General features: G+C 60.5%; 101 protein-coding genes and 3 tRNA genes (2 of these 104 running past the window's edge). 50 read left to right on the forward strand and 54 right to left on the reverse strand.

Annotated elements, in window-relative coordinates:
* On the forward strand, positions 1-954 hold the final stretch of the coding sequence (locus tag ACRWA7_RS23865) for an ATP-binding protein (RefSeq protein WP_438396519.1). 1257 nt of this gene lie to the left of the window's left edge; 954 of the gene's 2211 nt are visible here — the last part of the coding sequence; the start codon falls outside the window, past its left edge; its stop codon occupies positions 952-954.
* A gap of 41 nt (positions 955-995) precedes the next feature.
* On the opposite strand, the gene ACRWA7_RS23870 is transcribed toward ACRWA7_RS23865, so the two are convergent.
* Complete coding sequence (locus tag ACRWA7_RS23870; protein ID WP_060857135.1) at positions 996-1742, reverse strand: hypothetical protein; 747 nt, start codon at positions 1740-1742, stop codon at positions 996-998.
* Positions 1743-1904: 162 nt separating this feature from the next.
* Between ACRWA7_RS23870 and ACRWA7_RS23875 the strand changes: the two genes are divergently transcribed.
* From ACRWA7_RS23875 to gnd, 3 genes are all read left to right on the forward strand, one after another.
* Positions 1905-2957, forward strand: coding sequence for an NADP(H)-dependent aldo-keto reductase (locus ACRWA7_RS23875; RefSeq protein WP_438396763.1), 1053 nt, complete (start codon positions 1905-1907; stop codon positions 2955-2957).
* Between the two features lie 284 nt (positions 2958-3241).
* Positions 3242-5335 carry a transketolase gene (tkt, locus tag ACRWA7_RS23880; protein WP_060857136.1) on the forward strand — a complete coding sequence of 698 codons (2094 nt, stop codon included), beginning with the start codon at positions 3242-3244 and terminating at the stop codon, positions 5333-5335.
* A gap of 6 nt (positions 5336-5341) precedes the next feature.
* Complete coding sequence (gene gnd / locus ACRWA7_RS23885) at positions 5342-6328, forward strand: phosphogluconate dehydrogenase (NAD(+)-dependent, decarboxylating) (protein WP_438396520.1); 987 nt, start codon at positions 5342-5344, stop codon at positions 6326-6328.
* Between the two features lie 100 nt (positions 6329-6428).
* On the opposite strand, the gene ACRWA7_RS23890 is transcribed toward gnd, so the two are convergent.
* Positions 6429-7193 carry an ABC transporter permease gene (locus tag ACRWA7_RS23890; RefSeq protein ID WP_244164126.1) on the reverse strand — a complete coding sequence of 255 codons (765 nt, stop codon included), beginning with the start codon at positions 7191-7193 and terminating at the stop codon, positions 6429-6431.
* A gap of 87 nt (positions 7194-7280) precedes the next feature.
* Positions 7281-8246 carry a nodulation factor ABC transporter ATP-binding protein NodI gene (nodI, locus tag ACRWA7_RS23895; protein ID WP_438396521.1) on the reverse strand — a complete coding sequence of 322 codons (966 nt, stop codon included), beginning with the start codon at positions 8244-8246 and terminating at the stop codon, positions 7281-7283.
* 387 nt (positions 8247-8633) lie between these two features.
* Here nodI and ACRWA7_RS23900 point away from each other — a divergent pair, with 387 nt between their 5' ends.
* Positions 8634-9140, forward strand: a complete 507-nt coding sequence (locus ACRWA7_RS23900) for a universal stress protein (RefSeq protein ID WP_060857139.1) — start codon at positions 8634-8636, stop codon at positions 9138-9140.
* 17 nt (positions 9141-9157) lie between these two features.
* Here the strand turns inward: ACRWA7_RS23900 and ACRWA7_RS23905 are convergent, their stop codons facing one another.
* From ACRWA7_RS23905 to lexA, 3 genes are all read right to left on the reverse strand, one after another.
* A complete protein-coding gene (locus tag ACRWA7_RS23905; protein ID WP_438396522.1) occupies positions 9158-9775 on the reverse strand; it encodes a DUF2939 domain-containing protein in 618 nt (205 codons plus the stop codon).
* 148 nt (positions 9776-9923) lie between these two features.
* Positions 9924-10319, reverse strand: a complete 396-nt coding sequence (locus ACRWA7_RS23910) for a hypothetical protein (protein ID WP_438396523.1) — start codon at positions 10317-10319, stop codon at positions 9924-9926.
* 205 nt (positions 10320-10524) lie between these two features.
* Positions 10525-11181 (reverse strand): transcriptional repressor LexA, encoded by a 657-nt coding sequence (gene lexA, locus ACRWA7_RS23915; RefSeq protein ID WP_060857141.1) that lies wholly within the window; start codon positions 11179-11181, stop codon positions 10525-10527.
* A gap of 294 nt (positions 11182-11475) precedes the next feature.
* Between lexA and ACRWA7_RS23920 the strand changes: the two genes are divergently transcribed.
* The 6 genes from ACRWA7_RS23920 to ACRWA7_RS23945 all read left to right on the forward strand — a co-directional run bounded on the left by ACRWA7_RS23920 (position 11476) and on the right by ACRWA7_RS23945 (position 17655).
* Positions 11476-12513 (forward strand): sulfate ABC transporter substrate-binding protein, encoded by a 1038-nt coding sequence (locus ACRWA7_RS23920; RefSeq protein WP_438396524.1) that lies wholly within the window; start codon positions 11476-11478, stop codon positions 12511-12513.
* A gap of 193 nt (positions 12514-12706) precedes the next feature.
* Positions 12707-13603, forward strand: coding sequence for a sulfate ABC transporter permease subunit CysT (gene cysT, locus ACRWA7_RS23925; RefSeq protein WP_438396526.1), 897 nt, complete (start codon positions 12707-12709; stop codon positions 13601-13603).
* Positions 13600-14544, forward strand: coding sequence for a sulfate ABC transporter permease subunit CysW (cysW, locus tag ACRWA7_RS23930; protein ID WP_060857144.1), 945 nt, complete (start codon positions 13600-13602; stop codon positions 14542-14544). Before cysT ends, cysW begins: the two co-directional genes overlap by 4 nt.
* Positions 14545-14559: 15 nt before the next feature.
* Positions 14560-15618, forward strand: a complete 1059-nt coding sequence (locus tag ACRWA7_RS23935) for a sulfate/molybdate ABC transporter ATP-binding protein (protein WP_438396528.1) — start codon at positions 14560-14562, stop codon at positions 15616-15618.
* A 24-nt stretch (positions 15619-15642) separates the two neighbouring features.
* Positions 15643-16569, forward strand: coding sequence for a CysB family HTH-type transcriptional regulator (locus ACRWA7_RS23940; protein ID WP_060857146.1), 927 nt, complete (start codon positions 15643-15645; stop codon positions 16567-16569).
* Between the two features lie 57 nt (positions 16570-16626).
* Positions 16627-17655 carry an asparaginase gene (locus ACRWA7_RS23945; protein ID WP_438396530.1) on the forward strand — a complete coding sequence of 343 codons (1029 nt, stop codon included), beginning with the start codon at positions 16627-16629 and terminating at the stop codon, positions 17653-17655.
* 54 nt (positions 17656-17709) lie between these two features.
* On the opposite strand, the gene lysM is transcribed toward ACRWA7_RS23945, so the two are convergent.
* The 4 genes from lysM to gcl all read right to left on the reverse strand — a co-directional run bounded on the left by lysM (position 17710) and on the right by gcl (position 22054).
* Positions 17710-18198, reverse strand: a complete 489-nt coding sequence (lysM, locus tag ACRWA7_RS23950) for a peptidoglycan-binding protein LysM (RefSeq protein WP_060857148.1) — start codon at positions 18196-18198, stop codon at positions 17710-17712.
* Between the two features lie 302 nt (positions 18199-18500).
* On the reverse strand, positions 18501-19388 hold the full coding sequence (gene glxR / locus ACRWA7_RS23955; protein ID WP_438396532.1) for a 2-hydroxy-3-oxopropionate reductase: 888 nt from the start codon (positions 19386-19388) through the stop codon (positions 18501-18503).
* Between the two features lie 36 nt (positions 19389-19424).
* Complete coding sequence (gene hyi, locus ACRWA7_RS23960) at positions 19425-20228, reverse strand: hydroxypyruvate isomerase (RefSeq protein WP_438396533.1); 804 nt, start codon at positions 20226-20228, stop codon at positions 19425-19427.
* A gap of 44 nt (positions 20229-20272) precedes the next feature.
* Complete coding sequence (gcl, locus tag ACRWA7_RS23965) at positions 20273-22054, reverse strand: glyoxylate carboligase (protein ID WP_438396535.1); 1782 nt, start codon at positions 22052-22054, stop codon at positions 20273-20275.
* Positions 22055-22209: 155 nt separating this feature from the next.
* On the opposite strand from gcl, the gene ACRWA7_RS23970 reads away from it, so the two are divergent.
* The 8 genes from ACRWA7_RS23970 (at position 22210) to ACRWA7_RS24005 (ending at position 28118) form a co-directional block, all read left to right on the forward strand.
* Positions 22210-23115 carry a LysR substrate-binding domain-containing protein gene (locus tag ACRWA7_RS23970; RefSeq protein WP_438396537.1) on the forward strand — a complete coding sequence of 302 codons (906 nt, stop codon included), beginning with the start codon at positions 22210-22212 and terminating at the stop codon, positions 23113-23115.
* A gap of 185 nt (positions 23116-23300) precedes the next feature.
* The gene (gene rpsF, locus ACRWA7_RS23975) at positions 23301-23675 is read left to right on the forward strand and encodes a 30S ribosomal protein S6 (RefSeq protein ID WP_056353082.1); all 375 of its coding nucleotides are present in this window, start codon (positions 23301-23303) and stop codon (positions 23673-23675) included.
* Positions 23676-23732: 57 nt separating this feature from the next.
* Complete coding sequence (gene priB / locus ACRWA7_RS23980) at positions 23733-24032, forward strand: primosomal replication protein N (protein ID WP_056353084.1); 300 nt, start codon at positions 23733-23735, stop codon at positions 24030-24032.
* 2 nt (positions 24033-24034) lie between these two features.
* The gene (gene rpsR, locus ACRWA7_RS23985) at positions 24035-24310 is read left to right on the forward strand and encodes a 30S ribosomal protein S18 (RefSeq protein ID WP_060857153.1); all 276 of its coding nucleotides are present in this window, start codon (positions 24035-24037) and stop codon (positions 24308-24310) included.
* Positions 24311-24337: 27 nt separating this feature from the next.
* Entirely contained in the window at positions 24338-24793 is a 456-nt protein-coding gene (rplI, locus tag ACRWA7_RS23990; RefSeq protein WP_060857154.1) for a 50S ribosomal protein L9, read from the forward strand.
* A gap of 150 nt (positions 24794-24943) precedes the next feature.
* Entirely contained in the window at positions 24944-26332 is a 1389-nt protein-coding gene (locus ACRWA7_RS23995) for a replicative DNA helicase (RefSeq protein ID WP_060857247.1), read from the forward strand.
* 119 nt (positions 26333-26451) lie between these two features.
* Positions 26452-27078, forward strand: a complete 627-nt coding sequence (locus ACRWA7_RS24000) for a DUF47 domain-containing protein (protein ID WP_056353092.1) — start codon at positions 26452-26454, stop codon at positions 27076-27078.
* Between the two features lie 29 nt (positions 27079-27107).
* Positions 27108-28118 carry an inorganic phosphate transporter gene (locus tag ACRWA7_RS24005; protein ID WP_060857155.1) on the forward strand — a complete coding sequence of 337 codons (1011 nt, stop codon included), beginning with the start codon at positions 27108-27110 and terminating at the stop codon, positions 28116-28118.
* Between the two features lie 66 nt (positions 28119-28184).
* Here ACRWA7_RS24005 and ACRWA7_RS24010 read toward each other — a convergent pair whose 3' ends face one another.
* From ACRWA7_RS24010 to ACRWA7_RS24065, 12 genes are all read right to left on the reverse strand, one after another.
* Positions 28185-28991: an SDR family NAD(P)-dependent oxidoreductase gene (locus ACRWA7_RS24010; RefSeq protein WP_438396540.1), complete on the reverse strand. Its 807-nt coding sequence runs from the start codon at positions 28989-28991 to the stop codon at positions 28185-28187.
* A 113-nt stretch (positions 28992-29104) separates the two neighbouring features.
* Positions 29105-30232, reverse strand: coding sequence for an NlpC/P60 family protein (locus tag ACRWA7_RS24015; protein ID WP_438396542.1), 1128 nt, complete (start codon positions 30230-30232; stop codon positions 29105-29107).
* A gap of 202 nt (positions 30233-30434) precedes the next feature.
* Positions 30435-32303, reverse strand: a complete 1869-nt coding sequence (locus ACRWA7_RS24020; RefSeq protein ID WP_438396543.1) for a PhoH family protein — start codon at positions 32301-32303, stop codon at positions 30435-30437.
* A gap of 463 nt (positions 32304-32766) precedes the next feature.
* The gene (locus ACRWA7_RS24025; protein ID WP_438396544.1) at positions 32767-33228 is read right to left on the reverse strand and encodes a peroxiredoxin; all 462 of its coding nucleotides are present in this window, start codon (positions 33226-33228) and stop codon (positions 32767-32769) included.
* Positions 33229-33386: 158 nt separating this feature from the next.
* Positions 33387-34283 (reverse strand): polysaccharide deacetylase family protein, encoded by an 897-nt coding sequence (locus ACRWA7_RS24030; protein WP_438396546.1) that lies wholly within the window; start codon positions 34281-34283, stop codon positions 33387-33389.
* A gap of 9 nt (positions 34284-34292) precedes the next feature.
* Complete coding sequence (locus tag ACRWA7_RS24035) at positions 34293-35342, reverse strand: bifunctional UDP-4-keto-pentose/UDP-xylose synthase (RefSeq protein WP_060857162.1); 1050 nt, start codon at positions 35340-35342, stop codon at positions 34293-34295.
* Positions 35339-36343, reverse strand: coding sequence for a formyltransferase (locus ACRWA7_RS24040; protein ID WP_060857163.1), 1005 nt, complete (start codon positions 36341-36343; stop codon positions 35339-35341). The genes ACRWA7_RS24035 and ACRWA7_RS24040 overlap by 4 nt, the downstream gene beginning before the upstream one ends.
* Before the next feature lie 10 nt (positions 36344-36353).
* Positions 36354-37382, reverse strand: coding sequence for a glycosyltransferase (locus ACRWA7_RS24045; protein ID WP_060857164.1), 1029 nt, complete (start codon positions 37380-37382; stop codon positions 36354-36356).
* Between the two features lie 78 nt (positions 37383-37460).
* Complete coding sequence (locus ACRWA7_RS24050; protein ID WP_438396549.1) at positions 37461-38624, reverse strand: DegT/DnrJ/EryC1/StrS family aminotransferase; 1164 nt, start codon at positions 38622-38624, stop codon at positions 37461-37463.
* A gap of 55 nt (positions 38625-38679) precedes the next feature.
* Entirely contained in the window at positions 38680-39051 is a 372-nt protein-coding gene (locus ACRWA7_RS24055) for an SMR family transporter (RefSeq protein WP_060857165.1), read from the reverse strand.
* An 87-nt stretch (positions 39052-39138) separates the two neighbouring features.
* Positions 39139-40812: a glycosyltransferase family 39 protein gene (locus tag ACRWA7_RS24060; protein ID WP_438396551.1), complete on the reverse strand. Its 1674-nt coding sequence runs from the start codon at positions 40810-40812 to the stop codon at positions 39139-39141.
* A gap of 348 nt (positions 40813-41160) precedes the next feature.
* Entirely contained in the window at positions 41161-41535 is a 375-nt protein-coding gene (locus ACRWA7_RS24065) for an Mth938-like domain-containing protein (protein WP_060857166.1), read from the reverse strand.
* 526 nt (positions 41536-42061) lie between these two features.
* Between ACRWA7_RS24065 and ACRWA7_RS24070 the strand changes: the two genes are divergently transcribed.
* From ACRWA7_RS24070 to ACRWA7_RS24090, 5 genes are all read left to right on the forward strand, one after another.
* Positions 42062-43300 (forward strand): pyridoxal phosphate-dependent aminotransferase, encoded by a 1239-nt coding sequence (locus ACRWA7_RS24070; RefSeq protein ID WP_438396553.1) that lies wholly within the window; start codon positions 42062-42064, stop codon positions 43298-43300.
* A gap of 26 nt (positions 43301-43326) precedes the next feature.
* Entirely contained in the window at positions 43327-44643 is a 1317-nt protein-coding gene (locus ACRWA7_RS24075; RefSeq protein WP_438396554.1) for a homoserine dehydrogenase, read from the forward strand.
* Between the two features lie 9 nt (positions 44644-44652).
* A complete protein-coding gene (thrC, locus tag ACRWA7_RS24080; RefSeq protein ID WP_438396556.1) occupies positions 44653-46098 on the forward strand; it encodes a threonine synthase in 1446 nt (481 codons plus the stop codon).
* 139 nt (positions 46099-46237) lie between these two features.
* Positions 46238-47830: an ABC-F family ATPase gene (locus ACRWA7_RS24085; protein ID WP_060857170.1), complete on the forward strand. Its 1593-nt coding sequence runs from the start codon at positions 46238-46240 to the stop codon at positions 47828-47830.
* A 237-nt stretch (positions 47831-48067) separates the two neighbouring features.
* Entirely contained in the window at positions 48068-49225 is a 1158-nt protein-coding gene (locus ACRWA7_RS24090) for an NAD(P)H-dependent flavin oxidoreductase (RefSeq protein WP_438396558.1), read from the forward strand.
* A gap of 32 nt (positions 49226-49257) precedes the next feature.
* Here ACRWA7_RS24090 and ACRWA7_RS24095 read toward each other — a convergent pair whose 3' ends face one another.
* The 3 genes from ACRWA7_RS24095 to ACRWA7_RS24105 form a co-directional block, all read right to left on the reverse strand.
* On the reverse strand, positions 49258-49461 hold the full coding sequence (locus ACRWA7_RS24095; RefSeq protein ID WP_060857172.1) for a DUF1289 domain-containing protein: 204 nt from the start codon (positions 49459-49461) through the stop codon (positions 49258-49260).
* A 68-nt stretch (positions 49462-49529) separates the two neighbouring features.
* On the reverse strand, positions 49530-50819 hold the full coding sequence (locus ACRWA7_RS24100) for a phospholipase A (protein WP_438396560.1): 1290 nt from the start codon (positions 50817-50819) through the stop codon (positions 49530-49532).
* Positions 50820-51175: 356 nt separating this feature from the next.
* Positions 51176-52507, reverse strand: a complete 1332-nt coding sequence (locus ACRWA7_RS24105) for an Nramp family divalent metal transporter (protein WP_438396561.1) — start codon at positions 52505-52507, stop codon at positions 51176-51178.
* Between the two features lie 651 nt (positions 52508-53158).
* On the opposite strand from ACRWA7_RS24105, the gene ACRWA7_RS24110 reads away from it, so the two are divergent.
* The 4 genes from ACRWA7_RS24110 to ACRWA7_RS24125 all read left to right on the forward strand — a co-directional run bounded on the left by ACRWA7_RS24110 (position 53159) and on the right by ACRWA7_RS24125 (position 57308).
* Entirely contained in the window at positions 53159-54214 is a 1056-nt protein-coding gene (locus ACRWA7_RS24110; protein WP_438396765.1) for a polyamine ABC transporter substrate-binding protein, read from the forward strand.
* Positions 54215-54469: 255 nt separating this feature from the next.
* On the forward strand, positions 54470-55579 hold the full coding sequence (locus ACRWA7_RS24115; protein WP_438396766.1) for an ABC transporter ATP-binding protein: 1110 nt from the start codon (positions 54470-54472) through the stop codon (positions 55577-55579).
* Positions 55576-56490, forward strand: coding sequence for an ABC transporter permease subunit (locus ACRWA7_RS24120; RefSeq protein ID WP_060857174.1), 915 nt, complete (start codon positions 55576-55578; stop codon positions 56488-56490). The genes ACRWA7_RS24115 and ACRWA7_RS24120 overlap by 4 nt, the downstream gene beginning before the upstream one ends.
* Positions 56487-57308, forward strand: coding sequence for an ABC transporter permease subunit (locus ACRWA7_RS24125; protein ID WP_438396562.1), 822 nt, complete (start codon positions 56487-56489; stop codon positions 57306-57308). Before ACRWA7_RS24120 ends, ACRWA7_RS24125 begins: the two co-directional genes overlap by 4 nt.
* Here the strand turns inward: ACRWA7_RS24125 and ACRWA7_RS24130 are convergent.
* Genes ACRWA7_RS24130 through mfd form a run of 5 tightly spaced genes read right to left on the reverse strand, consistent with a single transcriptional unit; the run spans position 57305 to position 63783 of the window.
* On the reverse strand, positions 57305-58318 hold the full coding sequence (locus ACRWA7_RS24130) for a threonine/serine dehydratase (protein WP_438396563.1): 1014 nt from the start codon (positions 58316-58318) through the stop codon (positions 57305-57307). The genes ACRWA7_RS24125 and ACRWA7_RS24130 overlap by 4 nt on opposite strands.
* Before the next feature lie 17 nt (positions 58319-58335).
* Positions 58336-58722 (reverse strand): HepT-like ribonuclease domain-containing protein, encoded by a 387-nt coding sequence (locus ACRWA7_RS24135; RefSeq protein WP_060857176.1) that lies wholly within the window; start codon positions 58720-58722, stop codon positions 58336-58338.
* Positions 58719-59009 (reverse strand): nucleotidyltransferase family protein, encoded by a 291-nt coding sequence (locus tag ACRWA7_RS24140; RefSeq protein ID WP_060857177.1) that lies wholly within the window; start codon positions 59007-59009, stop codon positions 58719-58721. Before ACRWA7_RS24140 ends, ACRWA7_RS24135 begins: the two co-directional genes overlap by 4 nt.
* A gap of 4 nt (positions 59010-59013) precedes the next feature.
* The gene (gene argE, locus ACRWA7_RS24145; RefSeq protein ID WP_438396566.1) at positions 59014-60240 is read right to left on the reverse strand and encodes an acetylornithine deacetylase; all 1227 of its coding nucleotides are present in this window, start codon (positions 60238-60240) and stop codon (positions 59014-59016) included.
* A gap of 51 nt (positions 60241-60291) precedes the next feature.
* Positions 60292-63783: a transcription-repair coupling factor gene (gene mfd / locus ACRWA7_RS24150; protein WP_438396567.1), complete on the reverse strand. Its 3492-nt coding sequence runs from the start codon at positions 63781-63783 to the stop codon at positions 60292-60294.
* A gap of 110 nt (positions 63784-63893) precedes the next feature.
* Here mfd and ispD point away from each other — a divergent pair, with 110 nt between their 5' ends.
* The gene (ispD, locus tag ACRWA7_RS24155) at positions 63894-64607 is read left to right on the forward strand and encodes a 2-C-methyl-D-erythritol 4-phosphate cytidylyltransferase (RefSeq protein WP_438396569.1); all 714 of its coding nucleotides are present in this window, start codon (positions 63894-63896) and stop codon (positions 64605-64607) included.
* A gap of 51 nt (positions 64608-64658) precedes the next feature.
* Positions 64659-65150 (forward strand): 2-C-methyl-D-erythritol 2,4-cyclodiphosphate synthase, encoded by a 492-nt coding sequence (gene ispF / locus ACRWA7_RS24160; protein WP_438396571.1) that lies wholly within the window; start codon positions 64659-64661, stop codon positions 65148-65150.
* A 69-nt stretch (positions 65151-65219) separates the two neighbouring features.
* Here ispF and ACRWA7_RS24165 read toward each other — a convergent pair whose 3' ends face one another.
* The 4 genes from ACRWA7_RS24165 to ompR all read right to left on the reverse strand — a co-directional run bounded on the left by ACRWA7_RS24165 (position 65220) and on the right by ompR (position 68800).
* On the reverse strand, positions 65220-65744 hold the full coding sequence (locus ACRWA7_RS24165; RefSeq protein WP_438396572.1) for a carboxymuconolactone decarboxylase family protein: 525 nt from the start codon (positions 65742-65744) through the stop codon (positions 65220-65222).
* Positions 65745-65857: 113 nt separating this feature from the next.
* Positions 65858-66406 (reverse strand): peroxiredoxin, encoded by a 549-nt coding sequence (locus tag ACRWA7_RS24170; RefSeq protein ID WP_060857183.1) that lies wholly within the window; start codon positions 66404-66406, stop codon positions 65858-65860.
* Between the two features lie 218 nt (positions 66407-66624).
* On the reverse strand, positions 66625-67986 hold the full coding sequence (locus ACRWA7_RS24175) for an ATP-binding protein (RefSeq protein ID WP_060857184.1): 1362 nt from the start codon (positions 67984-67986) through the stop codon (positions 66625-66627).
* Positions 67987-68074: 88 nt separating this feature from the next.
* On the reverse strand, positions 68075-68800 hold the full coding sequence (gene ompR / locus ACRWA7_RS24180) for an osmolarity response regulator transcription factor OmpR (RefSeq protein WP_056353156.1): 726 nt from the start codon (positions 68798-68800) through the stop codon (positions 68075-68077).
* Positions 68801-69003: 203 nt separating this feature from the next.
* On the opposite strand from ompR, the gene ACRWA7_RS24185 reads away from it, so the two are divergent.
* Together ACRWA7_RS24185 and ACRWA7_RS24190 are read left to right on the forward strand one after the other, a co-directional pair.
* The gene (locus ACRWA7_RS24185) at positions 69004-69531 is read left to right on the forward strand and encodes a hypothetical protein (RefSeq protein ID WP_438396573.1); all 528 of its coding nucleotides are present in this window, start codon (positions 69004-69006) and stop codon (positions 69529-69531) included.
* A 55-nt stretch (positions 69532-69586) separates the two neighbouring features.
* Positions 69587-70612, forward strand: a complete 1026-nt coding sequence (locus tag ACRWA7_RS24190) for a DUF1501 domain-containing protein (protein WP_438396575.1) — start codon at positions 69587-69589, stop codon at positions 70610-70612.
* Here the strand turns inward: ACRWA7_RS24190 and ACRWA7_RS24195 are convergent.
* From ACRWA7_RS24195 to ACRWA7_RS24210, 4 genes are all read right to left on the reverse strand, one after another.
* Positions 70609-71445, reverse strand: a complete 837-nt coding sequence (locus tag ACRWA7_RS24195; protein ID WP_438396576.1) for a squalene/phytoene synthase family protein — start codon at positions 71443-71445, stop codon at positions 70609-70611. The two genes, ACRWA7_RS24190 and ACRWA7_RS24195, sit on opposite strands and share 4 nt — an antisense overlap.
* 248 nt (positions 71446-71693) lie before the next feature.
* Positions 71694-72509 carry a transglutaminase-like domain-containing protein gene (locus ACRWA7_RS24200; RefSeq protein ID WP_060857187.1) on the reverse strand — a complete coding sequence of 272 codons (816 nt, stop codon included), beginning with the start codon at positions 72507-72509 and terminating at the stop codon, positions 71694-71696.
* Between the two features lie 37 nt (positions 72510-72546).
* Positions 72547-73419: a transglutaminase family protein gene (locus tag ACRWA7_RS24205; RefSeq protein WP_060857188.1), complete on the reverse strand. Its 873-nt coding sequence runs from the start codon at positions 73417-73419 to the stop codon at positions 72547-72549.
* A 261-nt stretch (positions 73420-73680) separates the two neighbouring features.
* Positions 73681-74451 carry a sigma-70 family RNA polymerase sigma factor gene (locus ACRWA7_RS24210; protein WP_438396578.1) on the reverse strand — a complete coding sequence of 257 codons (771 nt, stop codon included), beginning with the start codon at positions 74449-74451 and terminating at the stop codon, positions 73681-73683.
* 185 nt (positions 74452-74636) lie between these two features.
* Between ACRWA7_RS24210 and clpP (ACRWA7_RS24215) the strand changes: the two genes are divergently transcribed.
* Complete coding sequence (gene clpP / locus ACRWA7_RS24215) at positions 74637-75236, forward strand: ATP-dependent Clp endopeptidase proteolytic subunit ClpP (protein WP_438396580.1); 600 nt, start codon at positions 74637-74639, stop codon at positions 75234-75236.
* A 99-nt stretch (positions 75237-75335) separates the two neighbouring features.
* Here the strand turns inward: clpP (ACRWA7_RS24215) and ACRWA7_RS24220 are convergent.
* A tRNA-Leu gene (locus ACRWA7_RS24220) sits at positions 75336-75422 on the reverse strand.
* A 223-nt stretch (positions 75423-75645) separates the two neighbouring features.
* Here ACRWA7_RS24220 and ACRWA7_RS24225 point away from each other — a divergent pair.
* From ACRWA7_RS24225 to ACRWA7_RS24235, 3 genes are all read left to right on the forward strand, one after another.
* On the forward strand, positions 75646-76041 hold the full coding sequence (locus ACRWA7_RS24225; RefSeq protein ID WP_060857190.1) for a DUF2946 domain-containing protein: 396 nt from the start codon (positions 75646-75648) through the stop codon (positions 76039-76041).
* A gap of 111 nt (positions 76042-76152) precedes the next feature.
* Positions 76153-78564, forward strand: coding sequence for a TonB-dependent receptor (locus ACRWA7_RS24230; protein ID WP_438396581.1), 2412 nt, complete (start codon positions 76153-76155; stop codon positions 78562-78564).
* 46 nt (positions 78565-78610) lie between these two features.
* Positions 78611-80023 (forward strand): PepSY-associated TM helix domain-containing protein, encoded by a 1413-nt coding sequence (locus ACRWA7_RS24235; protein ID WP_438396582.1) that lies wholly within the window; start codon positions 78611-78613, stop codon positions 80021-80023.
* Between the two features lie 14 nt (positions 80024-80037).
* Here ACRWA7_RS24235 and ACRWA7_RS24240 read toward each other — a convergent pair whose 3' ends face one another.
* Positions 80038-81195, reverse strand: coding sequence for a glycerate kinase (locus tag ACRWA7_RS24240; protein ID WP_438396583.1), 1158 nt, complete (start codon positions 81193-81195; stop codon positions 80038-80040).
* A 450-nt stretch (positions 81196-81645) separates the two neighbouring features.
* On the opposite strand from ACRWA7_RS24240, the gene tig reads away from it, so the two are divergent.
* The 6 genes from tig (at position 81646) to ACRWA7_RS24270 (ending at position 88703) form a co-directional block, all read left to right on the forward strand.
* On the forward strand, positions 81646-82998 hold the full coding sequence (tig, locus tag ACRWA7_RS24245) for a trigger factor (protein WP_060857194.1): 1353 nt from the start codon (positions 81646-81648) through the stop codon (positions 82996-82998).
* A gap of 178 nt (positions 82999-83176) precedes the next feature.
* The gene (clpP, locus tag ACRWA7_RS24250; protein ID WP_056353750.1) at positions 83177-83830 is read left to right on the forward strand and encodes an ATP-dependent Clp endopeptidase proteolytic subunit ClpP; all 654 of its coding nucleotides are present in this window, start codon (positions 83177-83179) and stop codon (positions 83828-83830) included.
* 258 nt (positions 83831-84088) lie between these two features.
* Positions 84089-85360 carry an ATP-dependent Clp protease ATP-binding subunit ClpX gene (clpX, locus tag ACRWA7_RS24255; RefSeq protein ID WP_060857195.1) on the forward strand — a complete coding sequence of 424 codons (1272 nt, stop codon included), beginning with the start codon at positions 84089-84091 and terminating at the stop codon, positions 85358-85360.
* 207 nt (positions 85361-85567) lie between these two features.
* Positions 85568-87991, forward strand: coding sequence for an endopeptidase La (lon, locus tag ACRWA7_RS24260; RefSeq protein ID WP_060857256.1), 2424 nt, complete (start codon positions 85568-85570; stop codon positions 87989-87991).
* Between the two features lie 271 nt (positions 87992-88262).
* A complete protein-coding gene (locus ACRWA7_RS24265; RefSeq protein WP_060857196.1) occupies positions 88263-88535 on the forward strand; it encodes an HU family DNA-binding protein in 273 nt (90 codons plus the stop codon).
* 92 nt (positions 88536-88627) lie between these two features.
* A tRNA-Val gene (locus ACRWA7_RS24270) sits at positions 88628-88703 on the forward strand.
* 97 nt (positions 88704-88800) lie between these two features.
* On the opposite strand, the gene ACRWA7_RS24275 is transcribed toward ACRWA7_RS24270, so the two are convergent.
* From ACRWA7_RS24275 to ACRWA7_RS24285, 3 genes are all read right to left on the reverse strand, one after another.
* Complete coding sequence (locus tag ACRWA7_RS24275) at positions 88801-90225, reverse strand: sigma 54-interacting transcriptional regulator (protein ID WP_438396586.1); 1425 nt, start codon at positions 90223-90225, stop codon at positions 88801-88803.
* Positions 90226-90824: 599 nt separating this feature from the next.
* Positions 90825-91583, reverse strand: a complete 759-nt coding sequence (locus ACRWA7_RS24280) for a hypothetical protein (protein WP_438396587.1) — start codon at positions 91581-91583, stop codon at positions 90825-90827.
* Positions 91584-91787: 204 nt separating this feature from the next.
* Positions 91788-92036, reverse strand: a complete 249-nt coding sequence (locus ACRWA7_RS24285; protein ID WP_438396589.1) for a hypothetical protein — start codon at positions 92034-92036, stop codon at positions 91788-91790.
* Between the two features lie 107 nt (positions 92037-92143).
* Between ACRWA7_RS24285 and ACRWA7_RS24290 the strand changes: the two genes are divergently transcribed.
* Positions 92144-92623 (forward strand): RidA family protein, encoded by a 480-nt coding sequence (locus ACRWA7_RS24290; RefSeq protein WP_438396590.1) that lies wholly within the window; start codon positions 92144-92146, stop codon positions 92621-92623.
* Here the strand turns inward: ACRWA7_RS24290 and ACRWA7_RS24295 are convergent.
* Positions 92620-93408: a helix-turn-helix transcriptional regulator gene (locus ACRWA7_RS24295; RefSeq protein ID WP_438396591.1), complete on the reverse strand. Its 789-nt coding sequence runs from the start codon at positions 93406-93408 to the stop codon at positions 92620-92622. The genes ACRWA7_RS24290 and ACRWA7_RS24295 overlap by 4 nt on opposite strands.
* Before the next feature lie 284 nt (positions 93409-93692).
* Here ACRWA7_RS24295 and ACRWA7_RS24300 point away from each other — a divergent pair.
* Positions 93693-93769: transfer RNA gene (locus ACRWA7_RS24300), tRNA-Asp, on the forward strand.
* Positions 93770-93937: 168 nt separating this feature from the next.
* A complete protein-coding gene (locus ACRWA7_RS24305) occupies positions 93938-95038 on the forward strand; it encodes a LacI family DNA-binding transcriptional regulator (RefSeq protein ID WP_060857201.1) in 1101 nt (366 codons plus the stop codon).
* Positions 95039-95061: 23 nt separating this feature from the next.
* Here ACRWA7_RS24305 and ACRWA7_RS24310 read toward each other — a convergent pair whose 3' ends face one another.
* Together ACRWA7_RS24310 and ACRWA7_RS24315 are read right to left on the reverse strand one after the other, a co-directional pair.
* Positions 95062-96855 carry an IlvD/Edd family dehydratase gene (locus ACRWA7_RS24310; RefSeq protein ID WP_438396593.1) on the reverse strand — a complete coding sequence of 598 codons (1794 nt, stop codon included), beginning with the start codon at positions 96853-96855 and terminating at the stop codon, positions 95062-95064.
* A gap of 50 nt (positions 96856-96905) precedes the next feature.
* Complete coding sequence (locus ACRWA7_RS24315; RefSeq protein WP_060857203.1) at positions 96906-97853, reverse strand: 2-hydroxyacid dehydrogenase; 948 nt, start codon at positions 97851-97853, stop codon at positions 96906-96908.
* Positions 97854-97951: 98 nt separating this feature from the next.
* Here ACRWA7_RS24315 and ACRWA7_RS24320 point away from each other — a divergent pair, with 98 nt between their 5' ends.
* The 3 genes from ACRWA7_RS24320 to ACRWA7_RS24330 all read left to right on the forward strand — a co-directional run bounded on the left by ACRWA7_RS24320 (position 97952) and on the right by ACRWA7_RS24330 (position 102591).
* Positions 97952-98821: an NAD(P)-dependent oxidoreductase gene (locus tag ACRWA7_RS24320; RefSeq protein ID WP_438396595.1), complete on the forward strand. Its 870-nt coding sequence runs from the start codon at positions 97952-97954 to the stop codon at positions 98819-98821.
* 135 nt (positions 98822-98956) lie between these two features.
* A complete protein-coding gene (locus ACRWA7_RS24325) occupies positions 98957-100333 on the forward strand; it encodes an MFS transporter (protein WP_060857205.1) in 1377 nt (458 codons plus the stop codon).
* A 323-nt stretch (positions 100334-100656) separates the two neighbouring features.
* Positions 100657-102591 carry a SurA N-terminal domain-containing protein gene (locus ACRWA7_RS24330; protein WP_438396598.1) on the forward strand — a complete coding sequence of 645 codons (1935 nt, stop codon included), beginning with the start codon at positions 100657-100659 and terminating at the stop codon, positions 102589-102591.
* Between the two features lie 78 nt (positions 102592-102669).
* On the opposite strand, the gene ACRWA7_RS24335 is transcribed toward ACRWA7_RS24330, so the two are convergent.
* Entirely contained in the window at positions 102670-103011 is a 342-nt protein-coding gene (locus tag ACRWA7_RS24335; RefSeq protein ID WP_060857207.1) for a hypothetical protein, read from the reverse strand.
* Between the two features lie 163 nt (positions 103012-103174).
* The gene (locus tag ACRWA7_RS24340) at positions 103175-103753 is read right to left on the reverse strand and encodes an arylesterase (RefSeq protein ID WP_438396767.1); all 579 of its coding nucleotides are present in this window, start codon (positions 103751-103753) and stop codon (positions 103175-103177) included.
* Between the two features lie 112 nt (positions 103754-103865).
* Here ACRWA7_RS24340 and ACRWA7_RS24345 point away from each other — a divergent pair, with 112 nt between their 5' ends.
* On the forward strand, positions 103866-104567 hold the full coding sequence (locus tag ACRWA7_RS24345; RefSeq protein ID WP_060857257.1) for an ABC transporter ATP-binding protein: 702 nt from the start codon (positions 103866-103868) through the stop codon (positions 104565-104567).
* Between the two features lie 40 nt (positions 104568-104607).
* Here the strand turns inward: ACRWA7_RS24345 and pgi are convergent, their stop codons facing one another.
* The 3 genes from pgi to ACRWA7_RS24360 form a co-directional block, all read right to left on the reverse strand.
* Complete coding sequence (pgi, locus tag ACRWA7_RS24350) at positions 104608-106233, reverse strand: glucose-6-phosphate isomerase (RefSeq protein ID WP_438396600.1); 1626 nt, start codon at positions 106231-106233, stop codon at positions 104608-104610.
* Positions 106234-106393: 160 nt separating this feature from the next.
* Entirely contained in the window at positions 106394-107956 is a 1563-nt protein-coding gene (locus ACRWA7_RS24355; protein WP_438396601.1) for an NAD(P)H-hydrate dehydratase, read from the reverse strand.
* Between the two features lie 103 nt (positions 107957-108059).
* Positions 108060-109364, reverse strand: a complete 1305-nt coding sequence (locus tag ACRWA7_RS24360) for an FAD-dependent oxidoreductase (RefSeq protein ID WP_438396602.1) — start codon at positions 109362-109364, stop codon at positions 108060-108062.
* A 494-nt stretch (positions 109365-109858) separates the two neighbouring features.
* On the opposite strand from ACRWA7_RS24360, the gene purL reads away from it, so the two are divergent.
* Positions 109859-113917, forward strand: a complete 4059-nt coding sequence (gene purL / locus ACRWA7_RS24365; protein WP_438396603.1) for a phosphoribosylformylglycinamidine synthase — start codon at positions 109859-109861, stop codon at positions 113915-113917.
* A gap of 106 nt (positions 113918-114023) precedes the next feature.
* Here purL and ACRWA7_RS24370 read toward each other — a convergent pair whose 3' ends face one another.
* The 3 genes from ACRWA7_RS24370 to ACRWA7_RS24380 form a co-directional block, all read right to left on the reverse strand.
* A complete protein-coding gene (locus ACRWA7_RS24370; RefSeq protein WP_438396604.1) occupies positions 114024-114806 on the reverse strand; it encodes a peptidylprolyl isomerase in 783 nt (260 codons plus the stop codon).
* 87 nt (positions 114807-114893) lie between these two features.
* Positions 114894-115217, reverse strand: coding sequence for a BolA family protein (locus ACRWA7_RS24375; RefSeq protein ID WP_438396605.1), 324 nt, complete (start codon positions 115215-115217; stop codon positions 114894-114896).
* Positions 115214-115343, reverse strand: the 3' end of a protein-coding gene (locus ACRWA7_RS24380) for a septation protein A (protein WP_060857214.1). Its footprint extends 410 nt past the window's final position; 130 of the gene's 540 nt are visible here — the last part of the coding sequence; its start codon lies off the right edge, out of view — the gene reads right to left on this strand; it ends in the stop codon at positions 115214-115216. Before ACRWA7_RS24380 ends, ACRWA7_RS24375 begins: the two co-directional genes overlap by 4 nt.

Consider the following 115343-nt stretch of genomic DNA (forward strand, 5'->3'; position numbering starts at 1 on the left):
CTCGACCCAAAGCCAATGGATGTGAACCGGTTGATCGGCAACCTCGAAGACCTGATCAGCCGGACGGTGGGTCCGTCCGTCAGTGTCGACGTGGCTGGTGCAGGCGATCTGTGGCTCACGAAGGTCGATGCGTCGCAACTGGAAAATGCGTTGTTGAATCTATGCATCAACGTGCGAGACGCCATGACGCCCGCCGGCGGGAAGTTGACCATCGAGGCGGCCAACAAATGGCTCGACGCAAGCGCGGCAGCCCAACTGGACTTGGCCCCTGGTCAATATATTTCCATCGGCGTGACGGATACCGGCTGCGGCATGTCGCCCGAGACAATTTCCCGCGCGTTTGATCCGTTCTTCACGACCAAGCCGATGGGTCAGGGCACCGGTCTTGGATTGTCCATGGTCTACGGCTTCGTGCGTCAATCGGGAGGGCAGGTGCACGTCGCTTCGGAGATAGGCCGCGGGACGACCATGAGCCTGTATCTTCCCAGGTATTCTGGAGGCATCGATACCGAATCGGCGCGAGCTTCGCCCGAACACCTCAAGATGCACGCGGACGGAGAATGCGTGCTGGTAGTCGAAGATGAGGAAACGATTCGGGAGATCATCGTCGAGTCATTGACGGCCGAGGGCTACGTTGTCCTGTCCGCCGCAAGCGGCGTCGATGGACAGAAAGTCTTCGAATCCGGCCGCAAGATCGATCTGCTTCTGACCGACGTCGGCCTTCCGGGCGGCATGAACGGCCGGCAACTGGCGGATGCCGCGCGCGTCAGATGTCCTGGGCTCGCGGTGATTTTCATGACGGGTTACGCTGAACATGCAGTCGTTGGAAAGGGGTTTCTGGAGCATGGAATGGCGGTCGTCACGAAGCCGTTTGAACTGGGGCCATTGACCGTCATGATCCGGTCGATGATTGACGGCAACCGCGCAATGCCTGATGCAGCTTCGCGAAGTTGACGCCACTCAGGGGTCGTGTGGCTCCATTGCGCCGGGCGGCTTCAAGGGCGATGCATGTCGTCCTCTTCGGCGTGATGCGCAGAGCCGCTATCCGAGCCCGATCCACCGATGCCGCCTCCGCCTCCACTTCCGCCACCGCCAAGCCCCTTGTTACCTTGCGCGCCTCCGCCGTCCCGGCCACCGTCCTTTGGCTTCGAGCCCGAAAGCCGTGCAGGACCTTGTTCTGGAATCGTTATGCCGCGGTGAACGGGCTCAAGATCGAGAACCTCGCGGATGAAGTTGCGCAGCGAAATGACCAGTTCCGCCGTATGGATGGTTTGCCCCTCCGTCATTTCCCGGGCGGCTTTAGCAGCCAATCGAACCTGTTCTTCGGTGCCTAGCAGAATGATGTCGGCCAGCGCCACTTCGACTGCATCGCGAATGCGCCGGGAACGGTCCGAGCGGCTGGAATAATTTGCCTTCGCGAGTTCGTCCGTCGTCGCAGCGTTTTCAGGAGGGGTGGGCAGTGCCGCTTCCGCCGCAGCAGGGACGGCCATGGCTGCACGCTTCAAGTCGCGCAGATGGGCAGGATCGACGGCAAGGTTGCCAGTAAAGGAACCGCCGAGGGTCTTGTACGCGGCAATGAGCGTGCGCAGCCTTTCGTTTATCTGCCGGTTTTCGCGCTCGCGCCGTTGCTGCACGGTTTGCATGAGCAAGAGCCGGATACCGACGCCGATCAGCGTGATCACGGCGAGCCCAAGCAGCGTGGACAGCAAGGCTTGCCAGGAACTGAAATCGAGGTTGCGCATTAAAGACTTTTCTCAGACGCTGGTTTGTAGGGCGATCGCAAGCAAGTGACGGACCTTGCCGGACAGGCGCTGCAGCAAGGCGCGCGCTATGGTAGTTTCGGCGTCTGGCCGAAGCGTCGAATCACGGCCTCAAACCTGAACATAACCATGGGGAAGCATACGATGGAGTACCGGAAACTCGGTGGAACGGATGTCAATGTCAGCCTGATCGGACTGGGTACGATGACCTGGGGCGAACAGAATACGGAAGCCGACGCGCACGCGCAAATCGATGCCGCGCTCGCCGCCGGCATCAATCTGATCGACGCCGCCGAAATGTATCCGGTTCCGCCGCGCCCTGAAACACAAGGGCGCACGGAAGAATACATCGGCACATGGCTGCGTGCGCATCCGGCGTCGCGCGACAAGATCGTGCTGGCGACGAAGATTGCGGGCCCCGCGCGTCAGCCGCATAACCCGCGTCATATCCGCGGCGAAGACAACCGGTTCGACCGGAAGAACCTGACAGAAGCCATCAATGCCAGCCTTGCACGGCTGCAAACGGATTACGTCGATCTGTACCAGTTGCACTGGCCGGACCGCAGCACGATGACGTTCGGGCGCGCGAATTATCCGTGGATCGAGGACGAATCTACGGTGCCGGTAGAAGAGACGCTGAGCGTGCTCGGCGAGTTCGTGAAAGCGGGCAAGATCCGTTATGTGGGGGTATCGAACGAGACGCCCTGGGGTGTCGCCCAGTTTCTCAAGGCCGCCGATAAACTCGGCCTGCCGCGCATTGTCAGCATCCAGAATCCATATAGCCTGGTGAACCGCACGTTCGAGGCAGGGCTTTCGGAATTCACGCACAAGGAAGGCGTTGGGCTGCTTGCATATTCACCCATGGCTTTCGGCTGGCTTTCCGGCAAGTATGAAGGCGGCGCGCGTCCGGACGGCGCGCGCATCACCTTGTTCGAGCGTTTTCAGCGCTATAGCAAGCCGCACGCGGTCAAGGCGGTCAGTGCTTATGTGGCGCTCGGCCGTCGCCACGGACTGAGCCCGGCGCAGCTTTCGCTCGCGTTTGTGAACAGCCGTCCGTTCACGACCAGCACGCTGATCGGCGCCACGACGCTTGCGCAATTGCACGAGAACATCGGCAGCGTTGACGTGAAATTGTCCGATGAGATCCTCGCGGAAATCGACGCCATTCACGAACTCCAGCCCAACCCTGCGCCCTGACCGGTTCGCCAAAAATTGTCATGCATGGCCGCTACGCTCAACCGTAGCGGCCACGAAAAATTACCTCCCGCGTCGTTTTTGCATGGTTTCAAGCGTAAAGTTGTTGTCTTAGTAAGTGCCGTAATCGTCTGTCATAAGCCGCGCTGCGCCTTTTGCGGCGCGCGCTTCGCTGTTCTTTGGTGACGCGCCAGTTCTCATGGCACTACACTTGCTCGAAAGACCCGGTTGCCCGCTGTGGCGCCTCTTGTGCCTCAGCGCGCCCTACGCAAAAGGAGTCGTCGCTCATGCCGCAAACCCCCTCGAATTCGTCCGATCTCGACACCCTCGCCATCAACACCATCCGCACGCTGTCCATGGACGCAGTGCAAAAAGCCAATTCGGGGCACCCCGGAACGCCGATGGCGCTGGCGCCGGTTGGTTTTCATCTGTGGCAAAACCATCTGCGTTATGACCCGACCGAGCCGCTCTGGCCCAATCGCGACCGCTTCGTCTTGTCGGTGGGGCACGCTTCCATGCTGCTGTATTCGCTGCTGCATTTGACGGGCGTCAAGGCCGTCGATCACGCGGGCAAGGCGACTGGCGCTCCGGCGGTATCTCTCGACGACATCAAGCACTTCCGCCAACTGGACAGCAAGACGCCGGGACACCCGGAATACCGGATGACCACCGGCGTGGAAACCACGACCGGCCCGCTCGGACAGGGCCTGGGAAACAGCGTTGGCATGGCCATGGCCGCGCGCTGGTATGAATCGCATTTCAACAAGCCGGATGCGAAGATTTTCGACTATCGCGTGTACACGTTATGCGGCGATGGCGACATGATGGAAGGCATTTCGCACGAGGCGGCTTCCATGGCCGGGCACCTGAAGTTGTCGAACCTGATCTGGATCTACGACAGCAACCGCGTGACGATTGAAGGGCACACGGATCTGGCGTATAGCGACGACGTGGAAACGCGCTTCAAGGGCTATCACTGGAACACGCTTCACGTGGACGACGCCAACGACGCCGGCGCACTGGAAGCCGCGCTGAATCAGGCCAAGGCGAGTACGGACAAGCCCACGCTGATCGTGGTGAAGAGCATTATTGGCTGGGGCGCGCCGCACAAGCAGGATACGTCGGCGGCGCATGGCGAGCCGCTGGGTGTCGATGAAATCAAGCTCGCGAAGAAAGCCTATGGATGGCCGGAGGACGCGAGCTTCCTCGTGCCGGATGGCGTGTACGAGCATTTCAACGAAGGCATTGGCGCACGTGGGAAAGCGGCGCGCGAAGCGTGGCAGAAAAGCTTCGATGAATACGCCAGCAAGTATCCGGAACTGGCAAAAGAATTCGCTCAGATCGAAGCGCATGAATTGCCGGAAGGCTGGGATGCCGACATTCCAGTCTTCGACGCCGACGCCAAAGGCGTGGCCTCGCGCGAGTCGTCGGGCAAGGTGTTGAACGCCATCGCCAAGCGGATTCCGTGGATGATCGGCGGTTCGGCGGATTTGTCTCCATCGACAAAAACCGATCTGAAATTCGAAGGCGCGGGCAGCTTCGAATACGACAACTATGCAGGCCGCAACCTGCATTTCGGCATTCGCGAACATGTGATGGGCGCGATCTGCAATGGCATCGCGCTGTCGAACCTGCGGCCCTATGGCTCGACGTTCCTGATTTTCAGCGACTACATGAAGCCGCCCATCCGGCTCTCGGCAATCATGGAAGTGCCCGTGGTCTACGTTTTCACGCACGATTCCATCGGCGTGGGCGAGGATGGTCCGACGCATCAGCCGATCGAACAACTGGCGTCTTTGCGTGGCGTGCCCGGCTTGAGCACGTTCCGTCCGGGCGATGCGAACGAAGTGGGCGAAGCGTGGCGTTTCGCGCTGGCGCAACCGCAAACGCCGGCTTGCATTGTCGTGTCGCGCCAGCCCATGCCGACTTTCGACCGTTCCAAATATGCATCGGCGAAAGGCGTGCACAAGGGCGCCTATATTCTCGCCGATGCCGATAACGGCAAGAAGCCCGAAGTCATCCTGATGGGAACAGGCACCGAGGTCGGCGTGTGTATCGAGACATACGAGAAGTTGAAGAGCGAAGGCATTGCCGCGCGCGTGGTCTCCATGCCGTCGTGGGACGTGTTCGAGAAGCAGGACAACGACTACAAGGAATCCGTGCTGCCGCCGGACGTCGATGCGCGCGTGTGCGTGGAACAGGCCGGCTCGCTTGGCTGGGACCGGTATGTCGGCCGCCTGGGCTCGGAAATCGTGATGCATACGTTCGGGGCATCCGCGCCGCTTGCCGACTTGAAGAAGAAGTTTGGCTTCACGCCGGAACATGTCTACGAAGAAGCCAAAAAGCAGATCGAACGCGTCAAAACCAGCCATAAGGAGTAAGCCGTCATGCAAATTGGAATCGTTGGACTTGGCAGGATGGGCGCAAACATCGCGCGTCGCCTCATGCGCGGTGACCAGACTTGCGTGGTGTACGACCACAATCCGGATGCAACGCAAGCCGTGGTCGCTGACGGCGCAACGGGTTCAAGCGACCTGGGCGATCTCGTTCAGAAGCTGACCGCGCCGCGCACGGTCTGGCTGATGCTGCCGGCCGGCAAGATCACCGAAGATTCCATGAACGATCTCTACGAGATTCTGGAAGCGGGCGATACGATCATCGACGGCGGCAACAGCTTCTACAAGGACGACATCGTTCACGCAGCGAAGCTCAAGCAAAAGGGCATTCATTTCGTCGATGTCGGCACGTCTGGCGGCGTGTGGGGACTGGAACGCGGTTACTGCATGATGATCGGTGGCGAGAAGGATGTGGTGCAGCGGCTCGATCCGATCTTCTCCGTGCTGGCTCCGGGGCGCGGCGATATTCCCGCGACGCCGAACCGGGAAGGCCGCGACGCGCGCGTTGAAAACGGCTACATGTATGTCGGGCCGGTCGGCTCGGGTCACTTCGTGAAAATGGTGCATAACGGCATCGAATATGGCTTGATGCAGGCATATGCAGAAGGCTTCGATATCCTGAAACACAAGTCGTCGACGGACTTGCCCGAAGCGCAGCGCTATGATCTCGATCTCGCCGATGTGGCCGAAGTCTGGCGGCGAGGCAGCGTGGTGTCGTCTTGGCTGCTCGACCTGACGGCGGGTGCGCTGGCGGGCAACGTCACGCTCGACAAGTACTCGGCCGAAGTTGCCGACAGCGGCGAAGGGCGCTGGACGATCGAGGCGGCGATCGAGGAGGCGGTGCCGGCGCAAGTATTGTCGGCGGCTTTGTACACGCGCTTTCGTTCACGCGATGGAAACTCGTTCGCTGACCGGATGTTATCGGCAATGCGCTTTGGGTTTGGCGGGCATAAGGAGTTCACGCCGGGTTTGAAGTAGGATTGCTGATGAATTGATAGCAGGTTGATAGCAGGAAAGCCGCTCGGCGCAAGCTGCAGCGGCTTTCTTTTTTGCTTCGGCACATTGACGCGCCAACACGTCAACGCATCATGCGCCGGCGAAACAGGATCGCGCAGATGAAGAACGGGATGATTGCATAGGCCGCGAGCACCGCGACGTGGATAACAAGTTGCTCCGGCGGCCGGTCGAGCATCGCGGGGCGGATCAACGCTACGGCGTGCGACAACGGCAACAACAATGACACGTGCTGGGCGAGCGCCGGCAGTTGCGTCAGCGGAAAAAACACGCCGGAAAGCAGCAGCATCGGCGTAAGCGCAAGCGTCTGGTAGAACATGAAAAAGTCGTAGCTCGGCGCGAGCGCCGTCACGATCATCGCCGTGCTGGAAAACGCCAGACCGGTCAGGACGATCACCGGCAACGCATAGAGCATCGATGGAAAACTGGCGTACCCAAGCACGCCGGCCACCAGCATGATGGCAACACCCGAGAGCACGGACTTGCTTGCGGCCCACACGATCTCGGCCAGCACAATATCGCCGAGCGTGAGTGGCGTGTGCATGATCGCCTCCCACGTGCGCTGGACGTGCATGCGGGAGAAGCCGGAATACATGGCCTCGAAGCTCGCCGACATCATCACGCTCGACGCCACCGTGCCCGCCGCAAGAAACGCGATGTACGAAACGCCGTCCACGTGGCCGACCATCAGCCCCAGTCCGAGACCCAGGCCGAACAGATAGATCATCGGGTCCGCCAGATTGCCGAACATCGATGCGATCGCAAGCTTTTTCCAGACGAGATAGTTGCGCCGCCAGACCGACATCCAGTTCGAGGCGTTTGCCGGCATGGATGACAGGAACGGCTCGTGTTCGGGCTTCGGCACGGCTTGACGGGAAATGTCCGGGGCGCTTGTTTGCGGTTTGCTCGACATTGGCTAGTCCACCATCTCGCGCCCGGTCAGGCGCAAAAACACGTCTTCCAGATTGGCGGGCCTGTGCAGGTAACGCACGCCCGGCCGGCCCTTCACCCGCTGATGCACGGGCGCGGGGTCATCGACATAACAAAACAGCGTTTCGCCGCTGATTTCCATACGGCCCACGAACGGTGCGAGTTCCTCGCGCAATGCCTGCGGATCGGGTCCGTAGATCTCGATCACGTCGCAACCGATCACCCGCTCGATCAGTTCATCGGGCTTGCCTTCCGCGACCTTGCGTCCTTCCTCGATCACGCACAGCCGGTCGCAAAGCCGTTCGGCTTCCTCCATGAAGTGCGTGGTGAGAAGAATGGTCTTGCCGCGCGCGAGCAGCGAGCGCAGCCGTTCCCAGATCAGGTGGCGTGCTTGCGGATCCAGACCCGTGGTCGGTTCGTCCATCACCAGGACGTCGGGATCGTTCACAAGCGCACGTGCGAGCGTCAGCCGCCGCTTCATGCCGCCAGACAATTCGCCGACCCGCGCATTCGCCTTGCTTTCGAGCCGCGCGAATTCCAGTAGCGACGGGACCACTGCCTCGATCTCGCGCCCGCTCATGCCGAAATACCGGCCGAAGATCAGCAGGTTTTCGCGGACCGTGAAATCCGGGTCGAGATTGTCGAATTGCGGAACAACGCCGACGCGCCGCCGCGCGTAGCGGGCGCGCGACGGAATGGGTTCATCGACGAGGCGGATCGTGCCGATATCCGGCGCTGCGAGCCCGAGCAGCATCTTGAGCGTGGTCGTCTTGCCCGCGCCATTGGGTCCGAGCAGCCCGAAACACTCGCCAGGTTGTACGTGAAAGGACAATCCATTGACGACCGTCTTGTCGCCGTAGTGTTTTTCGACATCGATAAACTCGATAGCCGGGCGTACCGGCGCGTGATCCGCCGGTCGGGTGTCGTGGGGTAACACTGCTGCATCTGCCATGCGGGAGGACTCGGCGTCGGGACGGAAACAAGCTGCCTAGTTTAATCGATTGCACCAGCGCGGCGCGGCGGCGCGCATGGCCTGCACTGCCTATGCGCATGAACGCCATCCCGTGACTGCGCGGGGCTCGTGGTGAAGTGCCGGTCAAACCCGCAGAGCCCCGTCAGACAAGGCGTTACGCGTGCTGGCACGCTGCACGCTTGAAGTTTTTTCCGCGATGCACATGCATTAGCGTTTTCCATCGTTGCAAGCGTTTTAGCGACGCACCATGATGACGGCAACGCGACACGCGTTTTGTCGCCCGCTGGGCACAGGGCAGAACACGCAACACGTTGACGACTGTTTTTTCGATGCCCTTTGCTGCCACGAGCAGCGCGGAGAACCACCATGGCGAGCTACCGAAAAATCCTGCTGTGCTACGACGGCTCTCGTGAAGGACGAAAGGCGCTGCGTGACGGCGCGAATCTTGCGCTCGAGCTGAAGGCCGAAACGCATCTGCTGGCCGTTGTGGATATGCGTTCCAGCATTGCACAAAGCGCAGGCCTGCTTACGGACATGGCCTGCGGGCGCTTCGAAGACGCCGCACGGGATATCTTGCGCGAAGGCGTGGAGTGGCTGACGGAGCGCGGCGTGAGCGCGCAGGGTCATTTTGCGTTCGGTCATCCTATCGATGAAATCGCCGGATTGGCGCAAAGCCTGCAGGTGGATCTGGTGGTGGTCGGACACCGTTGCCGCACGGGCCTTGCACGGTGGTGGATGGGCGCGGGTAACACACCGCTGATGGACCGTGTGTCGTGCAGCATTTTGGTGGCCGTGTCGCCGGTCGGATCAACGGCCGAGCAGGAGGACGCGGCGCATGCCGCAGTGCCTGCGAAGGCGGAAGTGAATGCTTGACGACGAACCTGCCCGGTTCACCCGTTCAACTCGATACCCACCAGTTTCCACGAGAACAGGCCGTATCGTTTGAGAATGGCCGAGTAGCGCGCGTCTCCGGCGCCATGCTGGTAGTTGACCGCGAAGGTATCGAAACTCCTGTAGCCAGCAGTAGTCCGAGGCGGCTGTTTGGGCGCGGGTTGGGCAGGCGTGCTCGTCACGGGCGGCGGTTGTGGCGAGGCTGGCGGTGTTCCAGCAGCCGTGGGATCGCTCGAAGACGGAGCCGGTGGTTTCTCGCCGGGCTCGCCTCGCGGCGGCATGCCATTTAAAATCGCCGCTACGCCATCCGGCGTTGCATACGAATCCACGAGCGGGCCAATCAACGCCGCGCCGATCATTGCACCAAGTAGCGCCAGCGGATTGCCGCTTTTTTGCACATCGATCTTTCGCGTAATCAGTTGACCGACCTGGTCCTTCAGGCTCTCACGCAACAGCGGGAAGTCCACGTATGCATTCACCGTCGCGGCGTCGCGAGCGTCGGCGGCGCGTTTGATCCTGTCGAGCGCGATATACGGGGACGCGTAGAACATCCCGAGCGCCGCGATGACCGCAACCACAATCAATGCAGTTAAAACCGACTTGCTCGTACGAGACATACGTCAGGGCGCCTTCGTGCAAATGAGCTGAATAACTGGATGAGCGAACCGCGAATTTCCGGGCGCGAGAAGTCCAACCACTGTTAGTTGACCGCGCCGCCACGAAATCGATCCCTCAAACTCATTGGCAAAAAAACGACCCGAAGGTTCATGCAAGCAAGCCACCTTCGACACCCGCACGTTCTTCGTCGACGCAGCGGTCGATCATGCGCGACACCGCTTCAATATTTCCAACCATGATGACGCGCGATTCACCGCGATAAACGCGTACCGGTGCACGCCGCTCAGCCTGCGCATGCACGGAAGCATTCAGCGACACACGCGCGAACGCTGGCTGCCGCGACGGCAGGACGGGCGGTTCGTCGAAGAGGTCTGGCGTATGGGTGTCCTTGCGCGTCTTGCAGGAAATCAGCGCGCGCAAATGCCGAAAGCGGCCGAACTCCCGGAATTGCCTGAACGAAAGTGGTGAGCGCGCTGCGGGCGCAAAAGAAGCTGACGCAGCCGATAAAAACGCGACAGAAAACAGACGGGCAAATCGTTCCATGATGTTTCTCCGTGAACAATAGGGTGCGCGCCGGTCAATCGCGAATGCGATGTCCGTCACGCTTTACAAAACCGGAAATTCGACTGTGGCGCGGCCGGAAGCAGGAGCACCCGTTGCCGCCACGCAGATTCAGAAAACAGCGTCTTGAACGAAAGAACCGAACAAAACCAAACGCCGTCGTTAATTCAACAGCATCCGGCGCGCGTCAGAGTTCGCCGGATCGAATCAGTCCTACAGCAATACCTTCAAGTGCGAATTCGTCGCTGCCCGAAGCCACGAAGATATTTTCGTAGTCAGGATTTTCGGCGATCAGTTCAACCCCGTCAGGACGGCGCTTCCAGCGTTTCACCGTTACGTCGTCGCCAAGGCGCGCGACAACGATCTGGCCATCCTTGGCTTCGTTCTTCTTTTGCACCGCGAGAAGGTCGCCGTCGAAGATGCCTGCGTCTCGCATGGAAAGTCCGCGAACCTTCAGCAGATAGTCGGGCTTGCTGGAGAACAAGGCCGGATCACAGGCGAAATGCTGCGAGATATGTTCCTGCGCAAGGATCGGGCTGCCCGCAGCCACGCGCCCGACCAGCGGCAATGACAATTGCATGATACTGGCATGCGGCAACGTGAATTGATGCGGTCCGTCGTCGGGACCTGCCTGGTTCAGCAAGCGGATACCGCGTGACGATCCGGCGGCCAGCTCGATCACTCCTTTACGAGCCAGTGCACGAAGATGTTCCTCGGCGGAATTGGCCGAACTGAAGCCAAGTTCCGCGGCAATCTCGGCGCGCGTGGGCGGAAATCCCGTCCGCTCGATAGCGCGCTGGATCAGTTCAAACACCTCTTGCTGCCGCGCAGTCAGTTTGCTCATTTTGGTCACGTGCTTTAGCCCCTTGTCTGGTCCGCGATCCACTGTATGGATGAACAGATGCCTGTAGTTTTATACAGTATTCGCCGCTTTTCAAGCTTTACTTTAAGTTCGACGTCGTTTGCACCACACGACAGCCCAAAATGCGGCGCTTCAACAGCCATTTATTGGTCGCAACGCCGCTTCCAGCCTTCATTAGCACTTTTCGATCTAAAAGAATGAGGAACAATTATTTTTAATAATGAAAGCCCGTCGATAGACTCAGCCCATCAAACACCATAAGACGGAGAACGGGGAATGCTGAGTCGGAATTCGGGATGGGGCGCGCGTGCAAGGAAACTGCTGGCGACAGCGGTTATCGGGGCCGCGTCGGGGGTAGGGATGATCGCGCAGGCGCACGCCGATACCTCGTTTCTCAACGTGTCGTACGACCCGACGCGTGAGCTGTATCAGGACTTCAATCAGGCTTTCGGCAAGAAATGGAAAGCCGAGACTGGCGAAACCGTCACGTTCAAGCAGTCGCACGGCGGCTCGGGCGGTCAGGCGCGCGCCGTTCTGGATGGCTTGCAAGCCGATGTGGTGACGCTGGCGCTTGCTTACGACATCGATGCGTTGTCGGCGAAGGGCATCGTGGCGCAGGACTGGCAAAAACGCCTCCCGGACAATGCGTCGCCGTACACGTCGACGATCGTCTTCCTCGTGCGCAAGGGCAACCCGAAGCAGATCAAGGACTGGCCGGATCTGGTCAAGCCGGGTGTATCGATTGTGACGCCGAACCCCAAGACGTCCGGCGGCGCACGCTGGAACTACCTCGCGGCGTGGGCGTATGCGGAACATCTGCCGGGCGGAAATGCAACGACGGCCAAGGACTTCGTGACGAAGCTGTATAAAAACGCCGGCGTGCTGGATTCAGGCGCGCGTGGCGCGACCACGAGCTTCGTGCAGCGTGGTCAGGGCGACGTGCTGATTGCGTGGGAAAACGAGGCGTTTCTGTCGTTGAAGGAGTTCGGTCCGGACAAGTTCGAGATCGTGGTCCCCTCGGTGAGCATCCTGGCTGAACCGCCGGTTGCTGTCGTCGACAAGGTCGTTGACCGTCATGGCACGCGCAAGCTTGCCGAGGCGTATCTCAAGTACTTGTATAGCGAGGAAGGTCAGGAGATCGCGGCGCGCAACTTCTACCGGCCGCGTTCGACCACGGTTCCGGCCGCGCTCACCAAGCAGTTCCCGAAGATCAAGCTTTACACCATCGACGATTCGTTCGGCGGCTGGACAAAGGCGCAAAAGACGCATTTCGCCGATGGCGGCGTGTTCGATTCGATCTATCAGCCGCAGTAATTGTGGCGGCATGAAAGCAGGAAATACAGCATCGCCCGCGGTCATCCGCTCGCGATGCTGTAGTCATAAAGGGTCGTCAAAGGTCGAAAAACAGAAGAACCCGGAAGCGCCAACACGGCCGCACAGACGGTCAGAACCTTGAAACACCCTGAAGCGCCGTCCCCGCGGCGCAACGGTACTGGATGATGGACGCATGACAACTTTCACTTTCCGCAAGCCCAGCGCACTGCCGGGCTTCGGCCTGACGCTTGGCATCACGGTGGCGTATCTGAGCCTCGTGGTTCTGATTCCGCTTGCCGCGACCTTTGCCAAGACGGCCACGCTCGACTGGGCGACGTTCGTGCGCGCGGTCACGGCGCCCCGCGTGATGGCGTCGTATCGCCTGACGTTTTCGGCGGCGCTTGGCGGCGCATTGATCAACGCGGTGTTCGGCTTCCTGGTCGCCTGGGTTCTCGTGCGATACACCTTTCCGTTCAAACGCATCGTGGATGCAGTGGTCGACCTGCCGTTCGCCTTGCCCACGTCCGTTGCAGGGATTGCACTCGCGGCCGTGTACGCGCCCAACGGCTGGATCGGGCAATTTCTTGCGCCGCTTGGGCTCAAGGTGGCGTTCACGCCGCTTGGCGTGCTGGTGGCGCTGACGTTCATTGGCTTGCCGTTCGTGGTGCGCACGGTGCAGCCAGTGCTCGAAGACTTCGAGCGCGAGCAGGAGGAAGCCGCCGCGTGCCTGGGCGCAACGCGCTGGCTCACGTTTCGCCGCGTGGTGCTGCCGTCGCTTTTCCCCGCGCTTCTGACCGGCTTTGCGCTTGCTTTCGCGCGTGCGCTCGGTGAATACGGCTCGGTGATTTTCATCGCGGGCAATGTGCCGATGAAATCCGAAATCACGTCGCTGCTGATCATCACGAAGCTGGAACAATACGACTACGCCGGGGCAACCGCGATTGCCGTGGTGATGCTGTGCGTGTCGTTCCTGATGCTGCTGCTCATCAACACGCTGCAATGGTTTCTCCAGCGGCGCACGAGCCGTGGCGGCGCGGGTCCAGCGCCCGCGCTCGCCGGTTCGTTGCACATCGACGGAGCCAAGGCATGAGCAGCGTCAACCAGAAAACGGCCGATATCGCGGCGTTGCGCGCGGTAGAACACAAGCTCGATCCCGTCACCGAACCGCGCGCAGTGCGCTGGATCCTGACTGCGGTCGCGCTGATTTTTCTCGCGCTGTTTCTCGTCGTGCCGCTTGTCGCCGTATTCGCGCAAGCCTTCGCGAAGGGCGTGGCCTATTACTTCGATTCCTTGAAGGACCCCGATGCGTGGTCGGCCATCAAGCTCACGCTGATCACCGCCGCGATTGCCGTACCGCTGAACGTGGTGTTCGGCCTGTCGGCGTCCTGGGCGATCGCGAAATTCGAGTTTCGCGGCAAGGCGTTTCTCACCACGCTGATCGACTTGCCTTTCTCTGTTTCGCCGGTCGTCTCGGGCCTGATCTACGTGCTGATGTTCGGCGCGCAGGGCTGGTTCGGACCCTGGCTTATCGACCATAACGTGCAGATCATCTTCGCCGTGCCCGGCATCGTGCTCGCTACGATCTTCGTCACGTTTCCGTTCGTTGCGCGCGAGTTGATCCCGCTGATGCAGGCGCAAGGCAATGATGAAGAAGAGGCTGCGCATGTACTCGGTGCATCGGGCTGGCAGATTTTCCGGCGCGTGACCTTGCCCAACGTCAAGTGGGGTTTGCTGTATGGAGTGATCCTCTGCAACGCCCGGGCGATGGGCGAGTTCGGCGCGGTGTCGGTGGTTTCGGGCCACATTCGCGGCCAGACCGACACCATGCCGCTGCACGTCGAAATTCTCTACAACGAATACAACTTCTCGGCGGCGTTCGCCGTGGCCTCGCTGCTTGCGCTGCTTGCGCTCGTCACGCTCGGCCTGAAACTGCTCGCCGAGACCCGCATGGCGCAATCGATGGAAGCCGCGCAGGCCCAGCCCGCCGATATCGATGCCAGCAAACCCGCTGCCGCGTCACTCCAGAACTAGAAGGCGAAGATCACCATGAGCATCATCGTTCGCAATTTGCAGAAGCGCTTTGGCGATTTCGTCGCGCTGGATAACGTCTCGCTCGATTTTCCGGCGGGTGAACTGGTCGCGTTGCTCGGACCTTCGGGTTGCGGCAAGACCACGTTGCTGCGCGTGATCGCGGGGCTCGAGTACGCGGATGCGGGCTCGGTCGTGCTGAACGGCGAGGACGTCGCGGCTGTCGGCGCACGCGAGCGTCAGGTCGGTTTCGTATTCCAGCATTACGCCCTGTTCCGTCACATGACCGTGTTCGAGAACGTCGCGTTCGGTTTGCGCGTGAAGCCGCGCAAGGAGCGGCTATCGGAAGCGGTGATCCGCGAGAAAGTGCATGAACTGCTCAAGCTTGTGCAGCTTGACTGGCTGGCGCAACGGTTTCCGTCGGAGCTTTCGGGCGGGCAGCGGCAGCGGATTGCATTGGCGCGCGCGTTGGCCGTCGAGCCGAAAGTGCTGCTGCTCGACGAGCCGTTCGGTGCGCTCGACGCCAAGGTCAGAAAGGAATTGCGCAGTTGGTTGCGGCGTCTGCATGACGACCTGCATATCTCGACCATCTTCGTCACGCACGACCAGGAAGAAGCGCTCGAAGTCGCCGACCGGATTGTGGTGCTTAATCGCGGGCACGTGGAACAGGTCGGCAGTCCGCAGGACGTCTACGACCATCCGCAAACCTCGTTCGTGTACGAGTTTTTGGGCGCGGCCAACCGCCTGAAAGGTACGGTCGATAAACAAGGTTTCGTGGCGCAAGGCGCCGCGCAGCCGATCGCCACCGAAGCGAATTTCGCGGGTCCAGCGATAGCGTATGTGCGCCCGCACGATCTCACGCTGTTTCCAACGGCCTCGGGTCATCGGGATGGCATCGTGGTCGACGTGCGCCGGGTGGTGACACTTGGCGGGTCCGTGCGCGTGGACCTGGAAGGCGCGGAAGGCAATGTGCTCGAAGCCGAACTCGATCGTGAGACGTGGCGTGGTTTGAACCTGAATATAGGTGACGGCGTGACGGCCGTCCCGCGCGTCCTGCGCGTGTTCCCGGCGCATTGAAAATTCCCAAGAAGAGAGGCTGACATGAACTTCCAGCAATTGCGTTTCGTCCGCGAGGCCGTGCGCCAGAACATGAACCTGACCGAGGTCGCGAACGTGCTGTATACGTCGCAGTCGGGCGTGTCCAAGCAGATCAAGGATCTCGAGGACGAACTCGGCGTGGACATCTTCATCCGGCGCGGCAAGCGTCTCACCGGTCTCACGGAGCCCGGCAAGGAAGTGCATCAGGTGATCGAGCGCATGTTGCTCGACGCCGAAAACCTGCGCCGCGTCGCGCGCCAGTTCGCCGATCAGGACAACGGCCATCTGGTGGTTGCAACCACGCACACGCAGGCGCGTTATGCGTTGCCAAAAGTCATCCGCCAGTTCACCGAGGTGTTCCCGAAAGTCCATCTTGCGCTGCGCCAGGGCAGCCCGCAGCAGATCGCGCAGATGATCATCAATGGCGAAGCGGATATCGGCATCTCGACAGAAGCGCTCGACAGATATCCGGATATCGTCACGTTCCCGTGCTATTCGTGGCATCACACGGTGGTGGTGCCGAAGGGGCATCCGCTGGTTGGCCGCGAGAACATCACGCTCGACGAAATCGCCGAATATCCGATCGTGACTTACGACAACGACTTCACCGGCCGCTCGCACGTGGACCAGGCGTTTGCCCGGGCGGGCGCACTGCCGGACGTGGTGCTGACCGCCATCGACGCCGACGTGATCAAGACCTATGTGGAACTCGGCATGGGCATTGGCATCGTGGCCGCAATGGCCTTCGATGAAAAACGCGATACCGAACTCGTCGCGCTGGATACCCAGCATCTGTTCGAAGCCAGCACCACACGCGTGGGTTTGCGCAAGGGCGCGTTTCTTCGCGCTTACGCGTACAAGCTCATCGAAATGTTCGCGCCGCAACTGGATGAAGCACAGATCGCGGCGCAGTTGCGCGAAGCGGCGTAGGCCTCGCGCGGAACCGGCTTCAAACAAGCTTTAAACCGGCTCCGCTACAATTGCGGCATGAACTCCTTACACGCTTCATCGCCGTCTGGTTTGCCACTTCAGTTGCCACGAATCGCCGTGCTTGCCACCGGCGGAACCATCGCTGGCGAGGCGGGTGACGCCGCGAAAACTTCCGGGTACAAGGCGGGCGTTGTCGGTGTCGATAAATTGCTCGATGCCGTGCCGTCCTTGTCGCAAGTCGCGCGGATTCACGCGGAGCAAGTGGCGAGCATCGACAGCAAGGACATGACGCCGACACTCTGGGCGACCTTGTGTGCGCGCGTGAATGCGTTGCTCGCGCTGGACGACATTGACGGTGTCGTCATCACGCACGGCACGGATACGCTCGAAGAAACCGCGTACTTGCTGCATCTCACTGTAAAAAGCGACAAGCCGGTTGTGCTGACGGCCGCCATGCGGCCATCGACGGCTTTATCCGCCGATGGCCCGCTCAACCTGCTCAACGCAGTCACGGTGGCGGCGAGCAAGGCGTCGTGGAAACAGGGCGCGCTGGTCGCATTCAATAACCAGATCCACAGCGGGCGCGACGTGGTCAAGACCAGCACCTATGCGGTCGATGCTTTCCGTTCACCCGAAGGCGGCGCGCTGGGCTGGGTGCAGGATGGTCAGCTTGAATATCAGCGCACGGTCGTGAGGCCGCATACGTTGCAGACGCCATTTCAGATCGCGGCTGATTTGCCGACGGTCGAGATCGTGGCGAGTTACGCGGGCGTATCGCGAGTGGCTGTGGATGCCCTGTTCGCTGCCGGAGTAAAAGGGCTGGTGATCGCGGGCACGGGAAACGGCTCGATTCATTCAACCTTGCAACAAGCCGTAGCCGATGCCGCGAAGCAAGGGGTAGCGGTCGTGCGTTCGTCGCGAGTCGGTTCGGGTCATGTGATGCGCAACGGCGCGGCTCCGGACGACGCGTTGGGTTCGATCACGGCGGGGAGCCTGAACCCGTACAAGTCGCGCGTGCTGCTGATGCTGGCGCTGGCGGCGGGAACGCCGCCAAAAGACATGCAAAGCGTCTTCGATACCTACTGACTTCCAATAAAAACGCGAACCGAAGCTCGCGTTTTCATCAACAAAATCAATCGTTCAAGCTAGCGGCGGAATGCGCAGGACCTGTCCCGGGTAGATCTTGTCCGGGCTGCTGAGCATGGGCTTGTTTGCCTCGAAAATCACATCGTTTTTCGCGCCATTGCCGTAGTACTTCGTTGCGATCTTCCAGAGATTGTCGCCTGCGGCAACCGTATGGAATTGTGAAGCCGGCGTGGGATTCAATACGGTCATGCGGTCGTCGACTTTATCGACGTGCTGCACATTGCCTGCGGCGACGAGAATCTTTTCCTTCGTCGCCTGATCGGCGGCTTGCCCGCTGACCGTGACCGTATGCGAGGCGCCGTCGAAGGCGACCTGGAGGTTGTCGGCGCTGAGGCCTTGAGTGCGGATATACGCCGCGATGGCGTCTCCGGCGGTCTTGTTGAGCGCCGCCACGTCCGGCGCTGCTGGTGCGGCCGATGCCGTTGTTGACACGGCGCCGAATAACTTCTCGCCTGCTTCCTTGATGAAACTGAACATGCCCATGTTGCAACTCCTGTATTAACCGGTGAAGCGGCCCAGTCGAGCCGAGCTTCTTAGTCGCGTAGCCCCAGGCTTAGTTCGCGGACTTCACGGCAGGAGTTGTAATACTGTGTCGATGAACACGATGTAAAACAAAAGCACGGAACAACACAACGAATCAAAAGCAAAAAAAGATCCGGCAGGCGGACACCCGGCAATGACGTCTGACCGACCAAGGCTTCCACGTCATCGCCGGGCGCCGCTAGACGGACCCAACGTTATTACACTTTTTGCAACCCACCGGAGATCAGCCGGTTTTCAGCAATTCAATTTCCTTCGGTAACCTGATGATTCGACATCAGTTCCAGCGCCTTCACCATTCCCGAGTGATCCCACTCGCGTCCGCCGTTCGCCACGCACACGCTGAACAGTTGCTGCGCGCTCGCCGTATGCGGCAATGCGAGTCCAAGCTTCCTGGCGCTTTCCAGTGCGAGGTTCAGATCCTTCTGATGAAGCTCGATCCGGAAGCCCGGATTGAATGTGCGTTTGGTCATGCGTTCGCCGTGCACTTCCAGGATCCGCGATGCCGCGAAGCCGCCCATCAACGCCTTGCGCACGCGCTCAGGATCGGCGCCCGACTTCGATGCAAACAGCAGCGCTTCCCCCACCGCTTCGATGTTGAGCGCCACGATAATCTGGTTGGCGACCTTGCACGTTTGCCCCGCGCCGTTTTCGCCGATGAGCGTGATGTTCTTGCCCATCACTTCGAACAGCGGCTTCGCGCGTTCGAACGCGGCTTCGGGGCCGCCGACCATGATCGTGAGTGTTGCTTCGCGCGCGCCGACTTCGCCTCCGGAAACGGGTGCATCGAGATAATCGCAGCCGAGCGCGTTGATTTTCTTGGCGAAGGCCTGCGTTTCGAGCGGCGAGATGGAGCTCATGTCGATCACGAGCTGGCCTTTCTCAAGCCCTTTTGCCACGCCGTCGTCGGCGAAGAGAACATTGGCCACATCGGGCGTGTCCGGCACCATCAGGACGATGATTTCACTGCCGCGCGCCACTTCCGTTGAATTGCCGGCCACCGTGCCGAGCGAGCGCAGATCGTCGGGCACCGGATATGCGCCATTAAGTACCAGCGTGTGGCCGGCTTTCTTGAGGTTGCGCGCCATGTGGGCGCCCATGATGCCGAGTCCGATAAAACCGATTGTTGCCATTACGTGTGTCTCCTCCAGATAGTGTGGGCCAGGGCGTCAGGCCGCCGCGCGCGCGTTCTTCCAGCCAGCGAGTTCCGTGAGCCATCCGAGGCCGGCTTCGGTCGTTGCACGCGGTTTGTATTCGCAGCCAATCCAGCCTTGATAGCCAATCGAATCCAGCAGCGAGAACAGGAACGGATAGTTGATCTCACCCGTGCCCGGTTCGTTGCGGCCGGGGTTATCGGCCAGTTGAACATGCGCGATCGATGGCAGGTTGCGCTTGATCGTCGCCGCCAGTTCGCCTTCCATGCGCTGCATGTGATAGATGTCGTACTGCAGGAACAGGTTGTCCGAGCCGACATCGCGAATCACGTCCAGTCCTTCCTGCGACTTGTTCAGCGCGAAGTCGGGGATATCGAAGTGATTGCACGGCTCGACCAGGAGCCTGATGCCTTCTTTCTTCAACGCGTCAGCCGCGAACTTCAGGTTTTCGACGATCGTCGCCCGCGCTTCCTCGCGGCTGACCGATGCCGTAGGAATGCCCACCAGGCAGTTCAGTTGCGGCACTTTCAGCGCCTTCGCGTATTCGATTGCCTTAGACACGCCTTCGCGAAACTCTTCCTTGCGATCCGGCAAACACGCGATGCCACGCTCACCGCCTTCCCAATTGCCCGCGGGCAGGTTGTGCAGCACGATTTGCAGATTGTTGTCGTCCAGACGTTGACGCAGATCCGCAATGGAATACGGGTACGGGAAGAGGAATTCCACCGCTTCGAAGCCCGCTTCCGCCGCCGCTGCAAAGCGGTCGAGGAAGGGCACTTCGTTGAACAGCATTGTCAGGTTTGCGGCAAATTTCGGCATGGTTTCTACTCTCTCAGACGGCTTTCAGACTAATACTCAGGCACTCAGGCGTTCGATGTCGATGCAATGGCGGTCGGCGCATCCTGCTCGGTTTCTGCGAGCGGCTCGAATTCGTTGATGTTGTCGATTTCCGTGCCCATCGCGATGTTCGTCACGCGCTCCAGAATCACTTCCACGATGATCGGCACGCCAAACTCCGCCAGCATTCCCTCGGCTTTGCGGAGAGCGGGAGCCAGGTCCTCCGGCTTGAAGACGCGCATCGCCTTGCAACCGAGACCTTCGGCGACTGCAACATGATCGACACCGTAGCCATTCAGATCCGGCGCGTTGATGTTCTCGAACGCGAGCTGGACGCAATAGTCCATGTCGAAGCCGCGCTGCGCCTGACGAATCAGGCCGAGGTACGAGTTGTTCACGACCACGTGGATATAAGGCAGCCTGAACTGCGCGCCGACCGCAAGCTCTTCGATCATGAACTGGAAGTCGTAGTCGCCCGAAAGCGCGACGATCGGCCGTTGCGGGTCTGCGGCGCGCACGCCGAGCGCCGCCGGAATCGTCCAGCCGAGCGGGCCGGCCTGACCGCAGTTGATCCAGTTGCGCGCCTTGTACACGTGCAGGAATTGCGCGCCCGCAATCTGTGACAGGCCGATAGTCGAGATGTAGCACGTGTCCCGGCCGAAGACCTTGTTCATCTCTTCGTACACGCGCTGGGGTTTCATTGGCACGTTGTCGAAGTGCGTCTTGCGATGCATCGTGCGCTTGCGTTCCTGGCATTCGCCCACCCACGCGCCGAGATCCTTCAGCTTGCCCGCGGCCTTCCATTCGCGCGCTACTTCCACGAAGAGTTCGAGCGCGAACTTGGCGTCGGAGACAATGCCGAGATCCGGTCCGAATACACGGCCGATCTGCGTCGGTTCAATGTCCACGTGCACGAACGTGCGGCCCTTCGTATAGACCTCGACACTGCCGGTATGGCGGTTCGCCCAGCGATTGCCAATGCCCAGCACGAAGTCGGAAGCAAGCATGTTGGCGTTGCCGTAGCGGTGCGCCGTTTGCAGGCCGCACATACCGGCCATCAGCGGATGATCGTCGGCAATCGCGCCCCAGCTCATCAGCGTCGGGATCACCGGCACGTTCACGAGTTCGGCGAACTCGACCAGCAGGTCTTCAGCCGCCGCGTTCAGCACGCCGCCGCCCGACACGATCAACGGCCGTTCCGACGCCGTCAGCATCGTCAGCGCTTTTTCAATCTGGGCGCGCGTGGCTTTTGGCTTGTAGACGGGCAGGGGTTCGTACGTATCGATATCGAATTCGATTTCGGCGAGTTGCACATCAATGGGCAAATCGACCAGCACCGGCCCCGGACGGCCCGAGCGCATCAGGTGAAAGGCCTGCTGGAATACGCGCGGCACAAGCGCCGGTTCGCGCACCGTGACAGCCCATTTCGTCACAGGCTTCGCGATGGACTCAATATCGACGGCCTGGAAGTCTTCCTTGTAAAGCCGCGCGCGCGGCGCCTGCCCCGTGATGGCGAGAATTGGAATGGAATCGGCCTGGGCGGAATACAGGCCGGTGATCATGTCCGTGCCGGCCGGTCCCGACGTGCCAATACATACGCCAATATTGCCCGGCGACGCCCGCGTATAACCTTCAGCCATGTGCGACGCGCCTTCCACGTGCCGCGCGAGTACGTGGCCAATACTGCCGGCCCGCTGCAACGCGGAGTAGAGCGGATTGATCGCCGCGCCCGGCACACCGAACGCCATCTCGATGCCTTCTTTCTCCAGCACCAGAACGGCTGCGTCTACAGCTCGCATTTTTGTCATGACTGTCTCCATCCACTTGGTGTTTGCTGTGTCCCGCCATGGCGAAACGTCGTTTAACGGACTTTATGCGTATGCCGGAGTGTTGATAAGATCAGCCAGAGTCGTTTGATCCGATACAAAAAGTATGGAACGGATGGGGCAACGGAGACAGAAAAATGGATCGATTCAAGCAGATAGAGACGTTCGTGAAAGTCGCCGAGGCTGGCAGCCTCGCCGCGGCCGCGCTGGAGGAGGGCGTGTCGCCGGTGATTCTGGGGCGGCGTATCGATGCGCTGGAAAAGCGCCTCGGCGTCAAACTGATGTACCGCTCGACGCGCCGGCTGGTGGTCAGCGAGGAAGGCGCCGCGTTCCTGGAGCGTTGCCGCGGGCTGCTTGCCGACTGGAACCAGGCGGAAAACGAACTCGCCGATGGCCAGCGCACGGTCGACGGCCACCTGATTGTCTCGGCGCCCGCGGCTTTTGGGCGGATGCACGTCGCGCCGCACGCTCCGGCTTTTCTCGCCGACAAACCCGCGTTGCAGATGTCGTTCAATCTGAACGACCGCGTGGCCGACCTGATTCGCGAAGGTTACGACCTGTCGATCCGGATTGGCGGCGCGGTGGACCAGAACTTCGTGGCGGTGAAACTCGCCGAAAACCATCGCGTGGTCTGCGGCACACCCGCGTATTTCAAGAAGCACGGCAAGCCGAAAACGCTCGACGACCTGCCGCGCCACAACTGTCTCGCCTTCAACCTGCAAGGCGGCCAGAACCGCGGCTGGTATTTTCGCCGCAACGGCAAGCTGGCGACGGTGCGCGTCTCCGGAAACCTGGATTGCAACGACGGCGAATTGCTTCACCGATGGGTGTCCGAGGGCCACGGGCTTGGCTGGCGCTCCACGTGGGAGATCCAGCGGCAACTCGCGGCGGGCGAACTGGAAACCGTGCTGGATGAGTTCGCGTTGCCGGACTACGACATCCTCGCGGTGTATCCGCAGCAGCGCTATGTGCCGGCAAAAGTGCGCTACTTCATTGATTATTTGAAGAAAGTCTACGCGCAGCCGGACTACTGGAGCCGATGAGCGCCGATCGCATCAACCCGCGCACCACGCAGGGCCGGAACCTAAGCCATTGAAAACACAGCGGAACTAAAGCGCAAAAGACCTAAATCAGTTGTGAGCGCGTCCATATCCCGCTATAATCGTTGGCTTCTCTCTTGCCGCACCGGTCCGACGCCCGGGTGGCTTTATATCCTCAAGGAGTAACAATGCGTCATTACGAAATCGTATTTATCGTGCATCCGGATCAGAGCGAGCAAGTGCCCGCCATGATCGAACGGTACAAGACCACGATCACGTCGCACGGTGGTTCGATCCACCGCATCGAAGACTGGGGCCGCCGTCAGCTTGCCTACATGATCGAGAAACTCGCGAAGGCTCACTACGTGTGCATGAACATTGAATGCAGCCAGGAAACCCTGGAAGAGCTGGAACACGCATTCAAGTTCAACGACGCAGTGCTGCGCCACCTGATCGTCAAGATGAAGAAGGCCGAAACCGGCCCGTCGCCGATGATGAAGGAAGTGCACCGCGAAGAAGCCAAGAAGGCGGCCAGCCAGCCGTCAACTGAAGCGCAGGCTTAATAGACACCTCGAGACACCTCGGATACCTCTCAGAGGCGTCAAGCCACCAGGATTCAAGTGAACCGGCTGCAACTGACAGCAAGCGTCGTGGAACGCGAACCGGTGCGGTACACCCCCGCCGGCGTCCCCATAGCAAGCTGCACGTTGCATCACTGCACGGAAGTTGTCGAAGCGGGCATTGCCCGTCAAATCGAACTGACGCTTCCAGCGGTAGCGGCCGGTGCTGCGAGCGGCAAGCTGGAAAGCCTTGCAATGGGCGTTGAAACGCTCTTTACAGGCTTCATGGCCAAGAAAAACCGCAACGCGCGAACCCTGGTGTTTCACATCACAGAATTGCAGGATATTGGAAAGGACTGAACATGCCCCGCCCGACTGGTAAGAAATTCGACAAACGTCGTCAGCAACAAAACCCGCTCTTCAAGCGCAAGAAATTCTGCCGTTTCACGGCTGCCGGTGTTGAATACATCGACTACAAGGACACGGAAACGCTGAAGGACTTCGTTGGTGAGAACGGCAAGATCACGCCGGCTCGTCTGACAGGAACGAAGGCTCACTACCAACGTCAGCTCGACACGGCTATCAAGCGCGCTCGTTTTCTCGCGCTCCTGCCGTACACCGACCTGCACAAGGCCTAATCAGACGACGCAATAAGGAAAAGCCAAATGCAAATCATTCTTTTGGAAAAAGTCGTCAACCTGGGCAACCTCGGCGACATCGTGAAGGTCAAGGACGGTTACGCACGTAACTTCCTGATCCCGGGCAAGAAGGCTCGCCGTGCAACGAAGGACGCAATCGCGGAATTCGAAGTGCGCCGTGCCGACCTGGAAAAGGTTGCTGCTGAAAAGCTGGCGGCCGCTACGGCTCAAGGCGAAAAGCTGAGCGGCGCAACCGTTCAGATCTCGCAGAAGGCTGGCGTCGACGGCCGTTTGTTCGGTTCGGTGACGAACGCGGATATCGCCGACGCGCTGAAGAAGCAAGGTCTGGCAGAAGTCGAAAAGTCGCAAGTGCGCCTGGCCGACGGCCCGCTGAAGCTGGTTGGCGATCACGCCGTCCAGATCGCACTGCACACAGACGTTATTGTCGACGTGACGGTGTCGGTGCTCGGCGAGCACGCTTAAAGCTTCCAGTCAGCCGGGATTTCTCCGGCGCTGATGCAAAGTCAAAGCACGTAGTCCGGCTGTAAAAAGAAGGGCGGGAACTCTCAACGGTTCCCGCCTTTTTTGTTTCTGATCGCCCGCCGCCTCGCCATTTCGCCGATAATTGCCGCCATGAACGCACCCTCGAAAGATCCGCAAATGGATGCGCTGAAGGTCCCGCCGCATTCCATCGAAGCCGAACAGTCCGTCATCGGCGGCTTGTTGCTCGACAACGCCGCGTGGGATCGCATAGCGGACCTGATGTCGCACAGCGATTTCTACCGCTACGACCACAGGATCATTTATGAGGCGATCGGCAAGCTGATCGCGACCACGCGCCCGGCCGATGTGATCACGGTCTACGAGGCGCTGACGAATACGGGCAAGGCCGAGGAAGTCGGCGGTCTTGCCTATCTGAATGCGCTCGCGCAGAACACGCCGAGCGCCGCGAACATTCGCCGATACGCGGAAATCGTGCGCGACCGGGCGGTCTTGCGCAGGCTGGTTTCGGTCGCCGACGAAATTTCCGCCGATGCCTTCAATCCACAAGGCAAGGAAGTTCGCCAGTTGCTGGACGAGGCCGAGGCCAAGGTGTTTTCCATCGCGGAAAGCGGCGCGCGCGGCACGCAAGGATTTCTCGAAATCGGGCCGCTTCTGACGGAAGTCGTCGAGCGCATTGACACGCTGTATCACACGGCGAATCCCAGCGACGTTACCGGTACGCCAACCGGTTTTGTCGATCTGGATCGGATGACCTCTGGCATGCACGGCGGCGAGCTGATCATCGTGGCGGGGCGGCCTTCCATGGGCAAGACCGCGTTTTCGATGAACATCGGCGAATACGTGGCCGTTGAATATGGTCTGCCGGTTGCTGTGTTCTCAATGGAAATGCCGGGCACGCAGTTGACCATGCGTATGCTGGGTTCGGTCGGCAGGCTCGACCAGCACAGAATGCGTACCGGCCGTCTTACTGACGAAGACTGGCCGAAGCTCACGCACGCGGTGCAAAAAATGAGCGAGGCGCAGATTTTTATCGATGAAACCGGCGGCCTGAATCCAATGGAGTTGCGCTCGCGCTCGCGGCGTCTGGCGCGGCAATGCGGCAAGCTTGGTTTGATCATTGTCGACTATTTGCAGCTCATGTCGGGCTCCGGCTCGGGTGGCGAAAACCGGGCAACGGAAATCTCAGAAATCTCGCGTTCACTCAAAAGCCTCGCAAAAGAACTCGATGTCCCCGTTGTCGCGCTATCGCAGCTTAATCGTGGGCTGGAACAGAGGCCGAACAAGCGCCCGATCATGTCGGATTTGCGCGAATCCGGTGCTATCGAGCAGGATGCAGACGTCATTTTGTTTATCTACCGCGACGAAGTTTACAACCCCGACAGCCCGGATAAAGGGACGGCCGAGATCATTATCGGCAAGCAGCGAAATGGCCCGATCGGCCCTGTTCGGCTCACGTTCCAGGGCCAATACACGAAGTTCGAGAATTTTGCCGGCGCGCAGAACTTCTATAGCGATTAAGAAATGTGTTGTGCAGCCGTGCTACGATTGACCCCAATCGGAGTGCGGCGCCGTCCCCGCGAAGGTACAATGTGGCAGTTTTATGTCAGCGCCACCTTGAGCCACTTTCCGGGATTTTCATGTTCGGTCGATTCATGCCCACCGAGGGCAAATTTTTCGAAATCTTCAATGCGCACGCAAAGTGCATCGTCGACGCGAGCCACGAACTCGAACTGCTGATCGACAACATGGACCAGATGGAAGTCCATAAGCAGAATGTCCAGACGAACGAAAAACGTGCTGACAAGCTCACGCACGAAACCATCGACCTGCTTCACAAGACCTTCATCACGCCGCTCGATCGCGACGAAATCCACAAGCTCATCACGACCATGGACGACATCCTGGACTTGATGGAAGACGTGGCCACGGCAATCTCGCTCTACGACGTGCGCGAATCGACTGCGGAAATGAGCCAGCTTGCGCATATCTGCACGGCAACTTCCGAACGGGTGCAGCAAGCTGTGCAACTTCTCGCCGACATGAAACGCGCGAGCGAGATTCTCAAAATTTGCGAAGAGATCGATCGGTTGGAATCGGACGCGGACCGCGTGCTGCGTTCGGCCATGTCCAAGCTCTTCCGCGAAGAGGACAACGTCAAGACGCTGATCAAGCTGAAGGCAATCTACGAGTTGCTCGAGACGATCACCGATAAATGCGAGGATGTTGCGAACATCATCGAAGGCATCGTGTTGGAAAACGCCTGATCTCAGCCGCGCCACTCATCCAATAAACGATGCATTCGATTCAACTCGCCCTCTGGGCTGTCATTACGCTCGTCGTGGTCGCGCTGGTTTTCGACTTCATGAACGGCTTTCACGACGCCGCCAACTCCATTGCAACAGTCGTTTCCACCGGCGTGCTGAAACCCCAGCAGGCTGTCGCGTTTGCCGCGGCGTTCAACGTCATCGCGTATTTCATCTTCCATTTGAAGGTCGCGGCGACTGTAGGCAAGGGGACCATCGACCCGGCCATCGTCGATCAGTATGTGATCTTCGGCGCGCTGGTCGGGGCTATCGGCTGGAACATCATTACCTGGCACTACGGCATTCCGTCGAGTTCATCGCACGCGTTGATCGGCGGCTTGATGGGTTCCGCGTGGGCCAAGTCCGGTTGGGGCTCGCTCAACATGGACGGTTTGCTCAAGACCGTCTCGTTCATCTTCATTTCGCCGCTGCTGGGTTTCGTGCTCGGATCGCTTTTCATGCTGATCGTCTCGTGGATGTATTTCCGCACGCCACCCTCCAAGGTGGACCGGCGCTTCAGGCGCTGGCAGCTTGTATCGGCGGGACTGTACAGCCTTGGGCACGGCGGCAACGACGCGCAGAAAACCATCGGCATTATCTGGATGCTGCTGATTGCAGCGGGTTATGCATCGGCCACGGCGGACGCACCGCCGATCTGGGTGATTGGCGGCTGTTATCTGTCGATGGGACTGGGCACGCTGTTCGGCGGCTGGCGCATTGTCCGCACGATGGGGCAGAAGATCACGAAGCTCAAGCCGGTTGGCGGGTTTTGCGCGGAGTCGGGCGGGGCTATCACGCTGTTCGTGGCTTCGTTCCTAGGCATTCCTGTATCGACCACGCATACGATCACGGGCGCGATTGTTGGCGTGGGCGCCACACAGAAGTTCAGCGCGGTTCGATGGGGCGTGGCGGGAAATATTGTGTGGGCGTGGATCTTGACGATCCCGGCATCGGCTGTGATGGCCGCGGGCGCATGGTGGCTTGGACGGCACTTTTTCTAAAGCATCAGGCCAGCCACACGGTTTGAGAAAACGGGCGACCGAAGTCGCCCGTTTTCGTTTATGTTTTCAGATGAGCGGTGCGCCAACGCCGTCCATCGGAATGATCGCGCCCGATACATAGCTCGCCTGACGGCTCGCCAGGAACAAAGCCACGTTGGCGATTTCATCAGGGTTCGCGTATCGGCCGAGCGGCACTTTTGCCTGGCTGCGAGCCAGCGCTTCGTCGCGCGTAATGCCTTCGCGCTGCGCTTCCAGCGCGAGTGCTTCCTCCACGCGTTCCGTCAGCGTCGCGCCCGGATTGATCGCGTTGATGCGGATCCCGAGCTTTGCATAATGATGCGCGAGACCGACTGTCGCCAGCATCAGCGCCGCGTTCGCCGCGCCGCCGGCGATATGGATATCGCTCGCGATCTTGCCGCCCATTCCGATGATGTTAACCACCGCGCCCGGTTCGCTTTTCGGGTCGGCTTTCACGCGCTCGGCCATTTTTTTCAGCACGGCCTGTTGCGGATAAATGCACGTAAAGTACTTGGCTTCCATTGCGGCTTTGTAGGCGTCGGCATCGAGCAGATCGGGGTCGTAGCGTTTCGCCGCGCCCGCGCAGTTCACGAGAATATCGATTGGCCCAAGCGCGCTTGTGGCTTCTTCCACCACGTCCTGCGCGCTGTGCGCTTCGTGAAGATCGGCGCGCGCGAGATGCACGTGATGGCCGTCCTGTGCAAGTTGTTCGCGCGCGCGTGCGAGGTTTGCTGCATCGCGGGAGACGATCGCGACGCGCGCGCCCTCTGCGGCAAATGCTCGCGCGCATGCGAAGCCAATACCCTTGCTGCCGCCCGTGATGAGAACGACTTTGCCCGCAAGTCCCAAGTCCATGAGCTCACTCCTTATTGAGGCTGATTGCGATTGTTCTGCGCCTGGAACCGGTGAACTACACACGATAGCAGAGGCCACCGGGACGTGCGCGTCAGTCGATAAGCTGAAGGCGCTCAGTAGCTGCCGTTGGCAAACTTGGCGATGGGATCTTCGGCGGGGGCGGGGCGTGTGGGCGTGAGCGGATTCGTCGATGCGCGCATTACGTGGACGGCGGGATCCGAGGCAGGAATGCGGGACACGGACGACGGCTGCTGTTCCTGCACTGCGCGCACTTGCTGGGCGGCGAGGCGGGCAGTCGGCGGCGGCGGTTCAAAGGCGTCGGCCGCGGCCGCGATTGGATCCGGCGAATTCGATGCCGCAGCGATCGCACTCGATTCCGTCTGCGGCGCGCGTGCCGGTGAGCTTGCATTTGCCGATTGCGACTGGCGTTGCGCGGCGGAAAGCGCGGGCGGTGGCGGTTCGAAAGGATCGGCACCCGGGCTCACGCTCGCCATGGCGGGTGAAACTGCGCCGGCGGATTGCGCTTGCCGCTGAGCCGCGGACAATGCGGGCGGCGGTGGTTCGAACGCGTCAGCGCCTGGCGCGGTCCTGCCGCTGATCGTTGCAACCTGCATCTGCGATGAACGGCCCGATCCACTATCAGCGGGTACGGGAACCGGCGAGGCCAGATACGTCGGCGAATCGAATGGCGTTGGCGCGGCTTTCGGCGGCGCGACGCGGCGGATGCCATCGAAACGCTTCGCCCAGTACGGGTTCGTCAGGTAATCGAGGCGAACGGTGCCCCCAGTGGACGGTGCGTTGACAAAGCGCAGCTTGCCCACATAAATCCCGACATGCGAGTGCGCGCGTCCGGTCGTATTGAAGAAAATCAGGTCGCCGGGCGCCACTTCGTCCGGCTCGATCGACTCGCCGCGCGAGCTCATGTCGGCAGTCGTGCGCGGCAGATTGACCGATGCCGCCCGATCAACCACATACCGGACCAGGCCACTGCAATCGAAACCGGCTTCCGGCGTGTTGCCGCCCCAGCGGTACGGCACGCCGACGAGCGACATTGCCTGAATCGAGATTTCTTCTTGCCCAACGCTGTGATCGACGAAATTCGGGAAGCCCGATGGTTTGGCGAACGTGCGGTTCGCGGCGCTCGCAGTCGATTCGCCCGGCGCGCGCGATGTCCGTTGCGGCGCGCTGGAACACGCGGCAACGAGAAAGGTGAGCAGCAGCAGTGACCAGAATCGACGCATTAGGAAGGGCGAGCCCGGGCGAAATCCGCGCGCTCGCCATGATGATGGTCTCGCGATACTAGCCCGTCAGATGGGCCTGGGGCAAGTTTTCTTGACAAGTTACTTGAGGTTTACGCTGTAAGTATCGTCTGAGCGATGATAAAAAACCACAAAAAAAGCCCGGCAAGCGATGCTTGCCGGGCTTTCAAAACGCGTTGCTGACTCAAAGAATATCGGAAGCGTAATCCGCCAGACGGGACCGTTCGCCGCGCGCCAGGGTCACGTGCCCGCTATGCGTCCAGCCCTTGAAGCGATCAACCACGTAGGTCAGGCCCGAACTGCCTTCGGTCAGATAAGGCGTATCGATCTGCGCAATATTGCCCAGGCACACGATTTTCGTGCCGGGACCCGCGCGCGTGACGAGCGTTTTCATCTGTTTCGGCGTCAGGTTTTGCGCTTCATCGATGATCACGTACTTGTCCACGAACGTCCGTCCGCGCATGAAATTCATGCTCTTCACCTTCAGGCGCGAGCGGATCAGTTCCTGCGTGGCAGCCCGGCCCCATTCGCCGGCGGCGTCGTCCGTCTTTTGCAGGACTTCGAGGTTGTCGTCGAATGCGCCCATCCATGGCTGCATTTTTTCCTCTTCGGTACCCGGCAAAAAGCCGATATCTTCGCCGACCGGGACCGTCGCGCGCGTCACGATAATCTCGTTGTAACGCTTGTCGTCAAGGACTTGCGCAAGGCCTGCAGCCAAAGCCATCAAGGTCTTGCCCGTTCCGGCCTGACCCAGCAGCGTGACGAAATCCACATCCGGGTTCATCAGCAGGTTCAACGCAAAATTCTGCTCCCGATTGCGCGATGTAATGCCCCACACATTGTTCTTGTGATGGCTGTAGTCACGCAGCGTTTGCAGCAGCGCCGTCTTGCCGTTGAGTTCACGCACGATTCCGTAAAACGACGGCTCGCCGTTCTGCGGCTCGAAGTACACGAACTCATTGACCAGCATGGACGCGCATTGCGGACCGGTGACGCGGTAATACGTCGTGCCCGTCTTCGTGTCCTGCCAGCTTTCCATGCCCTTCGCGTGTTTCGTCCAGAAATCCGAAGGCAGCGCGCGCACGCCGGAATACAGCAGGTCCTTGTCTTCGAGAACCTGATCGTTGAAATAGTCTTCCGCCGGCAAGCCGAGCGCGTGGGCCTTGATGCGCATGTTGATGTCTTTCGACACCAGCACGACCTGGCGATCCGTCCGCTCTTTTTGCAGCGCGCGGACCACGCCGAGAATCTGGTTATCGGCCTTGCCGACCGGCAGGCCCTCGACCGGTTCGATATCGGTCAGCGTGGTCTGGAAGTACAGACGGCCGGTTGCATCGCGATTACCCAGCGCGGACAGCGGCAATCCCGCCGACATTTCGCCGACGTGAGCGACCAGCGCATCCAGCGTGCGGCTGACCTGACGCGCATTGCGTGCCACTTCCGACATGCCTTTCTTGTGGTTATCGAGTTCTTCGAGCGTCATCATGGGCAGATAGACGTCGTGTTCCTCGAACCGGAACAGCGATGACGGATCGTGCATCAGCACGTTTGTGTCGAGCACGAACAGCTTGCCAATCTCGTTCTCCGGCTGGCCGCGCTGGCGGCGCTTTTGCTGGCCGCGCGGTTGGGCGGCGGCGGAGGCCGGCGCGGCAGGGGCTTCGGAGCGGGTGCGCACCTCGACCGGCGCGCGGGTGACGGCAGGCTGATTCGTCTCGACCTGTTCGGCTGGCGCAGTTGCGGGCTGCAACAAGGCCGCGGTTTGTCTGGCACGGCGCGTACGCGCGGCGGGCGCGGTATCGGAGGCTTCCACGGCCGACCCTTTTGCGGCATTCGCGAGCGTTTCGCTGGCGATCGCGCGCAACGTGTTCGCAGTGTTTGCCGCAGCGGGGCGCGAAGCGCCTACGGGTGCGGCGAATTCGGTATCGGACTCGGCGGTTGCCAGGTCGCCCTCGCTCGCCTGCTTCTTCGATGGCCGGGCAGGCCGGGCTTTGGCCTTGTATTCTTCAGACGGCAGGAGGTTGCCGAGCTTGACGGGTGCGGTAGGCAAAGGCATGGTTTCCCTCGAAAGGATCGGATCGTATGTCGTGCGTCGCCTGTCGCATCCTGCTGGGTTGGCCCTGGCAATCAAGGCCGGACTACTTGCAGTTTGCGCCCGGTGACGCGCTTCGGTTTCGAAAACGCCGGTTCGCCTAGATTTCGATCGGCTCCTTGGAAGTTGCGTCCTGAAGATCAAACGGGGAGTCAAACGCGCGGACGGCGCGGCGCGCCGAGGGCGCGTGCGCAGCGGAGGAGGGAGCGTCCGCAAACAAAAAAGCCGCCGTCCCGGACGATGGGACCAGCGGCTCGGCAGCGCCTGCTTCCTTACTCCTTTCGTCCTTCGCTTCGCCCGGAAAGCCCGGGGGTTGCGTGTAGCGTAGACCGGTGCCGGTCGCGGGCAAACCCGCGATACACCGGGCGCTACGTAAAGAGAAATGGAGGGAGGGGCATGCGCTCATTGCGAATCAATATAACGTGCCTCAAAGCGCTTGTACAGCTTCCACAATCTGCTCGACGTGACCCGGCACCTTTACGCCACGGAACTCCCGGCGAAGCACGCCTTTGGCGTCGAGAAGGAAGGTCGAACGCTCGATTCCACGGACTTCCTTGCCATACATTTTCTTCATTTTGATGACGCCGAACAGCGAACAAATGGCTTCGTCGGAATCGGATACGAGCGTGTACGGCAGTTCCAGCTTCGCCTTGAAGTTGTCGTGCGACTTCACGCTGTCGCGCGAAATGCCGATGACTTCGGCGCCCGCCGCCTTGAACCGGTCGTAAAGATCGCGGAACTGCAGGCTTTCGGTCGTGCAGCCCGGCGTGTTGTCCTTCGGGTAGAAAAACAGCACGACTTTCTTGCCTCTCAGGCTGGACAACGAAAAGTCGCCGCCGGTTGCAGGGGCGGTGAAATCGGGAACGGGTTGATCGACTGCGATCGGCACGGAGTTTCTCCTCTTTTTTATCGATGACGCGCGTTCGAGCGCCAGTTTCTGGCGGCCGGACACGTTGAGACGGTGTTGCGGAGGTGGTGCAGATAAACGATGGGTTCTCGGCAGCGCGTTTGGCGTTGGACTCGCGTGAACCGAACCCGCTCCGAGGATCAATCCGGCTGCAGGATCAGCTCGCCCGCGCGGCCGGGAATCTCGCCCCACGCGACAGGGTACGTGGGCAGCGCCGCGCGGTCCAGCGTCGCATGATAGTCACCCATCGTGCAGAAAGTGTGACCTTGCGCGCTCCAGCCTGCCAGCATCTGCTCGAAAACCGGGGCGAGTTTTTGTCCCTCGAGTTCGGCGTGCAGCGTGAACACCTGATCGCGATTCTGCTTCGACGTCAGTTCCAGCAGATGCGCGGCAACGTTGCCGACATCGACTCCGTCCACACCCAGCACTTCGTCAAGCGTGGGCAGCGTCGTCGGCATTTGCACGTGGTTCAGGACACGTCCGTCAAGAACAGGAATGTACGGCCTGTGGCCACGGCCGTCGGACGCGTATTTCATGCCCCAGGCATCGATCTGTTCGAACGCGTAGCCGTTCATTTGCCAGCCCGCCGCGCCATGAGTCAAGGGCGCTGCGCCGAAAATCTCGACAAAACGCGCGTGGCTGCGCTGCATCTGCGCGGCCGTCCATTCGCGGTTGCCGGCACGGACGTTGTCCTGCCAATAGACGTGATCCCACGTATGGATGCCGCACTCGAAACCTGCTTCATGGATCGCGCGCATTTCCGCGACGGCGCGACGGCCAATATCCGGCCCCGGCAGCAGCACGCCATACATGAGCGTCTTCACGCCGTAGTGCTCGACGACCGACGTCCGCGAAACCTTCTTGAGAAATCCCGGGCGAAACACGCGGCGCAGGGCCCAGCCGGTATGGTCGGGCCCGAGACTGAACAGGAAGGTCGCGCGGGCGCGATATTTGTCGAGCAGGCGCGCGAGATTCGGCACGCCTTCGCGCGTGCCGCGCAATGTATCGACGTCGATTTTCAGAACGATGCGAGCCACGCGCCGCCCTTAGCTCTGGTCTTCGACAAGACGCCGGGCCGTGGCCACATCGCCGCGATACGCTTCGAAAATCTTGCGCAGCGCATCGTCCATGGTCGCAACCGGCTTCCAGTCGAGCTCTTCAATGGTGTTGTCGATCTTTGGCACGCGGTTCTGGACGTCCTGATAACCCGCGCCGTAGTAAGCGCCCGACGAGGTCTCGACCAGTTGCACGGTCTTCGCGCTTTCTGCGTACTCGCTGATCTCGTTGGCGAGCTTCAGCATCTTGTTCGCGAGTTCGCGCACCGAGAAGTTGTTGCTCGGATTGCCGATGTTGTAGATCTTGCCCGTCGCCACGCCGTTCTTGTTCTCGATGATCTTCATCAACGCGCCAATGCCGTCGTCGATGTCCGTGAACGCACGCTTTTGCGCGCCGCCATCCACGAGACTGATGTTTTCGCCGCGCACGATATGGCCGAGGAACTGCGTGACCACGCGCGAGCTGCCTTCCTTCGGCGTGTAGATGGAATCGAGTCCCGGGCCGATCCAGTTGAACGGACGGAACAGCGTGAAGTTCAGGCCTTCCATGCCGTAGCCCCAGATCACGCGGTCCATCAGCTGTTTCGAGCACGCGTAGATCCAGCGCGGCTTGTTGATCGGGCCGTAGCTCAGTTGCGATTCTTCGGGGTCGAACTGCTCGTCCGTGCACATGCCGTACACCTCGGAAGTCGACGGAAACACGAGATGTTTGCCGTACTTCACGGCCGAACGCACGATGGGCAGGTTGGCTTCGAAGTCGAGTTCGAACACGCGCAGCGGCTGTTTCACGTAGGTTGCCGGCGTGGCGATAGCGACCAGCGGGAGAATCACATCGCACTTCTTGATGTGGTATTCGACCCATTCCTTGTTGATCGTGATGTCGCCTTCGAAGAAATGCATGCGCTCGTGATTGGCGAGCTCGCCCAGGCGGTCGCGCTGCATGTCCATGCCGAAGACTTCCCAGTCGGTCGTTTCGAGAATGCGCTTGGAAAGGTGGTGTCCAATGAAGCCGTTGACACCCAGGATCAGGACTTTTTTCATGAATGGGGAAATGATTGAGTGAGTCGGCCGAATTCGGCGGGACTGACGACGCGTTCGCCGCCGGCCGGAATCTGGCGGGCTTGGCGGGTTTCGCTATCGTCCACGAATGGTTGCCGTAATTCACGGATGGCGACGACGCGGCCATCGCCGCATACGCCAAACAGCGCATTATCCTTCACGTGCAGGCCGGGGGGCAAATCCCCGAGCGCGCGCAAGGTCTCGGCGGCAACGCCGGGGCTGCCGTTATCAGGAACAAGCCGGGCGCGCGCGACAATGAACCGCAATGATCCAATGTCCGTAAAAGCGCCCGGATATGGCGGTGCGACCGCGCGAATGAGGTTGTAGACCTGCTGCGCAGTCTTTGACCAGTCTATGCGGCCGTCCTCCGGCTTGCGTCCGCCAAAGTAGCTGCCTCGGCTGAGGTCGTTCGGCAGATGCGGCGCTTCGCCCGCAATCAGCGCCGGCAACACGCGCCAGAGCGTTTGTTCGGCCGCGACGGTGGTTTTGTCGAAGACTTGCGCCGCGGTGTCGTCGGGGAGGATGGGGACGGGCGTCTGGGCGAGAATAGCGCCGGCATCGGGCTTTGCCGCCATTTCATGCAGCGTCGCGCCAGTTTCCGTTTCACCGTTCAGCACGGCCCAGTTGGTCGGCACGCGCCCGCGATATTTCGGCAGCAGCGAGCCATGCATGTTGTATGCGCCGCGCGTGGCGAGCGCGAGCAGGCCGACCGGCAGCATGTGCCGGTAGTAGAACGAGAAGACGAAGTCCGGCGCCAGCTTGCTGATCGCGTCGTGCAGTTCCGGCGAGGTGGGATCGGCGGGCGTAATGACGTCGATTCCATGATCTTCCGCCACCGATTTGACGCTGCCGAACCAGATGTTCTCTTGTGGATTGTCTTCGTGCGTGACGACCAGCGCGACGTCCACGCCGCGCGCGAGCAACACTTGCAGACAGCGCACGCCAACATTGTGATACGCGAATACGACTGCGCGCGGCTTCATGGCGAAACCCTCATGACGGATCGACTTCGCGGGTGATCGCGGCCACCGCTTCCTGACGCGGCTTGCTGCGCGAAAGCTGGCCTTCGCGTTCTTCCAGGATGGTTTGCACCAGATACCGGGGCCGTGCGCGGACTTGCTGATAAATCCTGCCTATGTACTCGCCGAGCAGCCCCAGCGCGAAGATGATCACGCCAAGCATGAAGAACGTAATGGCGAACAGCGTGAACACACCTTCCACTTCCGCGCCGAACATGAAGCGCCGCACGAGCAGCAGCAGGAACAACCCCGCGGATCCCACCGAAAGAATCACGCCGATAAACGACAACCATTGCAGCGGCACGACCGAAAAGCCGGTGACGAGATCGAAGTTCAGACGGATCAGGCTGTACAACGAATATTTCGATTCGCCGGCGAACCGCTCTTCGTGCGCGACATCGATTTCAATTGGATTCTGTGCAAACGTGTAGGCGAGCGCGGGGATGAACGTGTTGATTTCGCCGCAACGATTGATCGTATCGATAATGTGGCGGCTATAACCACGCAGCATGCAGCCTTGGTCGGTCATGCGAATCCGCGTGATGCGTTCGCGTAAGCGGTTCATCAGCCGCGAGGCCTTCTTGCGCCAGAAGCTGTCCTGACGCTGCTGCCGGATCGTGCCGACGTAGTCGTAACCTTCCCGCATCTTGGCAAGCAGCTTGCCGATTTCCTCGGGCGGATTTTGCAGATCGGCGTCGAGCGTGATCACGCTCTCGCCGCGCGACTGTTCGAAACCGGCGAGGATGGCCATGTGCTGGCCGTAATTGCCGTTCAGCAGGATCACGCGCGTGGTGTCGGGGCGCGAGCGGAATTGCTGCGCAAGCAGCGCCGCGGACTTGTCCCGGCTGCCGTCGTTGATGAAGATGACCTCGTACGTTGCGCCGAGCGCATCGAGCGCGGGATACAGGCGCGAGAAGAGCGCGGCGAGGCCGTCTTCTTCGTTATATACCGGGACCACGACCGTCAACTCGGGTCCGGTCGGCAGAAAATCGGTTTGACTCATATTGGCGATGGTTCCGCTGGATATCCGTAATCAATGGGTGCTGAGCCCGCCGCCGCAACCGCGGTACGGCTTTCAAACTTATATGGCGTGCGCGGCGCAAATTTCATCGACCGCCTTTACAACACGGGTTACGTCGTCGTGGGTCATCTGCGTGAACAGCGGCAGCGTGACTGTCGATGCGCCGTACTTTTCGGCCTGCGGGAACATGCCTTCGTGAAACCCGCGCGCGCGATAAAGCGTGAACAAATGAAGCGCCGGGTAATGCACGCCCGTGCCAATGCCGCGCTCCTTCATCTTCCCCATGAACTCCGGACGAGTGAGCGACAGGCGCTCGAGCGGAAGCGCAATTTGGAACATGTGCCAGTTGCTGTCGGTGAAATTTTGCACGGGCAGTTGAACGCCCGCGCGCACGGCCGAGCCGTTGGCAAAACTCTCGAAGTATGCGCGCGCGAGTTCGCGGCGCTTTTCCGTAAAACGTTCGATGTGTTTCAACTGCCCGAGGCCGACGCGAGCGGCGACGTCGGTGAGATTGTATTTTCCGCCAAGCAGGTCGCAGTCCATGCCGTCGAAGCCGGTGCGCGTAATGCCTTGCAACCGGTACTTTTGCGCCAGCACCGCTTCTTCCTCGTTGTTCAGGACGAGCGCGCCGCCTTCTATGGACGTCACGTTCTTGTTGGCGTGGAAGCTGAACGAGACCATGTCGCCAAAAGAGCCGATTTTCTTGCCGCGCCACGATGACCCGACGGCCTGCGCGGCGTCTTCGATCACGCGCAGTTTGTGGTCGCGCGCAATGCCGTAGAGCCGGTCCATATCGACCGGTAGCCCAGAGAGGTACACGGGCAGGATGGCCTTGGTGCGCGGCGTGATGGCCTTTTCCAGCAGATCCAGATCGATGTTGCGGGTCATCGGATCGATGTCCGCGAAAACCGGCGTCGCGCCCGTTTCAATGATGACGTTGCTGGTCGATACCCACGTCATGGGCGTAGTGATGACTTCATCGCCTTCGCCCACACCCGCTATGCGCAGGCCTATTTCCATGGTCGCCGTGCCGGAATTGAACGTGCGAACCGGGCGGCCGCCGCAATAAGCGGACAACTCGGCCTCGAACTGCGTGTTTTGCGGTCCGGTCGTGATCCAGCCTGAACGCAGCACGTCGGCGACGCCCTGGATCGTCTCTTCATCAATCTCGGCGCGCACGAACGGCAGGAAAGGAAGCGTTTTGGAGGTCACGTTCTGGGTCATGGAGTCTCTGCGTAAAAAGTGAAAGAGCGTGCTTCGGACAAAAACCGAACAGATGCTAGCTGCGCGTCAGGACCACCACGCCAACCAGGATGATGCCGATACCGACCAGTCTCTGCACTGACAGGATTTCGCCAAACAGATACCACGCCGCGAACGCATTCACCACGTAGCCCAACGAAAGCATGGGATACGCCACGGACACGTCGACTCGCGACAATCCCACGATCCACACCACGACGCTGAACACATAGCAGGCAAGACCGCCGATGATTGGCCATTGCGTTGCGATCTTTAACCCGATCGGCACAATGTTCGAGGGCGTGAATTCGAAGTGGCCGACCGCGTTCACCCCAGCTTTGAGCAGTAACTGCGCACCGGCGTTCAACATGACGCCTGTGATGATGCAAATGAAGGATATCGGGTTCATCGCGGATCGTAAAAGTCGTTTTTATTGGCGCATTGCAGCGCAACATTGCTTCATGAAGGCCATGGGCGCAAACGACGCGCCATTGTTTCAAGGCTGCGGCTTTTCCACAATCACCCTTCGATCATCCCGCGCAACGACCTGCATTGGCACATTTTTGGCACGTAAGTCGTCATATTGGCCCGGCGGCATCAGGGCGAGAGCATACCGGTCAGCGTTCCAGCGCTGAATCCATGCGTCGATGGTCGGCACCCACCTTTGCGGCTCCGTAGTCACGCCGAACTGCAATTCGTCGGGTTCCTGGACCATGATCATGGTGTGGCCGAGATAGAACGGCATGGTGTGGTCGAGCTTCGCAATCGAGTAAAACGGCGTATCGGCTGGAAGCCTCGCCATGGCGGCCTTGACTGCTGGCACCATTTTTACGCCAGAACTTTCCCGGCCGAAGACATCGTGTCCGGTTCCCGCGATCGTACCCAGCAGCAGCCACGCCGTACCCAGCAAAACAACGCCGCCAATGGAGCTGCGCCGGTTAAACCAGATAGCCGCGAGTGTGACCACGAAGGCCACTGCGAGCGCCGCGTACACCCAGACCTGGAATTCACGGTAAAGATAATTGGGCGTGTGACCACCGCCCATTCTTCCCAAAAAGATCGCGCCGAACGCCGCCGCGACCAGAAATACGGCGTAGCCAATCAGGTGCCGGCTCCATTGCATCCGCGTCAGCAGGGGCAAATAAATCGCGATCAGCAGCGCGATGGATGGAGCAATTGGCAGCGTGTAAGAAAGAAGTTTTGAGTGTGACGCGCTGAAAAACAGGAAAATGAACGCGGTCCAGACGAGCAGCAGCGTGACCGGCGCGAAGCCGTTCGGCTGGCGCGGCACTTTCACCGCGTGGCGGGTGCTCTGAAATACAACGGACAGCCATGGAAGAAATCCGACAATCAGCACGGGCACGAAGTAGTAAAAAGCGCCCGGCCGATTCTGTTCAGGCGTGAGATAACGCTGGAACTGCTGCACTATGAAAAAGAAGTTCAGGAACTCGGGATTTTTCATCTGTACGAGCGCAAACCAGGGCACGGAAATGACCGCGAACAGGATCAGCCCGCTGCCAATATAGAGCCGCCGCCAGAGGGCCCAGTCGCGCGCAATCAGCGTGTACAGCACGAGCACCGCGCCCGGCAGGATCAACCCGATCAATCCCTTCGACAACAGCGCGAGCGCCATGCCGGCCCAGCAAAGCCACATCCAGAGCCGGACCTGTTTGAGCGGTAGATTCGGGCGTTGCGCGAGCAGCAAGCTGCAAAGCGTGAGCTCCATCCAGAAGGACAAACCCATGTCGAGCGTATCGAAATGGGCCATCAGGTTCCAATAGGGCGACGTGGCGAGTACCACAGCCGCGCAGAATCCCGTCACGCCGTTGAATACCCGCGCTCCGGTATAGCCGATCAGCAGCACGCCGGCAAAACCTGTCAGCGCTGTATAGAGCCGCGCCTGCCATTCGCCGATGCCGAACCATGCGAATGTCAGCGCGTTCGCCCAGGTTTGCAGTGGTGGTTTTTCGAAATATTTGTAGCCGTTGTAGCGCGGCGTGATCCAGTCGCCGGTCACGAACATTTCGCGGGCCATTTCCGCATAACGGCCTTCGTCGCTGGGAACGAGGTGACGCAGGCCGAGCGGCGCGAACCAGATCACAGCAAGCGCTGCGATCAGCAACAACAGCGAGAGGCGGGTGAGCGGTAGCCGGTAAGGCGTATCGTTCATGAGAGTCGACCTGTCCAGTGCCGCTTGCGCGGCGAAAAGCAAATTCAAAAAGGGGGCTCGAGGGTGGCATATCGAGACTTAAGCGCGGCTTAGCCAGACTTCAAAAACGCTGCACGCGCCTGATCGATGAACACATGCAGGTTCCGCTGCTTCGGCAATGCGCACAAGTCAGCCAAACGGGCTGGTACGTCAGCAGGTCGCGACGCATTTTCGGATCGGAGAACGCTGAAGATGGCCGTCACAGAGCCGCCGCCGGGCGGCAGTTTATCGCATTGGCGCGTCGGTCCCGTGCCTGCGCGGCGTTTGGACCATGACCGACGGTATTTCGAGCCGGCTCAGCGACGAGGATTACGCTTCGAGCAACAGCGCGGCGGCGACGCGGCGGCCTTCGGACATGAGAATGTTGTAAGTGCGGCACGCCGCGCCGAAGTCCATGGTCTCGACGCCAATGCGCAGCTGCGTGAGCCTGGCCGTGAGCCGCGGATGAGGAAAGCGCAAGCGCGAGCCGCTGCCGAAAACAACGACTTCAGGCGCAAGTTCGAGCAGTGCATCGAAATTTTCGGGTGCAAGCGTCTCGAACGATGTGACGGGCCACTGGATCACGGGTGTTTCCGGCATGACGATGATGCTGCCTTCGTGACGTTCCAGATTGATCGCGACGTAATCGGCGCCGTAACTCGTGATGGTATTGAGTGCGCCGCTGGCTTCCTGATGTAATTTCAAATCGATAGTCCGACAGGCGGGTTGATGGCAAGAAGTGACTGCGCGCAGGCACGTTGCGGAATAATCCGCCCATGAGCACGGCTCGCGCATTGCGAAAGTCACGCTTAATCCGCTAAATTATAACTTTTCGGCCGTCGACGGGTTGCGAGCCCGCACGGCGCAGTGATTAGCGTGCCGCCACAAGCTGCCTGCCGACACGCAAAAAAGGGCGTTTTGCCTTGGCCTGATGGCCAAAACTCACACGTTTGAGCCCAAACCCGCCTTTATCCGGCGCATTTTCGCTAGACTGCCTGTTCTGCGCTGCTTTTGGAGTTTCGGGGTTTTGCCCGGAACCCATTGCCAGGACGTACATCCCGGTCCGAGATCCTTGTCGCATTGGTGACTGAATCGCTTGCTTGACCGCAAACGCGGCCTTGGCGAAACGCTTGCAGCGCAGGCCGCAAATGCCGGTCGCGGCAAACGACCGTCGCAGTAACCGTATCAACCAAAAAGCCTGATTTCAAGTAACCGAGTGAGCCTTCCCGCCGTGAAACCGATTCTCAAGTCAAATAAATTGCAGAACGTCTGTTATGACATTCGCGGGCCCGTGCTCGAACACGCGAAGCGTCTCGAGGACGAAGGCCACCGGATCATCAAGCTCAACATCGGCAATCTGGCGTCGTTCGGTTTCGACGCACCGGACGAGATCATCCAGGACATGATCCGCAATCTGCCCACGTCGTCGGGCTATTCGGACTCGAAGGGCGTGTTCGCCGCGCGCAAGGCGATCATGCATTACACCCAGCAAAAAGGCGTGCTGGGCGTGGAACTGGACGATATCTACATTGGCAACGGAGCGTCCGAGCTGATAGTCATGGCCATGCAGGGCCTGCTCAATGACGGCGATGAAGTGCTGCTGCCCGCGCCCGACTATCCGCTGTGGACGGCGGCGGTAAGCTTGTCGTCAGGAACGCCGGTGCACTATCTCTGCGACGAATCCGCCGACTGGATGCCCGATCTCGACGACCTGCGCTCGAAGATCACGCCGAACACGAAGGCGCTTGTCATCATCAACCCCAACAATCCGACTGGCGCGCTCTACTCGGACGCGTTGCTGACTGAAATGATCGAGATCGCGCGCAAGCACGGCCTGATCATTTTCGCCGACGAGGTCTACGACAAGATTGTCTATGACGGCCGCAAGCACACGGCGGTTGCAGCGTTGTCCGAGGACGTGCTGACGGTCACGTTCAACAGCCTTTCCAAGAGTTACCGGGCTTGCGGATATCGTGCTGGCTGGATGTTCATCTCCGGCCTGACGGGGGAAAACCGCCGCATAGCCCACGACTATATGGAAGGGCTCGGGATTCTCGCGTCCATGCGCCTGTGCGCGAACGTGCCCGGGCAGTACGCCATCCAGACGGCGCTGGGCGGCTATCAAAGCATCAACGACCTGATCGTGCCGGGCGGGCGCCTGTTCAAGCAGCGCGAACTCGCCTATGACATGTTGACGGCCATTCCCGGCGTGAGCTGCGTCAAGCCTCAAGCAGCGTTGTACATGTTCCCGAAGCTCGACCTGAAGATGTATCCGATCGTTGACGACCAGCAGTTCATCACGGATTTGCTGCTTGAAGAACGTACGCTGCTCGTGCAGGGCACAGGCTTCAACTGGCCGGCGCCCGATCATTTCCGCGTGGTGTTCCTGCCGAACGTGGACGATCTGGCTGACTCGATCAACCGTATCGCGCGCTTTCTCGATGGGTATCGAAAGCGTCACTCTGTCTAAACCTCTCTTAAAAGACTTACGCTGCAATGGAACCGATCAAAGTTGGCCTCTTGGGCTTCGGCACGGTCGGCAGCGGCACCTTCACGGTGCTGCGCCGAAATCAGGAAGAAATCAAACGGCGCGCTGGACGCGGTATTGAAATTTCGCGTATTGCCGTGCGCACGCCGTCCAAGGTGAAGGGCGCCGAAGGCATCGGGATCACGACGGATTTCAATGCGGTCGTGGACGATCCTTCCATTGACATCGTGGCTGAAATGATTGGCGGCACGGGTCTGGCGCGCGATCTGGTGCTGCGCGCGATTGCCAACGGCAAGCACGTCGTGACGGCGAACAAGGCGCTGCTCGCCGTGCACGGCAGCGAAATTTTCGAGGCGGCCAGCAAGAAGGGCGTGATGGTGGCGTTCGAGGCTGCGGTCGCGGGCGGCATTCCGATCATCAAGGCGCTGCGCGAAGGGCTGACAGCCAACCGGATCGAGTACATCGCGGGAATCATCAACGGTACGACAAACTACATTCTCTCGGAGATGCGCGACCGCGGGCTCGACTTCGCGACCGCGCTGAAAGCGGCACAGGATCTGGGTTACGCCGAAGCGGACCCGACCTTCGACATTGAAGGCGTGGATGCCGCGCACAAGGTCACGCTCATGAGCGCGATTGCGTTCGGCGTCCCGGTGCAATTCGACCGCGCGTATGTGGAAGGCATCAGCAAGCTCGACGCAATCGATATCCGCTACGCCGAGGATCTGGGCTACCGGATCAAGTTGCTGGGCATTGCGCGCCGCACGGAGAAAGGCATCGAATTGCGTACGCATCCAACGCTGATTCCGGAAAAGCGCTTGCTGGCGAACGTGGAAGGCGCAATGAACGCGGTGGTCGTCCATGGCGACGCCGTGGGCACCACGCTTTATTACGGCAAGGGCGCAGGCGCCGAGCCAACGGCGTCGGCGGTGGTCGCGGATCTCGTGGACGTGACGCGCCTGCATACGGCTGACCCCGAGCATCGCGTGCCGCATCTGGCGTTCCAGCATGACAGCCTCGCCAACACGCCGATCCTGCCCATCGAGGAAGTGACGAGCAGCTACTACCTGCGTTTGCGCGTGGCGGACGTGACGGGCGTGCTTGCCAACATCACGCGGATTCTCGCCGACAAGGCCATTTCCATCGACGCGTTGCTGCAGAAGGAATCCGAGCATGTCGATGGTGAAGACAAGGGCGAGACCGACATCATCCTGATCACGCATGAGACGGTAGAAAAGGAAATCAACGCAGCGATCACGCAGATCGAAGCGCTCTCCACGGTGGTTTCGAAGGTGACGAAACTGCGCATGGAAGGGTTGAAATAGGGTCTTGAAATGAACTACATCTCCACGCGCGGCGCCGGTATCGGCGAGCGTCATACTTTCTCCGACATCCTGCTCGGCGGTCTTGCCAAGGACGGCGGCCTGTATTTGCCCGCCGAGTATCCCTGCGTCACGGCGCAGGAACTCGATACCTGGCGCTCGCTGCCTTATGCCGATCTTGCCTATGAAATCCTGCGCAAGTTCAGCGACGATATTCCCGACGAGGATTTGCGTTCGCTCACGCGCCGCACCTACACGGCGAGCACGTACAGCAATGTGCGCGACCACGAGAGCGCGTCGCAGATCACACCCATCAAGACGCTTGGCGTCGAGAACGGCACGACAGTGTCGCTGCTGGAGTTGTCGAACGGACCGACGCTCGCGTTCAAGGACATGGCCATGCAGTTGCTCGGCAATCTGTTCGAGTACACGCTGGCCAAGCACGGCGAGACGCTCAACATTTTGGGCGCGACTTCGGGCGACACGGGCAGCGCGGCCGAATACGCGATGCGCGGCAAGCAGGGCGTGCGCGTGTTCATGCTTTCGCCGCATCAGAAAATGAGCGCATTCCAGACGGCGCAGATGTTTTCGCTGCAGGATCCGAACATTTTCAATCTGGCGGTGGTTGGCAACTTCGATAACTGCCAGGACATCGTCAAAGCTGTATCGAACGATCACGCGTTCAAGGCCAACAACAAGATCGGCACGGTCAACTCGATCAACTGGGCGCGCGTCGTGGCGCAAGTGGTCTATTACTTCAAGGGTTACTTCGCCGCAACCCAGTCGAATGCCGAACGCGTGTCGTTCACGGTGCCGTCCGGCAATTTCGGTAATGTCTGCGCCGGCCATATTGCCCGCATGATGGGCTTGCCGATCGAGCAACTGGTCGTCGCCACGAACGAAAACGATGTGCTCGACGAATTCTTCCGCACGGGCGTTTATCGCGTGCGCACGGCGGCCGAGACGTATCACACGACCAGCCCGAGCATGGATATCTCGAAGGCGTCGAACTTCGAGCGTTTTGTGTTCGATCTGCTCGGACGCGACCCGTCGCGCGTCCTGCAGCTTTTCCGCGACGTCGAGGAGAAAGGCGGTTTCGATCTTGCTGCAAGCGGCGACTTTGCACGCGTCAAGCAGTTCGGTTTTGTGTCGGGCCGCAGCAGCCACGCGGATCGCGTGGAAACAATCCGCGACGCGTTCAACCGCTACGGGACCATGATCGACACGCACACGGCCGACGGGCTGAAAGTGGCGCGCGAGCACCTGATACCCGGTGTTCCGATGATCGTGCTGGAAACTGCACAGCCCATCAAATTTGGCGAGACTATCCGCGAAGCCTTGCAGCGCGAACCGGAACGCCCGGCGGCGTTTATTGGCATGGAAGAATTGCCACAGAAATTCGATATCGTCAGTGCTGATCCGGGTGTGGTGAAGGCTTACATCGCCGAGCGCGTCTAGCCAAGCGGCAAGCGGCACTGGCTACTGGCGCGTTTCTCACCGGCGGTAACCCGGCCAGTTCCGCTGCAATGCCGCAAATCGTCGCAAAAACTGCTAAAATTGCAGGTTTTTCGCCGTACACCATTCAAAAGGACGCGCTGTGCTGTCTACTGCCAATATCACCATGCAATTCGGGCCGAAGCCCCTCTTCGAGAACATTTCGGTCAAGTTCGGAGAAGGAAATCGCTACGGACTGATCGGGGCGAACGGCTGCGGCAAATCCACCTTCATGAAAATCCTGGGTGGCGACCTGGAACCAAGCTCCGGCAACGTGATGCTCGAGCCGAACGTGCGCCTGGGCAAGTTGCGCCAGGACCAGTTCGCGTATGAAGACATGCGCGTGATCGACGTCGTGATGATGGGCCACACCGAAATGTGGAACGCCATGTCCGAACGCGACGCCATTTACGCGAACCCGGACGCAACAGACGACGACTACATGCACGCCGCGGAACTGGAGGCAAAGTTCGCGGAATACGACGGCTATACTGCCGAAGCGCGCGCGGGCGAACTCTTGCTGGGCATCGGCATTGCCATCGAAGACCATATGGGGCCAATGAGCAACGTTGCCCCGGGCTGGAAGCTGCGGGTGCTGCTGGCGCAGGCCCTGTTCTCGAAGCCGGACGTGCTGCTGCTCGACGAGCCGACCAACAACCTGGACATTACATCCATCCGTTGGCTCGAGGACGTGCTGAACCAGTACAACTCGACCATGGTGATCATTTCCCACGACCGGCACTTCCTGAACCAGGTCTGCACGCACATGGCGGACATGGATTACGGCACGCTCAAGGTTTATCCGGGAAATTACGACGACTATATGCTGGCGTCGGCGCAGGCGCGCGAGCGTCAGGCAAGCGCGAACCAGAAGGCGAAAGATCGCGTGGCCGATTTGCAGGACTTCGTGCGCCGCTTTTCAGCCAACAAGTCAAAGGCGCGCCAGGCGACCAGCCGCGCAAAGCAGATCGAGAAGATCAAGATCGAGGAGTTCAAGCCTTCGTCGCGCCAGAATCCGTTCATTCGCTTCGACTTCGAGAAGAAACTGCATAACATCGCGGTCGTGGCCGACGGCATCACGAAGAAATACGACCGGACCATCTTCAGTCACTTCAACCTGAGCGTGCAGCCCGGCGAACGGATTGCGATCATCGGCGAGAACGGTGCTGGCAAGACCACGCTGCTGCGCGCGCTGAAGGGTGCTATCGAACTGGATGGCGGCACGGTCAAGTGGGCGGAAAATGCGCTGGTCGGCTACATGCCGCAGGACACGTACGAAGAGTTTCCGAAAGACGAGACGCTGACCGACTGGGTCGATCAGTATCGTCAGGACGGCGACGACGATCAGATGGTGCGCGGCACGCTCGGCCGCTTGCTTTTCAACGCGGACGATATCAAGAAGTCCGTGAAGGTGCTTTCGGGCGGTGAAAAAGGCCGCATGATCTGGGGCAAGCTGATGCTCGGCCGCCCCAACGTGTTGCTGATGGACGAGCCGACCAACCATATGGACATGGAATCGATCGAATCCCTGCAGATTGCACTGGAGAAGTACGAAGGCACGTTGATCTTCGTGTCGCACGACCGCGAATTCGTGAACGGACTGGCGAATCGGGTGATTGAGGTCAAGAACGACGGCACCATTCGTGACTTCGGCGGCACGTATGAAGAGTTACTGGCGAGCCAGGGTATTCAATAACTCGCAGTCGAATTGCCGAGCATCAAAGGGCCCGCTTCGTGAACAAGCGGGCCCTTTTTGCATTTTGAGTCGCGGAACAGCCAAGCCGTTGGACATGGCCTGAACTCGCAACAAAACAAACCACAAACACGTTGACCTAAACGAAACACGCTACAGTCGAACTTGATTGATAAATCTCAACGTGGGTTTGTCAAACCTCCTGCAAGCTAGAAACTTTGACCCAGGAGTTGACCCCCAATGACGCCTCTTTCCCCTCTGACCATCCGCGGCCGCACGTTGCTCCCTGTTGTCCAGGGAGGCATGGGCGTTGGCGTTTCCGCGCATCGGCTGGCCGGTACGGTTGCGAGGGAGGGCGCCATGGGTACGATTTCGAGCATCGACTTGCGCCACCACCATCCCGACCTGATGGAACTGTGCAGGCAAAATCCGGTTCAGGCGACGCTCGAAGCAGCGAACCAGACCGCGCTTGCCCGGGAAATCATCGCGGCCAAGGAACTCAGCGAAGGCCGCGGCATGGTCGCCGTGAACGTAATGCGCGCGGTCGCTTCCTATGCGGAGGCGGTGCGTACGGCGTGCGAAAGCGGCGCTGACGCCATTGTCATGGGTGCGGGCTTGCCGCTCGATCTGCCGGATATGACCGAAGGCGTCGATATCGCGCTGATTCCTATTCTCTCGGATAGCCGCGGCATTGCGCTGGTGCTCAAGAAGTGGATGAAAAAGAAGCGCTTGCCGGACGCCATCGTGATCGAGCATCCGGCGCACGCAGGCGGTCATCTTGGCGTGGCAAGCGTCGCGGATATCCCAAGCGAGCGTTTCGAATTTGCGCGCGTGATCGAGGAAACCATGCAGACCTTCGATTCGCTCGGCCTGAGCCGCACGCAGATTCCGCTGATCGTGGCAGGGGGCATCAACAGTCACGCCGCGGTTCGCCACTGGCTCACGCTCGGCGCCTCCGGCGTGCAGCTTGGTACGGCGTTCGCCGTGACCGAAGAAGGCGACGCGCATCTCGAATTCAAGCGCATTCTCGCCGATGCAAAGCCTGACGATATCGCCGAGTTTGTGAGCGTGACCGGTTTGCCGGCGCGCGCCGTGAAGACGCCCTGGCTTGTGCGGTACATGCGGCAAGAAACAAAGATCCGCGAAAAAATCGGCACGAAACAGCAACTATGCGAAACGGGTTTGAACTGTCTGACAGCGTGCGGCTGGCGTGACGGCATCGAGAAGTTCGGGCACTTCTGTATTGATGCACGTCTGAGCGCCGCCTTGCGCGGCGACCGGGAGACCGGTCTGTTCTTTCGCGGGCGCGAGATATTGCCGTTCGGTTCGGCAATTCGCAGCGTGCGCGAACTGCTTGATCTGCTCGTGGCGGATATCCGTCCCGCCGTGTCTGCATGAGGGGCATGCGCGAGCGGTGCCGAAATCCCGTTTCAGACCTTATCGCGCGTAAAGCGCATTGCCGTGCCTTCGCGGTTGATGCGCTCCCAGATGGCGCGCTTTTCGTCGTCGCTGAGGAATACCCAGTTGGACACTTCGGAAGCCGTACGGCCGCAACCTTTGCAGACGTCGTCAAAGAGTGTGGAGCACACGCCAATGCACGGGCTGTCGGGTAAATCGTGAAGATTCGATGCCATAAGACGCCTGTAAAGCGGACGCTGCATTTAATCCCAATGCAGTACCCGCGCAGAAAGTAACCCCGATTTTACCTTGCAATGCTGTATCCGATCCGCGCGATCCAGTGTTGCCGCTGGTTGTAGTCGAGAATATCTTCGCCGTATCCGTTGAAATAGCCCACCCACAAATAACCGCCCCAGGCGCTGTTGATCAGCTTGGCGAGCGGGTAGGTGAACTGGGCGTCGACGCTGCCGTATTTTGCCTTCGTTCCCTTGCGCAACGTTGCCGCGAGCTGCCAGCTATCCGGGCTGCCGTACTTGACCAACAGGTCTACGTATCCGCGATAGTCCTGGATATCCTCGTTGCCGCTCTTCGTGATGTAGTAGTAAATCTTCGGCGATATGGTCAGGTGGTTCGAATCGATATCGCCGAAATCCCAGGTCGGACGCACGAAGGCAATGTTGATCGCGCGGGAATCGGCGCCGCTCTTGCCGTTCGATTCATGGCCAATACCCGCTGTCACGCCCATGCGCGACCAGAGCGAGCTCTTCCAGCCCGTGTCCTGCAAGTAGTAGAAAAGCTGCGGCTGATAGCTCGTGTCGCGAAAGGGCGCCGACTCGGCGGACAAATCCCATATCGACGTCTGCGTGTACGCGAGATACAGGTTGTCTAGAAAACTGCGCGAGCGGGGATCGTCGGGCAGCATCAGCCGGTACTTGAAGCTGAACTGGAACTTGGCGAGGTTGTCGCCGTTCTGGCCATCGGCGAAATACATGGGCTCGAACGTCGACAAACGGCCGCTCAGCATGCGATCGGTCGTAGGCGTAGGCACGGCCGACGTGTTGGCCGCAGTCTCGGCCGTTGCAAGTTGCTGCGGCGTTTTAGCCTGCGTCTCGGCGGTTTCTGCGGCCACGACCTGAGCCTGCTTTTCGCCCCGATTAAGCACGATCAACATGGGCGATGAATCGAAACCGACCGGATCGACTTTCACCGTGCCGCGCGCGGACTCGGGCCACGGCGCCGAATATCGGACCTTTCTGTATTGGCCGGGGCGCAGCGTGAGCTTGTCGGGCACGTTCGCTTCGCGTTCGAGCGTGAGCGGTTTGGGCGGCAGATCGCCGTTCGTCAACGTGACGGTCAGGTTTTTCGGGACATCCACGCTGAGCGGTTTACGGTCGTCATCGCTGTAAAGCAGCGTGAGTTCGAGCGGTTGCTGGGCCGCGGCTTCGCGTACGGGTTGCAGCACAGAGACCGTTGCATGTGCCGTCGTCCAGCAAAGAGCCAGGCCCAGCGCCGCGGCGAGCGGGGTGAAACGGGAAGCGCGGAGCATGTCGCGCCAGGGCGAGCGGTTGATGAAATGCAATGAGCCACGGGCCATGAAACGATTGTCCTTGTTGTGCGTTGATGAGCGTCGAGCGCGGCGATGCGGCAAAACAATGAAATGATTTACCTTGCCTCTGATCGAGCGCGGATCGCAACCGCCAGATTCGCTGATCCACGATTGCTCGCGGCATCTCAAGATGCCAATGAATTCGTGAAACGCAGAATTGTAAACGCGATGAGCGTCTATCTCGGAATGCGGTGCGAAAGGGGCAGGAAAAGCAAGAAGCGGTCCCGTCAGCCGGCAATCAGTGCGCGGTCGAATCGAATCGGACTGTCGGACGCGTTATAGCGGGTCGAGCTAAACAGCGGCTTTGGCAGATTGAAGCGCCATGAATAAGTCAGCGAGCCGGCTCAAACATCCGTCACCAGTTGCCACAACAAGGCCACGTTCAGCACCACGATAATCCCGGCGCACATCCACGCCAGCGCGAGCGGAATGCGCTTGACGCGCCAGCGGCCCATGAGGCAGGCATCGGAGGCAAATCGGACAAGGGGAATCACGGCGAGCGGTAGTTGCAGGCTCAACACCACCTGGCTCGCGACCAGCAACTGGTTCGAACCATGTTCGCCGAATGCGCCGACAGCAAGCAGCGCCGGCCCGATGGCAAGCGTGCGGGTCAGAAGCGCACGCGCCCAGCGCGCAATCTTCAATTGCAGGAAACCTTCCATGACCGCCTGCCCGGCCAGCGTGCCGGTGACCGTCGCGTTCAGTCCGCAGGCGAGCAGCGCCGCCGCGAAGATGACGCTCGCCCACTTGCTTCCGACGAGCGGGGCGATCAGACGGTGTGCATCGGCGAGATCGCTTACGTCGTAATGGCCGCTCGCGTGGAACACGGCCGCGGCCACGATCAGGAGCGACGCGTTCACCGTGAAAGCCAGGCTTAACGATGCAAACGTGTCGATGTTCACGCCTTTCATGGCGTCAGAGATGGATTCGTCATCGCCGTTTTTTGCGTGGTCCTTCACCAGCGACGAGTGCAGATAAAGATTGTGCGGCATGACGGTGGCGCCGAGAATGCCCGCCGCGAGCCAGATCATGCCGGCGTCGCGCAACAGCGCAGCAGGCGGCGCGAGGCCTGCCAGCGCGCCGCGCCACGAAGGATTGGCGAGTGCGAGTTCAACGACGAAGCAAAAGCCGACAAAAAATATCAGCGTGGTGATGACGATCTGCAAAGGACGTTGTCCTCGACTTTGCAGCGCCAACATGGCGAAGGTGCCGACTGCGGACATCAGCACGCCGACTGTGAGCGACACGCCGAGCAGCAGTTGCAACGCAACGGCGCTGCCGACGACCTCCGCCACGTCGCACGCAATGATCGCGATCTCGCAGGTGATCCAGAGAAAAATCGTGGTGCGGCGGCTATAGCGCGCGCGGCACAACTGGGCGAGATCGCGTCCGGTCACTACGCCGACTTTCGATGCCACCCATTGCAGCAGCAGTCCCATGAGGCTTGCCGCCAGCACGACGCTTAGCAACTGATAGCCGTACTTGGCGCCGCTGCCGAGCGCGGTGGCCCAATTGCCCGGGTCCATGTAGCCGACTGCGACCAGCGCGCCCGCGCCGACAAACGAGAACCAGCGTCCGCGCACGCGAGGCGAGCCGTCGGGCGGGTCGCCACGATGATCGGGTTCAGCGGTGGTGGCGGAGCCAGTCTGGTCGAAAGCGGACGAATTCGTGTTCATGCAGTTCTGAGGCCTGTTTGCCGATACCGGAACGGTGCAGACGGGTGGAAAAAATGGCGGGTCCGGCAATCGCATTCATGAATGGCCTGGAACGCGTTTAACAGCAACGACTGTTCCGTCGCCATCGGCCAATGACATCGACAAGCATGAACAAAAGGCCTTCAATTCGTTAACAAACGGAATAATTCCCCAATAATGACATTACGCAAGCGAATACGCTTTTAGATTCAATGGCGGCATTGTGGTCTTTGCCCGCCGGGATGTATCTGAGCACCTCGAAATCCTGTCCAAAATCCTGTCCATTAAGCGTCCCGACGCAGACGCCAGCCACAACGCGCCATCCCGCGCCAGTCCTTGCTGGCGGTGAATTGATCGCATGTGAACTTTGCGCTACAACCCCGCCCAATTGTTTTTTGGTGCGACGCGTTTTGATGATAGTTTTCGTTTTTTTGCAGAGTCTTGGTCGGGCACTGGAAAAAAGCTCATCGGGACGAGGGCGGTCAATGGTCGGCAAGTCGAAAGTACGGAGAAACTCATATGGCAATGAAAATGGCGGACCAGTCGTTCAAGCGCGCACCGAAACGCTCACCGAAGCGCACAGGCGCTGCCGCGCGCGCGATCGCCACCGTGGCTGCAGCCGGCGCAGTGGCAATGGCGGCGCCCATGGCGGCATCGGCGAAAGACACGCAGCTTAACGTCTACAACTGGTCGGACTATATTGCCAAGGACACCATTCCGAACTTCGAAAAACAGTCGGGCGTGAAGGTCAAATACGACAATTACGACAGCGACGACACACTGCAAGCCAAATTGCTCACCGGCAATTCGGGCTACGACATCGTGGTCCCGACCAGCAACTACGCGGGCAAGCAGATCGCCGCGGGCATTTTTTCTCCGCTCGATAAATCCAGGCTCCCGAACCTCAAATATCTCGATCCTGACCTGATGGCGCTGGTCGCGGGCGCCGATCCGGGCAACCAGTACACGGTGCCGTGGGCCTACGGCACGACCGGTCTTGGCTACAACGTGACCAAGGTCCAGCAAATCCTTGGCAAGAGCGTTCCGCTCGACAACTGGGACATTCTCTTCAAGCCGGAGAACATCTCGAAACTGAAGGCGTGCGGCGTGTCGGTGCTCGACGCGCCCGACCAGATGTTCGCGGCGGCCCTGCATTACATCGGCAAGGATCCGATGAGCACGAACCCCGCCGACTATCGCGCTGCGCTCGCGATGCTCAAGAAGATCCGCCCGTACATCACGCAGTTCAATTCGTCGGGTTATATCAACGACCTGGTCGGCGGCGATGTCTGCTTTACCTACGGCTGGTCGGGCGACGTCGTGATCGCCAAGCACCGGGCGGTGGACGCGAAGAAGGCGTTCAAGATCGAGTACTACATCCCGAAAGGCGGCGCGCCGGTCTGGTTCGACGTGATGGCGATCCCGAAGGACGCGAAGAACAAGGAAGCCGCGCTCGAATGGATCAACTACATCGAGACGCCGCAGGTTCATGCTGGAATCACGAACGAGGTGTATTACCCGAGCGCGAACAAGGAAGCACGCAAGTATGTATCGAAGGATGTGGCCGAGGATCCGGCGGTGTATCCGCCGCAGGACGTGATCAAGACGCTGTTCCTGCTCAAGCCGTTGCCGCCGGAAATCCAGCGTCTGCAGACGCGCTTGTGGACGGAACTGAAATCCGGCCGATAGTACGATAGAACCGCAAGGCGTACGATGGACGCGAAGCCCCTGGTCATCCGGGGGCTTTGTTCGTCGCCAGTTTGAATATCAGAGCAGGAGATGGCGCAGTGGAACGAGGCAGCACGAACGCGCAAAAGCGCAGGAGCCGGGCACCCGATCATGAGTGAGCAGTTGAGCGCAGCGCCTGCCCAGCCAGGCGGCCAAGGCGGCCCGGGCGGTTCCGGCGTCCCCGTCGGTCCCAACGGCCGCCGCCCCGAACCCGGCATGCGCAGCCCGGACTGGGCCGAAAACAACTTCGTGCGGATCGTCGATGTCTTCAAGAAGTTCGACGAAACCGTCGCGGTGAAAGGCGTGAATCTGTCGGTGAAAAAGGGCGAGTTGTTTGCGCTGCTCGGCAGTTCCGGCTGCGGCAAATCCACATTGCTGCGCATGCTGGCAGGGCTCGAGTCCGTGAGCTCGGGGCACATTCTCATCGATGGCGAGGATCTCGCCGCCATGCCGCCGTATCGACGGCCGACGAACATGATGTTCCAGTCGTACGCGCTGTTTCCGCATATGTCGGTGGAGGCGAATGTCGCGTTCGGGCTCAAGCAGGAAGGCGTGCGTGGCGCGGAACTGAAAGAGCGCGTGCACGCGACGCTTGAACTCGTGCAGATGGCGCGCTACGCGCAGAGAAAACCCAATCAATTGTCCGGTGGACAGCAACAGCGCGTGGCGCTCGCCCGCAGTCTTGTAAAGCGTCCGAAACTGCTGCTGCTCGACGAACCCATGTCCGCGCTCGACAAACAAATCCGTCAGCGCACGCAGATCGAGCTGGTGAACATTCTCGATAAGGTCGGCGTCACATGCATCATGGTCACGCACGACCAGGAAGAGGCCATGACCATGGCCGGCCGGATTGCGGTGATGAGCGAGGGCGAGATCGTGCAGACCGGCACGCCGCACGAGGTCTACGAATATCCGAATAGCCGGTTCACGGCGGAATTCATCGGTTCGACCAATCTGTTCGACGGCAACGTAGTCGAGGACGAACCCGATCATATCTTCGTGGAATCGAAGGATCTGCCTTCGCGCCTGTACGTGAACCACGGAATCACGGGACCGCTCGGCATGCCCGTCACCATCTCGGTTCGCCCCGAGCGCATCGCGCTGACGCGCAAACCGCCCGAAGGCGCCTACAACTGGGGCCACGGCACGATTGCGAACATCGCGTACATGGGCGGCTATACGCTTTATCACGTGAAGCTCGACAGCGGCAAGGTGGTGGTGGCGAACTTGTCGAGCCTCACGGCTGGCGAACTCGAATCGCCCACCTGGGACGACGAGGTTTATGTGCGCTGGTCGGCGTCCGCGGGCGTGGTGCTCACAGTATGAGGGCGCTGCAATCAATCCGGCAGCGGTTCGGCCTCTCCGGAAGGACGGCTGTGATTGCCGGGCCGTATCTTTGGCTCGTGCTGTTGTTTCTCGTGCCGTTCCTTCTGGTTGTAAAGATCAGTTTCTCCGATTCACGCCTCGGCATTCCGCCCTACACGGAATTGACCGCGTTGAAAGAGGGCGTGCTGAGTATCGCGCTCGATTTCTCGCATTATGCGTTTCTGCTGACGGATAGCCTGTACTTCGCGACGTATATGAACTCGCTGCTGGTCGCGGGCGTATCGACGTTGCTGTGTCTGCTGATTGGTTATCCGATGGCGTATTACATCGCGCGTTCGAATCCGGCGACTCGCAATCTGCTGATGATGGCCGTGATGTTGCCGTTCTGGACGTCGTTTCTGATTCGCGTTTATGCGTGGATTGGCATTCTCAAGAATAACGGCTTGCTGAATAACTTCCTCATGTGGACAGGGATCATTCATTCGCCCATTGAGCTGTATCACACGAATATCGCGGTGTATATCGGCATGGTGTATTCGTATTTGCCGTTTCTCGTGATGCCGCTTTACGCCCATCTGGTGAAGATGGATCTGACCTTGCTTGAAGCCGCTTACGACCTTGGCGCGAAGCCGTGGAAAGCGTTCTTGCAGATCACGCTGCCGCTGTCGAAGAACGGGATTATTGCCGGTTGTCTGCTGGTGTTTATTCCTGCGGTCGGCGAGTACGTGATTCCGGAATTGCTCGGCGGCGCGGACACCTTGATGATCGGCCGCGTGATGTGGAATGAATTCTTCGATAACGCCGATTGGCCCATGGCTTCAGCCGTGACGTGCGCAATGGTTCTGTTGCTGCTCGTGCCCATGGCGGTCTTCCAGTATTACCAGGCGAAGCAACTGGAGGAGAAACGATGATCCAGCCCAGCCGCTCGCTGCGCTTCACGTTTCTCGGGATCGGATTTCTGTTTCTTTATATTCCGATCATCAGCCTGATTGTGTATTCGTTCAACGAATCGCAACTGGTCACGGTCTGGACGGCGTTTTCGTTCAAGTGGTATCGGGCGCTGGTGCACGATGACGAATTGATTAACGCCGCGTGGTTATCGATTCGCATTGCGGTATTTACCGCGTGTGCTTCAGTGGTGATCGGGACGTGGGCGGGTTATGTACTCGCGCGCATGGGCCGGTTTCGCGGTTTCACGCTGTACGCCGGCATGATCAACGCGCCGCTGGTGATTCCCGAAGTGATTCAGGGGATATCGCTGTTATTGCTGTTCGTGGAAATGGCCAAGGTATTCGGCTGGCCGGCGGGACGCGGCTTGTTCACCATCTGGATTGGCCACGTTATGCTGTGTATTTCCTATGTTGCAATCATTGTGGAATCGCGGGTCAGGGAATTGAATCCGTCGCTTGAAGAAGCCGCGCTCGATCTGGGCGCAACGCCATTGAGAGTGTTTTTTGCGATCACATTGCCGTTGATATCGCAGGCATTGGTGGCGGGGTGGCTGCTGTCGTTCACGCTTTCCATCGATGACCTCGTTTTGTCCGCGTTCCTGTCGGGACCGGGATCGACAACGTTGCCACTGGTCGTGTTTTCGCGCGTCCGGCTCGGATTGAATCCCGAGATGAACGCGCTTGCCACGTTGTTTATTGCGTTTGTGACGGTCGGCGTGATCGGCGCGAATTACGTCATGCAGAAAAACGAGCGCAAGCGCCTGACCAACGTGCTTTAGCCGTTTTGCGCCGCTGCCGAAAGGTGCTTGTTCAGGGTTGCCGGGTCGGTGTTCGTGCCGCACAGCAGGACGCCGACGCGTTTTCCTTCGAGCGATTCGCGCAACGGCCCGAGCAACGCCGCCGTGGCCGCGGCGCACGCAGGCTCGACGGCTAGCTTCAGCTCGTTGAACACATGCAGCATGGCGTGGCGCAAGTCGTTATCGGTTACGGTCACCAGACGGTCGATATGCCGCCGGCACAACTCGTAGCTATATTCTTCGGTATGCGGCGCCATCAATGAATCCGCGATGCTTTGCATTGCGCCCATCTTGATCGTGTGATTTGCTGCGAAGCTCTGGCTCATTGCGTCGGCGCCCGCGGGCTCGACGCCATATACGTGTATCGATGGATTCGCGAGCCGGAACGCCAGCGACACGCCCGCCGCGAGCCCGCCGCCACCGATAGGCAAGATCACCGCATCGAGATCGGGCGCCTGCGAGGTCCATTCGTAACCGAGCGTGGACGTTCCGATCACAGTCCTGTATCCATTGAACGGATGCACGAAATAGCGGCCTTCTTCCGCTTCGATCTTCCGCACGATCTCGAACGCCTCAGCCCCGTTCTCCGCCATCACCACTTCGGCGCCGTAACGGCGGCACAGCGCGATGCGCGCCGGACTTGCCGTCTTGATCATCACGACCTTCGCGCCAATCTCGAGCCGCATGGCGGCATAAGCGACGGCCACCGCGTGATTTCCCGCCGACACACACGTGACGCCGGCATCGCGTTCGCTTTCGGAGAGCGCAAGCAGGTGCGAGAACGCGCCGCGCGTCTTGAACGTGCCGCCGACCTGCAGCAGTTCGAACTTGAAGTTGACGGACGTGTCTTCGAGCGAGGGAAAGTCATGCCGCTCGAAGGTCGGCGTGCGCGCGACCCACGGCGCGAGCGCCATGTGCTGGGCGGCGATGTCGTCGAGAGTGGGGATCGGCGTGCCGTCGATGGTCTGGTCGGGGTGATGGGCGGTGGACATGAGATGTATTGTGCTAGTCAGGCGAATTTGAAGAGTGACCAAGGCCTATGCCTTCGTTGTCGTACTGCGCGCGTGTTTTTGTTCAATTGGTCCAGCAACGCGGTCTGAACGGTATCCCATACCAGATCGAGGTCGATTTCGAAGTAGCCGTGCGCAATACGATTACGCATTCCTCGCATGCTACGCCAGGGAATCCCGGCGTGTTGCTGCGCGAATTCGGGGTGCCGATCCATGACTTTCGTCGATGCTTCGCCCATGATGACCAAACTCATGACGACTGCGCTTTGTGTGCGTTTATCCGCTAAAAATTGAGCCTTGTCCATTCCGCTAACAAAGCTGTATGCATCACAAGCGGCTTGCTGAATGTGATCGAGATAATCTGAAAGACGGATGTTATCGCTCATACCGGCGCTGCTTCCGCTAACACCTGCGCTCGAAACCTGATTGGCAGGTCGCCTGGCGTGAGCAGATCAACGGCCACGCCAAGCATCTCCTCGAGTTCTATTTGCAAGCCGCCCAAGTCGAACAGCGTAGCGCCCGGCAACGCGTCGACCAGCAAATCCAGGTCGCTGCCATCCAGGTCGGTGCCGTGCAAAACCGAGCCGAACACACGCGGATTGGCGGCGCGAAAGCGGCCAACAGCTTCCCGCACGATGTCGCGTTTTAGATCGAGGGCGGCAGAGGGTTTCATGGAATCAACGCGCCTGCGCCTCAAGCGACATGCTGTGAATGAACTTGCCCAAAAACGCCTCGCAAGCCGCAAGCTGTTCCAGCGACACATATTCGTTAGCCTTGTGCGCCTGCTCAATGTTCCCCGGCCCGCACACAATGCTCGGCACGCCGGCCAACTGGAACAAGCCGGCTTCCGTGCCATAGGCGACCTTGCGCTTGTCCTGATTCGCCGTCAGCGCGCGCACGAGTTGCGTGATGGCGGCTTGCTCGGACGCATCCAGCCCTGGTGCCGAAGCGATCTTCGAAAATTCAATTGCCGCATTCGCGTGTTCCTTCTGCATCTTCGGCAGCAATTCCTCGCGGGCGTATTGTTCGATACGCCGATAAATCGGCTCCGGATCCAGCGTCGGCAAGTTGCGGAATTCGAACGCGAAGTTGCATTCCGCCGGCACTGTGTTGATTGCGTTGCCACCATTGATCGTGCTCGTCTGCGCGGTCGTGAAGGGCACGTCGTATTGTTCGTCGAACGGACCTTGCGCGCGGAATTCGTCGGCGACGTCGCGGATAAAACAGATCAGGCGCGCCGCATATTCGATCGCGTTCAAACCCTTCGGCGTCAATGACGAATGCGCCGCAAAGCCGCGCACGCAGCAGTTATAGGCGTTGATGCCCTTGTGAGCGATGATCGGCCGCATGCTCGTTGGCTCGCCGACAATGCAGCCATCAGGATTCAAGCCACGCTTTTGCAGGTCGGCGATCATGAGCGGCGCGCCGGCGCAGCCGATTTCTTCGTCGAAGGAGAGGGCGAAGTGAATGGGGCGCGCGAGTTTCGTGGCCTGCATCTTCGGCAGCAACGTCAGGGCCGCGCCAATAAACCCCTTCATGTCGCACGTGCCGCGGCCATACAGCAGACCGTCGCGCACTTCGGGCCTGAACGGATCGCTATCCCATTTCTGGCCGTCGACCGGCACTACGTCCGTGTGCCCCGACAGCACGATGCCGCCATTCGTCGCGCCGTCGTGCGCGGGAACGGTCGCGAACAGATTGGCCCATTTGCCGGTCGGATCGGTGGTGAGCGTGCCTTCAATTCCCGCCGCGCGCAGTTCGTCGCGCACGGTTTCGATCAGGCCCATGTTCGGATTGCGACTGACCGTGTCGAAGGAGACGAGCTTCTTGATCCACGCCAGCGACGCCGGTTCGGAGGAAGGTGTTTGGGCGGCGGAAGCCGTCGGTTCAGCGATCTGCGACATGACACTCTCCTTGATTTTCACTTTCGATGATACCGAAAAAGCCTTGAAAAACTAACGCGATGGCGCAATGGCGGCCGCCGGCTTCGCTTGCCGTACCGGCGCGCCCAGCGCGCGCAACGTTTCCTTTACCGTGGAAATGCGAACGGCGAGATCCGGACTGCGCACTTCGATGCGCAGCTTGTCCTGCCCCGCGAGCTTGATGTGCTTGTGCTTTTGCACCATCTCGATGATCTTCATTGCATCGATAGGCGGATTCGGAATGAACTGCAGCGCAATCACGTGCTCGGCCGCGTCGATCTTCAGGATGCCGAGCGGCTTGGCCGCGAGCCGCAGCTTGTGCGTCTCGATCAGCGCATTCGCCTGTGGCGGCAACTTGCCGAATCTGTCTACGAGCTCTTCCAGGATCGAATCGATGGCATCGCTCGACTCGCAGTTCGCCATGCGCTTGTACAGCGACAAACGTTCCTGCACGTCGCCGCAATAGTCGGCCGGGAGGATCGCGGGCGCGTGCAGGTTGATCTCGGTCGTGGCGGCGAGCGGCGCGTTCAAATCCGGCTCGCGGCCTTCTTTCAGCGCCCGCACGGCGTCGTTGAGCATGTCGGTGTAAAGCTGGAAACCGATCTCGTGAATCTCGCCGGATTGTTTGTCGCCGAGCACTTCGCCCGTGCCGCGAATTTCCAGGTCGTGCATGGCGAGATAGAAGCCCGAACCGAGTTCCTCCATTTGCTGGATCGCTTCAAGCCGGCGCTGCGCCTGTTTCGTGAGCGCGGCGGGGTCGTGCACCAGCAGGTACGCGTAGGCCTGATGGTGCGAGCGCCCGACGCGGCCACGCAACTGATGCAACTGCGCGAGGCCGAATTTATCGGCGCGATGAATCAGGATGGTGTTTGCGCTCGGCACGTCGATGCCGGTTTCAATAATCGTCGTGCACAGCAGCACGTTCGCGCGCTGGCCGACGAAATCGCGCATCACGCGTTCGAGTTCGCGCTCGTGCATTTGCCCGTGGGCGACCGCAATCCGCGCCTCGGGCACGAGCGCTTCGAGCATCGAACGGCGGTTCTCGATGGTCTCGACCTCGTTGTGCAGGAAATAAACCTGGCCGCCGCGCTTGAGTTCGCGCAGCATCGCTTCGCGGATCACGCCGTCTTCCTCGCGGCGCACGAAGGTCTTGATCGCGAGGCGCTTTTGCGGCGCGGTCGCGATGATCGAAAAATCGCGCAAGCCTTCCAGCGCCATGCCAAGCGTGCGCGGAATGGGCGTGGCGGTGAGCGTGAGTACATCGACTTCAGCGCGCAGCGCTTTCAACGCTTCCTTCTGGCGCACGCCGAAGCGGTGTTCCTCGTCGATGATCACGAGCCCCAGCCGTTTGAACACCACATCGTTGGAAAGCAGCTTGTGCGTGCCGATGACGATATCGACAGTGCCGTCGTTGATTGCCTGGATCGATCCGGCGACTTCCTTCGTGCTCTTGAAGCGCGACAACTCGGCAATCTTCACGGGCCAGTCGGCGAAGCGATCGGTGAAGGTGTTGGTGTGCTGTTCGGCGAGCAGGGTGGTCGGCGAGAGAATCGCCACCTGTTTGCCGCCGAGCACCGCAATAAACGCCGCCCGCAGCGCCACTTCCGTCTTGCCGAAACCCACGTCGCCGCAAACGAGCCGGTCCATCGGCTTGCCGCTCGTCATGTCGCCAATAACAGCCGCGATCGCCGCGGCCTGATCGGGCGTTTCCTCGAAGCCGAAGCTTTCCGCGAATTTCGCGTAGTCGCGGGCTTCGAGGGGGAATGCGTGTCCCTGACGCAGTGCGCGGCGTGCGTAGAGGTTGAGCAGCTCGGCGGCGGTATCGCGGATTTGCTGGGCGGCCTTGCGTTTGGCCTTGTCCCACTGGCCGGAGCCAAGCGCATGCAACGGCGCCGTGTCCGGGTCCGCGCCGCTGTAGCGCGAGATCACGTGAAGCTGCGCGACCGGCACGTACAGCTTGGTTTCGTTCTGGTACTGGAGATGGAGGAACTCGGTTTCGCCTTCGCCGAGATCCATCGATACCAGTCCCATGTAGCGCCCGATCCCGTGCTGCGTGTGCACGACCGGGTCGCCGATCTTCAGTTCGGAGAGGTCGCGCACCATCGAATCGACGTTGCTCGCCTGTTCCTGGCGGCGGCGTCCGGCGCGGCGCGTGAGTTGTCCGTAAAGCTCGGTCTCCGTGACGATCGAGATGCCTTCTTCGGGCAACGCGAAGCCGTTCGCAAGCGGCGCCACGCCCAGCGAGAATTTAGCTTCGCCCGCGAGCCATTGCTGGAAGGTGTCGTCTAGCGCGGCACGCAGGCCGTTGTCGGCAAGCAGTTGCTGGATGGTTTCCCGCCGGCCGGCCGATTCGGTTGCAAGCAGCACGCGATTCGGCGTCTGCTCGAGATAATGACGCAGCGCGAGCAGCGGGTCCTCGGCATGGCGATCGACGGCAAGACCCGGCAACGGCACCGCCCAGCCGCCTTCCGGCGTGGGCGGAAACTTGAGCTGCGCAAAGGGCTTGGCGAAGGAAAAGAAGTCGTCGTCGGAAAGAAAGAGGCGTTGCGGTTCGAGCAGCGGCCGCTCGCGGTCATGAGACAGGAAGTTGTAACGCTGCTTCGTGTCGTTCGTGAAACGCTTGATGGCCGCGTCCATGTCGCCCACAAACGCCAGTTGCGCGTCTTGCGGCAAATAATGGAAAAGCGTGGCGGTTTCGTCGAAGAACAAAGGCAGGTAATACTCGATCCCCGCTGCCGGCACGCCATTGCCAATGTCCTTGTAGATCGACGAACGGCTCGGGTCGCCTTCGAACACCTCGCGCCAGCGGCTGCGAAAGGCGGTGCGGGCGGGTTCATCGAAGGGAAATTCGCGGCCCGGGAGCAGGCGCACTTCGCGCACGGGATACAAGCTGCGCTGCGTGTCGGGATCGAAGGCGCGAATGGAATCGACCTGATCGTCGAACAAATCGATCCGATACGGCAGCGCGGAGCCCATCGGATACAGATCCAGCAACGACCCCCGCACGCAATATTCGCCGGGACGCACGACCTGGCTCACGTGCTCGTAACCCGCGAGCGTCAACTGGCTCTTGAGCTTCGCCTCGTTGAGCCGCTCGCCCTGCGTGAACGAAAACGTGTAAGCGGCCAGGAAGGACGCGGGCGGCATCCTGTACAACGCCGTGGTCGCGGGCACGAGCAGGATGTCGCAGCGGCCTTCGCCCAGATCGTGCAACGTGGCTAAGCGGGCGGAAACCAGGTCCTGATGGGGCGAGAACGTGTCGTAAGGCAGCGTTTCCCAGTCGGGCAGGAGCCTCACGCGGGCGTCGGGCGCGAAGAATGGGATTTCGACGGCGAGACGCTGCGAATCCACGGCGCTCGCGCACATCACGACCAATAAAGGGACTTTTTCGCGGAACGCGAGGTGATAACGCGCGAGCGCGAGGGCGTCGGAGGAACCGGTGGCGCCATCGAAGACAAAGCGTTGACCGGCCTTGACGAGTGCGATAGGAGACGTTGAGTGCAAACTGACGGCTTTTGAAGGCATAAAGTGTGCGGGGAACCGTTCGCGTGCGAAAGTGCATGCGGGACCGGCATGGTCGCGATAGACCTATTATAAAATCCGGGCTTCACTTTTGACTTGGGCGTTTTCAACTCGTGACTTCCCGCCTGTTCGCCCTCATCCCGTGCGCCGGCAACGGCAGCCGGTCCGGCGCGCCAATACCTAAGCAATATCAGACCGTCGGCCGCCATCCTATGTTGCGATATTCGCTCGCCGCGTTTGACGCCTGCTCGGAGTTTGCGCAGACGCTCGTGGTGCTCGCGCCGGGCGATCATCACTTCGATGACCGCCGTTTTGCCGGCCTGCGCTTTGCCGTGCAGCGCTGCGGGGGCGCGACGCGGCAGGCGTCGGTATTCAACGGCCTCGCCGCGCTGGCCGGTTTTGGCGCCCGCGACGACGATTGGGTCCTCGTGCACGACGCCGCGCGGCCAGGGCTCACGCCCGAGATGATCCGCAGGCTCGTAGGCGAGTTGAAGAACGATTCCGTTGGCGGGATTCTGGCGCTTCCGGTGGCGGACACCTTAAAGCGCATCGAGGCTGAAGGCGCGCTGCACGACGAAGGGCGCATCGCCCGTACCGAATCGCGCAACGGATTGTGGCAGGCGCAGACGCCGCAGATGTTCCGGCTCGGCATGTTGCGCGACGCGATCACGCGCGCGCAGCAGGACGGCCACGATCTCACCGACGAAGCCAGCGCCATTGAATGGCTCGGGCATGCGCCGCGTTTGATTCAGGGAAGCTTGCGCAATTTCAAGGTCACGTATCCAGAGGATTTCGCGCTCGCGGCCGCCATGCTTGGGGCAACCTGAGTTTCGTTTGGCTTTTCGCTGTATTGCTCGCTTACCTATCTAGGAATATCGATGGATTTCAGAATCGGACAAGGCTACGACGTTCACCAACTGGTCGAAGGGCGGCCGCTGATCATCGGCGGGGTGACGATTCCCTATGAGCGTGGATTGCTCGGACACTCGGACGCCGACGTGCTGCTGCACGCGATCACGGATGCGTTATTCGGCGCGGCGGCCATGGGCGATATCGGCCGCCATTTTCCGGATACCGATGCCGAATTTTCGGGCGCCGATAGCCGGGTTTTATTGCGGGAAGCTTTTGCGCGGGTATCGGAAGCGGGGTTCGCGATCATGAACGTCGATTCCACGGTGATTGCGCAGGCGCCGAAGCTTGCGCCGTATATTGAAGCGATTCGCGCGAATATCGCGGAGGACCTGGAATTGCCGCTCAGTCGCGTGAACGTCAAGGCAAAGACCAACGAGAAACTGGGCTATCTGGGACGCAAGGAAGGGATTGAAGCGCAGGCGGCGGTGCTGTTGATGCGCACGGGGATTGACGCGTAGGCGGAAACCAACCTCTGCTGAACCGGCAAACGATGAAAACCATCCGCCGGTTCGAGCAGGACATATCCGTTACTTGCCTTCGGCCGTAATCGCCAACTGGGCGGCGACAATCACGGCGGCGATTCGCCCGACATCGCGAAGTTGGGTCGTGCTCATTCCTTCGCCAACAAGATTTTCATAATGCGATTTCACGCAAAAATGGCATTTCCCGACAATCGATGCCGCCAGCGCGAACATTTCGAAGCGCCGTTTATCCACGCCGCCATGCGTGGCATAGGCGTTCATCCGCAAGTTGGCGGGTTGCGTCTTGAGATCGGCGTTATCGGCCATTTCCAGATATGGGTACCAGACGTTGTTCATGCCCATCAACGCGGCCGCGGTCAGCGCGCCATTCGTTTCCTCGGGCGTTAAAACGCCTGAATCGCGGATCAACGCGACAATCTTCGTAGCCTTTGCGGCATAAGCGGCCGCGAGCGCGACGCTCACGGCGTCGTTGCCTTCGAGCGATGACCGCGCAATCGTCCCGTCCACGTTGAGCCGGATGTCCTTGGCGTAATCGGGAATCAGTTCTTTAATCGATGCGAGGAATTCCATAAATTTCTCCTATTCTTTAACCGATAAAAAAGCCCGCCGGCTCGAGCGCAACGCGCAAGCAGACGGGCTCGGGCGCCAAGCCACGAGGGCTCTCGCCGGAATACGATTCCAATTTATAGCGTCGTGCCGCCGACAGCGCGATTGCACGGGCAGAGTTCGTCCGTTTGCAGGCCATCCAGAATACGCAGCACTTCTTCCGGATTGCGGCCGACGTTCAGGTTGTTCACGGACACGTGCTGGATCACGTTGTCCGGATCGATGATGAACGTTGCGCGCAACGCCACGCCGGCTTCCTTGTCGCGCACGCCGAGCTGGTCGATCAACTCGCCTTTCACGTCGCCGAACGAATAGTGGTTCAGCTTGTTCAGATCCTTGTGCTCGCGGCGCCATGCAAGCTTCACGAACTCGTTGTCTACGCTGCCGCCAAGCAGCACCGCGTCGCGGTCGGCAAAGTCGCTGTTCAGCTTGCCGAACTCGACGATCTCCGTGGGGCAAACGAACGTGAAGTCCTTCGGGTAGAAATACAGGATCTTCCATTTGCCAGGAAATGACTGTTCGGTGATCTCCTCGAACGCCGACACGCCATTTTCTTCGTGATTGTTGAAACCCGGTTTAGCGGCAGTAACGGTAAACGCTTCGACTTTATCGCCCACGGTCTTCATATGAATACTCCTGTGTTCGTTGGAAGAAAAACCAAGATTACCCGATCGCTGTAACGCTCGCATGACGCCGCATCAAGCGCGGACGCCGTGCAAAGTGCGCAGAACGAGGTTCACTATAACTCTATTAAGCGATCGTATCAATAGTTTTTAGCTAACACTGTAGATAGCTTTTGACGAATGGATTGATAGATTTTTTAAACGCTGCAATGCGCAATTTCTCAGGATCGCAGGGTGCGCTTTTCCATCGCAGGAAAGTCGATAGTGACTTCGAAGCCCGGCTGCGGCGCACGATTACGAAGCCGCAGTGTGCCTCGCTGCCGTGTGACCAGCCGCTGCACGATCGCCATGCCCAAGCCGGTGCCGTTGGCTTGCGTGCGGGCTGTATCGACGCGATAGAACGGCCGTGTGATCAGCGCGACCTGATCTTCGGGAATGCCGCGCCCTTCGTCCATCACGGATAATTCCACGCGCCCGTGACTGACCCGAGTGTGCAGCGTGATCCGCGCGACGTCGTCGGCGGCGCTGCGGCCATATTTGCGCGCGTTCTCCAGCAGGTTGCCGATCACGCGCCGCACATCGGTGGGATCTCCTTCGATGATCGCCCCTTGCGCAAGGTCGGTTTTCATCACCACGCCTTCTTCGGTCAGGAAGCGCGCGGCCATCTCGCCGCCGATCATGGAAAGATCCACGGCTTCCGCCATGCGCTGCATCGGGCGGGCGTAGTCAAGAAAACGCCCGATGATCATGTCCATCTGTTCGATGTCATCGACCATCGCGAGTTTCGTGGCTTCGTCCGACGGACTCATCTCGGTTTCCAGCCGCAGACGCGCAAGCGGCGTGCGCAAGTCATGCGAGATGCCGGCGAGCATCAGCGCGCGGTCGGCGTCGAGTTGTTCGAGGTCCTGCACCATCTGGTTGAAGCTTCGATTGGTTTCAGCGGCAACGCCCATGCCGCGCTCCGGGAGCGGCTCGGGCGACTGACCCGATCCAACCTTGCGCGCGGCGAGCGCGAGCCGCGCAAACGGCCGATTGACGAGACTGGTGATGAACGCCGCGCCGAAGAGCGACAGCGCGAGCGCGAAGATGCCCCAGCCAGCCCATTGCAGGCCGGTAACGGTATCGAGCTGATCGCGGTCGAGCGCCACCCAGTAATCGTCGTCGTCGATCTTGAAGCTGATCCACACGCCCGGGATGTCGTTCACCGACTGCGCGATGACGGTGTCGTTGCCAAGCCGGCCGCGCACGTCGCGCTCGATCAGCCGGTTCAGCGACTCGTCGGGTTGCAGGCGGTATTTATCGGTGGTCTCGCGCGGATACACGCGCACCCCTTCGTTGCTTTCCAGATCCTGCAGCAGGGCGCGGCGCAGATCGGGATCGGAATAAAGAAGGGCGGTGCGCGTGAGTTTCACGACCGCGACGAGCTGCAGCGCCACGCGCTGGGCGCGCGGCTCGCGCTCGATCACACGGAAGCTCTGGAACCAGGCGGCAATGCTCACCGCGATCAACAGCGCGATAAGGGCGAACGTCCGCCAGAACAGGCCGCCGAACGCGAGCGTCAGTAGCCGCCTGTCAATCCGCATGGTTCGTTGATGCTCGTGCTTGTGGCGCGCGTAAAGCGCGTGTGCGAGGGCTCAATCAGAACTCAATCGTACTAATCGTACTCAACGCTCAAGCCGCGCCGTCAGGAATGAAGACGTACCCCAGCCCCCACACCGTCTGGATAAAGCGCGGGCTGCTCGGGTCCGGCTCGATCAGCTTGCGCAGCCGGGAAATCTGGACATCGAGACTGCGGTCGAACACTTCATATTCACGTCCGCGCGCCAGTTCCATCAGTTTTTCACGCGACAGCGGCGCACGCGGATGACGCGCAAAGACTTTCAACACGGAGAACTCACCCGTGGTCAGCGGGATTTCCTGCCCGTTCTTGGTGAGCGTGCGCGTGGCGAGATTCAACGCAAATTCGCCGAACTCAAAGACTTCCGCGGTCTCGGACGGTGCGCCGGGCAATTCCGATGGCGACTGCCGGCGCAGCACGGCATGAATCCGGGCCACGAGTTCACGCGGATTGAACGGCTTGGGAAGGTAATCGTCGGCGCCCATTTCCAGGCCCACGATACGATCCACGTCTTCACCCTTCGCGGTCAGCATGATGATTGGCGTGCGGTCGTTGCTGCCGCGCAAACGCCGGCAGATCGACAGGCCGTCTTCCCCCGGCAACATGAGGTCGAGCACGAGCAGGTCGAAACGTTCGCGAACCCAGAGCTTGTTCATCGACGGCGCATTTTCGGCGACATAGACATTGAAGCCCTGTTCACCGAGATAACGCCGTAAAAGATCGCGCAAACGGGGATCGTCGTCGACTACGAGTATTTTTGAGGGATTTTTGGTTTCCATGACGGCATCTTAGCGCGATTAGAAAGAGGTGCGAGTTTGCGTGAATTATAAGGTAACAGATAGTTACAAAATTTACGGCGACTGTGGCACGACGTAAAGGTTCTATGCGTACACTCCTTTACCTAAGCCCGTCATTCGGTAGATACTCCATTAGTACAACGATTGCGCGTCAGCATCATGGCGGCATTGACCGTCCACCTTGCATGGCACGCAAGCACGCCAAAGAGCCTGAGACTGTCCGGTTGTCGAGCAACGAAGGGAACAACATGAAGGGAGCGCGGCGGCGCAAACCTGTGCGCACCAAGCGCATCATCCGACTAACGCTGATCGCCAGCGCGTTTTACGCCGTGTTTGCCGTGCGCTGTGTTTTCGCGCAACCATCCCAATCCTCCAGTCGCAATGCGTTGGCATTTGACCGGCCCGATTCGTCGTGGGCTTCTTCTTCATCAGGTTATTTGAATCGGGAAGGCGGTGAGAATCCGGCTTCCGACGATTCAAATACGCGTCCTCAAAAAAGCCGCAGTTTCGACGGACGCGTTATGCGCGCCCAGCATCGAATGGGAAAGCAGCCGGGAAATACTCACGCCCAGCAAATGCCTGTCATGCAGCCTCCGCCGCCAGATCCGCAACCGCCCGAACGTCCGCCGAGGCACGGGGTGATGACCGCCGACGAACGCAGGCTGCTGCGCCAGCATATCGAGGAAGCGGTCCGGGACTTGTACAAGCGGTGAGTGCGATCTGGTTCGTGCCTGCGAGTTGGGAGATGCGTGAGATGCGGATCGGCCGATGAACCGACGCGATTTTCTATGCACATCCATGGCGGCCAGCACGTGTGTGCTGATACCGCCAGCGCTCGTCATGGCTCGCCAGGTTCTGCCGCGTCGCCATGAAAAGCTCCTTATCCTGATCGAGTTGAAAGGCGGCAACGACGGCCTGAATACGGTCATTCCCTTCGCTGATCCCGCCTACTTGAGCTTGCGTCCGACGATTGGCATTCGTCGCGAGCATGTGCTGCAGTTGGACGAGCGCACGGGGATTCATCCCTCGATGCAGTCCCTGATGCCTATCTGGCGCGACGGGCAACTCGCTATTGTGCAAGGCATGGGTTATCCACGCCAGAACCTCTCGCATTTTCGATCGATGGAAATTTGGGACACGGCGTCACGTTCTGATCAGTATCTTCGCGATGGCTGGCTCACGCGCGCATTCGATACCCAAGCGGCGCGGGCAAGCTTCGCCATGACGACCAGCAGGTTTGAATCCTTGCAGGCTGCATCGCCGGCGTTAGAGACAACTTTCCCCGATGGTCCATTTGGCGCGTCGATCGAAACAGCAATGAGCGCGCTCGCTAGAAGGGACGCGTTGTCCGGCCAGGGAATGCCGGTTATCCGCCTCACTCTCAGCGGCTTCGATACCCATCAGAACCAGCCGGTACAGCACGCGGCTTTGCTCAAGCAGTTATCGGAGGGATTGGTCGCCATTCGGTCGTCGTTGATCGAACTCGGCCAATGGAACGATACGCTCGTGATGACGTACTCCGAGTTCGGCCGCCGGCCCCGCGAAAACGAAAGCAATGGTACGGATCACGGCACGGCCGCGCCGCATTTCGTCATGGGTGGCCGTGTGAACGGTGGATTGCACGGCGAAGCGCCCGCGCTCGCGCGGCTCGACGGTAACGGCAATCTTCCAGTGACCGTGGACTTCCGCCAGATGTATGCGACCGTCCTTGGACCCTGGTGGGGCATGGACTGCGGCGCAATCCTCGGCGGCAGGTTCCAGACGCTGCCGTTATTACGCGCCCGGGCGGCCTAGCGGACCCGCCAGGTGATCCACAGCTTGCGGATCGGCGTAAGCGCGATGCGCTGGTGCAGGACCTGAAAATTCTCGCGTTCGATCTCATCGAGTAAAGCCAGCGATAACGCCGCGTGCGAGCGCAACACGCGTTGCGTCGGGCGTTCGTCGGCGGGAATCGCTGCCAGCGCCTGGTTGAGCGCGTCGCGGGCGCGGCCCGTTTGAAAGCGCATGAGTTCGATAAACGCGTCGCTGTATTTGCGGTTGATCAGATCGGCGGCCGTGACGCCATGGCGCTGCAGTTCATCTATAGGCAAATAAATGCGGCCATGACGCGCGTCGTCACCGATATTCTCCACGCGCTCGGCAAGCATCAGTGCCGATCCAAGCGCCATCGCCCAGTTTGGAGCATCTTCGGGGCGGCGTGCGGTGGCGCGCGCGACGATCGCGGCGAACGCGCCGCCCGCGTTATCCAGATAGCGCCTGAGACCGGCCCAGTCCATATACCGTGCTTGCTCCAGATCGAGTTCGAAGCCATCGACCATGTTGTCGATGTATCCGTGGCCTTCGTCGTCCAGAACGGGCGTCGCGGCCTGATGGGCGGCAATGGCTTTCGTGACCGGATGCATCGGCTCACCACCAAAGAGGCTCGCCAGTTCCTTCTGCCACCATGCGTGTTTTGTCCGGCCGATGGTCGGATCGCTTGTTTCCCTGGCCGTTTCCTCGAGTTCGCGGCGCAAGGCGTGGAGTGCGGTCAGAAGCGCCTGCTTCGAAGCTGGCGCGCGGCGCAGTGCGTAGTAAGTGCTGGAGCCATCGGGTGCGGCTTTTTGCTGGCAATAGTCGTCGAAGTTCACGGCAATGGAGTGAAGACGGCGCGAAGCCGAAAAGTCCCGCCCAGAAAAAAAGCCATTGAAACTCAATGGCTCTGGCCGTTCTGGCGTGAGGACGAGTAGGGGAGGACGGTTAGTCTGTTGTGCCTGCGCGTGTTCTGGTCCCGCGCGAGTTTCCGGGCGAATTATCACCCGGATGGGAATGTGCTGCAAGGCGCAAGTACCTGCGCAGAAACCGCGGCGTCTCAGCGCGGGCTACTTGGCATTCCGAATCAAACACGTGCTTCCTCCGGCTCGCAAATGACATCGAATTTAAGCAGGGCCGTAGGCCCGAAAGTATTGCTGATCGCTACATCCGCCGCATCGCGGCCACGCGCCATCAACACGCGTCCGATCCGCGGCGCGTTGTTGCGTGGATCGAAAGTCTGCCAGCTTGCGCCGATATATGCCTCGAACCACGCCGCGAAATCCATCGCGGCGTAAGGCGGAGGAAGGCCGACGTCGCTGATATAACCCGTGCAGTATCGCGCCGGAATGTTCATGGCCCGGCACAGCGTCACGGCCAGGTGCGCAAAGTCGCGGCAGACGCCCTGACGCTCCTGATAGGCTTCGAAGGCGGTTTTCGTGGGCCGTGCGTGCGCGTAGTTGAAGACAATGTGGTTGTGCACGAAATCGCAGATCGCCTGCACGCGCGCCCGTCCCGGCGGCGTATTGCCGAACTGTTTCCACGCGAAGTCGGAGAGCAGGTCGGTCTCGCAATAACGGCTGCCCAGCATGAACACGAGGCACTCGTTTGGCAGATCTTCCACCGGGTGCTGTTCGCCGTTCGGCCCGGGCTGCTCGAATTCGCCCGATACCTCCAGCAGCGCGGACGTCGACAGCGATATGCGTCCCGCCGGCGCGACGAGCCGGCTGCACAGGTTGCCGAATCCATCGCGATACTGCGAGATCGGCACCGGCGGATCGACTGTCAGCACGTCGGCCAGCAACACCTGCGGCGCGAACGTGAAATGCGTGTTCAACATGAGCAGCATGGGTGTCGGTTGCGGACACTCATAGACCAGTTCGTAGCCAACGCGGAGTTTCATGGGAGGTGCCTTTTGCTATGAACTATGAAAGAAGACGTCACTGGTTCTCGGTCACGCTGACCTCGACATCGAGGCTTCGAAACGATCCTGGCTCGCCATTCCAGGTTCCCCACAGTGGCAGGGCCTGATGGTGATCCCAGGCGACCGCGACGCGGATCAGATGACGATTGCCAACAATGCTGTTGGTAGGATCGAAATCCACCCAGCCCGCGCCCGGCAGATAGATCTGCAGCCACGCGTGCGTCGCGCCGCCGCCGCGCGTGGCGTCGCGTTCCGGCACGAAGATGTAGCCGCTGACAAAGCGCGCCGCAAGCCCGAGCGATCGCACCGCGTCCATCATCAGCACCGCAAAATCGCGGCAACTGCCGCTGCGCAAACGCAAGGTGTCGGCGGGGCGATTCACGCCTTTTTCCGTGCGCCGCACGTACTTGAAATCGTCGTTGATCTCCTGCGTCATTGCCCGCAGGAGCGCCATCGTGCCGATACTTTCACCCGGCGCGACAAACCGCCGTGCCCACGCGTCGACGTCGCTGTCCGGTTCCGGGCGATTGCGCGCATTAACCAGATCCGATGCTTCCTCGTTCGTGTACGCGAAGGGAAACGTGAGCGCATAGCGCTCCAGCGCGTAGTCCGGTTGCGGCGACTCGAAATGCTCCAGCGTGACCTCGCTTTCGAAAGTCAGTTCGGTCGCCTGCGTGTCGAATGTGGCGACGGCCACCGAGTTATCGAAGACGTCGTGCAGCCAGCGCAGCCGCGCCGGCTCGGGCGTGATCTTCAACTGCGTGGTAACCAGCCGCAGATCGTGGCTGGACCTTGGTCGGAACATCATTCGATGCTCGCCGAAATCGACCGGCTCCGAGTATCGATAAATACTCGTATGCCGGACCGTAAAGCGTTGCGGCTCTTTCACCTGATGACTCGTCCCAAATGCAGGCCGGGGAGCCGGTGGGCGCCGTGCGAGCACACTGCCGCTTTCGGAACCTGTTTACTGAAATCCATGTGAACCCTTTTATTGCGGCGGCCGGACGATCCAGCCGCCTGAATTCAGGATACACGAGACAGTTCCGGCGAAAGAATTCGTTTGCGACCCGGTGCGCGGAGTTTTTGTCCGCAATGCGACTCACATAGCGCAAGCCGCGCCGTGAACCGGCGCATAGCGGGCAAATTTGCCTTATGCGAGGACGGGAGCGGTAATGAGCGGCGGCGTGTGGGCGTTGGCGTGCAGATCGATGCGTCCGATCCTCAGTCGCGCGATCAGGTCGCGCGTCACCATTGCCGCGTGCGCACTCGCCGATGTTGCCGGCGCGACAGTGAGCGTCAATGCAACGAGCGCATGCACGTCCTGACGCGCGATGGCATCGAGTAGCGGTTCGACGGCGGGTTCGACGGTGTCACGCACTTCAGACGTGTTATCCGGACGATCGCGCCGGTTGTCGCGCACGCGGTCTTTTGCCCGATGCACGATCTGCCGGCAATGCGCCGCGCTCCGGTTCAGGATGCTGGCGATGCTCGCATAGTCCTCGTCGAACGCTTCGCGCAGCAAAAACGCGGCGCGTTCTTCCGCCGAAAGACGCTCGAACACGCGGCGCATTCCGTACGATAAATCGGACGTACGCTCGGCCAAAGCCTGCGCGGACGGCACGTCATCCACGAGCAGGAAATCGATCTCGTCCACGAGCCGCGAGTCCCGCGCCTTACGCCGCAACCGGTCGATAGCCATGCGTTTTGCGACCGTCGTGAGCCACGCCGCCGGCGTATCGAGCGTATCCGCAGCGCTCGCCCGCTGATGCAGATGCCATTTCACAAACGTGTCCTGGACGACGTCCTCGGCGTCCGCGCGCACGCCAAGAATCCGGTACGCGAGCGAGAAAAGCCGCGGGCGCGCGGCCTCGAAAATGGCGAGCTGCGCCCGATCGCGATGTGATTCGATATCCACGTTCATGCCTTTTCTCCTTGTTGCATTTATGACGTATGACGGTCTTTGACGTCCGTTACGCGGCAAACGTGACAGCCGGCGGAAAAAATATATCGCGGGCGACGGTATTGCGCTGGTGTCACGCACAGACCGTCGCGTGCGTCATACCGGATGGAATTCCCAAAACCGGAAACACCCAGGAACCGATAGACATGAACCCGTTGAACCTTGGTCTCGTACCGACCGTCATTGAGCAATCCGGGCGCGGCGAGCGCGCCTACGACGTTTATTCGCGGCTGCTGCGCGAACGCATCATTTTCATGGTCGGGCCGGTGACCGACCAGACGGCGAGTCTTGTCGTCGCGCAGTTGCTGTTTCTCGAAGCAGAGAACCCGGAAAAGGACATTTCGCTGTATATCAACTCGCCGGGCGGCTCGGTCTACGACGGCATGGCGATTTTCGACACCATGCAGTTCATTCGCCCGGATGTATCCACGCTATGCACAGGTTTTGCCGCCAGCATGGGCACGTTTCTGCTGAATGCAGGCGCAAAAGGCAAGCGCTATGCACTGCCGAACGCGCGCATCATGATTCACCAGCCATCGGGCGGCTCGCAGGGCACGGCGGCGGATATTGCCATTCAGGCGGAGGAGGTGCTGCACCTGCGGCGCCGTCTGAACGGAATCATGGCCGAGCGCACGGGGAAAACCGAGGAGGAGGTCGCACGCGACACCGACCGCGATAATTTCATGTCGGCGCATCAGGCACAGGAATACGGTTTGATCGATGAAGTGCTGCTGCAGCGCACTTGAAGCGGGTTCGGCGCGCAGGTCCGGGGCGCATACCGGCGCGCATCCGGCGCATTAACGACGAAGCCCCGCGGCTTTCGCTGCGGGGCTTCGTTTTCAATCTGGTGCGTGAGGTCGGACTCGAACCGACACGACATTGCTGCCGTCAGGACCTAAACCTGGTGCGTCTACCAATTTCGCCACTCACGCGTGTCTTTTCCGGTGACTCGACTCATGAACGTCGTCATGAAAGCCACTGAGCCCGGCATTCTAACCGAATCGATCGCCAATGTCTGCACGGCGGCGCTTTCGATGCGAACAGCCGAAGCCCGACGCGGTTCCACGCGTAACAATCTACATTGCATACAAACAACGACCTGCCTACAATCGCAACTCATTCCTGTTTGTCTGCGTATCGGCAACTTTCACGCCCATGAACCGCACTTCGCGCAATCGCTTTGTTGCATGGCTCGGCATTGCCGCCATGTGGCTTGCCATTGTCGCGCCGGTGATCAGCCAGACGCTGGTCTCGCACGAAGCGCGGTTCAACCTGATCGCGGCGCTGTGCTCGGTCGATACGCCGCGACACACTCAAAGCGCGTCGCCGGTGCCGGACGAACACGCCGGCCATCACATGGCAGGCGATACCTTCGACGCCTGCTCGTACTGTGGACTGCTCGCGCACAACGTACCGCTTGCCTCGGCGCCACCGGCCGCGCTCGCGCGGGTCGAACGCGTCACGCGCCTCGCCGCCGAGCCGATCGTGCGCGCGGTACATGTCAAGTCGTTCAACGCCGCGTCGCCGCGCGCGCCTCCCATCGTTTCCTGAAGTCCGTCGTCAGAGCCAGTCTGCCGTGATCTCGCGCGCCGTTTGAGCGTTCATTCGAACGCGTTCGTCCGGCTGGACCGGCTCTCGTCCACTCATTCAGGATTTTCTTCGATGCTCAAGCTCCTCAAGCGAGCACGGCAGCCATCCGGCCGCCGTGCCGCCGTGCGTTCGCGCGCGTTCAGTTTTCATTCCCATGCCTGCGTGCCGCTTTCGCTGATGGCGCCTGCGTTCGCGCTGGCCGCGCCTGTCGCCACGGCTACGGCGCCGGGCAACTCCGAAACGCCGCCCGATCGCCGCGATACCGACGCCAGCGCGGTTCAGCTCGCTCCCGTCATTGTCACCAGCACGTCGAGCCCGTCCGCCCGTTCCCCGCTCGATCCCGATCTGCCGTCCACGACCGCGACCGTTACCACCGATCAGTCGCAATACTGGAACGTGGTGACAGCCGAAGACGTGTTGAAATACGTGCCGAACCTGGCTGTGCGCAAGCGTTTCATAGGCGATGTGAATTCGCCCATCGCCGTGCGCGGCACGAGTAATTCGCAAACGGCGCGCGGTCTCGTCTACGCCGACGGACTTCTGCTCAGCAATTTCCTCGGCAACACGTTCACGTTCGCGCCGCGCTGGTCGATGGTCTTCGCGGACAACATAGAACGTACCGATGTGATCTATGGTCCGTATTCGGCGCTCTATCCCGGCAATTCGATTGGCGCAACCGTCGCGATCACTACGCGCATGCCGCAGAAATTCGAGGCGGACGCACACGTCCAGGCGTTCAGCCAGCATTTCGATCTGTTCGGCGTGAACCGCAGCTTCAACGGGACCAACTCGTCGGCGACCATTGGCGACAAGAACGGCAATCTGTCCTGGCTGATTGGCGTCGATCATCTGGAAAACACCGGTCAGCCGTTGCAGTTCGCGACACTGGCTGCATCGAATGTTCCGGCGAAGGCCACCGACCGTCCTGTGCCCGGCGCCATTTTCTACAACGACCAGAACAATGCGCGAACCGCGGTTCTGGGCGTAACGGCGGAAGGCATAGAGCGGACCTTCCAAGATCAGTTCAAGCTGAAGCTGGCGTACGATTTCACGCCGACCTTGCAAGCCGGTTTCACGCTTGGCTACTGGCATCAGAAATACAACAGCGACACACAATCGTTTCTTCGCGACGCCGCGGGCAACGCCGTTTATAGCGGCCTTGTGAATATCGGCGGCTACGAATACAACGTCCCGGCCGCCACGTTTGCGCCGAGCCAGGGTTCGAGCGAAAACTTCCTCTACGGGCTGTCGCTCAAGACGCGCAATGCGACGGGCTGGAACGCCGAGGCGGTCGCGTCGTATTTCGACATCACGCAAAGCATTGCACGCACGGCGAACTCGGGCGTTCCAGGCAATGGACCGGGCACGATCGCTTTTGGCAACGGCGCCGGCTGGAAAACATTCGACCTGCGCACAACGTGGACGCCTGCATCGGCAACACCGGGACTTGCTGCGCACTGGCTCTCGTTCGGTTACCACTACGACGACTATTTCCTCGACAACGAAACCTACAACACAGCCGCGTGGCGCGATGGCGGCGGAGCCTCGTTCGCCAATGCATTCGGCGGGCGCACGCAAACTCAAGCCGTCTATGCGCAGGATGCGTGGCGCTTTTTGCCGCGCTGGAAGTTCACCTACGGCGCGCGCTACGAGAACTGGAACGCTTATGACGGCTCGCGTGCAATCGGCGCGACGTCGCTTGCCTACAGCGATGTGAGCCAGAGCCACTGGTCGCCCAAGGCGTCGCTTTCCTTCGATGCCACGCAAGACCTCTTGCTGCGTGCATCGATAGGACGCGCTTATAGATTCCCCACCGTCGGCGAGTTGTTTCAAGGGCAGATCACGGGGTTATCGATTGTCAATAACAACCCTAACCTGAAGCCCGAGGACGATCTCTCCAAGGAACTGACCGCCGAGTGGCAGCATGGAGACGGGGTGTACAGGTTCACGCTGTTTCAGGACGACGTGAAAAACACCTTGTTCAGCCAGACCAACACCACGGTGATACCGAACATCACCAATTTCCAGAACATCGACAAGGTGCGCTCGCGCGGCATTGAGACAAGCTACGAAGGGCAGGACGTGCTGGTTCATGGCCTCGATATCACCGCGGGTCTTGCGTACACGCAGTCGAAGATCGTGGCGAACAGCGGTAATCCGGCGTCGGTAGGCAAGTACTTTTACCGGATCCCGTTGTGGCGCGCGAACCTGGCCGCAACCTGGCGCGCGACCAGCCAGAGCGCCGTCACCGTCGCCGCGCGTTATTCGGGCCGCGAGTACAACACGCTCACCAACACGGACACGAACCCCAACACCTACGGCGGCACGAGCACGTACACCGTGGTGGACGCCAAGTTCACTTTCAAGCCAACCAAGCGCACCGAGCTTGGAATCGGCGTGGATAACCTCTTCGATCATCGCTATTACGTGTTCCATCCGTACGCGGGACGCACGGTTTATGTCGAAGGACGTATCGGTATCTAGGACGCGTGCGCGCGCTTGCTGCCTGATTAATAAGAGGACACCTCACATGCAATCCGCTTCTCTCTCCGATGCCCGCGCGCTCGCGCGGCATCGTCTTCTCTGGCGCTGGCATTTTTATGCCGGCTTGTTCGTCATGCCGCTGCTGCTGGTGCTCGCGATCACCGGCACGCTGTACTGCTTTCAACCGCAGATCGAGCCTTTGCTGTATCGCGATCGAATGATCGTGGATGCTCGCGGCGAGCCGCGTCTGAATCAGGAGATATTGCTCGCCAAGGCAAGCGCCGCCGAGCCACGCGACGCAACGCCCGTGACCGCCGTGATCAACAACGATCCGCGCCGTAGCGCAGAATTCATCTTCAAGTTGAAATCGGGTGCAAATGAAAGCGTTTATATCGATCCGTACAGTGGTGCGATGCTTGGACGGCTGAGCGTGGAGAACCGGTTGATGAAGCAGATTCGCAACATCCACCGCGGCTTGCTGCTGGGCAAGACCGGTGAAATCGTGATGGAACTGGCCGGTTGCTGGACGCTCGTGATGATCGCAACGGGCGTGGCGTTATGGTGGCCGAAAGCGCGGCAGAAGGGCGGACGTTTCGTACCGCGTTTGGCGTCTGTAAAGGGCCGCGCGTGGTGGCGGGAATTGCATGCGGTCGGCGGCGCATGGCTTGCTGTAGGCGCATTGTTTTTCGTGCTGAGCGGCTTGCCGTGGTCAAGCACGTGGGGCAAGCAATTCAAGGCGCTCGCGACATCGGCGCAACTTGGGTATCCGAAGGGCGCCTGGGGCAAGGCGCATGTTCATTCCATCACGCCTGAGCCCGCGATGAACATGGCTGATCCCTCGATGGCCGGCATGAAGATGGACGACCTGCCGTTGCCGCAAACACCCTGGGCGGTGGGCGCCACGCATGTTCCGCATAGCGCTGACGCTACGGGCGCGGCCACGGTTTCGCTCGACCAAGTGGTGAGGATTGCAGCACAAGCGGGCGTCAACGACGGCTACGAGATCGCTTTGCCGGCCACGCCGCAAGGCGTCTACACGGTCTCCTATTTTCCCGCCGATCCACAAGCTGAACGCACGCTTCACATCGACCGGTACAGCGGGCAGATTCTCTCGGACATCGCGTATCGCGATTATGGCCGGGTGGCGCAGTGGATTTCGTACGGGACGTCGCTGCACATGGGACGTTATTTCGGCCTGGCGAATCAGTTGCTCGCTTCGGCAATTTCGCTTGGTCTCGCCGCCATGACCGTGAGCGGTTTTGTGATGTGGCGCAAGCGCCGCCCGGGCGTGACTGTGGGCGCTCCATCGCGGCCGTCTGTGAACCCGCCCATGCGCGCGTGGGCGATCGGCCTGACGGCGCTTGGCATAGTCTTCCCGATGATGGGCCTGACAATGCTCGCTGTGTGGTTATCGGATCGCGTGCTGTTCAATCCCGGAAGAATCGCCAGCACGCGATAAAGCCGTTGCGCCGATCAGCTTCCGTTCGATCCGAACTTCAAGCGAGTCAATTGTTCGGCTTCGTTTGCTAGCAGCGTGGCGGCGTCACGAATGGCGGCCTCCAGCGTGATCGGCCCGGGCGCGGGCGAGAAGCAGCCGCTGAAATGTTCCGACAAACGCGGCAGCGCCGCCGGATCGATCGCGCCCGACAGCAACGATGCAGCCACGCCATGCGCCTTCGCATGCTGGCACGCAATAAACGGCGCCTTGCCGTGCAGCGTCTGCACATCCGAGCGTCCTTCGCCGGTGATCAGCCAATGGGCGCCGTCCAGCGCTGCATCGAGCCCCACTTCCCGCGCGACCACTTCGGCGCCCGCCTCGAAGCGCGCGCCCAGCATATGCAGCGCAAAGCCGAGACCGCCGGCCGCGCCCGCGCCGGGTTTATCGCGCGCTTTGACATTGAGCGCGGGTTCCAGCAGATCGGCGAAATGGGCGAGGGCGGCATCGATGGTCGCAATCTGCTCGGGCGTCACGCCTTTTTGCGGCCCGAAAATCGCGGTTGCGCCATGTTCGCCGGTAAGCGGATTGTTCACGTCGGACATGCCGGTGAATTCCGCCTCGCGCACGCGCGGATCCAGCCCCGTTGCATCGATGCGCGCAATCCTCGCTAGTTGCGACGGCACGGGATCGAGCGCGTTGCCGTCAGCATCGAAAAGCTTGAGGCCGAGACCCGCCAGCAAGCCCGCGCCGCCATCGTTCGTGCTGCTGCCGCCGAGCGCCACATAGAATTTGCGCACGCCGAGATCCAGCAGCGTGCTGATCGCCTCGCCCATCCCGAGCGTGCTGCGCTCGGTGACCGGCACCGCCATGCCGTCCGGGTCCGTGATGCCCACGACTTCCGCCGTTTCCAGGATCGCGCTGCCATCGTCGAGCAGACCGGTCGCGGCGTCGCGCCGTTTGGGCGACGCACCGCGGACATTGATCAGACGGCGCTCGCCGCCGGCCGCCAGCATGGCGTCGAGCGTGCCTTCGCCGCCGTCGGCCATGGGCACGATGCGGATGACGGCATCGGCCTGGGCACGCCGGATACCGCTGGCAATGGCTTGGGCGACCTGTTCCGCGTCGAGCGATCCCTTGAACGAGTCGGGCGCGATCACAACAACCGGGGCAATGGAGGAATGGGAGAGGGGCATGGCGTCTCGTGTTATGGAATTTGCTTGAAATCTATCGGCCCGGCCCGAATTAATCAAACCTTATGCATCCCGCGCATGCTTTCGATGCGCGCCGGATATAACGGACATGCATGGAAGCTCAGGGCGGCCGCAGCCCGCCATGTCCGCACGGAGTCGGAAAACCCGCTCGAAAATCGCTAAAACGCGCCTGATTTGCCGGTATTTGCACGGCTCTGCCCTCAACCGGCGTGGCGCTTGCAAATAGTTTGGTAAAATGTTTGGCTCTGTTGACTCAAAACCGGCGCGGAGGGTGTCCTGTCCGGCTTGCTGAATGCCTCGGCGAGCCGCTGGCTGTCAAGGAACTGCGCAGGAACCGCGAGACGCTGTGCGCCTCATGCGGCGCGAGATCGAACAAGAATTGACCCGATACACGAACCCGAATACTCGATTTACTCTAGGACGATAGAAGCCATGGCTAACGTTGTTGAAAACCTCGGCAAGCTCGAACGCCGTGTGACGATTTCCCTGCCGAAAGATACGGTGCAAAAGGAAGTGGATTCGCGTATCCGTCAGCTGGCGAAGAACGTGCGCATGCCGGGCTTCCGCCCGGGCAAGGTGCCGCTCAAGATGGTCACGCAGCAGTACCAGGGCCAGGTCGAAGCCGAAGTGCTGAGCGACAAGGTCGGCAAGGAATTCTTCGACGTCACGCGCACGGAAAACCTGCGCGTGGCAGGCCAGCCGAGTTTCGCGCCGAAGGTGGCCGAGGGCGAAGTCGCCGAAGACTACGCCTTCGACGCGACCTTCGAGGTGTATCCGGAAGTGAAGATCGGCGACGTTGCAACGGCCGAGATCGAACGCACGGTGACGAACATCTCGGAAGCCGAGATCGACCGTACGCTGGAAATCCTGCGCAAGCAGCGCGTGCATTTTCACGCGCGCGGCGAAGGCGGCGAGCATGGCGACGGCGGCGCGGATACGGCGGCCAAGGACGGCGACCGCGTGACCATGGACTTCGTGGGCAAGCTTGACGGCGCGCTGTTCGAAGGCGGCAGCGCTGAAGACTTCACGTTCGTTTTGGGCGAAGGCCGCATGTTGCCGGAATTCGAAACCGCGGCGCTCGGCCTGAAGGTCGGTGAGTCGAAGGAATTCGATCTCAAGTTCCCGGACGATTACCACGGCAAGGACGTGGCCGGCAAGACGGCCCAGTTCACGATCACCATGAAGAAGATCGAATGGCCGCATCTGCCGGAAATCGACGCCGACTTCGCCAAGTCGCTGGGTGTGGAAGACGGTGACATTGCCAAGATGCGCGGCGAGATCAAGGACAACCTGGAGCGCGAAGCCAAGCGCCGCACGCAGCAAATCGTGAAGAACCAGGTCATGGACGCGCTCCTGAAGATTTCGGATCTCGACGTGCCGAAGGCGCTGGTCGAGCAGGATCAGGAACGTCTGGTGGAAATGGCGCGCCAGGATCTGCAACAACGCGGCGTGCCCAACGCGGCCGACGCGCCTATCCCCGCTGAAATGTTCGCGGAACAAGCTGAACGCCGAGTCAAGCTGGGCCTGGTTCTGGCCGAACTGGTCAAGGCTCACGACCTGCAGGCAAAGCCGGAACAGATCCGCGCTGAAGTTGATGAATTCGCGAAAAGCTACGAGGACCCGAAGGAAGTCGTCCGCTGGTATTATTCGAACCAGCAGCGCCTTGCCGAGATGGAAGCGTACGTCGTGGAAAGCAACGTCGTCGAATTTGTGCTCGGCCGGGCACGAGTGAGCGACAAGGAAGTAAGCTTCGAAGAATTGGCCAGCGCGACGGCGCAAGCGTAAGCAGCGTCGGGAAGGCGTGCAGGGCCGTCGGGGTGACGGGCCGGCACGCCTTTTTTGCGTTTATGCAGGATTGACGTTTTCGGCGCCGGTTTTGCAAGTCATTGCAAGTTACCGTGTTTGGCCCTATCTAAGGATGTTGCTTGTTGCTCAGTATCCCTATTCCGAACAAGGAAATTGCATGACCTATCGCGCTCAATTGCTGGACTCGCTTGCATCGAACGCGCCGCATGATTTCGAAACCAAGGCGCTGGGTCTGGTGCCGATGGTTGTTGAAACGAGTGGCCGCGGTGAACGTGCTTATGACATCTATTCGCGCTTGCTGAAAGAGCGCGTCGTGTTCCTGGTCGGCGAAGTGAACGACCAGACGGCAAACCTCGTTGTCGCGCAGTTGCTGTTTCTCGAAAGCGAGAACCCGGACAAGGACATCAGCCTTTACATCAACAGCCCGGGCGGCTCGGTTTCCGCCGGCATGGCGATCTACGACACCATGCAATTTGTGAAACCGGACGTCGCCACGCTGTGCATGGGTCTTGCAGCAAGCATGGGTGCGTTCCTGCTGGCCGCCGGCGCCAAGGGCAAGCGCGTGGCGCTGCCCAACGCACGCGTGATGATTCACCAGCCGCTTGGCGGCGCGCGCGGGCAGGCATCGGATATCGAGATTCAGGCGCGGGAAATCCTGTACCTGAAGGAGCGTTTGAATCAGCTGCTGTCGCACCATACCGGTCAGCCGGTCGAGCGTCTCGCCCGCGATACGGATCGCGACAATTTCATGTCCGGCGACGACGCGCAGGCTTATGGTCTTGTGGACCAGGTTCTTCACAAGCGTCCTTGAGTGGTTACGCGCCGGACCCGGGAATAACCAGTCCGGCCGAGCGTTTCATTAAGAAGACGTTGTGGAACAAGGCTGTGCAGCGGCTCGGTTCCCAGCGGGCACGCAGCAAGGAAGCCCGGCACACCATGCTGGAGCCGACGCGCGAAAATGGCGTTAAAGCACACGCCACACACGCTTTCACCTACTGCACATGCCGTTTCTGCGTAGGTGAATTGAGCGGCGTATTATGTAATCGAGTGTCCGGAGGCTCACACATCCATGGCGGACAAAAAGGGTTCAAGCAGCGAAAAGCTGTTGTATTGCTCGTTCTGCGGTAAAAGCCAGCACGAGGTCAAGAAGCTGATTGCCGGTCCTTCCGTATTCATCTGCGATGAATGCATCGACTTGTGCAACGAAATCATTCGCGACGAGGCAGCGGGCGCGGCGGAAGAGGCCGGCCTGACGAAATCGGATTTGCCGAGTCCGCAGGAAATCAGCGAGATCCTGAACCAGTATGTGATTGGTCAGGACCGCGCGAAGCGCATTCTTGCCGTGGCGGTTTATAACCACTACAAGCGCCTCAAGCATCTCGAGAAGAAGGACGATATCGAGTTGTCGAAGAGCAACATCCTGCTCATCGGACCCACGGGTTCGGGCAAGACCTTGCTCGCGCAAACGCTCGCACGCATGCTGAACGTTCCGTTCGTCATTGCAGACGCAACCACGCTCACCGAAGCGGGTTATGTTGGTGAAGACGTCGAGAACATTATTCAGAAGCTGCTGCAAAACTGTAACTACGAAGTCGACAAGGCCCAACGCGGCATTGTCTATATCGACGAAATCGACAAGATCAGCCGCAAGTCGGATAACCCGTCCATCACGCGCGACGTGTCGGGCGAGGGCGTCCAGCAGGCGCTGTTGAAGCTGGTCGAAGGCACGATGGCTTCAGTGCCGCCGCAAGGCGGGCGCAAGCACCCGAACCAGGATTTCATCCAGGTCGACACCACCAATATCCTGTTCATCTGCGGCGGCGCGTTTGACGGCCTGGAAAAGGTCATCATCGACCGGACGGAAAAGACCGGGATTGGCTTTGGCGCGAGCGTCAAGAGCAAGGTCGACCGTGACGCAGGTGAAGTGCTGCGCGAAGTGGAACCGGAAGATCTGATCAAGTTCGGTTTGATTCCCGAACTGATTGGCCGTTTGCCAGTGGTCGCCACGCTTGGCAAGCTGGATGAAGAAGCGCTGATCAAGATTCTGATCGAGCCGAAGAATGCGCTGGTGAAGCAGTATCACAAGCTGTTCAACATGGAACGGGTGGATCTTGAGATTCGTCCGGCCGCGTTGCAGGCGATTGCCCAGAAGGCGATCCGGCGCAAGACGGGTGCGCGTGGCTTGCGCTCCATTCTGGAACAGGCGTTGCTGGATGTGATGTACGAGTTGCCGACCATGAAGGGCGTCAGCAAAGTTATCGTGGACGACAACACCATTGACGGCGACGGCAAGCCGCTGTTGATTTACGAAGATACACCGAAGGTAGCAGGTTCTAACTGAAGTAGGGCTGTGTGTCGGCGAAAAGCCGTTCATGGCAACGTGAACGGCTTTTCGTTTATTTTTTTCGGATATCTTGTGGATGTTACTGACACGTTACTGAGGCGAATTTTTTCGATTCACTGATCTTTTCCCACACGCTTAAGGCTTGCAATCCATTTTGACGGCCTTATTTACGACTGAACTGATTCCACTACTGGGGAAATGAAAATGTCAGGAACCCAACTCCTCCCGCAGGAACGCATTACTCTCCCGCTGCTCCCGCTGCGCGACGTAGTCGTTTTCCCGCATATGGTCATTCCGCTTTTTGTCGGACGACCCAAATCGATCAAGGCCCTCGAAGCTGCGATGGAAGGTGGCAAGCACATCATGCTTGTTGCCCAGAAAACCGCCGCGAAAGACGAGCCGACCGAAAAAGACATGTACGAAGTGGGATGCGTTGCAAACATCCTGCAAATGCTGAAGCTTCCAGACGGTACCGTTAAGGTGCTTGTGGAAGGCTTGCAGCGCGCCAGAACGCTCACGATCGAAGAACAGGAAACGCAGTTTTCCTGCGACGTGATGCCGCTCGAACCCGACCACGCCGACAGCGCCGAAACCGAAGCACTGCGCCGCGCGATCGTGTCGCAGTTCGATCAGTACGTGAAGCTCAACAAGAAGATTCCTCCCGAGATCCTGACGTCGCTGTCGGGTATCGACGAAGCGGGTCGTCTGGCCGATACCATCGCGGCGCACTTGCCGTTGAAGCTCGACCAGAAGCAGCACATTCTCGAAATGCTTCCGGTGGTCGAGCGCCTTGAACATCTGCTTGCGCAGCTCGAAGCCGAGATCGATATCCTGCAGGTCGAAAAGCGTATCCGTGGACGCGTGAAGCGTCAGATGGAGAAGAGCCAGCGCGAGTACTACCTGAACGAACAGGTCAAGGCGATCCAGAAGGAATTGGGCGAAGGCGAGGAAGGTGCGGATCTCGAGGAACTCGAGAAGCGCATCACCAACGCGCGCATGCCGAAAGAAGCCAAGAAGAAGGCGGATGCGGAGCTGAAGAAGCTCAAGCTGATGTCGCCGATGTCGGCCGAAGCGACTGTGGTGCGCAACTACATCGACACGCTGATTGGCCTGCCGTGGCGCAAGAAGAGCAAGGTCAACAACGACCTCTCGAATGCGGAACGCGTACTCGACGAAGATCACTTTGGCCTGGAGAAGGTCAAGGAACGGATCCTCGAGTATCTTGCGGTCCAGCAACGTGTAGAGAAGGTCAAGGCGCCTATCCTGTGTCTCGTCGGGCCTCCGGGCGTCGGCAAGACCTCGCTGGGCCAGTCGATCGCTCGTGCAACGAATCGCAAGTTCGTGCGCATGGCGCTTGGCGGCGTACACGACGAGTCCGAGATTCGCGGTCACCGTCGCACGTATATTGGGTCGATGCCCGGCAAGATCCTGCAGAGCCTCGCGAAAGTCGGCGTGCGCAATCCGCTTTTCCTGCTCGATGAAGTCGACAAGATGGGCATGGATTTCCGCGGCGACCCGGCTTCCGCTTTGCTTGAAGTGCTCGATCCGGAACAGAACCATACGTTCGCCGATCACTACATTGAAGTGGACTTCGACTTGTCGGACGTGATGTTCGTGGCGACCTCGAACTCGCTGAACATTCCGCCGCCGTTGCTCGACCGGATGGAAGTGATTCGCCTCTCGGGTTACACCGAAGACGAGAAAGTCAACATTGCGCAGAAGTACCTGTTGCCGAAGCAAACGCGCAATAACGGCCTGAAGCAGGGCGAGATGGATCTGACGGAAGAAGCGATCCGCGACATCATTCGTTACTACACGCGTGAAGCCGGCGTTCGGTCGCTCGAACGCGAAATGTCGAAGATCTGCCGCAAGGTCGTGAAGATGCTTCTGCTGAAGAAGGCAGAAGGCGCGGTCAAGGTCGACGGCAGCAATCTGGACACGTTCCTCGGCGTGCGCAAGACCGACTTCGGTCTGGCCGCGAAGGAAAACCAGGTGGGCCAGGTGACGGGTCTCGCGTGGACGGAAGTGGGCGGCGATTTGCTGACCATCGAAGCCGCAGTGATGCCGGGTAAGGGCAACATCATCCGTACAGGTTCGCTTGGCGACGTGATGAAGGAATCGGTCGAGGCTGCACGCTCGGTGGTGCGTTCACGGTCGCGTCGTCTGGGTGTATCGGACGAAGCGTTCGAGAAGAAGGACATCCATATTCACGTGCCCGAAGGCGCGACGCCGAAGGACGGCCCGTCCGCGGGTATCGCAATGACAACGGCGCTGGTGTCGGTGCTGACGGGTATTCCGGTTCGCGCGGATGTTGCGATGACCGGTGAAATCACGCTGCGTGGCGAAGTGTTGCCTATTGGCGGATTGAAGGAGAAGTTGCTGGCGGCGCATCGCGGTGGCATCAAGCTCGTGCTGATCCCGGAAGAAAACACGAAGGATCTGGCCGAGATTCCGGATAACGTGAAGAACGCGATCGAAATCGTTCCGGTTCGCTGGATCGACAAGGTGCTCGAGCTTGCGCTCGAACGTGTTCCCGCTGCTTTGCCGGATGAAGAAGCGAAGCCCGCAACGCCTGCCGTCGCTGAAAAGAAGGACACGCCCGCTGCAGGCGACTTCGTGAAGCATTGATCGGCGTCGATGTTTGGCCGAAAGTTTGACCGAAGCGCGGATTGAACTGTCGCGCGGATGTCGAGAAAGTCAGAAACCCGCGGGGTGTTCCCCGCGGGTTTTTTATTGCACGCCCGACGCGAGCGAATGGTGCGTGGAATCAGGCTCAATCCCGGTTGACACACGTGTTTCGGCTACTTCTAATGACCGCCGCATAGTTGGCTTAAGGCCTGTGCTCAAGGCAGTTCGCTCCTTGCATTGCCCAACCACAAACCATTATCGGGGGATCACAATGAACAAGACGGAATTGATCGACCATATCGCGCAGCAGGCGGATATATCAAAAGCAGCGGCGGGACGAGCGCTGGAGGCCGTGATCGGCGGCGTGAAGACGACGCTGGAAAAAGGCGGTTCGGTCACGCTGGTTGGGTTTGGAACATTCGCGGTTGGCAAGCGCACGGCGCGCACGGGCCGCAATCCTCGCACGGGCGACGCCATCAAGATCAAGGCTGCAAAAGTCCCTAAATTTCGCCCTGGCAAAGCGCTGAAAGATGCGCTAAACTAGCGGACTCGCTGGGTACGGAACGGTTTGGGTAAGTTGTAACCAAGTTGCCAATCCAGTAGAAACGCACAAGTTGTTGCGGAATTTGCAAGGCGGGGTGCTTAGCTCAGTTGGTAGAGCGGCGCCCTTACAAGGCGTAGGTCGGGAGTTCGAGCCTCTCAGCACCCACCACCGTTTTGCAGACTCGGCGTTATGAACGTGCTCTGGAAACCCACACGGCTTTTGGCTCTGTGGGTTTTTTGTTGTCCCGTGATTTCTCAGCAGTTTTTCAGCATGCGGTACGACGGCCGCTCTCGGCGAGATTGAAAAACCGTGAGTTCGGGAGCAGGTCCGGTTCGACATCGTCGGTATCGACGGATGGCGTCCTGAGCCCATGCGCCGTCAATAGCCTGTACAGCGTCACGCGCGATATCTCCAGTTCTCGCGCGGTATCGTTGAGCCTTCCACGATGCCGAAGCAAGGCGAGTTCGATCGCATGGCGTTCCGCCGCGTGGCGAGCCTGCGCGAGCGAGACGGGCGCGACTTCCACATAATCGGCGAGTTCAAGGTCGCGGGCGGTGATCTGCCGCCCCTCGGACATCACGATTGCGCGCCGCACGCGGTTGATCAGCTCGCGCACATTACCGGGCCAGCCGTAGTGATAGATTGCGGCGGTCGCATCGGGCGAAAAACCGCGCAGCCGCCGCGTCCCATCTTTTCGGTATCGATCGAGCATATGCTTGGCGAGTAGCTCGATGTCCGTACCCCGCCCACGCAACGGCGGTTCATCGATTTGCAGCACGCACAGCCGATGATACAAATCAGCGCGAAAACGGCCTTCCATCATTGCGCGTTCCATATCGACGTGAGTCGCCGAAATGATGCGTACGTCGACCGCCGTGGATGCGTGGCCGCCAAGGCGCTCTATCTTGCGTTCCTGCAGGAAACGCAGCAGGCTCGCCTGGCTTTCGAGCGGCAGGTCGCCGATTTCATCGAGGAACAGCGTGCCGCCGTTAGCCGCCTCGACACGCCCGATCTTGCGCTGGTTCGCGCCGGTGAACGCGCCGCGCTCGTAGCCGAACAACTCGGATTGAAGCAGATGCGGCGGAACGGCACCGCAATTGATCGCAACGAACGGCTGGTCGCGCCGCGCCGAGCGCTCGTGAATGGCGACGGCAGTCAGCTCCTTGCCGGTGCCCGATTCGCCGGAGATGAATACGGCGGCGTCGGTCATGGCGACTTTGCGGATTGAGCGGTACAGCGTGCGCATCGGTTCGCACGATCCGATCATCTGGCCTTCGGCATCCTCGCCGAGCGGATCGTTCGAAGCCGTGTCGTGCAATGACGCCATGCCATACGCGTGTCCGACGACGTCGATGATGCGCTGGTTCGGAACGGGCAGGGTGATGTAGTCGAAGCAGTAGTCGCGGATCAGCCGGCGCACGGCTTCGTCGTCGGTTTGTCCCGGCGCGACGGTTGCGACCCAGCCTGCGGCGGTTTTATCGAGCAGTTCTTCAATGGCAGAGAAGTCCCGAGGCAATTCGCAGTTCGACAGATCGAGCAGTCCGCCCAGCACCGCCTGATTTCCCGGTGCATGCTTGCGTGCGTGGGGAGGAAGCACGATGACCTCCCAGTTGCGTCCCTCGAAATTAGACGTGAGCGACATCGACGCATCTCGACACACGTAGATCAGTTTGCGCGTTGTCGAATCCATACATGCCTCGGCTAATGCTGCGTTTGGACGGGTCCGGCCGCACTAGTAAAGGGCCCGGCCACGGAATCAATTTCTAGATTATGCCGAGCAAAAACGAGACAGCGCACGCGCGTTTGAAGCCTCATGAAACATTTCAATCGGGGCGGCGTGGGCTATCGTCTTAGGTTAAGAAAAGCTTGCGCAGCATGGCCATACATCTCGGTAGTTAGTTCGTGAAGGAGTAACTGTTTGGCGCAATTGTGCGAGTGTTGGATACGGATGTGGCGGACATTAAATTCCCCCCTTATTCGGTGTGAAATCCCCGCGAGACCGATAGCTGCAAGCACGAACGAGCTTCGAGCAAGCGAAACCGAGACGAATTCGAGTTAACTGAAGACTGGCGCAAAACGCCTAATTAGGGGCGGTACGATGGCGCATTATGCTGATGCGAAGAAGCAACAGATTTGCGCCGAAACACGCTGCTAATTTGGCTGTAACCCGCGTGTGCTATGGGACGCGAATGAAATGAGCCTTTAGATATCGCATGGCGATTGAAACGCACTGCCAAACGTTTGCGAGTTTTAAACGAGCCTGTTCAAGGCAGCAGTTTTCTCAGCGCATTAAGGCTTGGAGTAGATGTCGTTGAGATTGGCAAACGACTGAGTATCGCGCCGGAACATGAGTCGTTCAGGGCGTCGGCGCGCAACAATCCGCGTGTCGGTGCGCCTTATCGCCGTGGGAGTCACTCCCGGCGACGGCGCGACGATCGCGGGGCCTCCAGGCACGCCAGTCTGCGCCACGGCACGCAGCAGCATGTCTCGCGCTTCGGAATCCGACACGTCGCTCGCCAGAGCGTCGCCGGCGGCTCGCAGCACACATGGGTTATCGCCGGCTTTTTCGCACGCGCGTGCAAGTCCTATGGCGGCGTCCCGCGCGAGTTCGCGCTGAATCAATTCGTTCGTGATCTGACGTACGTCGTCTCGCTTGCTTTCGCTGGCCGGCAACATCGCAAGGCGTGTGCGGGCGTCGCCGAGTGCTCCGCGCACCATTGAGAGCCGGGTCGCGTTGATGGTGCCCGCGATATCGAGCGATGCGTTCTTTGCGTAGAGAGGCGCATCGATCCGCGCGTCGGGCGCCAGCCGCGGAATGCTGTTCTGCGCAATCGGCTCGGTACCCGGCTCCGAACCATCGTGCTCTGTTGCTGAACCGAAAGCCAGATACATCCCGCCGGCCAGCAGTGCAACGAGGGCAACGCCAATCACCGTGTTTCTGAGCTTTCGGTCGGGTTTTCTTTCGACGGCGAGCGCTTCAGCGCGTTCGTAGGGTTCTGCTTCTTCGAGACTCGGGCACGCCGAATCCGGCGAAGTTCGCGAGTGCATCAGACTCTCCCGGAGCGTTCGCTTGCTGGCCGTATCCATGATGGCTTTGCCAGCCCCGCTCATTTCGGGCATGCACGGTTCACCTGCTGCGTCGCCAGCGGCGATCGTGTGGCAACGGCTGCAGGCAGCATGAGGCGAAGAGAGCACATTACCGCACGTAAGGCAGTAATCGGTCGGATCTGTATTGGGCACGGTCAGGTCGCATCAAAAGGCAAAAGCAAAATCGCTCGAAAGAGATATTAACGGTTCGGAGCGGCGAGGGTGTTCGCCACAAGCATGATCGATGCCGACCTGCAGGTAGACGCGCACACCTTTTCCCATGCTGGCGCTGGCCGAAATGCCACCGGCCGAGCCAGGCGCATGACTGTAGAAAATAACCCGGTTTTGCAATTTCGGCAGGAACAGAAGCGCGGCGAACCATTGAAGCATCGGGGAAAAAACGGCTTCAGGCAACTTATCGTTCGCACACGCACGTGGGTGAAATCAACAAAATGTTGACGTTAATAATATATTGTTGAATTATCGGATTTCATGCTTTGTTCACTTGCCACCAGGAATACATGACCATTCACCGAAGACTGAAAGAACTGGATCTGGATTTGCCCCCGGCCCCGAAGCCTGCAGCATCGTATGTGACCGTGGTCGAGGCGTCGAACCTGATCTTCGTTTCCGGGCAGGGCCCGCTGGTTGGGGCTGACCCCGTGTGTACGGGACGCATCGGCGAAACGCTTACGCTGGAAGACGGATATCGCGCAGCACGCTTGTCCGCCATGAACGCGCTGGCGGCGCTGGATGCCGAGATCGGTCTTGATCGTGTGATGCGGATCGTGAAGCTGACCGGATGGGTCAGCAGCGCTCCCGATTTCTATTTCCAGCATCGCGTAGTGGATGGCGCGTCCGACCTGCTGATCGCGCTTTTCGGAGAGAACGGCTTGCACACCCGATGCGCGCTGGGCGTGCATGTACTGCCATTTAACATACCGGTCGAAATCGAGCTGGTGGCGGCACTGAAACCCGAGCCGGTGGGCGAGGAAAGCTAGGCTGGCTTCTTCGCTGATTTTTTTGTAGCAGTTTGCTTGGGCGCGGCCGCGCGCAGATCGCTGCCTCGCGGCTGACCCAGTTCTTCAAGATAGTTGTAGATCGTAAAACGAGTGACCGATAGCGCTTCTGCAACTCGCTCGACTGCGCCCTTGATCATGAAGACACCGCGCTTCGTGAGTTCGGACACGACCTTCAGCTTCTGACTTTTATCCATGAGCGCAACCGGCACGCCTGCACGCTGCATCGCGTCGCTCACAATCTCTTCAATGAGTTCGTCGATAGTCTGACGATGATCCGCCTCTTTCACCTGCGGGTCGCTCTGCCGCGAGAGCATGCGTCCCAAGCTCGCATGCAGGACCTGATAGTCGGTGAGATCGGTGTTCGCACACACCGAAGCGACCGGCACGCCTTTCTTGTTGCGCAGCAGGACCGTCATGGAGAGCAGTTCGCGGCCATCCTTGGTGCGAGACTTGTAGCGTCCCACGGAAGTCGTGACGCCTTTCGATGGCGGCCGTGGATCTAGCAGCAGATCAAAGCCTTTGTCGTCCACAGGCGCTGCGATGATCGGGTCGCCGACCTGCCGTCCGGTCACGTGACCGTTGACGATTGCGAAAGTGGAATGCGCCGGATTGCGCATGTCGTGGAGAATCAATTCGGTGTTCGCGCTGATGACCGAACTCAGGCCGTCGAGCACGGACGCCAGGATTTCCAGGAGCTTCTGATCTTCGTCGGTTGTCGTGATCGTCTTATCCGACAGCGTCAGGTCAGTCAGTTTCTGTTTCAAGGAATCGCTCTCGCTAAGCTGGGTTTTCAGGGCGGCTCTGCGCCACTTTCTGTCAGTTTGAGTTTATCGGATTTGAGTTGGCGCACATCGACGCTCGACGTTCGAGCGGGGAGCAAACGCTTCCTGCCATACCGATAAAAAATTTTTCGCATCGCCGGAAATTTCGTTATATACTTCGTCCCCCGATTGATTGAAACGGTTGCAGGACAAGGCTGACAGAGGTGTTGTCCACGCTTTAACACTGACGCGTTCCGGTTCGAATCATTGCGGCAAGCAGCACAAATGGAGTGGTAGTTCAGTTGGTTAGAATACCGGCCTGTCACGCCGGGGGTCGCGGGTTCGAGTCCCGTCCGCTCCGCCAGCATCCCGTTTCAAGCAGTATCGAAGTTCCAGTGTCGAAGCAAAATTTCAGAGCCCGCCTGCAGTTCACAGCGGGCTTTTTGCTTTTCGGCACATCCGTTTATCGGGTGGGTTAACCACGAACGGTCATCCAGTATCATTAACAGACTCAGTCAATGATTCCTGCACGATGCCCGACGACCACAAGCTTCCGACTTCCGCACCGCCCCGGATGGCCGACGTAGCGCGCGTTGCCGGAGTCTCCAAGATGACCGTATCGCGTGTACTGGCCGGCAGGCCGGTAGGCGCCGCCACGCGCGAGCGCGTGCTGAGCGTGGTCAATGAATTAGGGTATGTGGCGGATGCGGCGGCGGGTGCGTTGTCGTCGGGGCGTTCCTCGTTTGTGGCCGTGCTCGTGCCGTCGCTGTCGAGTTCGAATTTCTCCGATACCGTGCGCGGCATCAACGACGTGATCGAACCGGCGGGCATGCAATTGCTGCTCGCGAACACGGACTACGAGTTGCCGCGCGAGGAAGAACTCGTGCGGGCGATGCTGCGCTATCAGCCGCGCTGCATCGTGCTCACGGGTAGTCACCACACCGCCGAAACACATTCGTTGCTGGCCCGCGCGCGCATTCCCGTTGTTGAAACGTGGGACATGCCGGCCAATCCTATCGATCGGGTGGTGGGATTCTCGAATGTGGAGGCGTCGGCCGCGATGGTGCGTCATCTCCACGAGCGCGGTTATAAACGCATTGCGTTCGTGAGCAGCGCGTCGAAGCTGGACCGGCGCGGTATCGATCGTCGTCGCGGATATCTGAAAGCGGTGAGGGCGGCAGGGTGCGAGCCGCGCGACATCACCAAAAGCGCGTGGACCACGACCATGGCGCACGGCGTTGCCATGGCGCATGGCGCGGCCGCGTTAAAGCAGTTGCTGGAACGCTGGCCCGATACCGACGCGGTCATGTGCGCGAGCGATATCCACGCGTTCGGCGCGGTCATGGCGTGCCATCGGCTCGGGTTGTCGGTTCCGGGCGATATCGCCATTGCCGGGTTCGGCGACTTCGAAGTCTCGCGCCATTGCTATCCGACGATCACAACCGTTTCCGTCGATGCCTATGGCATTGGACGTGCGACCGGCGAGTCCTTGCTCGCGGCGCTCGACGAAACCGATGCCGGTGAGAAGCAGGACAAGACGCGCGGCGCGAAGGCGGCGCCGGCAGCGAGGCGCGAGCCATTGCCGCCTATCATCGAAATTCACTACGAAGTCGTGCCGCGCGAGAGTACATAGGAGCCCACGCAGCACGAACATGCTCAATGGTTATGCCGCGACTCCCCGCGCGTTTCGACAATGTTGAGATACAGGGTCGCCGGTTCCAGGCACGCGCCGCTGCCGTGCTGCCCGACCATGCTTCGGTAGATCTCTTCCCATGGCGTCATGTGCTTGAGCACCGGCGGCTTCCACGCCGCGCGACGCTGCGCGAGTTCTGCCTCGGGAATCATCAGGTCGACCTTGCGCGTCTTCAGGTCAATGCGAATCCTGTCGCCCGATACCAGCAGCGCAAGGCCGCCGCCGACAGCCGCTTCCGGCGACACATTCAGAATGGAAGGACTCGCCGATGTCCCGCTTTGACGGCCATCGCCAAGCGTGGGCAATGTATCGATACCGCGCTTGAGCAATGCCGCCGGCGGCTGCATGTTCACCACTTCGGCGCCGCCCGGGAAACCCACCGGGCCGCAATTGCGGATGACGAGAATCGAGCGTTCGTCGACACCTGTTTCCGGGTCCTCGATACGCGCGTGATAATCCTCCGGGCCTTCGAACACGACGACCTTGCCCTCGAACACATCGGGATGATCGGGGTCCGCGAGAAAGCGCTTGCGGAAGGCTTCGTCGATCACGCTGACCTTCATCACGGCGCTGTCGAAGAGGTTGCCCGAGAGCACCACGTACCCCGCCGATTCCTTCAACGGGTTGGCATACGCGCGGATCACCTCGCGATCGGGCGCGGGCACCGGGGACAGATCTTCGGCCAGGGTCTTGCCTGTCACCGTACGCACGTCCGCGTTCAACTTGCCTGCATCGAGCAGTTCCTTCATCACGGCCGGCACGCCGCCTGCCCGATGAAACGCTTCGCCCAGAAAACGTCCCGCGGGCTGGCAATCCACCAGCAGGGGCACGTCGGGCCCAAGCCGTTGCCAGTCGTCTAGCGTATGGTCGATGCCCATGTGCCGCGCGATCGCGATCATGTGGATCGGGCAATTCGATGAAGCGCCCAGCGCCGCGGCCGCCACGACCGCGTTCTCGAATGCGCCCTTCGTCATGATGTCCGAAGGCCGCAGGTTCTCGCCGACCATCTCCACAATGCGCTTGCCCGTTGCATACGCGATCCATCCGCGTTCGCGATGCGGCCCTGGAATCGCAGCGCATCCCGGCAGCGACATGCCGAGCGCTTCGGCGAGCGAGTTCATGGAAAGCGCGGTGCCCATGGTGTTGCAATGTCCAACCGATGGCGCCGACGATGCCACCCTGTCCATGAATCCCGGGTAATCGATCTCACCCGCCGAGAGCTGTTTGCGCGCGTCCCAGATTACGGTGCCGGAGCCGGCCAGCTTGCCTTGATACCAGCCGTCGAGCATGGGACCGCCGGACAGGACGATTGAAGGAATGTTGACCGTGGCCGCGGCCATCAGACAGGCGGGCGTGGTTTTGTCGCAGCCGGTGGTGAGCACGACGCCGTCGATGGGATAGCCGTGCAGGATTTCCACGAGCCCTAGATAGGCGAGATTGCGATCGAGCGCGGCGGTCGGGCGCTTGCCGGTTTCCTGGATCGGATGCACGGGGAACTCGAGCGGAATGCCGCCTGCGTCGCGGATGCCGTCGCGCACTCGCTTGGCGAGTTCCAGATGATGCCGGTTGCAGGGCGCGAGGTCCGAGCCCGTCTGCGCGATACCAATGATCGGCTTGCCCGACTGCAATTCTTCGCGCGTGATGCCGTAGTTCATGTAGCGCTCGAGATACAGCGCGGTCATGCCGGGGTCGGAGGGGTCATCGAACCAGCGGCGGCTGCGAAGCGGGTTTTGCGGGGTGTTCGATTGATTCGACATGCTTATATATCCGTCTCTTTGTATGGGGGATTCAGCGATTCGCTCGCGGTTCAGCGCGCCAGAAATTCGGTCACGAGAGGCGCACCGCTAAAAAACGCCTCGAGATTCTCGCGCACCAGTTGCGCCATCGCGCCGCGCGTTTCAACGGTCGCGCTGGACCGATGCGGTTGCAGCACCACGTTGCCCAGCGTGAAGAAGCGCGGATCGATTGAAGGCTCGTTCCAGAATACATCCAGCGCCGCGCCGCGAATACCATTCGTGCTCAGATATTCGAGCAACACCGGTTCATCGACAATGCTGCCGCGCGCAATGTTCACCAGGATGCCGCCGGGACCGAGCGCGTCGAACACATCGCGGCTTACCGACGCCTGGCTCTGCCGGTCCGCCGCCGCGCAGATCACGAGAAAGTCCGACTCGAGCGCAAGACTCACGGCGCTGTCGTAATACGTGTAGTCGACATCGCTGAAACGAATGCGATCGTGATACGCAATCGACATGTCGAACGCGGCGGCACGCCTGGCGAGCGCCCGTCCCACGCGACCAAGCCCAAGAATGCCGAGGCGTTTGCCGAACATGCGCGTGGCAAGCGGTATTGCGGCTTTGCCCCATTGGCCGTCGCGCACGACGCGATCGTTCGCCGGAATCTGACGCGCAATGGACAACATCAGGCCCATGCCCATGTCGGCGACATCGCCTGTCAGCACATCGGGCGTATTGGTGACACGAATGCCGCGCCGCGCCGCGTGCGCGAGATCGATTGCATCGACACCCACGCCGTACGACACGATGATCTCAAGCGCCGGCAACGCGTCGATCAACTCGGCGCTCGCACCGGCTTCGCCATTGGTCGCGAGCGCACGAATACGTGGTCCGACCTCGGCGAGCAATGCGTCGCGATCCGGGGAATCCGACAGGACATGCAGCGTGTAATGGCGCTCTAGTTCCGTCATGTCCCGCTCGGGATACCGGACGACTACCAGTAAATCCGCCTTGTGCATGCTATCTCCTCATGTTAGATTCGTTTAATAGTTACCGGTAACCATACCTCACGAAGAAACGCGTGTCCAGCGGATGATGACTTCAAGGCGGGGAGACGATGGCGAATGCGATGGAACGGGCGGAAACGCTTGCATTTCTAGGAACTGGCTTGATGGGCGAGCGGCAAGCGCGCGTGCTGCTCAGGGCGGGTTACCGGTTGACTGCATGGAACCGTACCCGCGACAAGGCCGAGCGGTTAAGCGCGGACGGCGCGCGTGTTGCGGACTCGCCCGCGCAAGCCGTTCGCGATGCCGACATTGTGATTACGATGCTTGCAAACGGCGAGACCGTGCATGACGTCCTGTTCGAACAAGGTGTGTGCGAGGCGCTGAGCGCGAATGCGGTTGTCATCGACATGAGTTCCATCCGCCCGGATGAAGCCATCGCTCACGCGCGCCTGCTTGCGCAGCGCGGCATTGACCATATCGATGCGCCCGTGTCGGGCGGCACGAGCGGCGCCGAAAAGGCCGCGCTCGCAATCATGTGCGGTGGCGAAGCAGAAGCGTTCGAACGTGTATCGGCGGTGCTGCGCTGCATGGGGCGTCCCGTCCTGATGGGCGCGCACGGCACGGGACAACTCGCCAAGCTCGCCAACCAGATGATCGTGGGAACCACAATAGGCGTGGTGGCCGAGGCCTTGTCGCTGGTCGCGAAGGGCGGCGCGAATCCCGCGATGCTGATTGAAGCGCTTGCCGGCGGATATGCCGACAGCACCATCCTGCGGATTCACGGCCGCCGCATGGTGGACAAAAATTTCGAGGTCAGCGGACGGTCTAGCACGCAACTCAAGGACTTGCACAACGCGTTGCGCGCGGCGCAGGAAGCGGGCGCCGCGATGCCTTATACCGAACTCAGCGCACAGCGTTTCACTTCTCTCTTGCAGCAGCACGGCGATATTGACCATAGCGGTGTCGTGCTGACTTTCTGATAGCGCGTCAACAAACACGCAGCACAAGAACGCTTTACTCGTCACGTCCGCGCAGCCACGCCGGGCGATACATAAATAAAGAAATAGCCGGATTTCCACGAACCGGCATACCGATGATTTGCAAAGGAGACGCAAATGGATGTGCAGCAACCCGCAATACCTTCGTCGGGACCCGTCGCCGATGCCGTAAAAAAACCACTGGTTTCCGCGCAGCAACTGAGGCGGGCCATTCTCACGGGCGCGGTCGGAAGCGCGCTGGAATACTATGATTTCGCGATCTTCGGGCTTGCGTCGGCGCTGGTCTTCAGTCACATCTTCTTTCCGGCGCTCGGTGCAAAAGCGGGACTGCTGGCAAGTTTCGGCACGTACGGCGCGGGCTTTCTCGCGCGGCCGTTCGGCGGGCTGTTCTTTGGTTCGATCGGCGACAGGAAGGGGCGCAAGTTCGTTCTGCTCGTGACTATCGCGATCATGGGAACGTCGACCACGCTGATCGGGCTTTTGCCAAGCGGCACGGTCGGCGCGGTATCGCTGGTGCTGCTGCGGCTCGTGCAAGGATTTGGCGCGGGCGCGGAACAGGCCGGCGCATCCACGCTCATGGCGGAAGTCGCGCCCGTGAAGCAGCGCGGTTTCTTCGCGGCGCTGCCGTTCGTCGGCATCTTCGCGGGCCTCGGGCTCGCCACGGCCACGTTCAGCGCGATGCAGCATGTGCTGGGCGAGCAGGCCATTCTTGCCTGGGCATGGCGCATTCCGTTTTTATCGAGCGTGCTGCTGATCGGCGTCGCGATCTGGATCCGGTTGCGCTTGCGTGAAAGCCCGGCGTTCATCAGCCTCGAAGGCGCGCACGCCGTCATCAAGTCGCCGATGAAAACCGTCATCACGCACGCGCGCCGTCCCGTACTGGCCGCGACCTTGATGCGCTTCGCCGAACAGGGCGGATCGACGATCTACACCACGGTGGTCATCGCGTTCCTGGGCGGAACGGTCGCGGCGAAGCTGGGCGTAAAACCCTCAGAACTGAGTTCGATCGGCACAACGGGCGCATTGATTGCCAGCATGGCAAGCGTCATCACCACGCCGATGTTCGGCGCGTTGTCCGACCGCATCGGCCGCATTGCCGTGTACCGTGGCGGCGCCATTTTCATGCTGCTCTGGTCCGTGCCGTCGTGGTACATGGTGAGCACGGGAAAGCCGCTATGGGTCGATGTGGCCATGTTCGGCGGCCTCGCGCTCGGGGCGAACAGCATGCTCGGCGCGCAGTGCGCGCATTTTTCCGAGCTCTTTGGCAACCGCTACCGGTATTCCGGCGTGGCGCTCGCGCGCGAACTGGGCGCGGTGCTCTCCGGCGGCCTCGCGCCTTTGCTCGGGATCTACCTGATCGGGCTGTCCGATGGCGCGTTCTGGGTCATGGGCGCGTACATGGCGGTGCTGTCGGCGATCACGCTGGCGGGCGTGGCGCTCTCGACCGAAACCCGGCAGCGCGACCTGACCTTGCTCGACGACGCCGTGCGCTGATTTTGGCCCGCAAAACGGCCGCAATCCACTGTTGCAGATCCCGGTTTTATCGGGTCGTTTATCGCGGCCGGAGAACGGGCGGCAAGGGCGCGGATGTTATACTTCGCGCGCTTTACAGAGTGCCCGTTCGTCGACCGAGCGTACTTTCAAGCTGCACCGTGGTTCGTTGAATCGCGCAATGCCTTGACTGATAAGGCTCACCGGCAGGAGTGCGTACCCCGTCCACACCGGCCGAATTCACGAGAAAGGCGAACTCCGGTTCGCCTTTTTTATTGCCCGCTGCTGTAACATCGGGCGTTTCGTATTAGGCAGAATCGTCACGCATGCTCGACTTTTTCCGTAACCACCAACGCCTGATGATGGCCCTGCTGATCCTGATCGTCGTGCCGGGATTGGGCATTGTCGGGGTCCAGGGTTTCAGCAGTTTCTTCGACGAAAACGCGAACGTCGCCAGCGTCAACGGCCACAAGATCACGCGTGTGGAATATGACGGCGCGATGCGTCAGCAGGTCGATCGCGCGCGCCAGATGCTCGGCGCGCAATTCGACCCGAAGATGTTCGAAACGCCGCAAATGCGCGCGTCGCTGATCGACAGCCTGGTTCAACAGCGCGTTCTCGCCGATGAAACCCAGCGCCTGCACCTGACCGCGTCCGACCAGGCCGTGCGCCGCGCGCTGATGGCCGATCCGACCATCGCGTCGTTGAGAAAGCCCGATGGTTCCATCGACCTGGACCAGTACAAGCAACTGCTCGCCATGCAGGGCATGACGCCCGAGCAGTACGACGAGCGCGTGCGGTATGGTCTTGCCACCGATCAGTTGCCGTCGAGCATCCAGTCGACCGCGTTCACGTCGAAGACGCTCGCGCAGCACCTGACCGAGATTGCCGAGCAGCGCCGCGACGTGCAGGGCCTCGCGTTCCGTACCGCGGACTACACCGCGAAGATCCAGCCGACCGACGCGCAGCTAAAGTCCTATTACGACGCGCACAACGCCGAGTTCACCACGCCGGAGTCGGCCAGCATCCAGTATGTGGTGATGTCGCCGGCTACGCTGTCGGGCGCGATCAAACCCACGGACGCCGATCTCAAGAAGTACTACGACGACAACCTCGCGCGTTTCAAGACGCAGGCCGAAGTGCGCGCAAGCCACATCCTGATCACCGCGCCGAAAGATGCGAGCGCGGCCGACAAGGCCAAGGCAAAGGCCCAGGCTGAAGCGCTGCTCGCGCAAGTGAAGGCGCATCCAGACCAGTTCGCGCAGATTGCGCAGAAGGAATCGCAGGACCCGGGTTCGGCATCGAAGGGCGGGGATCTCGGGTATTTCACGCACGGCATGATCGCGGGCGGCCAGGCATTCGATGACGCCGCTTTCGGTCTGAAGAAGGGTGAAATCAGCGGCGTGGTGCAGACGGACTTCGGTTATCACATCATCCAGGCAACCGATGTAAAGCCGTCGTCCACGCAGTCTTTCGACGAAGTGAAGGACCAGATCACGCGTGACGTCACCGCGGCGCAAGCAGCGAAAAACCTGGCCGATGAGGCCGAGGGCTTTACGTCGATCGTCTACGAAAAATCGAAGACGCTGCAACCCGCCGCCGATAAATACAAGCTGCAGATCCAGACCGCGACGGTCGGTCCGAAGCCCGATCCGAAGCTGCCGGCCGATAGCCCGCTGAACAATCCGAAGGTCCTGAACGCCATCTTCGCCTCGGACGCCGTGAAGGAACGCAACAACACTCAGGCTATCGATATTGGCAACAGCACGCTGATCGCGGCTCGTGTGACGGACTACAAGCCGGCAGCGGTTCCTGCACTTGACGCGATCAAGGACGCGGTGCGCACGAAGGTTATCGCCGTGCAAGCCGCTGAAATGGCGCGCAAGGACGGCGCGGCGAAGCTTGCCGAAGTGCAGAAGTCGAACGCGACAACGGGCTTCTCGTCGGTCGCGACGGTTTCGCGCAACGACGCGCAAGGCGTGCCGCCCCTGGCGCTCGCCGCGATCTTCAAGGCGGATTCATCGAAGTTGCCAACGTATGTGGGTGTCGATCTTGGTGCCGACGGTTATGCGATTTATCGCGTGAACGGTATCGAGAAGCCGGAGCCGGTTGCCGCAGACCGTTTGACGGGTGCCCAGCAACAGGTCGCGCAGGTGTATGCGCAGGCCGAGATGGAGTCGTATCTCGACGCCTTGAAGGCGCGTTCGAAAGTGAAGGTCAATGTACCAACCACGAATGCAACGGCGGATCAGGCGCAATAAGCCGAACCTTCACTACACGCAAAAAAAGCCCCGCTGGATAAAACCAGCGGGGCTTTTGCTTCTTGCATCCCGAACGTCTTACAGGCAGCCCTGGATGTCGCCAGTTGCATCGCTTCCGGCGGCACCTGCCGAACGGAAGCCGACCCACGAACCCGGACCCGAGTAGTTCGGACGCACGACGGCTGCCGCGCCGTTCGGCGGTTGCTGACCCGGAACGTAGACATCGGCTGCCATGTCGTTCGCGAGCGTGTCCTGAGACACCACTTGCTGCTGTGATTTATCGGCCCATTTCTGCGCGATACATTGTGCGACGGCCTTCGGCGGTTGCTGGCTCGTGCCGACCTGGCTGACGCCAACGGGCGGCTGAGCGGCGCAAGCCGAGATCGCGACGGTTAAAGCGAGAATTGGTAAATATTTCACGTTACCTCCTTTCAATGCGCTCACAAGCGGAGCCGGGGTTTTTCAGGGTTACGCGAAAACGTTGATGCTCGATCGTGGCCTTTCTTCGCGCATGGTTGAAAGCCGGCCGGGCAACGCACTGACGGGATTTAAACGCGACTCTCCTCGAACGGCTCAATCCTCATCATTTCGATGGCGTGCCCAGCAATGGTCTCAAAACTGGCCAGACGTTGTTCAATAGCAAAGGCTGGGCCTGAGGGGTCGGATGAATTTGATCGGCCTGGAACATTTCGGGCTTGTTCTCTATGCCAGCCAGTAGAAAAGGGACCAGTGGCACCTGCTTTTCCTTCGACAACTTTTCGTACACGCCATGGAATTTCTGCGAGTAGTCCGGGCCATAGTTAGGTGGGACATACATGCCGATGAGTAAAACCTTCGCGCTCGCCGCCTGTGACTTCTCGATGATCGTGCGCAGGTTGGCTTCGGTCGTAGCGAGCGGCACGCCGCGCAACGCGTCGTTGGCGCCCAGTTCCACGATCACCAGTTTCGGCTTGATGCGATTGAGCGCGGCAGGCAAACGGGCGAGGCCGCCGCTGGTGGTGTCGCCGCTGATGCTCGAGTTGGCGACGCTATAATCGAAGCGCTCCTGCGTGAGCTTCTTGCGAAGCAGGGCGACCCATCCTGTATCGCGCGGCAGGCCGTATTCCGCCGAAATGCTGTCGCCGAGCACCACGATCGACGGTGCGCCCGGCGAGGCGCTCATGGCGGTATTGGCTACGGGCGCCGCTGCATGCGCCGGCAACGCGATCACGCATGCGATCATTCCCATCCGCGCCAGCGTGGCGCATGGTGTCCAGTTCACCTTAAGTCTCTCCATGCCAAACAATATCGAACCAGTCATTGAAGTACGGGGTTTAAGCAAACGGGTGAAGGACGCGACGGGTGAACTGATCATCCTCGATCAGATCGACCTGTCGATCGAAAAAGGCAGCAGCGTCGCCATAGTCGGTGCATCGGGCTCGGGCAAGTCCACCTTGCTCGGGCTGCTCGCCGGTTTGGACAGCGCCAGCAGCGGCTCGGTTCGCCTGCTTGGACATGATCTCGGCACCTTGAACGAAGACGAGCGCGCGGCGTTGCGCAGTGGCTCGGTGGGATTCGTGTTCCAGTCGTTCCAGTTGATGCCGCATCTGACCGCGCTGGAAAACGTGATGTTGCCGCTCGAATTGCGTGGCGGCGTGCCGCACAAGGAGATCACCACGCGCGCGCGTGACCTGCTCGAACAGGTGGGTTTGGGTCAGCGCACCGCGCATTATCCGAAGCTCCTGTCGGGCGGCGAGCAACAGCGTGTGGCGCTGGCGCGGGCGTTCGTCACGCATCCGGCCATCCTCTTCGCGGACGAACCCACGGGCAGTCTGGATGCCGCAACGGGCTACGCGATCATCGACTTGATGTTCGAGATGAACCGGCGCAACGGTGCAACGCTGATCCTCGTCACGCACGACACCGAGCTTGCCGAGCGCTGCGACGCGACGGTGACCATCGAGGCCGGGCGAATTGTGAATGGCCTGAGCGTGTGAGAGCGAAGGGCGTCGCGGGTGAACAGGACGCCCCATGCGGCTACAGGCTCTTCAACGCAGCCTGCGCCCGCGCAATCAACGCCGATGTCGACGAGTCGTGCTTCGAAGGATCGGCCTTCGAACTGGTGATATCGGCTTCAACCACCTTGCCGAGGATCTTGCCCAGCTCCACGCCCCACTGATCGAACGAGTTGATGTCCCACACCGCGCCCTGTACCAGCACCTTGTGCTCGTACAGCGCGATGACAGCGCCAAGCGTTTCCGGCGTGAGCGCATCGAGAATGATCGTGGTGGTCGGCCGATTCCCCGGAAAGCTCAGATGCGTCGCGAGTTCTTCCTTGCCTGGTCCGGCAACCTTTTTCGCTTCTTCAAGCGTGCGTCCGAGCATCAGCGCTTCGCTTTGCGCGAAGCAGTTCGCGAGCAGCTTGGCGTGGTGATCGATAAGCGGATGTTCCGGTTTCAGCACCGCGATGAAGTCGATGGGAACCAGCGTCGGGCCCTGATGCAACATCTGATAGAACGCATGCTGACCGTTTGTGCCCGGCTCGCCCCAGATCACGGCCGCGGTCGGATAATCGACCATGGTTCCGTCGAGCCGTGCGGACTTGCCGTTGCTTTCCATCTCGAGTTGCTGCAAATACGACGAGAGATAGCGCATGGCTTGCGAGTATGGCGCGACCATCACGCTTTGCGATTCGAAGAAATCGCGATACCAGATGCCGATCATGCCCATCAGCACCGGCAGATTGCGTTCGAACGGCGCGGTGCGGAAATGCTCGTCCATTGCATGCGCGCCAGCCAGCAGTTTCTCGAAGTTTTCCGGTCCGACCGAGATCACGATCGACAAGCCCACGGTCGACCATAGCGAATAACGGCCGCCGACCCAGTCCCACATTTCGAAGACGTTTTCCTTCGCAATGCCGAACTTGACCACTTCCTCCGGATTCGCCGATACACCCACGAAGTGCTTCGACAACGCGTCTTCCGGGCAGCCGCTTTTGACGAACCAGTCGCGCATGGACCGCGCGTTGGTCATGGTTTCGAGCGTGGTGAACGTCTTCGACACGACAATGGCCAGCGTCTCTTCGGCGTTGATGTCCTTGAGCACGTCGTAGATATCGGCGCCATCGACATTGGAGACAAAATGCGTCTGAATCTGCGGCAGCGCGAGATGCTGCAATGCATGCACGACCATCTTCGGGCCGAGGTCCGAACCGCCAATGCCGATGTTCACCACATGGCGAATGCGCTTGCCGGTGTAGCCTGTCCACGAGCCATCGCGAACCTTGTTTGCGAAAGCAGCCATCTTGGCTTTCTCGGCGCGGATTTCCTTCTGGAAAGGCGAGTTCTCGTCGGTGGAACGCAGCGCCGTATGCAACACCGCGCGATGTTCGGTTACGTTGACAATATCGCCCGCGAACACCGCGTCGCGCTTCTCGGCAACCTTGGCTTGCTGCGCCAGTTCGACCAGCAGCTTGAGCGTGGCTTCGGTAACGCGGTTCTTGGAGAAATCGACGGAGATGCCGCCGCCGTCGAAAGTCAGGCGCTCGGCGCGCGACGGCTTGGTGTCGTTTTGCGGCGCGAACCAGTCGCGCAGGCGCTCGTCACGGATGGCATCGTAATGCGCCTGGAGCGCCGGCCAGGCAGGAAGCGAATTGAGCGTCATAGCGGTCCGTTTGTCAGAGAGTGGCGGAAAGTGCTGATCATCACGCGCGGCCGGACACGGTTCACATCGACCGGATCACGCGAAGCAACAAGTATAGCCACGATGCATGAACGTATGCTTGCCTGAAGCTGAAGGCGCGCCGCTCGTGTGCCGTGTTTAGTCAGGCCGGGTAGAACAGCCGGTTAAGGAGCGCGCGAACCTTGGGTGCGAGTTCTCCCGCGGTCAACCCGGCGGGCCCTTCGCCTTCGCCTGTGAGCGTCTCGGCGGCCAGGCCATGCAGATAAACCCCTGCAAGCGCAGCCTCATACGCGGGCAGCCGTTGTGCGAGAAATGCGCCAATCAAGCCGCCCAGCACGTCGCCGGTGCCGCCGGTCGCCAGCGCCGCGTTGCCGGTGGGATTCACCGATACACGGCCATCCGGCGACGCCACGATCGTGCCCGTTCCCTTCAGCACGGCGACAGCCGCGAAGCGCGCGGCCAACTGGCGAGCCGCCGCGATCCGGTCCGCCTGGACTTTCTTCACATCCGACCCAAGCAGCCGCGCAGCTTCGAGCGGATGCGGCGTCAGCACGCAAGGATCGCCCTGCGCGCCGCGTCCGGCGACCTTGCCCGCGAGTTTTTCATCCGATGAAATCAGGTTCAGCGCGTCGGCATCGAAAAGCTTGGGGACATCGAGCGCGAGAATATCGGCCAGCACTTTTTTTGCACGGTCGGTTTGGCCCATGCCGCAACCGACCGCGAGCGCGTCCATCTTGTCGAGCGAAAACTGGTCGACCTGATGCAGCATCAGTTCAGGATGCGGCGGATCGTAAGGCGGCGAGTCCGTCCCGACGAACGCCACGTTGACCTTGCCCGCGCCGCCGTAGAGCGCCATGCGCGCGGCGAGGATCGGCGCGCCGCACATGCCGGTGTCTCCGCCAATGACAGCCAGCGTGCCGAACGTGCCTTTGTTGGTCGCGTAATCGCGCGGTGGCAGATGCGGCCCGAAGAGCGATGGCGCGTTCAGCACAACTGCAGGTTGTGCAGGCGGCGCGACACCCAGGTCGGAGATAAAAAGCTTGCCCGACAAATCGCGCCCATCGCCCGTGAAATGCCCCGGCTTGCCGCCAATGAACGTGATCGTGTGAGTCGCACGCACGGCCTGCGCGCGGCCATCGTTGCCGCGGCTGACGGGCTCGCCGGTATCGCTGGAGAGGCCGCTGGCAATATCCAGCGCGAGGACGTTGCCGGCCGATCTGGAACGCTTCGACAACCGCGCCGCAAGCTCCGCGAAAACGCCTTCGAGCGGTCGGCCGAGACCAATGCCGAACATGCCGTCGACAAGCCAGCCGAAGTTATCGAACGAATCGGGTGCGTCCGTGGTGATCCTGACGCCCACTTGCCGCGCTTCGTTGAGCGCCCAGCGGGCATCGTCGGGTTTCACTTCCACGGGCATGCACACTTCCACGCTGATTCCCGCCTGGCGCAGGCGAGCCGCCATCACGAGGGCATCGCCGCCATTGTTCCCGGGACCGGCCACGATCCAGACGGGCTGCTGCGAGCCGCTATCGATAATGAATTGGGCCGCGGCAGCCCCCGCGCGCGCCATCAGCGTATTTGGCGCGACAGCGGCCGCCGCGCGATGCTCCAGCGTACGGAGTTCGTCGAGCGTCAGCAGCGCGATTGCGTGATCGCGCGGTTCGGTGTAAAGCGGAGATGGGGAATTGAAAGCGGAGTCGGTCATGGCGGCGGCTTGGAAAAAGTGCTTGAACCCGCCGCAATTATTGCGCCCAAATGAGCGATGACGTCCATGTTTCCACGGCCGCCGCCAAAAACGCGACGCGAACCTAAAACCGGTCGATCCTCAGCGCCCTTAGCGTCCGTTCGGGCACGTCAGGTTCAGTGTGCGATATGAGCGCCGCAATCACCTTGGCGGCGCCACAGGCAATACCCCATCCCGCCGGCCCATGCGCCGTGTTGATGAACAATCGCGCATGCGACGTGGCGCTTACGACAGGCAGTCCATCTGGCGACATGAGGCGCACCCCGGACCAGGCCCGCGCCGCCGATACCTTCGCCGCACCCGGAATCCAGTCGTGCGTTGCCTGCCCGAGCAGCGCGAGGGCACGATGCGTCAGGCTCTCGCTCATGGGCTTGCTGGCTTTGGCGGCGCTTTGCAACACCGCGCCGCCGGTCACGCGCATGCGCTGATTGATCCGTGTCATCGCAATGCGCTTCACCGAATCGACAATGGTCAGGTGCGGCGCACGTTCTTCATAGGCAATCGGTGCAGTCAGCGTATGCAGGCTAAGCGGATGCAACGGCAGTGACATGCCAAGCGTGGCCAGCAATGCCGGTGTGCCGGTGCCCGCCGCCAGCACGACAGCATCGGCTGCGATCAGTTCGACCTCGCGAGACCTGCCGCCCTTGCCATCCACCGCGCCGTTGAGCGGCGCCAGTTCCACGGCGGCGCGCTGGGCGTCGGCGCGAATCGCGGTCACTTCGCGGCCCAGCCGGAACTGGACGCCGTCGTCTTCCAGCACTTGCTTGAGCAGCTTGGTGAACAACGGACAGTTGGCCGTGCGCGCGTCGGGCAACAGCACGCCGCCGGCGAGCGGCGGATCGTCCGGGATGGACGGTTCCGCCGCAATGCATTCCTGCGCGCTGAGAATCCGGTGCGGCGTTTCGAAACTCTGCAGCAACTTGATTGCCGAATCCGCCAGTTCCAGGTCGCGCTCGTGCCGGAACACGTGCAGCACGCCGGTGCGCTGTTCGAAGTCGAGCGGGAACTCCGCTTCGATTTCCGCGATGACATCGCGTGAAATGTCGACGAGCGGCCGCAACGCGCCGTACTGGGTCGCGAACCGGTGAGGATCGTGAAATTGCGCGAGCTTCTTTGCAAAGTCGCGGGTTTCGGAATTGAAGCCGGGCTTGAACACAATGCCGGTTTTCGCGGCGCGGCGGGTCTGCATGAAGGTCGGTCCGAACCACACGTCGAGCGGCGAGGGCAGGACAGCGCCGCCGTGACCATAGGTGGCGCCCTGCGCGACCGTGGCGTGGCGCTCGACCACGCAGACCCGGTGCCCTGCTGCACGCAACTGATACGCGGTGGCGATACCGCCAATTCCGCCGCCGATGACGATGACATCCATGATTCGTTTTCGCCCGGAGGCGCAAGACCTTGACTGGTTCACAAGCCGGCGGCCGCGTGAGCGCGGGCGTCCGGACCGCTTGGCCCGGCATGTCGCTCGGACTGCCGGGGATGCCGGGATTCTCGTGAGAGAGGCGAGCCGGCGCATCGATACACAAGAGAGCGGTGCGCCGGTTGAGGAAAGCGCGCCATGATAGCGCCAAACGCGTCCGGCCGGGACGCTGCGAGGTAGGCCGAATCCATGAGCCGGGTCCGTTGCAGCCGCGGGAACTGAGGCGCGGCGCGGCTTTCAGCGGGCATCGCCGGAACAGGTCAAAAACTATCCCATCGTCATTGGGAGATGGCGAAGCGCGGCGCATACCGTTTCACGCATGGCCGCGAGGGCGTTTTCGAGACACTTCCGGGTTATAATCCGAGTCTTCCCATCGCCAAATGCGGCGCGTCCGCAAGCGGCTCCGACGTCTTTCGTCCCGACGTCTTCTAAGCACCGTGACAATGGCCCACTTCTCGTGTTTCCCCGGCGCTTCGGCCCTCTCTGATTTCCGTCAAACCCGCCTGCTCGAAACACTGACGCGCATCGACCCGAATATCGTGGGCGTGCGCGGCCAGTATCTGCATTTCGTGAACTCGGCCGAACCGCTCTCCGACGAAGACAGCAACCGCATTCACGCGCTGATGCACTACGGCACGCCGTTCGAAGCCGCTACGGAGCGCGGCGCGCAGGAAACCTTCATGGTCGTGCCGCGTTTTGGCACGGTGTCGCCGTGGGCAAGCAAGGCGACCGACATTGCGCATCATTGCGGTCTCACGCAGGTTCGCCGGATCGAGCGTGGTATTGAATATACGGTGCTGCTGAAGGGCGGCCTGCTCGGCACGGGCATTGGCGGCAAGAAGGCGTTGTCCGAAGCGGCGCGCGCCGAAGTGGCCGCCGCGCTGCACGACCGGATGACCGAAAGCGTCGCGCCGTCGCGCGATCACGCATTGCATCTGTTCGACGAACTTCCGGCACAACCGCTGCAAGCCGTCGATATCCTCGGCCACGGCCGCGGCGCGCTGGAAACGGCGAACGTGGAGCTGGGCCTCGCGCTCGCCGACGATGAAATCGACTATCTCGTCGATTCATTCAAGCAGTTGCAGCGCAATCCCACGGACGTCGAACTGATGATGTTCGCCCAGGCCAACAGTGAACATTGCCGCCACAAGATCTTCAACGGGCAGTGGACCATCGACGGCGAGCCGCAGGACATCTCGCTGTTCAACATGATCCGCAATACCGAGAAGCTGAACCACGCCGGCACGATCGTCGCGTATTCGGACAACTCGGCGATCATGGAAGGCGGCACGGCCGAGCGCTGGTTCCCGCGCGGTTCGAACGAGCAATATGGGCGTCACACCGAACTCACGCACACGCTGATGAAGGTCGAAACGCACAACCACCCGACCGCCATTTCTCCGTTCGCGGGCGCGGCAACGGGCTCGGGCGGCGAGATTCGCGACGAAGGCGCGACCGGCCGCGGCGCGCGTCCGAAGGCCGGTCTGGCCGGTTTCACGGTCTCCAATCTCGATCTGCCCCATGCACGCCAGCCGTGGGAAAACGCCCGCGACAGCGCCGTGCCGGTGCCGCAGCGCAATCCTTCGGATGCGCACGAGCCGTATGGAAGGCCTGAGCGCATTGCCTCGCCGCTGCAGATCATGATCGATGGCCCCATCGGCGCGGCTGCGTTCAACAACGAATTTGGCCGGCCCAACCTGGGCGGCTATTTCCGCGCGTATGAGCAGAACGCCGCAGGGCGCGTGCGCGGCTATCACAAGCCGATCATGATCGCGGGCGGGATCGGCAATATCTCGGACCAGCACACGCACAAGATGGATCTGCCGGCGGGATCTTTGCTGATTCAGATCGGCGGCCCCGGCATGCGCATTGGCATGGGCGGCGGCGCCGCGAGTTCCATGGCGACCGGCGCCAATACCGCGCAACTCGACTTCGATTCCGTCCAGCGCGGCAATCCGGAAATCCAGCGGCGCGCGCAGGAAGTGATCAACGCGTGCTGGCAACTGGGCGCGGAAAATCCCATCCTGAGCATTCACGACGTAGGCGCGGGCGGGTTGTCGAACGCGTTCCCCGAACTTGTCGATGGCGCCGGCAAAGGCGCGCGTTTCGAACTGCGCCGTGTGCAACTGGAAGAGTCCGGTTTGTCGCCGCGCGAAATCTGGTCGAACGAGGCGCAGGAAAGGTACGTGCTGGCGATTGCGCCAGAAAGCCTGCCGGCCTTCGAAGCGATCTGCACGCGTGAGCGCTGCCCGGTGGCTGTGGTCGGTGTTGCCACCGAAGAACGCCAGCTCAAGCTGATCGACGATCAGAAGAACGCCGGTCAGACGCTCGAACCCGTCGACATGCCCATGGACGTGCTGCTCGGCAAGACGCCCAAGATGCATCGCGACGTGAAGCGTGAAGTGCTGGCATTCGAACCCGTCGATGTAACCGGCCTGGTCTTGTCCGAGATTGCAGTGAGCGTGTTGAAGCATCCCACGGTTGCCAGCAAGTCGTTTCTGATTACCATCGGCGACCGTTCGGTGGGCGGCACCACGGCGCGCGACCAGATGGTCGGCCCGTGGCAAGTGCCTGTCGCCGATTGCGCGATCACCACCATGGATTACGCCGGCTTCCGTGGCGAGGCCATGACCATCGCCGAGCGCACGCCTCTGGCGGTGATCGACGCACCCGCGTCGGGCCGCATGGCCGTTGGCGAAGCGGTGACGAACATCGCGGCGGCGCCTGTGGAGTCGCTGAACAAGCTGAAGCTCTCCGCCAACTGGATGGCCGCGTGCGGCAGTCCCGGCGAAGATGCCGCATTGTTCGATACCGTGAAGGCCATCGGCATGGAACTGTGCCCGGCGCTGGGCATCAGCATTCCGGTCGGCAAGGATTCGCTGTCGATGCGCACCAAGTGGCAGGACGCAACCGGCGCGGCGAAGGAAGTCGTGTCGCCGGTATCGCTGATCATTTCGGCGTTCGCGCCGGTCGAGGACGTGCGCCGCCAGCTTACGCCGCAATTGCAGCGCGGTACGGACACGGTGCTGATTTCCATCGACCTCGGGCGCGGCAAGAACCGTCTGGGCGGCAGCATCCTGGCGCAAGTCACGCAGCAGATAGGCGACGCGGTTCCAGATGTCGATGACGCCGAAGACCTGAAGCGTTTTTTCAACGCCATTCAGTCGCTGAACGCCGCGGGCAAGTTGCTCGCGTATCACGACCGTTCCGATGGCGGCCTGTGGGCGACCGTCTGCGAAATGGCGTTCGCGGGGCACGTGGGTGTGTCATTGAACGTGGACATGCTGATCCTCGATCCGAACCACGAATCCGATTACGGCGACGCCAAGGACTGGGCGAAGCAGACCAGCGGACGCCGTGAGGACCGCACCATCCGCGCGTTGTTTTCGGAGGAACTCGGCGGCGTGATCCAGGTGCGTCTGTCCGATCGGGACGCCGTGCTGGCCGCCTTGCGCGAACACGGGTTGTCGGCGTGTTCGGAAGTCATCGGCAAGCCGAACGAGCGTGATGTCATCGAGATTTATCGCGACGCAAAAAAGGTCTACGACGCGCCGCGCCACGCGTTGCAGCGTGCCTGGAGCGAAGTGAGCTGGCGTATTGCGCGTTTGCGCGATAACCCCGCATGCGCCGATGCCGAGTACGACGCGTTGCTCGACGCGAACGATCCTGGCATCTCGCCGGTCCTGACTTTCGATCCGGCTCAGGATGTGTCGGCGCCGTTCGTGGGCACGGGCGCGCGTCCGCGTGTGGCGATCCTGCGCGAGCAGGGCGTGAATTCCCATCTGGAAACGGCTTATGCGTTCGACCGGTCCGGCTTCGACACGCACGACGTCCACATGAGCGACTTGCTGGAAGGGCGCGTGACGCTGGCGGACTTCGCGGGCGCCGTGGCATGCGGCGGCTTTTCGTACGGCGACGTGCTCGGCGCTGGCGAAGGCTGGGCGAAGACGATCCGTTTCAATCTGCGTCTCGCCGACATGTTCGCCGGATTCTTCGGTCGCGCCGATACGTTCGCGCTCGGCATCTGCAACGGTTGCCAGATGATGAGCAGCCTTGCATCGATGATTCCCGGCGCCGACGCGTGGCCCAAATTCACGCGCAACAAGTCGGAGCAGTTCGAGGCGCGGTTTTCATCGGTTCAGGTGCAGGGTTCGCCGTCTATCTTCTTTGCCGGCATGGAAGGCTCGCGCCTTCCGGTGGCAGTTGCGCACGGTGAAGGTTTCGCGGACTTCTCGCAACAAGGCGATGCAACCCAGGCACTGGTGGCGATGCGCTTCGTCGATCATCAAGGCGCGGCGACCGAGCGCTATCCGTACAATCCGAATGGATCGCCGGCGGGGATTACCTCCGTCACCACGCCGGACGGGCGTTTTACGGTGTTGATGCCGCACATGGAGCGCGTGCACAGGAATGTGCAGATGAGCTGGACGCCGAACGACTGGACTGCCGATGCAAGTCCGTGGTTGCGCGTGTTCCAGAATGCACGGCGTTGGATCGGGTAAAGCGGTGGACGTGCGGCGAGAGCGGGTTTGCCGCTAGCCGCCGAACCCATGAAAAAGCCGCTCGGAACATCGAGCGGCTTCTTTACGTCGGCTAACTAAAACAGCGTTACTTGATCGTGGCTTTCTTGCGCAGATCTTCCTCGAACGCAGCCAGCTTTTCCTGCTGAATCTGCTGCGCAATCTGCGCCTTGACCTGCTCCAAGGGCGGCGGCGCGACGTCGCGCACATCGTCGAGCCGGATGATGTGCCAGCCGAACTGCGTCTTCACCGGCGTGTCGGTCATCTCACCCTTCTTCAACTTCTCAGCCGCCGCGCCGAACTCCGGCACATAAGCCTGCGGGCTCGACCAGTCCAGGTCGCCGCCGTTCTTGCCTGATCCCGGGTCCTTCGAATATTGCTTCGCCAAATCTTCGAAGCTCGCGCCACCCTTGATCTTCGCGATCAAATCCTTGGCCTGCGCTTCGTTGTCGACCAGGATGTGGTGCAGGTGATATTCCTTGCCGCCGCCAGCCTGCTTGACCATCTCGTCGTAACGTGCCTTGATCTCGGCGTCGGTGGGCGCGTTGGCCTTCACGAAGTCTTCAATCAACGCACGCAACACCACCGTTTGCTGGGCCACTGCAATCTGCGCCTTCACGTCCGGACGCGTGGCAATACCGCGGCGCGCGGCCTCCTGCATCAGGATTTCGCGGTTGACCAGTTCCTGACGCACGGCCGCCTGCAATTGCGGCGTGTCCTGCTGGCCTTGCTGGACCAGTTGCGCGACGAGCGCGTCGACGCGGGATTTCGGAATCGGCGTGCCGTTGACCACGGCAATGTTCTGAGCGAAAGTAGGCGCTGCCGCGAACGCGGCCAGCAATACCCAAATACGGGGGTTTTTTAGAATCATCGATAGTTCCTGATCAGAACGAGGGCTGGAAATTCGAGGCTGAAAACGAGGCGGCTTGCGAACTTGAGCCCGCAGCAACATGGAGACTCATTTGAACTGGTCTGCAAATTCTTCAGGCGTATAAGCCTTGATGGCGAGGGCATGAATGCCGCGCCGCATCTCGTCGGCCAGCGCATCATACACTAGCCGGTGCCGCGCCACGCGTGGCTTCCCGGCGAATCCGGCCGCCACGATGGTCACCGTATAGTGGCTTCCCGCCGATGCCCCGGCGTGTCCGGCATGCGCCGCGCTGTCGTCGTCGATATGAACCGATTGCGCGTTCAGCGCCGCATTCAGCCGTGCTTCGAGGTGCGCGATTTTGCCTTCGGCGGAAGCGTTGACGAAGGTGTCCGTGGAGGCTGGAATGCTCATTTTCCTTCGTCCTCTTTCATGTACTTCGCCAGCCACAAACTCTGCGCGACGATAAACACGAGCAGGCAGCCCGTCGCGCCGAAAAGCTTGAAGTTGACCCATTGATCGGTGGTGTAGTTGTACGCC

The sequence above is a fragment of the Caballeronia sp. DA-9 genome (assembly GCF_051615025.1).
GTDB lineage: Bacteria > Pseudomonadota > Gammaproteobacteria > Burkholderiales > Burkholderiaceae > Caballeronia > Caballeronia sordidicola.

What these genes read in the sequence shown, in the direction of transcription:
- ACRWA7_RS24240 (WP_438396583.1), bottom strand. Translation starts at nt 81,195, where the DNA reads ATGCCCCTCTCCCATTCCTCCATTGCCCCGGTTGTTGTGATCGCGCCC.
- ACRWA7_RS24090 (WP_438396558.1), top strand. Translation starts at nt 48,068, where the DNA reads ATGACGCCTCTTTCCCCTCTGACCATCCGCGGCCGCACGTTGCTCCCT.
- ACRWA7_RS24360 (WP_438396602.1), bottom strand. Translation starts at nt 109,364, where the DNA reads ATGGATGTCATCGTCATCGGCGGCGGAATTGGCGGTATCGCCACCGCG.
- ACRWA7_RS24235 (WP_438396582.1), top strand. Translation starts at nt 78,611, where the DNA reads ATGCAATCCGCTTCTCTCTCCGATGCCCGCGCGCTCGCGCGGCATCGT.
- gnd (WP_438396520.1), top strand. Translation starts at nt 5,342, where the DNA reads ATGCAAATTGGAATCGTTGGACTTGGCAGGATGGGCGCAAACATCGCG.
- ACRWA7_RS23940 (WP_060857146.1), top strand. Translation starts at nt 15,643, where the DNA reads ATGAACTTCCAGCAATTGCGTTTCGTCCGCGAGGCCGTGCGCCAGAAC.
- pgi (WP_438396600.1), bottom strand. Translation starts at nt 106,233, where the DNA reads ATGACGCTCAATTCGCTTCCTGCCTGGCCGGCGCTCCAGGCGCATTAC.
- ACRWA7_RS24125 (WP_438396562.1), top strand. Translation starts at nt 56,487, where the DNA reads ATGATCCAGCCCAGCCGCTCGCTGCGCTTCACGTTTCTCGGGATCGGA.
- ACRWA7_RS24375 (WP_438396605.1), bottom strand. Translation starts at nt 115,217, where the DNA reads ATGAGCATTCCAGCCTCCACGGACACCTTCGTCAACGCTTCCGCCGAA.
- tkt (WP_060857136.1), top strand. Translation starts at nt 3,242, where the DNA reads ATGCCGCAAACCCCCTCGAATTCGTCCGATCTCGACACCCTCGCCATC.
- ACRWA7_RS23890 (WP_244164126.1), bottom strand. Translation starts at nt 7,193, where the DNA reads ATGCCGGCAAACGCCTCGAACTGGATGTCGGTCTGGCGGCGCAACTAT.
- hyi (WP_438396533.1), bottom strand. Translation starts at nt 20,228, where the DNA reads ATGCCGAAATTTGCCGCAAACCTGACAATGCTGTTCAACGAAGTGCCC.
- ACRWA7_RS24190 (WP_438396575.1), top strand. Translation starts at nt 69,587, where the DNA reads ATGAACCGACGCGATTTTCTATGCACATCCATGGCGGCCAGCACGTGT.
- ACRWA7_RS24040 (WP_060857163.1), bottom strand. Translation starts at nt 36,343, where the DNA reads ATGAAGCCGCGCGCAGTCGTATTCGCGTATCACAATGTTGGCGTGCGC.
- ACRWA7_RS24355 (WP_438396601.1), bottom strand. Translation starts at nt 107,956, where the DNA reads ATGACCGACTCCGCTTTCAATTCCCCATCTCCGCTTTACACCGAACCG.
- cysT (WP_438396526.1), top strand. Translation starts at nt 12,707, where the DNA reads ATGACAACTTTCACTTTCCGCAAGCCCAGCGCACTGCCGGGCTTCGGC.
- ACRWA7_RS24105 (WP_438396561.1), bottom strand. Translation starts at nt 52,507, where the DNA reads ATGAACACGAATTCGTCCGCTTTCGACCAGACTGGCTCCGCCACCACC.
- ACRWA7_RS24010 (WP_438396540.1), bottom strand. Translation starts at nt 28,991, where the DNA reads ATGGACTTGGGACTTGCGGGCAAAGTCGTTCTCATCACGGGCGGCAGC.
- ACRWA7_RS24135 (WP_060857176.1), bottom strand. Translation starts at nt 58,722, where the DNA reads ATGAGCGATAACATCCGTCTTTCAGATTATCTCGATCACATTCAGCAA.
- ACRWA7_RS24115 (WP_438396766.1), top strand. Translation starts at nt 54,470, where the DNA reads ATGCGCAGCCCGGACTGGGCCGAAAACAACTTCGTGCGGATCGTCGAT.
- ACRWA7_RS23870 (WP_060857135.1), bottom strand. Translation starts at nt 1,742, where the DNA reads ATGCGCAACCTCGATTTCAGTTCCTGGCAAGCCTTGCTGTCCACGCTG.
- ACRWA7_RS24015 (WP_438396542.1), bottom strand. Translation starts at nt 30,232, where the DNA reads ATGCGTCGATTCTGGTCACTGCTGCTGCTCACCTTTCTCGTTGCCGCG.
- thrC (WP_438396556.1), top strand. Translation starts at nt 44,653, where the DNA reads ATGAACTACATCTCCACGCGCGGCGCCGGTATCGGCGAGCGTCATACT.
- ACRWA7_RS24225 (WP_060857190.1), top strand. Translation starts at nt 75,646, where the DNA reads ATGAACCGCACTTCGCGCAATCGCTTTGTTGCATGGCTCGGCATTGCC.
- ACRWA7_RS24280 (WP_438396587.1), bottom strand. Translation starts at nt 91,583, where the DNA reads ATGCACTCGCGAACTTCGCCGGATTCGGCGTGCCCGAGTCTCGAAGAA.
- glxR (WP_438396532.1), bottom strand. Translation starts at nt 19,388, where the DNA reads ATGGCAACAATCGGTTTTATCGGACTCGGCATCATGGGCGCCCACATG.
- ACRWA7_RS24170 (WP_060857183.1), bottom strand. Translation starts at nt 66,406, where the DNA reads ATGAAGACCGTGGGCGATAAAGTCGAAGCGTTTACCGTTACTGCCGCT.
- ACRWA7_RS24140 (WP_060857177.1), bottom strand. Translation starts at nt 59,009, where the DNA reads ATGAAACCCTCTGCCGCCCTCGATCTAAAACGCGACATCGTGCGGGAA.
- ACRWA7_RS24340 (WP_438396767.1), bottom strand. Translation starts at nt 103,753, where the DNA reads ATGAGCGCCTCGCCGGGCGCACCGTCGATCGTGGTGCTCGGCGACAGC.
- ACRWA7_RS24330 (WP_438396598.1), top strand. Translation starts at nt 100,657, where the DNA reads ATGCTCGACTTTTTCCGTAACCACCAACGCCTGATGATGGCCCTGCTG.
- nodI (WP_438396521.1), bottom strand. Translation starts at nt 8,246, where the DNA reads ATGGCAGATGCAGCAGTGTTACCCCACGACACCCGACCGGCGGATCAC.
- ACRWA7_RS23945 (WP_438396530.1), top strand. Translation starts at nt 16,627, where the DNA reads ATGAACTCCTTACACGCTTCATCGCCGTCTGGTTTGCCACTTCAGTTG.
- mfd (WP_438396567.1), bottom strand. Translation starts at nt 63,783, where the DNA reads ATGCCTTCAAAAGCCGTCAGTTTGCACTCAACGTCTCCTATCGCACTC.
- rpsR (WP_060857153.1), top strand. Translation starts at nt 24,035, where the DNA reads ATGCCCCGCCCGACTGGTAAGAAATTCGACAAACGTCGTCAGCAACAA.
- ACRWA7_RS24075 (WP_438396554.1), top strand. Translation starts at nt 43,327, where the DNA reads ATGGAACCGATCAAAGTTGGCCTCTTGGGCTTCGGCACGGTCGGCAGC.
- ispF (WP_438396571.1), top strand. Translation starts at nt 64,659, where the DNA reads ATGGATTTCAGAATCGGACAAGGCTACGACGTTCACCAACTGGTCGAA.
- lysM (WP_060857148.1), bottom strand. Translation starts at nt 18,198, where the DNA reads ATGGGCATGTTCAGTTTCATCAAGGAAGCAGGCGAGAAGTTATTCGGC.
- argE (WP_438396566.1), bottom strand. Translation starts at nt 60,240, where the DNA reads ATGTCGCAGATCGCTGAACCGACGGCTTCCGCCGCCCAAACACCTTCC.
- ACRWA7_RS24210 (WP_438396578.1), bottom strand. Translation starts at nt 74,451, where the DNA reads ATGAACGTGGATATCGAATCACATCGCGATCGGGCGCAGCTCGCCATT.
- ACRWA7_RS23875 (WP_438396763.1), top strand. Translation starts at nt 1,905, where the DNA reads ATGGAGTACCGGAAACTCGGTGGAACGGATGTCAATGTCAGCCTGATC.
- ACRWA7_RS24370 (WP_438396604.1), bottom strand. Translation starts at nt 114,806, where the DNA reads ATGATTCTAAAAAACCCCCGTATTTGGGTATTGCTGGCCGCGTTCGCG.
- ACRWA7_RS24165 (WP_438396572.1), bottom strand. Translation starts at nt 65,744, where the DNA reads ATGGAATTCCTCGCATCGATTAAAGAACTGATTCCCGATTACGCCAAG.
- ACRWA7_RS23935 (WP_438396528.1), top strand. Translation starts at nt 14,560, where the DNA reads ATGAGCATCATCGTTCGCAATTTGCAGAAGCGCTTTGGCGATTTCGTC.
- ACRWA7_RS23995 (WP_060857247.1), top strand. Translation starts at nt 24,944, where the DNA reads ATGAACGCACCCTCGAAAGATCCGCAAATGGATGCGCTGAAGGTCCCG.
- gcl (WP_438396535.1), bottom strand. Translation starts at nt 22,054, where the DNA reads ATGACAAAAATGCGAGCTGTAGACGCAGCCGTTCTGGTGCTGGAGAAA.
- ACRWA7_RS24020 (WP_438396543.1), bottom strand. Translation starts at nt 32,303, where the DNA reads ATGCCTTTGCCTACCGCACCCGTCAAGCTCGGCAACCTCCTGCCGTCT.
- ACRWA7_RS24110 (WP_438396765.1), top strand. Translation starts at nt 53,159, where the DNA reads ATGGCGGCGCCCATGGCGGCATCGGCGAAAGACACGCAGCTTAACGTC.
- ACRWA7_RS24265 (WP_060857196.1), top strand. Translation starts at nt 88,263, where the DNA reads ATGAACAAGACGGAATTGATCGACCATATCGCGCAGCAGGCGGATATA.
- clpP (WP_056353750.1), top strand. Translation starts at nt 83,177, where the DNA reads ATGACCTATCGCGCTCAATTGCTGGACTCGCTTGCATCGAACGCGCCG.
- ACRWA7_RS24095 (WP_060857172.1), bottom strand. Translation starts at nt 49,461, where the DNA reads ATGGCATCGAATCTTCACGATTTACCCGACAGCCCGTGCATTGGCGTG.
- ACRWA7_RS24055 (WP_060857165.1), bottom strand. Translation starts at nt 39,051, where the DNA reads ATGAACCCGATATCCTTCATTTGCATCATCACAGGCGTCATGTTGAAC.
- ACRWA7_RS23905 (WP_438396522.1), bottom strand. Translation starts at nt 9,775, where the DNA reads ATGTCTCGTACGAGCAAGTCGGTTTTAACTGCATTGATTGTGGTTGCG.
- lexA (WP_060857141.1), bottom strand. Translation starts at nt 11,181, where the DNA reads ATGAGCAAACTGACTGCGCGGCAGCAAGAGGTGTTTGAACTGATCCAG.
- ACRWA7_RS24005 (WP_060857155.1), top strand. Translation starts at nt 27,108, where the DNA reads ATGCATTCGATTCAACTCGCCCTCTGGGCTGTCATTACGCTCGTCGTG.
- ACRWA7_RS24200 (WP_060857187.1), bottom strand. Translation starts at nt 72,509, where the DNA reads ATGAAACTCCGCGTTGGCTACGAACTGGTCTATGAGTGTCCGCAACCG.
- rplI (WP_060857154.1), top strand. Translation starts at nt 24,338, where the DNA reads ATGCAAATCATTCTTTTGGAAAAAGTCGTCAACCTGGGCAACCTCGGC.
- ACRWA7_RS24130 (WP_438396563.1), bottom strand. Translation starts at nt 58,318, where the DNA reads ATGTCCACCGCCCATCACCCCGACCAGACCATCGACGGCACGCCGATC.
- ACRWA7_RS23910 (WP_438396523.1), bottom strand. Translation starts at nt 10,319, where the DNA reads ATGGAACGATTTGCCCGTCTGTTTTCTGTCGCGTTTTTATCGGCTGCG.
- ACRWA7_RS23900 (WP_060857139.1), top strand. Translation starts at nt 8,634, where the DNA reads ATGGCGAGCTACCGAAAAATCCTGCTGTGCTACGACGGCTCTCGTGAA.
- ACRWA7_RS24290 (WP_438396590.1), top strand. Translation starts at nt 92,144, where the DNA reads ATGACCATTCACCGAAGACTGAAAGAACTGGATCTGGATTTGCCCCCG.
- clpP (WP_438396580.1), top strand. Translation starts at nt 74,637, where the DNA reads ATGAACCCGTTGAACCTTGGTCTCGTACCGACCGTCATTGAGCAATCC.
- lon (WP_060857256.1), top strand. Translation starts at nt 85,568, where the DNA reads ATGTCAGGAACCCAACTCCTCCCGCAGGAACGCATTACTCTCCCGCTG.
- ACRWA7_RS24320 (WP_438396595.1), top strand. Translation starts at nt 97,952, where the DNA reads ATGGCGAATGCGATGGAACGGGCGGAAACGCTTGCATTTCTAGGAACT.
- ACRWA7_RS24275 (WP_438396586.1), bottom strand. Translation starts at nt 90,225, where the DNA reads ATGGATTCGACAACGCGCAAACTGATCTACGTGTGTCGAGATGCGTCG.
- ACRWA7_RS24325 (WP_060857205.1), top strand. Translation starts at nt 98,957, where the DNA reads ATGGATGTGCAGCAACCCGCAATACCTTCGTCGGGACCCGTCGCCGAT.
- ACRWA7_RS24050 (WP_438396549.1), bottom strand. Translation starts at nt 38,624, where the DNA reads ATGACCCAGAACGTGACCTCCAAAACGCTTCCTTTCCTGCCGTTCGTG.
- tig (WP_060857194.1), top strand. Translation starts at nt 81,646, where the DNA reads ATGGCTAACGTTGTTGAAAACCTCGGCAAGCTCGAACGCCGTGTGACG.
- ACRWA7_RS23920 (WP_438396524.1), top strand. Translation starts at nt 11,476, where the DNA reads ATGCTGAGTCGGAATTCGGGATGGGGCGCGCGTGCAAGGAAACTGCTG.
- ACRWA7_RS24100 (WP_438396560.1), bottom strand. Translation starts at nt 50,819, where the DNA reads ATGGCCCGTGGCTCATTGCATTTCATCAACCGCTCGCCCTGGCGCGAC.
- ompR (WP_056353156.1), bottom strand. Translation starts at nt 68,800, where the DNA reads ATGGAAACCAAAAATCCCTCAAAAATACTCGTAGTCGACGACGATCCC.
- ACRWA7_RS24035 (WP_060857162.1), bottom strand. Translation starts at nt 35,342, where the DNA reads ATGAAAAAAGTCCTGATCCTGGGTGTCAACGGCTTCATTGGACACCAC.
- ACRWA7_RS24120 (WP_060857174.1), top strand. Translation starts at nt 55,576, where the DNA reads ATGAGGGCGCTGCAATCAATCCGGCAGCGGTTCGGCCTCTCCGGAAGG.
- ACRWA7_RS24045 (WP_060857164.1), bottom strand. Translation starts at nt 37,382, where the DNA reads ATGAGTCAAACCGATTTTCTGCCGACCGGACCCGAGTTGACGGTCGTG.
- ACRWA7_RS24185 (WP_438396573.1), top strand. Translation starts at nt 69,004, where the DNA reads ATGGCACGCAAGCACGCCAAAGAGCCTGAGACTGTCCGGTTGTCGAGC.
- ACRWA7_RS24000 (WP_056353092.1), top strand. Translation starts at nt 26,452, where the DNA reads ATGTTCGGTCGATTCATGCCCACCGAGGGCAAATTTTTCGAAATCTTC.
- ACRWA7_RS24305 (WP_060857201.1), top strand. Translation starts at nt 93,938, where the DNA reads ATGCCCGACGACCACAAGCTTCCGACTTCCGCACCGCCCCGGATGGCC.
- ACRWA7_RS24310 (WP_438396593.1), bottom strand. Translation starts at nt 96,855, where the DNA reads ATGTCGAATCAATCGAACACCCCGCAAAACCCGCTTCGCAGCCGCCGC.
- clpX (WP_060857195.1), top strand. Translation starts at nt 84,089, where the DNA reads ATGGCGGACAAAAAGGGTTCAAGCAGCGAAAAGCTGTTGTATTGCTCG.
- ACRWA7_RS24315 (WP_060857203.1), bottom strand. Translation starts at nt 97,853, where the DNA reads ATGCACAAGGCGGATTTACTGGTAGTCGTCCGGTATCCCGAGCGGGAC.
- purL (WP_438396603.1), top strand. Translation starts at nt 109,859, where the DNA reads ATGGCCCACTTCTCGTGTTTCCCCGGCGCTTCGGCCCTCTCTGATTTC.
- rpsF (WP_056353082.1), top strand. Translation starts at nt 23,301, where the DNA reads ATGCGTCATTACGAAATCGTATTTATCGTGCATCCGGATCAGAGCGAG.
- ACRWA7_RS24230 (WP_438396581.1), top strand. Translation starts at nt 76,153, where the DNA reads ATGCTCAAGCTCCTCAAGCGAGCACGGCAGCCATCCGGCCGCCGTGCC.
- cysW (WP_060857144.1), top strand. Translation starts at nt 13,600, where the DNA reads ATGAGCAGCGTCAACCAGAAAACGGCCGATATCGCGGCGTTGCGCGCG.
- ACRWA7_RS24060 (WP_438396551.1), bottom strand. Translation starts at nt 40,812, where the DNA reads ATGAACGATACGCCTTACCGGCTACCGCTCACCCGCCTCTCGCTGTTG.
- ACRWA7_RS24345 (WP_060857257.1), top strand. Translation starts at nt 103,866, where the DNA reads ATGCCAAACAATATCGAACCAGTCATTGAAGTACGGGGTTTAAGCAAA.
- ACRWA7_RS23970 (WP_438396537.1), top strand. Translation starts at nt 22,210, where the DNA reads ATGGATCGATTCAAGCAGATAGAGACGTTCGTGAAAGTCGCCGAGGCT.
- ACRWA7_RS24175 (WP_060857184.1), bottom strand. Translation starts at nt 67,986, where the DNA reads ATGCGGATTGACAGGCGGCTACTGACGCTCGCGTTCGGCGGCCTGTTC.